Genomic DNA, 108,937 nt, shown 5'->3' on the forward strand with positions numbered 1-108,937 from the left:
TAACGTTATTGATGCCATAACTGGTAATCCGATGTATCAGATTGCCCTTGGTGGCGGTCTGATCGTTCTCCTGTTGCTTCTCCTGCTGCTTGCCCGCCGCAATGCAAACCGGGAAAAGGCGTTTTACGAACAGCTGAACAATGAAACCGACGAAGAAACGGATTCCTTCGATCTGAGCCTGGATGAAGAGGATCAGCAATCTGCGGCGGGCGACGCCCTGGCCGAGGCTGACTCTTACATTGCCTATGGCCAGCATGATCGGGCTGCCCAAGCTCTGGAAACCGCAATTTCCCGTGAGCCCAGTCGCACCGATCTGCGCCTGAAGCTGCTGGGTGTCTACGCAGATACCCAGGATCGCGACTCTTTCGAAAAACAATTCGGAGAGGTCGAGGCTCTGGACGATGAAGAAGCGCTGACCACTGCGAACGAGCTGCGCGCGCGGCTGGAAGAGGCGGAGTCGATGCCCAGCATCGATGACCTTGAATCTCAGTTGCGTTCCGATTCGTTCGCTACGTCCTATGATTCTGACGAAACCGGTGATGAGTCCATTGAGAAGCAGGACAAGCCTGAATCTGAAGAACTTCTCGCCGATCAGTTTGATGCTGAGAAAGAAGAGCCGGCCGAGAACGAGTTTGGCGACTTTGATTCGGACCTTTCAGAGACTGACCTGTCTGATTTCGAGCTTGATGAGCTTGACGAATCCGAGGCCAGCAAGGAGGACGCATCCGGCGAGGGCAAAGAAGAAAGCCGTGACGATATGATCGAATACGATCTGTCGGGCCTGGAGCTGGAATCGGACGAAGAAAAGCCTTTGACCGAAGACACCTCCGAGCTTGAGGAGTCCACAGACTGGGATCTGTCTTCGGAATTCGAAGAGGACTCTGACAAGCCATCCGGCGCAGAGCAGGGGCTCGACGATTCTGATGACGACCTGAGCCTTGATCTGGAAGAGGGTGATCTGGACGAAGGAGACCTGGCGGAGGAGCTGCCAGACGAAAGGCCGAAAACCACCTCCGAGGAAGGCTCTGAGCAGAGTGCTGATACTGACGGCGAATCGGATATTGATTCGCTGGACGAGTCATTCCTGGATGAGCTCGATGCTGAACTGGACAAGGTAGCCGGTGAAGAAGACGAGCTTGGTGGCAGTGAGATGGAAGAATCTTCGCTGGACGACCTGGAACTGGACGTCTCCGATGAAGACCTGGCCCTGATGGAAGAGTTTTCCGATTCTGCCGATTCAGCCAACCCCGAGGAGAGCGAAGAGGCGTCACTTGATGAAGAGCTTGGTCTTGAGGACACACTCGGTGAGGGCGATGCAGAGGAAGCGGATCCTGAACAGACGGTTGAAGATGCCGAGGATCTCGAGCAACTGGGTGTAACTGATGAGCTCGAAGACTCGGAGACACCTGAAAGTGATCTTGATCTCCCGGTTGCGTCTGATGAGGTTTCCGATGAGTCGCGCAAATCGCAGGTTGCGGACATTGATGAAAGCGAACTCGGTGACGAGGACGATTTCGACTTCCTGGCCGGAACCGATGAGGCCGCTACCAAACTGGATCTCGCGCGGGCCTACATCGAGATGGGTGATGCCGACGGAGCTCGCGACATCCTGGAAGAAGTCTCCCTTGAAGGAAACGAAGACCAGAAAGCAGAGGCGCAAGACCTCCTTAAAAATCTGTCCTGATCCGTTATAATCGGGTCTGACAGGTAGCAAGCGCCGGCCGCCGGGTATCTTCCCGGCAATAAGGTCGGCGCTTTGTTTTTATAGAACCATTCTCTTCGGATTCGCACTTGTTTCTCGAGACTCAGCAGCTCTCCACCGATAACGCCGTAGGCGCGGGCCGCGTCGCACTTGCCTTCGAATATGATGGGCGTGGGTTTCATGGCTGGCAGCTCCAGAAATCCGGTGTCCGATCTGTAGAAGCGGAACTGACGGCAGCGGTGGCAAAGGTTGCGAACCATCCAGTTGATCTGGTGTGTGCGGGCCGTACCGATGCCGGCGTACACGCCAGCTATCAAATTGCTCATTTTGACACTCCGTCTGTCCGTAACCTGCGCTCCTGGGTTATGGGTATAAACACGGTGCTGCCCGATGACATTTCCGTGCACTGGGCCGGAAACGGAGTCGGTGATTTCCACGCTCGATTTTCCGCGACCTATCGGCGTTACCGTTACATCATATACAACCATCCAGTGCGTCCGGGTATACAGCGGGGCCAGGTAAGCTGGACCTTCCGCCCACTGGACGCAGATCGCATGCACAAAGCCGCCCAGGCATTGGCCGGAGAACATGACTTTTCCTCTTTCCGTGCGGCCGGGTGCCAGTCTCGAACACCGATTCGGTTTCTGGAACGTATTTCGGTAACCCGGAAACGGGATTTTGTCGTAATAGACGTGCAGGCCAACGCGTTTTTGCACCATATGGTCCGGAATATCGCCGGTGCCCTGATGGCGGTTGGTTCGGGAAAGCAGCGACCGGAGTGGATTCATGAGATACTGGTCGCCAGAGATCGGACAGCTGCAGGTGTAACAGCGCCTCCCCATGGTCTGTATCTGGTCGATGTGGGGTACCCCGACGAATTCGGGATTCCCGCTGTCGAGTGCGGCCCGGGCTTTCTGCGGCCCTGGTTCACCCGGGAAGAGAACAGTCCGTTCACCCCAACACACATCCATGTCAAACAGCGGGTTCCGAGCCAATGAGCGCAAGGGTCAAAATTTGCGGCCTTACCCGCCCCGAGGATATCGACGGGGCTGTTCAATTCGGCGCCGACGCCCTGGGTCTGGTTTTTTATGAGCCGAGTCCCCGGTCAGTGTCGTTGGACCAGGCCGCCGAGTTGGCAAAGCGTGTTCCGGCGTTCATGTCGGTGGTCGGATTATTTGTTAATCCATCCAGGCAGGAAGTCGAGGCGGTTCTCGAGCGGGTTCCACTGGATTTGCTGCAGTTTCATGGCGACGAATCGGCGGATTTCTGTGCCAGTTTTGGTCGACGCTGGATCAAGGCCATCCGGGTCCGAAAGGCAGGGCAGATTGAAGCCGCCTTCGAGGAGTTTCACAACGCTTCCGGCCTGCTGGTCGATGCCTGGGATCCAGACCGGTACGGAGGCACAGGAAAATCGTTTAACTGGGACCTGATCCCTGACTACCGGCCGCTTCCGATCATATTGGCCGGGGGTTTGTCATCTGATAACGTATTTGCCGCTGTGAAACAGGTGAAACCCTGGGCTGTAGATGTCAGTGGCGGTGTTGAACAGGACAAAGGCATCAAGGATATCCAGAAAATTTCTCATTTTATTAAAGAGGTTCACCGTGTCTGTAAAACTGACTGAAGAAATGCTGAGCGCACTGCCGGACGCGCGGGGTCACTTCGGCGCCTTTGGTGGGCGATTTGTTTCCGAGACTCTGATGGATTCCCTGATGACGCTCGAGAAAGAATACGCCCGCCTGAAGAAGGATCCGGAATTCCAGGCGCGGTTCGACAAGGAACTGGCGGATTATGTTGGCCGGCCAACCCCGCTGTATTTCGCCGAGCGTCTCAGCCGTGAAACCGGCGGCGCCCAGATCTGGCTCAAGCGTGAAGATCTTTGTCACACCGGTGCCCATAAGGTGAACAACACGATCGGCCAGGCGCTGCTTGCCAGTTTCCTCGGTAAAAAGCGGATCATTGCCGAAACCGGTGCGGGTCAGCACGGTGTTGCCACTGCCACTGTTTGCGCGCGTCTGGGTCTTGAATGCCATGTGTTCATGGGCGCGGAGGATGTCCAGCGACAGTCTCTGAACGTGTTCCGGATGAAGCTTCTGGGCGCGACGGTACATGCCGTTCAGGGTGGCACCAAAACCCTAAAGGATGCCATGAACGATGCGATGCGTGACTGGGTGGCTCACGTGGACGACACTTTCTATATCATTGGTACCGTTGCGGGGCCGCATCCATATCCGCTGCTGGTCCGGGATTTCCAGTCGGTAATCGGTCGGGAAACCCGTCGTCAGGCGCTGGAGAAAACCGGCAAGTTGCCGGATGCCCTGGTCGCTTGTGTGGGTGGTGGTTCCAACGCCATTGGCATGTTCTATCCGTTCCTTTCTGACGAATCGGTACAGCTTTACGGTGTCGAGGCTGGCGGCCTGGGCATTGATACTGGCAAACACGCGGCACCACTCTGTGCCGGTCGTCCTGGCGTGCTTCACGGTAACCGCACCTACCTGATGGAGGACGAAAATGGCCAGATCGCAGGTACGCATTCGGTGAGTGCCGGCCTGGACTATCCAGGGGTGGGTCCAGAGCACAGCTGGTTGAAGGACATTGGCCGTGCCAATTATGTGTCCGTTACCGATGACGAAGCGATGGAAGGGTTCCGGAAATTGACCCGCGTCGAGGGCATTATGCCCGCGCTGGAAACGGCTCACGCTGTCGCTTATGCCATCAAACTGGCGGCGACCATGGACAAAGACCAGACCGTTGTCATTAACGTTTCCGGGCGTGGCGACAAGGACATTAACACGGTTGCCAAGCTTGAAGGCATCGAGATCTGAAGAATTAACAGGAGCAGGCATGAGCCGAATTGAAGGGGTCCTCAAGGCCCTGAAAGGACAAGGTCGTAAGGCACTTATTCCCTATATTACTGCCGGTGACCCGCATCCCGATGTCACGGTAGATCTGATGCACACGCTGGTTGAGGCGGGGGCAGATATTATCGAGCTGGGGGTGCCGTTCTCTGACCCCATGGCAGACGGCCCGGTAATCCAGCTTGCCTGTGAGCGGGCCCTGGTGCACGGTACCTCGCTGAGGCAGGTGATTGCCATGGTCAAGGAGTTCCGGAAGTCAGACGACGCAACTCCGGTGGTTTTGATGGGCTACCTGAACCCGATGGAAGCCATGGGCTACGAGCGTTTTGCGGATGCTGCCAAGGATGCTGGCGTCGACGGCATTCTGACCGTTGACTTGCCACCGGAAGAGGCCGACGAGGTTGCTCCGCTGTTCACCCAGCGAAATCTCGACGCCATCTTCCTGCTTTCACCAACCACGACCGATGACCGGATCCGGGCAATCAGTGAGCACTCCTCCGGTTATGTGTACTATGTTTCTATCAAGGGTGTGACGGGATCGGCCACCATCAACGTGGAAGAGGTAGCTGCCAAGGTGAATCATATTCACGAACTGACAGCTCTCCCGGTGGGTGTTGGTTTCGGTATTCGTGATGCGGAAACTGCCGCGGCGGTCGGTCGGGTATCCGATGGTGTAATTGTTGGCAGCGTCCTGGTCGATACAATAGCCAGAAATCAGGCAGATACCGACCAGCTCAAGCGGGCATTGACGGATCTGCTCCACCCGATGCGTGAAGCACTGGACAGTCTCGCCTCCTGAATGAAGGGGAGGAGGGCAAACAGGCGTCAAAGGACAGGATGAGACCATGAGTAACTGGCTGGACAAGATAATGCCGAGCAAGATTCGCTCGGAGTCGAAACAGAGAACGGGCGTTCCGGAGGGGTTGTGGAAGAAATGCCCCAAATGCGGTGCCTTTCTCTACAAGCCGGAACTTGAGAAAAACCTGGATGTTTGCCCCAAATGCAACCACCACCTGAGGGTGACTGCGCGTCGGCGCCTCGAAATTTTTCTTGATCCAGAGGGTCGTGAAGAAGTTGCCGCTGAGCTTGAGCCTTGGGACCGATTGAAGTTCAAGGATAGTAAGCGGTACAAAGATCGTTTGTCCCAGGCGCAGAAAGCCACTGGGGAAAAGGATGCCCTCGTAGCAATGAAAGGCACGACGCTCGGGGTTCCTTTAGTTGCCTGCGCGTTCGAATTTGGATTCCTTGGTGGCTCTATGGGGCAAGTGGTCGGGGAGAAGTTTGTCCAGGCCGCAAATGTTGCTCTCAAGGAGCGTATCCCGTTGGTCTGCTTCTCAGCCAGCGGCGGCGCCCGCATGCAGGAAGCGATCCTGTCATTGATGCAGATGTCGAAGACAGCCGCTGTGCTTGAGAGGATGAAAGTTGAGGGTATTCCCTATATCTCTGTGATGACGGACCCTGTCTTCGGTGGCGTGTCCGCCAGTCTGGCCATGCTGGGGGATCTCAACATTGCAGAGCCAAACGCATTGATCGGCTTCGCCGGCCCCCGGGTTATCGAACAGACGGTTCGTGAAAAACTGCCGGAAGGTTTCCAGCGTAGTGAGTTCCTGCTTGAGCACGGCGCGATTGACATGATTCTCCATCGCCACCAGATGCGCGAACGCATTGCTCATGTGCTGGCCAAGTTTACCGGCCAGGAGCGCCCGGGAACCGAAGACCCGATCGAGTTTGAAGTCTCGGAGAAGCCCGAAACCGATGCCCCTGCCGAGTAACCCTGCAGACCAGCCCCCGGCATCGCCGGGGGCTGGTGCCACCGTCGATCAGTGGCTTACCTACCTGGAAGCGATACACCCTACAGAGATTGATCTTGGCCTGGACCGGGTCCTCGTGGTCCTGCGGCGGTTGTTCCGACGAAAGCCGTCCGCCCGGATCATCACTGTGGCTGGCACTAACGGCAAAGGCAGCGCGGTTGCTACTGTTGAGGCGCTTTTGCGCGCGGCTGGCCGCCGGACTGGCGCCTACACCTCGCCCCATCTACAACGCTATAACGAACGTGTGCGTCTTAATGGTGAGGATATCTCCGACGACGCGCTTGTCAGCGCATTCGAAGCCGTCGAAGAAGCACGCGGCAATGTCTCTCTTACCTATTTCGAATTCGGAACCCTTGCCGCTTTCGTGGCCTTTGCCGGTGCGGGCCTCGACGACTGGGTGCTGGAGGTTGGCCTGGGTGGGCGGCTGGATGCTGTCAATGTCCTGGACGCGGATTTTGCCATCCTGACATCGGTGGACATCGATCATGTTGCCTTCCTTGGCGACAATCGCGAAGTCATCGGGTTTGAAAAGGCCGGTGTCCTTAGGCCGGGCATCCCCTCGGTCTATGCCGATTCCGATCCGCCACGTTCGGTGCTCCAGCAGGCCACTGCGCAGAAAGTCGAACTGGCTCTGCTGGGGCGTGATTATGAGCTAGTGACTGAGCAGCAAGCAGGCGATGATGCTCCGGCGGTAGAGCTTCGCCATAAAGGCCGGGCGATTCGTCTGCCCGCCGGTCCATTGCCGATCAAAAGCGTGGCAGCCGCCGTGGTTGCCATACGCGAGCTTGAACCGAACCTGCCGGTACCAGTCATTGAGCAGGTGCTTTCAGGTCTGAGTGTACCCGGGCGTTTCGAGCGTGTTGGTTCCGCACCGGATATCTTCCTGGATGTTGGCCATAACCCTCATGCTGCCGGTTGGTTGTCTGGTCAGCTGAGTCAACTAAAATCCCCGGGCAGACGGGTGCATGGTGTTTATGGCGCCCTGGCGGACAAAGACGTGGCAGGTGTGGGCAGAGCCATGGTTGATGTGGTCGATGCCTGGTATCTGGCCGGTCTCAAGGTACCAAGAGGCCTGTCCGGTCAAGACCTGCAAGCAAGACTGTCCGATTCAGGGATCCAGGCGACGGCTTTTGAATCCGTGCGGGAGGGCTTGGTTTCAGCATTGGCCGTGGCTGACCCGAACGATCTTGTGGTTGTGTTCGGTTCTTTCTTCACGGTCGCTGAAGCACGCGAGATTCTGCTCGCTGGCAAGGTAGCCGGAAGCTAGGCAGGCCGCCTTAAACTTTGTCCATGGCCGTGCCTGACACTTTGAGTTCCGCTTGCCGGCCAGTTAGTATCTGCGCATGGGTGCCCGTCGGGGCGCAGTCATAACAGTTGGGAGCCTAGCAACGTGGATGGACTGAAACAGAGAATAATCGGGGCGCTGGTACTTGTTTCCCTGGCGGTTATCTTTGTTCCCATGCTTTTTGATGAGCCTCATTCCGAGCGCACGTCCACAACCATCAAGATTCCGGAAGAGCCGCCTTTCCCTGAAGTGGAAGCGCCCGAATCGGAATTGGCGCCGGCGCCGTCTTACGGTCTTGAGTCCAGCGATAGCGGCCTGGCAGCACCCTCAAGCGCGCAAGAAGCAGGGGATTCCCCGGGTTATCGTATCCTCGAAGAGGCGCCTGGCCAGGATGAGATGCAGGACGTAACCGATTCGTCCGATGCTGCCCAGCCCGAGAGCGGCAACGCTCAGGAATCCACCAATGAGCCGGCTCAGACATCTGAACAGACCTCGGAGAATGCTGCCACAGAAGCTGCAGAGTATGAGCGGTCGCTGGATGGCGCCTGGGTGGTGCAGTTGGGCAGCTTTGGCAATGCCGACAACGCCCGACGCTTGAGAGATCAGGTCCGGGAAAAGGGCTATGGCTCGCATCTTCAGGAGGTTGTCCGCGGCGACACAACGCTGACAAGGGTCTTCAGCGGGCCCTTTGCGTCAAAAACCGAGGCCGAATCCGCCAAAAGGGCTCTGGACGATGCCTTTGGTCTTAACAGTCTGGTGACCTCCGGCGAAAAATAACGCCCGGGGTCCGGTTTATGTGTGTCTTGCGGTTTGGCGAACCGGGGTTTCCTGATAGAATTCGCGCTTCCTTTTCTCCACCGGGTTTTCAATGGAAGCGCTGATCTGGATTGACTGGGTCATTATCGCCCTGATTACAGTTTCCACCCTCATCAGTCTGAAACGGGGTTTTGTACGGGAAGCCCTCTCGCTGGTGACCTGGGTGGGCGCGTTTATCCTGGCCAGAACCTTCCACCCCCAGATGCAGTCCCTGCTGGAGAGCACGGTTGAAACACCGCTTGTCCGGCTGATTGCTGCTTTTGCCATACTTTTCTTTGGAACGCTCATCGTCGGTGCCATCATCAACAACATGATCGGTCATCTGATTCGAGCTACCGGCTTGTCGGCCACCGATCGGGTGCTTGGAATGGGTTTTGGCCTTTTGCGGGGCGTGGTGGTGGTGATCGTTGCGATTGCATTTACCCGTTACACACCGCTGGCCCAGGATACCTGGTGGCGAACCTCGATCATTATCGATCGCCTGGCGGTGGTTGAAGACTGGTCCAGACGGACCCTGGGCGATGAATTTGCGCGCTTTCTTGGGCCTGCGCCTGAAAACGCGCCGGAACCGGATTCCGTTACAGAGCAGGAAGGCGTGGAACCCGCGTCCGTGTCCCGCTAACATTCAGTTTTAACACTCGGAGATACACTTATCCATGTGTGGCATTGTCGGCATCGTCAGTACTTCCAACGTCAATCAGTCGCTCTATGATGCGCTGACTGTACTTCAGCACCGGGGCCAGGACGCGGCGGGCATTGTGACATTTCAGGATGAACGGTTTTTCCTCCGCAAGGACAATGGCCTGGTACGGGATGTTTTCCATACCCGTCATATGCGTCGTCTGGTGGGCAACGTGGGTATAGGCCACGTGCGCTATCCGACTGCTGGCAGTTCCAGCTCCGCCGAAGCCCAGCCGTTCTATGTGAACAGCCCGTATGGCATTACCCTGGCTCACAACGGCAACCTGACCAATGCTGATGATCTCAGCAAGGACCTGTTCCGGACCGATCTGCGCCACATCAACACGAACTCCGACTCGGAAGTGCTGTTGAACGTGTTCGCCCATGAATTGCAGAAGCTTGGCAAGCTGGACCCGACCAAGGATGAGATCTTTTCTGCGGTCAGCGCGGTTCATAAACGCTGCCGGGGTGCCTACGCCGTCATTGCAATGATTACCGGCTATGGCATTGTTGGCTTCCGGGACCCGAATGGTATCCGGCCTGCCTGCTACGGCGAACGCACCGACGAGAATGGCCGCAAGGAATACATGATTGCCTCTGAAAGCGTTGCCCTGAACGCAGCGGGCTACACCCTCGTGCGCGATATTGCCCCGGGCGAGGCGGTCTATATCGAAACTGACGGTACCCTCTACACCCGCCAGTGCGCCGAGCAGCCGCATCTGTACCCGTGCATTTTCGAACATGTGTATTTCGCCCGGCCTGACTCCATCATAGACAAGGTGTCCGTTTACAAGGCTCGCCTGCGCATGGGCGAAACCCTCGCGGAGAAAGTGCTCCGCGAGACACCGGATCACGATATCGACGTTGTCATGCCGATTCCGGACACCAGCCGAACGTCGGCCATGCAGATGGCGCATCGTCTGGGGGTGAAATTCCGGGAAGGCTTTATCAAAAACCGCTACATCGGCCGGACATTTATCATGCCGGGCCAGAAAATGCGCAAGAAATCGGTCCGACAGAAGCTTAACCCGATCGATCTGGAGTTTCGTGGCAAAAACGTGATGCTGGTGGATGATTCCATCGTTCGCGGTACAACCTGCAAGGAAATCGTCCAGATGGCTCGGGATGCCGGTGCCCGTAAGGTCTATTTTGCGTCTGCGGCGCCTCCAGTTCGCTACCCGAACGTGTATGGTATCGACATGCCCTCCGCCAGTGAGCTGATTGCCCACGGGCGCACCGTCGAGCAAATCCGGGAACTGATTGGTGCCGACTGGCTGCTCTATCAGGATCTGGAGGACCTTATAACCTGCGTCAGTGAAGTGAACGATGACATTGAGGGATGGGAGTGCTCGGTATTCACTGGCGATTATGTGACCGGTGATGTCGATGAAGCGTATCTGAGCCGCATTGACGGCTTGCGCAATGACGAAAAGCGATCCGAAAGTGCCGGTGGTGCTGACGGGGACAATGGCATTATCGACTTGCATAACGACGAAGACTGAACGCCGCTTTCAGGCAGGAGATGTAGATGACTTTTCGCCGCGAAGAAACTGTCTGGATCCCGGAGTCCGACCTGGACGGGATGTCCGTGGACACCCTGGCCGTGAGGGCAGGGCAGATCCGCACCGGGCAGCTTGAGCACAGCGACGCGATATTCCCCACGTCCAGCTTCGTTTATGGCAGCGCGGCCCAGGCGGCGGCGCGATTTGGCGGCGAAGAGCCCGGAAACATCTACTCCAGGTTTACCAACCCTACGGTCCAGGCGTTTGAAGGTCGGATCGCGGCCATGGAAGGCGGTGAACGTGCCGTCGCCACCGCATCCGGTATGTCTGCGATCCTGAGCACCTGCATGGCGCTACTGAAGAGCGGCGATCATGTGATCTGCTCCCGGGGTGTGTTCGGCACCACCAACGTGTTGTTCCAGAAATACATGGCACGTTTCGGGGTGGAAACCACGTTTGTCAGTCTGACGGATATGGAAGAGTGGCAGGCTTCGATCCGTCCCGAAACCCGGATGCTGTTTATTGAAACGCCGTCCAATCCGCTGTGCGAAGTGGCCGATATGGAGATCCTGGGGCAGCTGGCAAGAGACAACGACGCCCTGTTCGTAGTCGATAACTGCTTCTGCACGCCGGTGCTCCAGCGCCCGCTGGAGCAGGGCGCAGACATCGTGATTCACTCGGCGACCAAATATCTGGATGGTCAGGGTCGCTGCGTGGGAGGCGTCGTGGTCGGATCAGAGAAGATGATGGAAGAGGTCTATGGCTTCCTTCGTTCGGCCGGCCCCACCATGAGCCCCTTCAACGCCTGGGTGTTTCAGAAGGGCCTGGAAACCTTACCAATTCGTATGCGCGCCCACTGTGACAATGCGTTAGAGTTGGCCCTGTGGCTGGAGCAACAGCCGGCAGTTGAACGTGTTTTCTATGCCGGGCTCCAGAGTCATCCGCAACATGAGCTGGCGAAAAAGCAGCAGACCGGATTTGGTGGTGTGCTGTCGTTCCAGCTCAAGGGTGCGCGGGAGGAAGCATGGCGCTTCATCGATGGCACCCGGATGATCTCCATCACCGCAAACCTCGGTGACGTCAAGACCACGATCACCCACCCGGCCACAACCACTCACGGGCGACTATCCCCGGAGGATAAGGCGCGGGCCGGGATCACGGAGAATCTGGTACGGATGTCCGTGGGGATCGAAGCCGTAGAAGACCTGAAAACCGATCTTGAACGCGGCTTTCAGGCGCTTCGGAACGAAAGCACCGATAACGTCTGAGCATTCATGGCCGAATCTGCAAAAGCGAAGAAAGCACCACAGGAACTGACAGAGAAGCAGCAGCGCTTTCGCCGGCTGGCCGCCCAGGGCGCTCGCGAAGGCGCCGTCATCGCGCTTATTGCCCTTTGCATTTACCTTTCCATGGCACTGGTTACCTTTAGCCCGTCAGATCCGGGCTGGGCCAGTATCGGTCATGACACCAGTGTGCAGAATTATGCGGGCCGCACCGGTGCCTGGCTCGCCAGCCTGTTCATGGATTTCTTCGGCCACGTTGCCTATCTGTTCCCGGTCATGATTGCGGGCTACGCGTTGATGCTCATCCGTCGGCGTAACGATTCCCTGGATCTGCACTGGCCACTCTTCATGATGCGCTTCGGTGGCTTCTTGCTGATTCTTCTCTCGGCAACCAGTCTGTTGTCACTGTATTCCGTGTTTGGTCTCGGGGCGTCCTCGGGCGGTGTCCTTGGAACGGCTGTTGCCGACGCTATGGTGCGGTTTTTCAACCTGCCGGCAACAACCCTGTTACTGATTGCCATTTTCCTGTTCGCGTTAACGGTTACTACCGGTCTCTCCTGGTTCTGGCTGATGGATCAGGTGGGCGGTTTGACTCTCAGAACGGGCCTTGCCATCAAAGGCCTTTTCAAAGGCAAGCCCAAGTCGGAAAAGCCAGAGCCCAAAGCAGAACCGAAAGCTGAGCCACCTGTGGTCAAGGACCGTGTGCCGGCCATGGACAGCAAACGGCAAAAAGCAGATGCCGACAAACCACGCTGGTGGCAACGGATTCCAGGCTTTGGGCCGAAGAAGTCAAAAGCCCCGAAGCCCGCGTCGAAGCCAGAAACCGGTCGAAAAGAGCCCGCGTTAGATGGTCTCTCTGCCGAAGTTGACCCGGAACCTGTAAGGCTCGAAAGCTTCAGTTCACGGGATGAAGCTCCTGTCGCTAACGGGAAACCCGCCAAACCCGAGGCATCTCCTCAGTCTGCCGGACGGTCGCTGAAGATTTCGCCCTTCAAGAAGGACGAACAGCCGACCCAGTCCAAAGACAAGGGCAACAAGCAGCCTTCATTGCTGGAAGATATTGAAAGCCCGATTCCGCCGATTTCTCTTCTGGACCCGCCGGAGGAGCATAAGGAAAGAGGGTACTCCGAAGAATCCCTGGAACATATGTCACGGCTGCTAGAGGAAAAGCTGGGGGATTTCGGGGTATCCGTTGAAGTAGTCGAGGTCAATCCCGGCCCGGTCATTACCCGGTTCGAGATCAAGCCGGCTCCCGGTGTGAAGGTCAGCAAGATTTCCAACCTGGCAAAGGACCTGGCCCGCTCACTGGCCGTACTGAGCGTTCGGGTAGTCGAGGTGATTCCTGGCAAGTCTGTGGTCGGTATCGAGATTCCCAACGAAGAACGGGAAATGGTCCGGCTCAGTGAAGTGCTTGGCGCGCGGGTGTTTCAGGAGTCGAACTCACCGCTGACCCTGGCACTGGGTAACGACATTGGCGGCAACCCGATGGTTGCCAATCTCTCCAAAATGCCGCACCTGCTGGTGGCGGGCACCACGGGTTCCGGTAAATCGGTCGGCGTCAATGCCATGCTGCTCAGTATGCTGCTGAAGGCAGGCCCGGAAGAGGTCCGCTTTATCATGGTGGACCCAAAGATGCTTGAATTGAGCATCTACGACGGCATTCCGCACCTGTTGGCGCCGGTGGTCACCGACATGAAGGAGGCGGCCAACGCACTACGCTGGTGTGTCGCTGAAATGGAACGCCGGTACAAACTCATGGCCAGCCTCGGGGTCCGTAACCTGGCGGGCTACAACCGCAAGATCAAGGATGCCAGGGCCGCCGGCGAACCATTACTGGATCCGTTCTGGAAGCCGGACGAATACCTGGCCAACGACGAGCAGGAGCGCCCCGAGCTGGATACGCTGCCGTTCATAGTAGTGGTTATCGACGAATTCGCCGACATGATGATGATCGTCGGCAAGAAGGTTGAGGAACTTATCGCCCGGATTGCTCAGAAGGCGCGTGCCGCGGGTATTCATCTGATCCTTGCCACCCAGCGGCCCTCGGTGGATGTAATCACCGGCCTGATCAAGGCAAACATTCCCACCCGGATGTCGTTCCAGGTCTCGTCCAAGATTGATTCCCGTACTGTTCTGGATCAGGGTGGCGCTGAGCAGCTCCTGGGGCATGGTGACATGCTTTACCTGCCACCGGGTTCGGGCCTGCCGGTTCGGGTGCATGGGGCTTTTGTGGATGACGACGAAGTCCATCGCGTGGTCAGTGCCTGGAAAGCCCGGGGCGAGCCGGTGTACGTGGACGATGTTCTCAATGGCGCCGAAGGCGAGAGCCTGCCGGGCGTTCCCAACCTCTCGGAAGGAGGCGGGGATAGTGAAGGGGATGCGCTCTACGACGAGGCCGTTGCCTTCGTTACCGAAGGGCGGCGCGTTTCCATTTCCTCGGTACAGCGAAAATTCAAGATCGGGTACAACCGGGCAGCGAACCTGGTTGATGCCATGGAAGCATCCGGCGTGGTAAGCGCCGCTGGACACAACGGGGCACGTGAAGTTCTGGCTCCGCCGCCACCCAGAGATTAGGAGTTACAAGCAATGGGACAATCTTTTTTGAAATGCCTGGCCACCCTGGTCATGGCGGTGTTTATTGCCGGCCCCCTGAGTGCGAGTGAGGGCAGCGATAGCGCGAACGAGTTGGCCTCGTTGCTGAAGGGCTACGAGTCCTACCAGGCGGATTTTATCCAGATTGTTGTTAACGAGAATGGCAACAAGGTTCAGGAAACCCGTGGCTCCCTGAAGGCCAAGCGCCCCGGGCTGTTCTACTGGGAGACCAGTGCGCCTTTGTCGCAGTTTATTGTCAGTAATGGCGAAACCGTGGAGGTTTACGATCCGGACCTGGAACAGGTCACGATCCACAATCTCGACGATCGAGTGCAATCCACACCCGCGCTTTTACTGAGCGGTGAGGTGGATAATCTGGAGGATACCTACAGGGTGTCCGGTCGCCAGATAGGCGACAACACCCGTGAATTTACTCTGGAGCCAAGAAGCCCGGACTCCCTCTTTACGTCCCTCAGGCTGACGTTCTTCAAGGGTGAGCTCCAGGAGATGCGTATGCAGGATTCCCTGGCACAGCTCAGCGTACTGAGTTTCGACCGGATCAGGCTGAACGAACCGGTTGAAGCGGGTGCGTTCACCCTCGACTATCCGGAGGGTGTGGATATTATCCGGGACGGGGCCTGATGCAGGACAGTCTGTTCGCGGAATCCGCGGGTTTTCGGCCGCTGGCCGCGAGAATGCGGCCGGCAAGCCTGAATGACTATGTGGGCCAGGCTCATCTGGTCGGGCCCGGTAAACCTCTGAGGCGCGCTGTTGAGCAGGGCCAGCTTCACTCGATGATCCTCTGGGGCCCTCCCGGAGTCGGTAAAACCACCTTCGCCCAACTACTGGCCAATGTCAGCGATCTCAGTTTCGAGACGGTTTCGGCCGTACTGAGCGGTGTGAAAGAGATCCGGGCCGTTGTTGAGCGGGCACGTAATCGCAAGCAGTCACAGGGTCGGGACACTCTGTTGTTCGTGGATGAAGTTCACCGCTTCAACAAAAGCCAGCAGGACGCGTTTCTCCCCCACATTGAAGACGGTACCTTCATCTTCGTTGGTGCGACCACTGAGAATCCCTCTTTTGAGCTGAACAGTGCGTTGCTTTCCAGAACACGTGTCTACGTGCTCAAGAACCTTGAGGAAGAGGACATCCTTCAGCTGCTACGCCGCGCGCTGACAGTTGATGAGGGATTTGGCGGACGCCTGCGAGTTGATGAAGACGTGCTGACCCTGATGGCGGCAGCCTCTGGTGGCGATGCCCGCCGTGCTCTCAATATCCTGGAAGTGGCGGCTGACCTGTCAGAGCCGGATGAGGCCGGCACGGATCGGGTAACGGCGGATCAGCTTGAGCAGGTCATGCAGACCAGCCTCCGCCGGTTCGACAAGGGCGGTGACGTATTCTACGACCAGATCTCAGCGTTGCATAAATCCGTTCGCGGATCAGATCCGGACGGCTCGCTGTATTGGCTGTGCCGGATGCTGGATGGCGGCTGTGATCCTCTTTATGTCGCCCGGCGTCTAGTGCGAATTGCCAGTGAAGACATTGGTAACGCCGATCCCCGTGCTCTGCAACTCAGCATGGAAGCCTGGGACGCTCAGGAGCGGTTGGGATCTCCGGAAGGGGAGCTGGCACTAGCCCAGGCAGTGACCTACCTGGCCATGGCGCCCAAGAGCAATGCGGTTTACAACGCCTTCAACAGGTGCATGGCGGACATCCGCCAGGATCCGGACTACGAAGTCCCGGTGCACCTGCGCAATGCGCCCACCAAGCTGATGAAGAGCATGGGCCATGGGGATACTTATCGGTACGCTCATGATGAACCCGAAGCCTTCGCCGCCGGGGAGTCCTACCTGCCCGAGGCCATTCATGAGCGCCGCTACTACGAGCCCGTAAACCGCGGTCTCGAGATAAAACTGGCTGAAAAACGCCAGCGTCTGGATTCCCGCAACGCCGAAAGCCCCCGCAAACGCTACACCTGAGCCTTTTTTCGGCGGTAGCCACGAGCGCCAGTGCAGGTATAATGGCCAGTCATTCAAAACATCGCTAACCGGAAGATTCAGGATAATCATGCTCGATCCCAAACGTGTCCGCACCCAGACAGAAGAGATCGCCCGTCGGCTGACCATCAAGAATTTCGAATTCGATACCGCCACCTTCGAGCAGCTTGAGGAACGCCGCCGTGCCCTTCAGGTGAGCACGGAAAACCTGCAGAGCGAGCAGAACAAGCGGTCGAAGTCGATCGGCAAGGCCAAGGCTGCCGGCGAGGACATCCAGCCGCTGTTGGACGAGGTGGAAGACCTGAAGAAACAGAAGTCTGAAGCCGAAGACGAGCTCCGCACTCTCCAGGAGGAGCTCAACGCCTTCCTGGCCGGTATCCCGAATCTCCCGGATGAAGATGTACCAGCCGGCGAGAGTGAAGACGATAACGTTCAGATTCGCACCTGGGGCACGCCCAGGAGCTTTGATTTCGAGCCCAGGGACCACGTTGCCCTGGGTGAGAGTCTGAAAGGCCTGGACTTCGAGACCGCGACCCGCCTGGCCCATTCGCGCTTTGCCGTCATGCGTGGCCCGGTGGCACGGCTGCACAGGGCTCTGGCCCAGTTCATGCTGGATCTGCACACACAGGAACATGGCTACCTGGAGACCTACGTACCATATCTGGTTAATGCCGATAGCCTTTACGGAACAGGCCAACTGCCGAAGTTTGAGGAAGACCTGTTCAAAACGGAAGGCGAGCATCCGCTGTACCTGATTCCCACTGCGGAAGTGCCTGCCACCAACCTGGTATCGGATTCTATTCTTGATGCCGCTGAGCTGCCGCTGCAGATGGTTTGCCACACGCCATGCTTCCGCAGTGAAGCGGGTTCTTACGGCCGGGATACTCGCGGCATGATCCGTCAGCACCAGTTCGACAAAGTGGAGCTGGTACAGGTGGTTCGTCCGGAGGATTCAGATGCCGCGCTGGAAGCCCTGACTGGCCATGCCGAAAAGGTGCTGCAGTTGCTGGAGCTGCCTTACCGCGTGGTTGCACTCTGTGGAGGCGACATGGGCTTTTCGGCGGCCAAGACCTATGACCTGGAAGTCTGGCTGCCGGGGCAGGACAAGTTCCGTGAAATCTCTTCCTGCTCCAATACCCGTGATTTCCAGGCACGCCGCATGCATGCCCGTTGGCGTAACCCGGAAACCGGAAAGCCCGAACCCGTCCACACCCTGAACGGTTCGGGGCTTGCCGTTGGTCGTGCACTGATTGCGGTCATGGAGAATTACCAGCAGGCTGACGGCAGCATTGTGGTTCCGGAGGTTCTCAAGCCGTATATGGGAGGCGTCGACAGAATCCAATGAGTGATCAGCCAGATAACGCACCAGGGAAGGGCGTTGGTGCAACCCCTGCACCAGTAAGGTACAGGGTTAATCCGGTAACTTCGAACCCGAACACATCCGCGGGTGAGGTTGCCCTGGTCGGGGCCGGGCCAGGAGACCCTGAACTGCTGACACTCAAGGCCTGGAGGTTGATTACTTCTGCCGAGGTCGTGCTCTACGATCGTCTGGTTTCCCCGGAAATACTGGCCATGATCCCGGACACCGCCGAGATGGTTCACGTTGGCAAGCAGCGGGCCAACCACACCTTGCCCCAGGATCAGATCAATCAGCGACTGGTGGATCTGGCCAGACAGGGGCGAAAAGTGGTTCGTCTCAAGGGTGGTGATCCGTTTATCTTCGGTCGCGGTGGCGAAGAGATTGAAACCCTCGCCGATGCCGGCGTCCGATTTCAGGTTGTGCCGGGTATAACCGCCGCGTCCGGCTGCGCGGCCTACGCCGGAATCCCACTCACCCATCGGGATTATGCCCAGTCAGTCCGGTTCGTGACCGGCCATCTGAAGAATGATACCTGCGATCTACCCTGGAAGGACTTTGTCCAGAACAACCAGACCCTGGTGTTCTACATGGGGCTGGTTGGCCTGCCGATTATCTGCCGGCAGTTGGTCGCCCACGGTATGTCCCAGGAAATGCCCGTGGCGTTGGTCTCGAAGGGGACAACGAGGGATCAGCGCGTGGTTACAGGGAATCTCTGCAACATCGTTGAAAGAGTAGAGGCGGAAGCGGTCCAGCCGCCAACACTGGTTATTATCGGCCAAGTAGTCGCGCTGAGAGAAAGGCTGGACTGGATAGGTGGGGTTATGACAACGGGGAGCTGAGGCTCCCCGTTTTATATCATGCTTTGATCAGCCGATCTTGCGCTTGGGCAAGACATCCTTCAACTTATCGCGCATATCCCGAATGGCCTTTTCGGTGGTTGGCCAGTCGATACAGGCATCGGTCACCGATACGCCGTACTTGAGATCTGCCAGATTCTCGGGAATGGACTGGTTACCCCAGTTGATGTTGCTCTCCACCATCAGGCTCTGGATCGAGGTATTGCCTTCCAGGATCTGGTGGGTCACATCCTGCATGACCAGCGGCTGAATGGCCGGGTCCTTGCTGGAGTTGGCATGGCTGCAGTCAATCATCATCGACTTGCGCAAGCCTGCTTTATCCAGCGCCTGTTCGCACAGGGCGACGCTCACGGAATCGTAGTTGGGTTTGCCACCGCCGCCACGAAGAACAACGTGGCCGTAGTTATTGCCTTTGGTGCGGATAATCGCCACCTGTCCCTGCTGGTCGATGCCCAGGAAGCTGTGGGGGTGAGACACGGATTTCATGGCGTTCACCGCAACGTCCAGGCTGCCGTCGGTTCCGTTCTTGAAACCGATCGCCATGGACAGGCCGCTGCTCATCTCGCGGTGAGTCTGCGACTCGGTAGTACGGGCGCCGATGGCGGACCAGGCAATGGTGTCCTGCAGGTACTGCGGGGAGATCGGATCCAGCGCTTCGGTGGCTGCGGGCAGGCCAAGCTCGTTGATATCCAGCAGCAGACGACGACCGATGTGAAGGCCCTGCTCAATATCAAAGGTGTCGTTCAGGTGCGGATCGTTGATGAGGCCTTTCCAGCCAACTGTTGTGCGAGGCTTCTCGAAATAGACACGCATAACGATCAGCAGCGTGTCGCTGACTTCATCGGCAAGCTTCTTCAGGCGCGCGGCGTAATCTCTCGCAGCTTCAACATCGTGAATGGAGCAGGGGCCCACCACGACGAATAGCCGGTGGTCCTTGCCATCCATGATGTCATAGATCGCCTGGCGGCCCTTTGAGACGGTTTCTGCGGCCTTGTCGGAGAGCGGCATCTCCTTCTTCAGCGCTTCAGGAGTGATCAGTGCTTCCTGGCTCGCCACATTCAGATTCTCTAGTTTGTTGCCCGACATGTTGTTCTGCTTCCCCGATTCTGATCGTTGCAGCCCTGGTGGACGATAGAATATGCCAACAGGGCTGCAGATTAACGCGAATAGCGCCGGTGCACGGTTGCGGTAAACCCCGGCGAGTTGGTTATACTGCGTTATTTACAGGGCCTTTTCAACGCTTCTTAAGTACGGGGAACGGATGTCGCAAAACAGGCAGAGACCGAAGGATGTGCCTTCCGTTGCAGCGGTTTCAGGCAAGATTGACGATGTCCTGGCCGGCATTCGTGTTCCTGACCTTCCATACCCGGCTGGCAAGCTCGAACCAGACGCCGTCAGCGACTGGCGCCCACTGCTGGTTTCCTGCTGGTCCGAACAGCGTGACGAACGGGTTACCCATGTTATCCGATCTGTTCATCTGGAGTGGTCAGCCCGACAGGTGAACGCCGCCTATGTGGCTGACCGCATCATGGACGTGTTCCTGAAGACGAGCGGCCTGCATCCGAGCCTCGCCCGCCGGGTGGCAAGGCTGCGCTTCTATCTTGCCTGGCGCATGAATCTGGAGGGCAAGAAAGCCTTCAGCAAGGCGCTACTGGAGTGGCTGGACAGCCTTCAGGAGTGGCGCGGCTGGAGTGATTCCGGAGGCCGTTCCGCCAAGGTTCTGATGGATCAGCTGGATTCGCTGGTTATCGCCGTTTCCGCGAGTTTTGAATCCGGCAAGACGGAGCCGGTTAACGAATTCTGTCATCGCTGGCAGGAAGACGCCGGGAAGAGGAATGCCCAGGTTGGAAAGCTCCGCCAACGGCTGCTGGAAACCGAGCAGGGCGCTGCAAAGCAGCGCAAGGCAGAGCAGTCTTCCCGGGCATTAATCGGTCGGGCTCTCCAGGGGCGCAAGCTGCCGCTTCCGATCGTCCGCTTTATACTTGATCACTGGCAGGGTCTGCTGAAACAGTCGATCTGGGATTCCGGTCTCGACGGAGAGAACCTGCGACATGGCAGCAAGTTGCTGGAATGGCTGGTCTGGATTGGTGATCCGTCGCTTTCCGACAAGGACCGTAATCGGCTCTATCACGTGGGCGAACAGATCGGTGATCGGATCCTTGATGTCTGGAAACGGGTTTTTAATGAATCACTGCCTGCGGAGTCCCTGTCCGGGATCGAATCCGCTATGGTTTCCAGGCTGAGAGGGGAGGCGCCGGATCTTGTGGAGGCTCTGCCGGCGGCGGGGAGCTTCCACTGGGACAGCACCTGGCTCAGCTTCGAAGTGCCCGCGGCAGAAGCTTTTGAACCGTATGAGGGGCAATGGTTTGTCGAGGGCGAGGGTGTCGGAGAGCAGCGCCGTTACTTCTATGCGTTCTTGCCGGAATCGGCAGAAATCCTCTGGACGAACGGCGCCGGCGTGAAACTGGGGCTGCAGACCTGGGGCGAGTTTCAGAGGGCCCTTGAGCAGGAGCAGATCCGGCCATTGCCGCAGCTCACGCCGTTCGGAACGGTGCTGGCAGAAACCGTGGAACTGCTTGCCCGTGTCTGCGAGAAGCAGCGTCGGCAGAGGGAGCAGGCGGCGGAAGCTGCCAGGCTGCGCGCAGAGGAATTGAGGCGGGAAAAAGAAGTCGCGGAAGAACGGCGAAGGGCGGAGGAAGCGGAACGTGAAGCCGAGCTTGAGCGCCAGCGGCAAGCCGATGAAGAGCAACGACTCGCCGATGAACAGGCTGAAAAGGAACGGATCCGGAAGGAAAGGACGCTGCTGGCCGAGAAACAGGTGGATGCTATCAAGCTTGGTGGCTGGATTGTCGTTGAACCCGATGAAACGTCTGATGAACCTGCCCGTCTGAAACTGGCCGTGCGCATCAATGCGTCGAGAAAGCTCGTGTTTGTGGACCGTCTGGGCCTGAACAGGCGTGAATTTCTCGAGGACGCCCTGGTTGAAAGGATTGTCGAAGGACGGATCCGGGTTCTGGGAACCTCCGCGGAATTCGACGACACCCTTAGCAGGGTAGTCGGGCGGATTCGCGTTGGCCGCAACTGATATTGCCGAAGCAGGAAAAACAATAATGACAGATAATGACTATAGCTTTGGAACCCGGAATGAGCCGCCCGTTGATCAGGACAATCGGGCAGATTACCGTCTTACGGCGCGAGCCAGGGCAATACTCGAGCTTGAGTCCGGCTTGCCGGAAGAAACCGGAGCCGAGGAGCGGGACCTTGTCTGCGGTATTCGTGATATTTCGGCCAGTGGCCTTTGCCTGACAGCTGACGAACCCCTTTCCCTGGGGGCCCTGCTGCCGGCGAGCGTATTTCTTGGTAACCATGCCCAGCCTTTCGGTCTGATGGTCGAAGTGGTCTGGTGTCGACCCAACGAGTCGAGCTTTCTGGTGGGGGCGCGAATCATTGAGTCTGACGAAACCGCATACGTCGAGTGGGTGGAGGCCGTGGCCTCGGCGATGGCCCAGGATTGACTCTTGTCCGTGCAATCCAACGAAAAGAGCCGGCATAACGCCGGCTCTTTTACGTTCGGGGAGGGTGAGACTTACTCTTCAAGTTCACCCATTCCGGTAATGTTGAAGCCGCCGTCCACGTACATGATCTCGCCGGTAATACCGGAGGACATATCAGAGCCGAGGAATGCAGCAGCATTACCCACTTCGTCGATGGTGACGTTTCGCCGCAGCGGCGCACGCCTGGCATTTTCGGCCAGCATCTTACGGAAGCTCTTGATGCCAGAGGCGGCCAGGGTCTTGATCGGACCCGCGGAAATGCCATTCACACGAATGCCGTCCCGGCCCAGGCTGGCGGCCATGTAGCGAACATTGGCTTCCAGGGAAGCCTTGGCCAAGCCCATCACATTGTAGTTCTGCAGAACCTTCTCAGCGCCCAGGTAGCTCAGGGTAATCAGCGAGCTGCCTTCATGCATCATGCCGCGGGCACCCTTGGCCAGCGCGACAAAGCTGTAGGAGCTGATATCGTGGGCAATGCGGAAGCCATCACGGGTGGTCACGTCGACGTAGTTGCCGTCCAGCTCGTGTCCAGGCGCATAGCCGACAGCATGCACAATGATGTCGATGTTGTCCCAGTGCTTGCCCAGCTCTTTGAAGACGTTTTCAATTTCTTCGTCGCTTGCGACATCGCAGGGGAAAGTCAGCTTGCTTCCCCACTGTTCGGCGAACTTCTCAACCCGTGGCTGAAGTTTTTCATTCTGGTAGGTAAACGCCAGTTCGGCACCCTCGCGGGCGAAGGCCTCGGCGATACCGTAAGCAATGGACAGTTTGCTGGCTACGCCAACGATCAGTGCTTTCTTGCCACTGAGGATTCCCATGGGTCGTTCTCCCTGTGTTCCTGATTTGCGAGCATTATCCCTGAGTGCTCTGGTCGGGGTAACGCTCAAATAGTCGTAGTTGGTTTCTGGTAAAAGAACGCGGCGTTCAGCAGTTCACGGGTGTACTCCGCCTGCGGTGCATCGAAAATCCTGGCCGCGTCACCATATTCCACGATCCGGCCATGCTGCAGCACCAGCAGCTTATGGCTCAGGGCGCGCACCACAGCCAGGTCATGGCTGATAAAGATATAGCTTAGACCATAACGGGTCTGGATAGCCCTCAACAGTTCAATGACCTGCTTCTGCACGGTGCGGTCCAGGGCGGATGTGGGTTCGTCCAGAATGATCAGGTCGGGCTGCAGCACCAGAGCCCGGGCGATGGCAATGCGTTGGCGCTGGCCGCCAGAGAATTCGTGTGGATAACGATGCCGTGCCTCCGGATCAAGGCCAACGTCGGTGAGCGCGCGAATCACTTTGCTGTCGTGTTCGGCTGCGTTTTCCGCGTCGTGGATCTCCAGCCCTTCGCGGACAATTTCGGCAATGGACATTCTGGGACTGAGGCTGCCAAACGGATCCTGAAAGACAATCTGCACGCGCCTTCGCCAGGGCCTGAAATCCTTCTGGTTAAGAAACGCCAGCTCCTCGCCCGCGAGGCGGATACTTCCGGTACTGGCGGTAAGCTTCAGCAGCGCATGGCCGATGGTGGTTTTGCCGCTGCCACTTTCCCCGACGATTCCGAGCGTTTCGCCGCGATTGAGCTGGAAATCGGCGCCCTGCACAGCGTGAAAGGATTCCTTCACCTTGCCCAAAAGGCTCTTTCGTATCGGGAAACGCACGTCCAGTCGCTCAACAGCCAGCAACGGTTCTGCACGTTTATCGAGGGGTAGGGGCGCCTCCGGGGGCTCGGCATCCAGAAGCTTTCGTGTATAGGGGTGTTGTGGGCTGGCAAACAGGGCATCGGTATCGGCCTCTTCCACGAGTTTGCCATGTTCCATGACGGCCACCCGGTCGGCGTACCGGCGAACGATGGTCAGGTCATGGGTAATCAGAAGAATGGCCATACCCAGTTTCTTCTGAAGGTCCCTGAGCAATTCGAGAACCTGTTTCTGGACGGTTACATCCAATGCCGTCGTGGGTTCGTCCGCGATAAGGAGATCGGGTTCATTGGCCAGTGCCATGGCGATCATCACCCGCTGTTTTTGCCCCCCCGACAACTGGTGGGGATAAGCGCCAAGCTTGCTTTCCGGGTTCTGTATCCCCACGAGTTGTAGCAGTTCCAGGCAGCGCTGTTTTGCCTGTGGCCCGCGCATTCCCTTGTGCAGTTCCAGGGTTTCGCCAATCTGCTTTTCCACGGTATGTAGCGGGTTAAGGGATGTCATGGGCTCCTGGAATATCATCCCTATCTCCCGGCCGCGGATCTGGCGCATGCGCTTCTCGGTGGCGGGCAGAAGATCTTCATCGCGGTACCGGATCTGCCCGCTGGGGTAGCTGGTGTGCCGCGCATCAAGGAGGCGAAGAATTGACAGTGCCGAAATGGATTTTCCGGAGCCGCTTTCGCCCACCAGTGCGAGGGTCTCGCCTTCACGGATTGCCAGTGACAGGGATTCGACGGCTGGAAGCCCGTGATCAAAACAGATGGAAAGATCGGAAATCTGAAGTAACTGGCTCATATCAGCTCTTCCTCGGATCGAAGGCATCGCGTACGGCTTCACCCACGAACACCAGCAAGGTGAGCATCAGCGACAGCGATACGAAGGCGGATATGCCCAGCCAGGGCGCATGCAGGTTGGCCTTGCCCTGGGCAATCAGTTCCCCCAACGAGGGTGAACCGGAGGGCAGACCAAAGCCCAGGAAATCCAGGGAGGTCAGGCCGGTAATTGCCCCCGTCAGAATGAACGGGAGGAAGGTCAGTGTGGCTACCATGGCATTGGGGAGTATATGCCGGAACATGATTTTGCGGTTGTCCAGACCCAGTGCACGGGCAGCTTTGACGTATTCGAAGTTACGGGCACGCAGGAATTCCGCACGGACCACATCCACCAGCCCCATCCAGCTGAACAGCAGCATGATGCCCAGCAGCCACCAGAAGTTTGGCTGCACAATGCTCGAGAGAATGATCAGCAGATACAGTACCGGCAGGCCGGACCAGACCTCGATAAAGCGCTGGCCCAGTAGATCAATTTTGCCGCCGTAAAAGCCCTGGATGGCGCCGACCACTACGCCGACAATGCAACTGGCGATGGTCAGGGTAAGGCCGAACAGAACCGAAATGCGGAAGCCATAGATCACCCGGGCTGCAACATCCCGGCCCTGATCGTCGGTCCCCAGCCAGTTCTCTGCACTCGGCGGCGCCGGTGACGGAACCTCGAGATCGTAATTGATGGTGTTGTAGCTGAACCGGATCGGTGGCCAGACCATCCACCCGTTGGCGCTTATCTCATCGGCGATAAAGGGATCGCGATAATCGGCTTCCGTGGGCAGGAAACCTCCAAAGGTTTCTTCCGGCACGGATTGGACCACCGGGAAGTAGAGGTCGCCTTTGTACGACACGACCAGCGGTGAGTCGTTGGCAATGAGCTCGGCGACCAGTGACAGGCCGAACAGGGCGAGAAAAATCCACAAAGACCAGAAACCCCGGCGGTTTTTCCGGAAGTTCCGCAGGCGCCGCTGTTGGATCGGAGTCAGAGACCGGAAACTCACGCACCCTCCCGGCTTTCAAAATCGATCCGCGGATCGACCAGGACGTAGGTAATGTCGCTGATCAGCTTCAGGATCAGGCCCATCAGGGTGAAGATATACAGGGTGCCGAAGATCACGGGATAGTCGCGGTTCAGGGCCGCCTCGAAACCGAGCAGCCCGAGCCCGTCGAGGGAGAAGATCACTTCAATCAGCAGGGAGCCCGTAAAGAACAGAGCGACAAGGACGCCTGGCAGGCTGGCAATCACGATCAGCATGGCATTGCGAAATACGTGGCCATACAGCACTTCTTTCTGGTCCAGACCCTTGGCGCGGGCGGTTACCACGTACTGCTTTCCGATCTCATCCAGGAAGGAATTCTTGGTAAGCAGGGTCAGGGTGGCAAAACCGCCGATCACATTTGCGGTGACGGGCAACGCCAGGTGCCAGAAGTAATCCCCGATTTTCTGGTACCAGGTAAGCTCGTCGAAATTCGAAGAGGTCAGGCCCCGGAGCGGAAACCAGTCGAAATAACTGCCCCCGGCAAACAACACGATGAGCAGTATCGCGAAGAGGAAGCCCGGAATGGCGTAGCCCACCACAATGGCTGAGCTGGTCCAGACATCGAACCTGGAGCCGTCTGTAACGGCTTTCCGGATGCCCAGGGGGATGGAAATAAAATAGATGATCAGCGTCGACCACAGCCCCAGGGAGATCGAAACGGGCATTTTATCGATTATCAGGTCGATGACGCTTTTTTCCCGGAAGAAGGAATCACCGAAGTTGAACGTGGCGTAATCGCCAAGCATCTTGAAGAAGCGTTCGTGAGCAGGCTTGTCGAAGCCATACATGACTTCGATTTCTTTCAGAAGCTCATCGGGTATGCCGCGGGAACCACGCGTGTCGCCGGAAGAGTCGGCTACCTCGCCACCTGTTCCACCACCGGAAGCCCGGGCCAGCGCGCTGCCGCCGTGGCCTTCCATCTCAGCGATAAGCTGCTCAACGGGACCACCGGGGGCCGCCTGCACAATGACAAAGTTGAGCAGCATGATTCCGATCAGCGTGGGGATGATCAGCGCCAGACGCCTGAGTATGTAGATGCCCATTTGGCGGCGTTTTCCTCAGGGCTTCGCCCACCAGTTGTCCAGATCAATGCCGTTTTTCGGCGTCTCGGCTGGACGTTGCAGATGGTTCCAGTAGGCGACACGGTCGCTTCTCAGGTGCCAGTGAGGAATCACATAATAGTGGTGCAGCAGAACCCGGTCCAAGGCGCGAACCCGGTAAACCAGTTCCTCTCGGTTTGGCGCCTGAATGACCATGTTCACAAGCTCGTCGATCACCGGATCGCTCACGCCCATGTAATTCCGTGAGCCTTTGGCATCCACGGTGGATGAATGCCAGTATTCCCGCTGTTCATTGCCCGGGGAATCCGATTGGCCGAACACCTGGGTGATCATATCGAAATCGAATTCCCGCAGGCGCTGGATGTACTGGTTGCTGTCCACGAGGCGTACGGTCACATCGATACCGAGACGGCCGAGGTTGTTCTTGAAAGGCAGAACCACCCGCTCGAAGCTTTTCTGGAACAGCAGGATTTCGAACGCCAGTGGTTCGCCGGTTTCGCCGTGTACCATCTTGCCATCGCGGATGATATACCCGGCGGACTTGAGCAGACCCAGAGCCGTCCTCAGATTCTCGCGGAGGCCCTGCTGGCCTTCGGTGGTGGGTGGCTGGTACTCCTCGGTAAACACATCATCGGGCAACTGATCCCGGTAAGGTTCGAGTATTTCCAGTTCACGGCCGGTGGGGAGACCCGAGGAAGCGAGATCGCTGTTTTCAAAGTAGCTGTCAGTACGGGTGTACTGGTCGAAGAAGAGGTTCTTGTTGGCCCACTGGAAGTCGAAACCATAGGCCAGCGCTTCACGAACCAGCGGGTCGGAAAACACCTTTCTGCGGGTGTTGAAGGCAAAACCCTGCATGCCTGAAGGCCGGTGATGCTCGATGGCTTCCTTGATGATCGTGCCGTTTTCGAAACGCTCCCCGGTGTAGGCTGTGGCCCAGTTCTTGGCAGAAGACTCCAACCGGAAATCGAAACTGCCGGCCTTGAACGCCTCCAGCGCCACGGTGTCATCGGTGTAGTAGTCGTAGGTGATCTGATCGAAGTTGAAGCGGCCATTCCGGACGCCAAGATCCTGTGCCCAGTAATCGTCAACCCGTTCGTAAGTAATCGACCGGCCTGCTTCGAAGTCACCAATCCGGTAGGGGCCACTGCCCAACGGCGGGTTGAGGCCATTCTTGCCAAATTCGCGATCGGCCCAGTAGTGTTGGGGCAAAATGGGCATCTGGCCGAGGATCAGCGGCAGCTCCCGATTGCTGGTTTCCTTGAAGTCAAAACGTACTCGCTGAGGGCTTTCTATCGTGACTGTTTCGACGTCAGCGTAGTAGTTCCGAAAGAAGGGGTGCCCCTGGGTAGTAAGCGTGTCGAAGGAGAATTTCACATCCTCAGCGGTAATGGCTTCGCCATCGTGGAACCGCGCCTGTTCACGGATATTGAAAACCACATAGCTCCGGTCTTCGGGTGTCTCCAGGGATTCGGCAATCAGGCCGTAGGCCGAAAAGGGCTCATCGTCAGACGACTCAAGGAGTGTGTCATACAGATAGTTGCTGATGCCCGCGGCGGCAACACCCCGGATATCAAAAGGATTGAATGAGTCGAAGCCGTTGGCAACAACCGCCATTTTCAGGGTGCCGCCTTTCGGGGCTTCCGGATTCACGTAATCGAAGTGGCTGAACCCGGCGGGGTATTTGGTGTCCCCGTGCATGGCAATGCCATGGGCTGGCATTGCCTCGTCGGCGACGGAAAAGGGTGAGATAAGCGGTGTGGCAATAAGTGCCAGGGCTGATAAAAACGACGTAAGGGATGAGGCTTTCCGTGTTCTTGTCATAAGTCTCGCACGTCAGGGACTGTTTCGGATATCAACGTAGAGTACCAGACTTTGCCCGGGTTGCAGATAACGGGCGGTATTCAGATCGTTCCAGCTTGCGATGTCCCGCACATTCACGGAAAACCTGCTGGCAATCCGGGCAAGGGAGTCGCCTTTGCGCACCCGGTAGCCTACTTTCCGAACCATAGCCTTGCCACGGCCACTGTTGGCTGCCACAACCGTCGGCTGACTGGTTTTGGACCAGATGACCAGTTCCTTGCCGGGTATCAGCGGATCGCCCGGCGCCATACCGTTCCAGGCAGCAACTTCACGTACGGACACCCGGTGCTCGCGGGCAATGTCCCAGAAGGTGTCGCCCTTGCGCACCGTGTAACGAACCTTGTTACCGTCCCGCTTACGCTCCTGTTTGCGCTCAAGGCGCTGGGAGGCGCTCAGGGCGTAAGCATCGCTGCCCTTGGAAGCAAAGGGAATCATCAGGCGCTGGCCAATTCGTATCAGGTCGCTGTCCAGATTGTTGACCTGCTGCAGCACTGACGGCGTTGTGGAGAACTTGCGGGAGATCGAATTGAGACTGTCTCCGGATTTGACTTCGTAGTTGCGCCAGGACACCCGTTGATTGGCTGGAATTTCAGCCAGGGCGGCACGGAACGTCTCCGCATTCCCAACCGGAACGAGCAACCGGTGAGGTCCATCCGGCGAAGTTGCCCAGCGATTGTAGGAGGGGTTCAGGAGGTAGATCTCGTCGACATCTACTCCGGCCAGTTCTGCCGCCTGGGCAAGGTCGAGCTGGGAGCCGGTATCAACAACTTCGAAGTAGGGTTCGTCTTTCAGCGATGGCAGTTCGATGCCATAGGCCTCGGGATTGTCGAATATTTTCGCCAGAGCAATCAGTTTGGGGACGTAGTGTCTGGTCTCCCGGGGCAGGTGAAGAGACCAGAAGTCTGTCGGCTTGTTGGCGTTCCGGTTGCGGCGCATGGCGCTGGAAACCGTGCCGCCGCCGCTGTTGTAGGCGGCAAGGGCGAGCGTGTGGTCGCCATCAAACCGGTTTGCGAGGCGCTCGAGATAGGTCAGGGCAGCGTCGGTTGCGGCGATGACGTCACGACGGTCATCGTGCCACCAGCTCTGTGTCAGGCCAAAGTATTTGCCCGTGGAGGGAATGAATTGCCAGAGACCGGCCGCGCGCCCATGGGAGTACGCAAACGGATCGAACGCGCTTTCAACAACGGGGAGCAGAGCATATTCGGCAGGCAAGCCCCGCTTTTCGGTCTCGTTGACGATATAGTGAAGGTAGCGACTGCCGCGTTCCACAACCCGGTCAATGTAGCCGGGATGTCGGGCATACCAGTTCAACTGGTCCCGAACCCGTTCATTGTCGATATCGTGATCCAGAACAAATCCTGAGCGCAGTCTTGCCCACAGATCTTGCTCAACTGCCTCCGCCTCAGCGGTTTTCTGAACCGGATTGTCGAGCTTCTCCCGGGCATCCCTGGCAGCATCCTTCAATTCCGGAGCAATAGCTTCGTCCAGCGGCTCGTCGCGGGCAGCGTCACGGTTTTCTCCGGTCTCGACAGCTTTCTTGAGCCCTTCATCGCCCGCGGCGACCGTGACTTCCTGTGTGTTCAGCGGGCTTTGCTCTCCCTGGCTGATCAGGCTGGTGCAGCCACTTGCGAGGGCTCCGGCGAAAAACAAAAACGACAATCGTCTGGCCGACATAACAGCATCCGGGTTCAGGTTGAGGCCGGATTCAGCATCTGAAACTCCGGCATATTGAACAATTTACGGTCACAATTTTGAAATGATTCTATGGGACCGATTAAAAAGGGGTCAAGAAACCTCTCGTTACGGCTCTGAGAGGATTTGTTAAGTGCGTATCACCAGGCGTCAGAAATTATCCTTGCCGTGGCGAATGGCCGCAAAAATAGCGTTATCGGAATCGGCGGGCAGGCCGCGGCTTGAGCAATAGGCCCGGGCGGAGTCCACTACCGCCGGATCATCCCACCGCAGAAACGGATTGAGCCGTTTCTCGTTCTCGAGGATTGAAGGAACCGTCGGTTCTCCTGCATCGCGGGCGGCCTGACACTCCTGCTCGAACGTCCGGAGACCTTCGTCTTCCGGCAACCAGCTGCGGGCAAAGCGCAGGTTCGCGAGGGTGTACTCGTGGGCGCAGTAAACGGCGGTCTTGCCAGGCAGCGCCCGGAGGGTCTGAAGAGACTGACGCATCTGCTCCGGTGAGCCCTCGAACAGACGTCCGCATCCACAGACAAAAAGGGTATCGCCACAGAAGAGAACCGGCCGACCATTTACCTCGACGTCGGTGAAGTAGGCAATATGATCGAGAGTATGGCCGGGAACGCCCAGGACCTGGAAGGTGATATCTTCCCAGATCACCTCGTCACCGGGATGAACCAGGTTGGTACTGCCTTTGTAGGGCGAATCCGCGGGGCCCGTTACCCTGCAATCCGGAAAACGGGAGAGCAATTCTTTGACACCGCCGACATGGTCCGGATGATGGTGGGTCACCAGAATGGTATCCAGGGTCAGTCCGTTCTCGGCCAGATGGTCCAGGACCGGTTGGGCCTGGCCCGGGTCCACGATCAGCGCCTTGTCGCTGGCGGTGTCGGAAAGGCACCAGATATAGTTGTCACTGAAGGCGGGTATGGCGGAAATGGTCAGCATAGGGCCCCACATGTGCTTATCGAATGTGACTGATATGATAGAGCATTAAATACAAGGCCCCAACCATGGGAAAGGGCTTCCTGGAGTGGCGCATTGGTGAGTGAATCCGAGGCAGTTGATTATTCCGCCAGACATGAGAGCTTTGAGCGCTGGTTCCAGACCCCGCTTGGTCGGGCACTGTTGGCCGACCAGAGACGCTTTGTCGACGCCGAGCTACAGCGTCTGACAGGCGCCAGGCAGTTGCAGGTGGGGATCAGCCATCGGCTGCCATTGGCTACCGGCACGGATTTTTCCCAGAAGATCATGACAGCGCCAAGATGGTATCCCCATATTCCGGATGGAGTCGCCATCTGCGATGCCGACGAGCTGGCCTTTCCCGGTGACTCGATGGATCTTGTCGTGCTGCATCACACGGCCGATTTCTCTCCTTACCCTCACCAGGTGATTCGCGAGGCGGCGCGCGTGCTCCGGGGAGAGGGCACGATGGCGCTGTTTGGTTTTAACCCTCTGAGCCTCTGGGGCGCGCGCAAACTGATCTCCAGGAGCAGCGAGGGCCCGTGGGGCGGTCGCTTCCTCTTGCGCGGACGCATGGAAGACTGGCTGCACTTGCTGGGCTTTAATGTCGAAGCGTCGATTACCCGGTTTTTCAGGCCACCACTGCAGCGCAGTGGTCGCAAGCCGACGAGCCGGATTGACAACCGTTTGTCCGGAAATCGACTCCTGCCAGTAGGCGCCTATTACTGTATCCTTGCCAAAAAACGCGTCCACGCCCGGTTGCCAAGGCGCCCCGTCTGGCGCCAAAGCAAGGTGATTGCCCTGCCGGGCACCGGTACCGTTGGCGCCTCCCGAGGTTGCAGCCGCAGTGGCTCGCCGATTAACAGACCGAAGTGAATCACCGAAAATTAAATCAGGAGGCTGAATGGCCGGCAAGGTAACCCTCTATACGGATGGCGCCTGCAAAGGCAACCCCGGGCCCGGCGGCTGGGGCGTGGTTTTGCGCTATGGCGACAATCGAAAGACCCTGCACGGCGGGGAGGCGAATACCACGAACAACCGCATGGAATTAATGGCAGCCATCCGTGGTCTGGAGGCCCTGAAGCGCCCGTGCGAGGTGGAGCTGTTTACGGATTCGCAGTACGTGCGCAAAGGCATTACGGAATGGATGGCAGGCTGGAAGCGGAACGGCTGGAAGACCTCCGCGAAAAAGCCCGTGAAGAACGAAGATCTCTGGCGCGAGCTGGATGCCGAAGTGGCCCGGCACCAGATTAACTGGCACTGGGTAAAAGGGCACTCTGGTGTTCCTGACAATGAACTGGCGGATGAACTGGCCAATCGCGGTGTCGACGAGCTTTCCGGCGCATAGATTCAGAGCGCATAAATACAGTTAACCAGGTACAGGCAATGAGACAGATCGTACTGGATACAGAAACCACGGGTATCGACCCGGCAGAAGGTCACCGGATCATCGAGATCGGTTGTGTTGAATTGATGGAGCGCCAGCTCACCGGCCGCAACTACCATGTCTATATCAACCCGGACCGTGAAGTAGAGGCTGAGGCGATCACTGTTCACGGCATCACCAACGAGTTCCTTGCCGACAAACCCCGTTTCGCGGAAATCGCCGATGAGTTCTTCGAGTTCATCAAGGGCGCCGAGCTGGTTATCCATAACGCTGCGTTCGACGTCGGCTTCATGGACTCGGAATTCGCCCGTCTCAAGCCGGTACGGAAAACCGCGGACCACTGCGGAATCGTGGACTCGCTCGCTATCGCAAGGGCCCGTCACCCGGGGCAGAAGAACAACCTTGATGCGCTCTGCAAGCGCTACGGTGTGGACAACAGCAACCGTGACCTCCACGGCGCGTTGCTGGATGCGGAGATCCTGGCCGATGTTTACCTCCTGCTTACCGGTGGCCAGACCGCGCTGTCACTGGATGCCGGATCCGAGAACGGTGGCGGTAACGGCGGAATTCGAAGGCTGCCTGCTGACAGAGCGCCCCTGTCGGTGGTTCGTGCCTCCAGTTCAGAGGCCGAAGCCCACGAAGAGTTCATGTCCCTGCTCGAAAAACAGGCGGGCGAAACTGTGTGGGGTAAACTCCAGAGCCCGGAATGAGAACTGGGTCGGGCTGTACCAAATGTTACATTCCGCCTTTCTTGAGGTACTTGAGTTTTATGTTATAAGTAATGATAAGTTCGCCAGTTTTTTGCGAACTGGCTTTGGCCGGAAAAGGGGTTAGCCGGCCCAGAACAAAAAGGCCTGGTACGCGACAGCCGGACCAGTGACCACCAAAGAGGATGCGGTAGTCTCCGCAACATTAACGGGAAGCGTTTATGGTTCAGTCGTCTCTCGCGACGAAATCGCAGTCGTTTGATCTGGTCAAAAGTGAAATAGAGCAGACCATCAAGCAGGCAGAATCCAGCCTTGAACGCTTTCAGGAAAACCGCGAAAGGGGTGAGGATCTCCAGAACTGTGTTGATTTCATCAACCAGTTGCGGGGCATTTTTATTCTGGTGGAGCTGCGGGGCGGAACCCTGCTGTGCCAGGAAGCAGTAACTATGGCCAACGACGTTCCCGTTGGCGCTAATGACGACAAAAACATCCTCCTTACTACCCTCAATAGCGCTCTGTTCATTCTTCGGCGCTATGTCGAGTACTATCATCAGCAGCGGGAAGATCATCCCGAGCTGTTGCTTCCCGTGATCAATGACCTCCGAGAGGCCCGCCGGGAAAAACCCTATCCCGAATCCTGTTTTTTTGATGTCGATGTCAAAGAGAGGCCGGATTTTTGTGCCGGTTTGTCATTGCAGCCGTTTGAAGGCAATGAGGCGGATTACGAAGTCATGGCGCGTCGCATGCGCCTGACCTTCCAGGTTGCGCTTTTGGGAATTCTTCGCGACCGGAACGATGTGGTAAACAAGAAATTGATTGGCCGCGCTTCGAGAGGACTTGCCCGCCTTTGCCAGGGCGCACCTATGGGGCAGATGTGGTGCCTTGTCGGCATTGTTGCGGACACCATGCTTGATCGCGCTATGGTCTTTAACAAGGCCCGCAAGCGCATGTTCATGCGGATCGAGAAGTACGCCCGGGAAGTGGTGTACGTGGGCAAGGTTGCCACGGGTAAAGACGCGCCGGATTCGCTGATTCGGGATCTGGTCTATCTGCTGTACCGCAGCGGGTCTGCTAACCCTGAAGTTACCGAGGTGTTATCCGCTTACCATCTCGCGCCGGCGGATTTTCCGGATTCCATGCTGGAAGCCCATGCGCGCAGGTTGTACGGTCCTGGCAGTGATGTCCTTAAATCCCTGTCAGAAGCCCTTCAGGATGAACTGAACCAGTTGAAGGACAAGCTGGACATCATTGAACGCGGTATCGAGCCGGATCTGGCGGAGCTGTCTTCGATTGCCGATGCCCTCGAGCGACTGGCCAACACTTTGGTGATGCTTGACCTGAACAAGCTGGCGGGCGTTTCCAGAGAAGAGGCGAGCAAGCTTAGGGGTTGGGAAGCAGAATCTCGCTTGCCCGGTGATGATGAACTGTATCGACTCGCCGATTCCGTCCTGGGAATTGAAGACGCCGTCATGCAGATCGTGACCCGCGGCATCACGTCGGAAACCGACGCGTTGGCCGGTGGTGAACGCAAGCGGGAGGAGTCTGTGTACCTCCGCGAGGCGCTCTATGTCGTGGCTGACGAAGCCCGTGGGGCATTGACCCTGGCAAAGCGTGCAATCACCGCTTTTATCGAATCCGACTACGACAAACTGCATCTTGCCAATCTGCCTGCAACCCTGCACAGCATCTGGGGTGGCCTGCAAATGGTGAATGATCCCGGAGCCGCCGGGGTTCTCGAGCGGGTTGCGGCTTCAATCCAGGAGCGCTTGCTGGATGCGAAGGAAGCGCCAGCCGCCCAGGTGCTCGAGGCGCTGGCGGACGCTCTGACTTCGCTGGAGTACTACATCGAGAGTATTGGCAAAAGCGAAGACCGCAATGTAGATCTACTGAAACTGGCTGAATCGTCGCTGGACGATGTAGGTTTGTAGTTCCATGTCCCACACGCTCGCTATCATTGTACTGGCCGCTGCCGGCGCTGTGATGGTTATAGCGGGCCTGCTGTTTTTCAGGCACCCCCGATGGTTGCTCACCTGGATTAAAGGAACGGCGGTTTTCGGTGTCATTCTGGCCGGTTTATATGTCCTCGTGATTGCGGTAAATCTGAGCAGCTATCATTCACTGGTAGGCTTGCAGACCGCGGCAAGCATCTCCACCCAGAGACAGGCCGAACAGATCTGGCAGGTTTCCCTTCAGAGTCAGGATGGGTTGTCTGTGGTGAGAACGCTGCAGGGCGATCAATGGCAGATTGACGCCAGGATTCTCCGTTTTACCGGCCCCTTCCGTTGGCTTGATATCGCTCCCGGTTACCGGCTCGAGCAATTGAGCGGGCGTTACACGTCGCTTGAGCAGGAGCGGTCGGCTCCGAGGACTTCCATAGGCCTCGCTGAAGGCATCTGGCCTGATCTCTGGCAGTGGGACCGTCAATTCAACTTGCCGTTTGTGGAGGCCGTGGACGGAAGCATGACGTTCATGCCAATGCGGGATGGGGCTGTTTTCGAGGTAAAGCTATCCTCTTCGGGTCTGGTTGCTGTTCCGGTAAACGAGCAGGCGAGGGAAGCCGTGCAGTTCTGGAATCAATAGATTCTCGGGCATAAAAAAAGCCTGCGTCGAGACGCAGGCTTTTTTGTGCTTGACGGGGGGCAATCAGCCCATCTTGAACAGTTCGCCCAATTTGGTTGCCAGCATCATATCGCCTTCGGCGCGCAGTTGACCTGCCATGAATGCCTGCATGCCGTCGGTCTCGCCTGAAACGATGCCCTGCAGGGTTTCGGAGTTCATGATCAGGGTAACGGATGGATCGTCATGGGCGCCTTCGTGCATTTTGCAGGTGCCGTCATTAATAACGAGGTGGTAGGTCTTGTCGTCCTCGATGTCGAACTGGAATACCAGGTCCAGGCCTTGAGCTGCGTCTGCGTTGAAATTCTGTTCGAGTTGTTCAAATACCTGAGCTACAGACATTGTTTTACCCTTTTGATGGTTGTCTAGTCATGATCACGACGGCTTGATGTCCCTGGCTGCACGAGCCTGATCGGGTGCCCGGGTAGAGCCGACCTCGCAATCCGACTTTATGGTGAGTGGTCGGCCCTGTCAAGATTGATCGAACGCTTGTTTTAATTTTTTTGCTCTCCTTATCACCATAAATTCGGTAAGTTACACTCTTGTTCCCGCACACTGAGTTGGAGAAGCACTTTGGAGTTCCTGACAGAATACGGTTTGTTTTTGGCCAAGATCGTTACTTTCGTGGTGGCGGCCCTGGTAGTGATCTCTGTCATCATGTCCGCGGCCCAGAAGGATCGGGGCGATCATGAGGGCGAGGGAGAACTCAAGATCCGGAAACTCAACGAGAAATACGAAAAGCTGCGTGAAACGATTCAGTCACGGCTGATGTCTGATCATCAAAGAAAGGTGTTCCAGAAGGCCCGGAAAAAGGCTCAGAAGGCGGAGAAGAAAGCGGCCAAGGCCGCGAAGAATACCGATGAGCAGGATGACAGTCGTGGTCGCGTCTATGTTCTGGATTTCGACGGCGATATCAAAGCCAGCGACACAGATCCGCTTCGCAGGGCAATTACTGCGGTGCTGAGTATTGCCGATCCGGAAAAAGACGAAGTGGTTATCCGCCTCGAAAGCGGTGGTGGGCTGGTTCATTCCTATGGCCTTGCGGCCGCCCAGCTGGACCGGATTCGCAGCAAGGGTCTTCGCCTCACCGCCTGCGTTGACAAGGTGGCGGCCAGTGGAGGCTACATGATGGCCTGCGTCGCAGACAGGATCGTTGCTTCGCCCTTTGCCATCCTGGGCTCGATCGGTGTGGTTGCCCAGCTTCCGAATTTCCATCGTTTCCTCAAGAAGAACGACGTGGACTTCGAAGTGCTCACCGCTGGAGAGCACAAACGCACCATGACTATATTTGGTGAAAACACCGATAAAGGACGACAGAAATTTCTGGAAGATCTTGAAGACACTCACGGTCTTTTCAAAGAGTATGTCAGCGAACGCCGGCCGGACCTGGACATTGCAGCCGTTGCCAATGGAGATATCTGGTTCGGCAAGCGAGCGCTCGAAGTGAAACTGATCGACGAGATCAAGACCTCCGACGAATATCTCATTGAAGCCTGCGACCGGGCAGACGTAGTCTCAGTGGCATATCAGCGCAAGCGGACCCTTCCGGAAAAACTCGGATTGGCCACCAGTTCGGCGCTTGAACACACTGTCTGGAAAGTCCTGGGCGCCTTCCGCAACCAGAAGTTCCAGTAGACCACCGAAAGCGGAGAAGAATGATGACCACCAATTCCGAATTCAAGGCCTGGCGCGTTGAAGAGCAGAACGGCGAGTATGTCGGTGCGGAGAAATCTTTGAGTACTGCCGACCTTCCTGATGGTGACGTCCTGATACGGGTAAGCCACTCTTCTCTCAACTACAAGGATGCGCTGTCGGCTTCCGGCAATAAGGGCGTTACCCGTTCCTTTCCCCATACCCCGGGTATTGATGCAGCAGGAGAGGTCGTCGATTCCGACACTGGCAACCCCTCGAACGGCAGTCCGGTTATCGTGACCGGGTACGACCTGGGCATGAATACAGACGGCGGTTTTGGCGAATACATCCGCGTACCTGCCGCCTGGTGTGTTCCCATGCCGGAAGGATGGAACACTCGTACCGCTATGATCTATGGCACCGCCGGCCTCACCGCCGGTCTCTGTGTTCAGAAGCTTCTGACTATGGGCGCCAAGCCGGAGCAGGGCAAAGTCGCTGTTTCAGGAGCCTCCGGTGCCGTTGGCACCGTTGCGGTGGAACTGCTTGCCAAACTTGGGTTCGACGTCGTCGCCATAAGCGGCAAGGCCGACCATGCAGACGATCTCAAAGCTCTTGGGGCTAAAGAAGTTGTGGGTCGTGAAACCCTGGCCGAGGAAAAGAAACCCCTCGTTAAACCGGCATTTGCGAACGCTGTCGATACGGTGGGTGGTAGCCCATTGGCCGAACTGCTCAAGCAGATCAAGCCTGGTGGCTCAGTATCCTGTTGTGGTCTCGTAGCCGGTCCGGGCCTTCAGACCACCGTGCTGCCGTTTATCCTGCGAGGCGTGAATCTGCTGGGTGTCGATTCGGTAGAGATTCCCCTGCCAGAGAAAGAAGCGGTATGGAAGAAATTCTCCGGGGAGTGGGCGTGTCCGAAGACCGAAGCGTCTGCCCGGGATATCGGTCGCAGTGAGCTGGATGGGGCGCTGAAGGCGTTCTTGAAAGGTGAATCAGCCGGCAAGATTGTCCTGGATCACTCTAAATAAGAAGCGACTCCAACCGATAAGATGGAATAGAAGAGAGGGAAAAGCCCCTCTCTTCGTACTCTAAAGCTTGATAACTAGGAGGCCCGACGCCGGAACAGCGGGATCTCCGTATCGGTCGCGGCCTGGTAGCCCTGGCTGAAGAAGTTCAGGCACCGCGCAGCTTTGTTGATGTCCTTGTCAGCCCGAAGGACATAAGCATCGAATCCGCAGCGCTTCATGAACTGCAGCTGATCCAGCAACACGTCTCCAATCGCCCGAAGCTCATTCTTGTAGCCGAAACGTTCACGCAGTAGCCGGCCAATGCTGTAACCACGCCCGTCACTGAACTTCGGAAAATTCACAGCAATTACCGGCAGTTCGTTCACCCGACCGTCCAGAATCTCCGGCTCGTCGTGGCTGTCGAACCACACGCCAATCTCCTGCCGTCCGGTAAAATGCTCATAGCCTGCCAGCCAGAGATCCGCAGGGATTAACGCCGGCTGGTCCGCCGGAATATCCAGCGATTCGCCCTCGGCGGGGCGGGGCACCACTACCCAGTTGTCCTGGCGGATGCTGCCATCCGGAGAAATAACGTTAGGCATAAACCCGCTCCTTGAATGGATCAATTCCTACGCGGCGATAGGTGTCTAGGAAGGTTTCCTCTTCCGTGCGCTTGTCCACGTAGACATCAATGATCTTTGAAATCACCTTGGGCATCTCATCCCGTGCAAAGGAAGGCCCCAGAATCTTGCCGATTGAGGCATCATGATGGGACGACCCGCCCAGACTGATCTGATAGAACTCCTGGCCTTTCTTGTCGACACCGAGAACACCAATGTTGCCGACGTGGTGGTGACCGCAGGCATTCATGCACCCGGAAATGTTCAGATCGATATTGCCCAGGTCGTACAGGTAATCCAGATCATCGAACTGCCGCTGGATGGCCTCGGCCACCGGGATGGACTTGGCGTTGGCCAGGGCGCAGTAATCACCGCCGGGGCAGCAGATAACATCAGTCAGGGTATTCAGGTTCGCGGTACCGAAACCCATGGGCGTAATCGCCTGCCACAGTTCAAACAGCCGATCCTGGCGCACATCGGCCAGCACCACGTTCTGTTGGTGAGTGACCCGGATTTCACCGAAGCTGAACTCGTCTGCCAGATCGGCAATCTGTTCAAGCTGCTTGTCACTGACATCGCCAGGAGGAGTGCCGGTTTTCTTCATCGTCAGGGAGACGATGGCATAGCCTGCCTTCTTGTGGGTGTCCACGTTGTGGGTCAGCCACTGGTCAAAGCCCCGGTTCTCAAATCGCTGGCTGGCCAGCAGGTCCGTGGCATTGTCGATAGCCGCGTAATCCGGTTCGGTAAAGTAGGCCTGGATGCGTTGAATCGCCTCGGGCGTCAGCCGGGTCGGGGATTCCTTGATATGCTGCCACTCTGCTTCCACCTTTTCAGCAAAGCCCTCAGGGGTCAGAGCCTTCACCAGAATCTTGATCCGGGCCTTGAACTTGTTGTCGCGCCGACCGTATCGGTTATAGACGCGAAGCACGGCCTCCAGGTAGGTCAACAGATCCAGTTCCGGCAGGAAATCGCGAATTACCGGCCCGACCATGGGCGTACGGCCAAGACCACCGCCCACGTGTACCCGGAAACCGAGATCGCCGGCCTCGTTGCGTACCATCTGAAGCCCGATGTCGTGCACCTGGATGGCGACTCGATCGGTTTGCTCGGACGCGTTTACGGCAACCTTGAATTTCCGCGGCAGGAAGGCAAATTCCGGATGGAACGTGGACCACTGGCGAATGATTTCGCAGTAGGGCCGCGGATCCGCAATCTCGTCCGACTGAACACCGGAGAACTGGTCTGTGGTGGTATTACGAATGCAGTTGCCGCTGGTCTGGTTGGCGTGCATTTCCACTTCAGCGAGTTCTGCAAGAATGTCGGGAACGTCTTCCAGCGCCGGCCAGTTAAGCTGCACATTTTGGCGAGTGGTGAAGTGCGCATAGCCTTTGTCGTAGTCCCGGGTGATTCGCGCAAGCCGGCGAAGCTGGTCTGAGCGCATCATGCCGTAAGGAACACAGATCCTGAGCATGGGGGCAAGACGCTGAACGTACAGGCCGTTCTGCAGGCGAAGGGGAAGAAACTCGTCTTCAGCCAATTCTCCGGCCAGCGCTCTTTCTGTCTGGTCACGGAACTGGGCAACCCTCTCGGCAGCCATTTGCCGATCGTGTTCATCATATACGTACATAGTGGGAAGATCCTGCTTGAAAGCGACATATCCAGGCCGACGGCCTTATATCTGACGGGAAGGATAACAGCGGGTTTTTATTCTTAAAATGATTATTTCAAAATATGTTTATCGACTCAGGCGATAAGCAGAAGGAACAAGGGACTGGACGAATATCAATTAACTGCTTAACTTGGAGGATGACGTTAGCAGTGTGCGCTGCTGCCGTGATAACAAGAAAAACACGAGACAAAAACTCGGAAAGAGGAACAGACATGAAAAAGACCGCACGTTCTGACAGTCAGGCCGATGCCGTTGCCGCAGTTCTGCTGGTGGTTCTTGCCGTGGCTTTCGCGGTGGTCTGGGTAGCTGGCCAGTAGTCTACTGGCTCGCCAGGACCAGATTTACAATAACGATCAGGCCTACAACAAAGCTGGCTGTGAACAGAATGCCGGCAATGATGTAAGGCCAGGGGCTATGGCTTGAAAAGTCCTCTTCCCGGCGCTTGTCGGACTGAACTCCGAACGCGCCTGCGAGTATGCTTTGCATGACTTTCAATACGCCAGGTCCACGCGGCTTTTTTTCGTCCCGTTTTTCCGCTTCTGAAGATTCAGTCATACATCCGCCCCTGATCTGTGCTTCACCCGAAGCTTACTCTGCCGGATCGTACGCCAGGCTTGGCGCAAGCCAGCGTTCTGCCTCGGCCTTGGAAATGCCTTTGCGTTCAGCATAGTCCTCAACCTGGTCAGCGCCAATTTTCCCTACCGCAAAATACTTGGATTCCGGATGCGCAAAGTACCAGCCGGAGACGGCAGCGGTCGGGAACATGGCAAAGTGCTCGGTCAACTCAATGCCTGCAGTATCAGTGGCCTCAAGCAAATTGAACAAGGTTGCCTTCTCCGTGTGGTCCGGGCACGCCGGGTAGCCGGGTGCCGGACGTATTCCGCGGTACCTTTCCTTGATCAGGTCATCGTTGGCCAGCTTTTCATCAGCGGCATAGCCCCAGAACTCCTGGCGAACCCGCTCGTGCATCCGCTCGGCGAAAGCTTCTGCCAGGCGGTCGGCCAACGCCTTCACCATAATCGCGTTATAGTCGTCGTTGGCATCTTTGAACTCTACCGAGAATTCTTCTGCACCAATGCCGGTGGTGACCGCGAAACCGCCCACGTAGTCCACCGTCCCGGAGCCTTCAGGCGCGACAAAATCCGACAGCGCCATCATGGGTTTGCCCGGTGCCTTTTCATCCTGCTGACGGAGGTGGTGCAGAGTAGTCAGCTCCTCGGTGCAGGATTCGTCCGTGTAAAGCACAACATCGTCACCGCGGCGGTTGGCTGGCCAGAAACCGATGACGCCACGGGCAGAGACCCGCTTTTCATCAATCATCCGGTGCAGAATCTTCTGGGCATCGTCAAAGAGGTGGCGGGCAGCCTCGCCACGCTTCGGGTCATCAAAAATGGCCGGGTACTTGCCAGAAATATCCCAGGACATGAAGAACGGCGTCCAGTCGATGTAGTCCACCAGCTCGTTGAGGTCATATTCCTCGAACACCCGGATGCCGGTGAAAGCCGGCTTTGGAGGCTGGTAGCCTTCGAAGGAGATGTCGGGGGCGCGATCACGAGCTTCCTTCAGGGAAACCAGCTTGGTGCGGTCACCCCGGTTCTTGCGGCGCTCGCGGATTTCGTCATATTCAGTTCGGGCGGCTTCCACAAACTCGGGCTTCGCATTCTTGCTCAGAAGCTGGGATGCGACGTTCACGCAGCGGGATGCGTCCGACACGTACAGCGCGATGTCGTTCTTGTACTGGGGCTCGATTTTTACCGCGGTATGCGCCTTGGAAGTTGTTGCGCCACCGATCATCAGCGGAATGTTGAAATCGAGTCGTTGCATCTCGCGAGCCACGTGGACCATTTCGTCCAGAGACGGTGTAATCAGACCGCTCAGACCAATAAGGTCGACATCGTGTTCTTTTGCAGCAGCGAGGATCTTGTCGCAGGGCACCATCACACCCAGGTCAATCACCTCATAGTTGTTGCATTGCAGGACCACTCCCACGATGTTCTTGCCGATATCATGGACATCGCCCTTTACCGTGGCCATCAGGATCTTGCCCTTGGCTTTCTGGTCTTCCGTTTTCTCCGCTTCGATGTAGGGAATCAGGTGTGCAACAGCCTGTTTCATGACGCGGGCGCTTTTGACCACCTGGGGCAGGAACATCTTGCCATCGCCGAAGAGGTCTCCGACCACGTTCATGCCATCCATCAATGGGCCTTCAATGACCTCAATGGGATGTGTGGCTCTCTGGCGGCAGGCTTCGGTATCGTCCACGATATAGGTGGTAATGCCTTTGACCAGTGCATGTTCCAGGCGCTTCTCCACCGGCCATTCACGCCAGGCCAGGTCTTCCTCCTGGGTTTTGCCGCCTTTGCCTTTGTAGCGTTCGGCGATCTCAAGGAGCCGGTCGGTGGAATCATCACGGCGGTTCAGGACAACATCTTCCACCAGCTCTTTGAGCTCCGGATCGATTTCATCGTAGATCACCAGTTGGCCGGGGTTCACGATGCCCATGTTCATCCCCGCCTTGATGGCGTGGTAGAGGAACACCGAGTGGATGGCTTCACGGACTACATCATTGCCGCGGAACGAGAAGGACACGTTGCTCACGCCGCCGGAAATTGAGGCGTGGGGCAGGTTTTCCCGAATCCAGCGGGCGGCGTTGATGAAATCCACCGCGTAGTTGTTGTGTTCCTCGATGCCTGTGGCAATGGCAAAGATGTTCGGATCAAAAATGATATCCGCCGGGTTGAAGCCGATGCCGGTCAACACGTCGTAAGAGCGCTTGCAGATCTCGGTCTTGCGCTCGTAGGTGTCTGCCTGGCCCTGTTCGTCAAAGGCCATTACCACCACGGCGGCGCCATAGCGCATGCAATCTCTGGCGCGCTTGACGAACTCCTCTTCGCCTTCCTTGAGACTGATGGAGTTCACAACCGCCTTGCCCTGGATGCAGCGCAATCCTGCTTCGATCACATCCCACTTGGAGGAGTCGATCATGATCGGCACCCGGGAGATATCCGGCTCGGAGGCGACGAGGTTCAGGAAGGTGACCATCACCTCTTTCGACTCCAGCATGCCCTCATCCATGTTGATGTCGATGATCTGGGCACCGTTTTCCACCTGATCACGGGCGACGCTGAGGGCCTCTTCGTATTGCTCTTCCTTGATCAGACGCAGGAAGCGCTTGGAGCCGGTGACGTTGGTCCGCTCACCCACGTTGATAAACAGAACATTGTCGTCGCCTGTGAACGGCTCAAGGCCAGAAAGACGCAACGCTTTCGGGCGTTCGGGAATCTTCCGGGGCGGGTACTTGGACACCGCCTGGGCGATGGCTTCGATGTGATCCGGCCGGGAGCCACAGCAGCCACCGATGATGTTCAGAAAACCGTCACGGGCGAAGCCTTCGATGATCTCGGCCATTTCCTCGGGTGTCTGATCGTATTCACCAAACTCGTTGGGAAGGCCGGCATTCGGGTGGGCGCTGACATAGGTTTCCGCCTTTGCAGACAGCTCTTCCACATAAGGTCGCAGGGCGTCGGCCCCCAGTGCGCAGTTCAGGCCAACGGATATGGGTTTGGCGTGGGCCACCGAATTCCAGAAAGCCTCGGTGGTCTGACCGGAAAGGGTTCGGCCGGAGGCATCGGTAATGGTGCCGGAAATCATGATCGGCAGGGTGATGCCGCTGTCCTCAAAATACTGCTGAGTGGCGTAGATCGCCGCTTTCGCGTTCAGCGTATCGAAAATGGTTTCAATCAGGATCAGGTCGCAGCCGCCTTCGACCAGGCCTCCTACCGCTTCGTAGTAGTTATCGACCAGGGTCTGGAAATCGACATTGCGGTAGCCCGGGTTATTGACATCCGGTGAGATGGAGGCGGTCCGCGATGTCGGCCCGACGGCACCGGCAACAAATCGCGGCTTTTCCGGGTTTTTCGCGGTGTACTCATCCGCGATCTGCCGGGCCAGTTCGGCTGCGGCCACGTTCAGTTCTCTGGCAATCGCTTCCAGCCCATAGTCCGCCTGGGAAAGCTGGGTGGAGTTAAAGGTGTTGGTCTCGATAATGTCTGCGCCGGCGTCCAGGTAGTCCGCGTGGATGTTGCGGAGCAGGGCGGGCTGGGTCAGGTTCAGCAGGTCATTATTGCCCTGAACTTCCCGCTCGTAGTCGGCAAACCGATCGCCACGGAACGCCTTCTCGTCCAGCTTGAGATTCTGGATCATGGTGCCCATGCCGCCATCAAGGATCACGATGCGTTCCTGCAGGGCCTTGTGGAGCTGGTCGAGACGGGTGGTGCGATCGGTCATAGGTTTACTTCCGGATGTCGTTAAAAACGCGGTATTAAAATCAATGGCGCGGGATCATAGCAAAATTGCCCGAGCCCGTCTTAGTACGAATGACGATTATCAATTGCCTACTGCAAATACCTGCCAATACGGGAAATTCATTACCTTCGTAAAGCCCGACTATTTTACTTGGTCTTTCATGTTCCCGCGAACTCCCTTAAAATGAATCCAAACTTTCAAACGGGTTGAAAACATGGCTCAGGTTACTGTGACAGATCCCGCTCGGGATTATCTTGCACAACTTATCGAAAAACAGGACGTGGAAGGCATGGGCGTACGTATCTTCGTGACCCAGCCCGGCACCAAAAACGCCGAAACCTGTCTGGCCTACTGCCCGCCTAACGAAGTAGTACCGACGGACGAGCAGGTAGATCTGGACAAGTTCATCCTGTATCTGGACCACAATTCCGTGCCCTTCCTCGAAGAGGCCTACGTGGATTACTCCAAGGACCAGATGGGTGGGCAGCTCACCATCAAGGCACCAAACGCAAAAGTGCCCAAGATTGATGACGACGCACCTCTGCCGGATCGGGTGAACTACATACTCGCTTCCGAGATCAATCCGAATCTGGCCGCCCATGGCGGCGAGGTGTCCCTTGTGGAGATCGTCGACGAATCCGTGGCCGTGCTGCGTTTCGGTGGCGGTTGCCAGGGTTGCTCGGCAGTCAGCCTGACCCTGAAGCAGGGCGTGGAATCAACCTTGAAAGAGCGGGTTCCGGAAATCACTGCAGTGCGTGATGTGACCGACCACTCCTACACCGAAAACGCCTACTACCAGTAAGTCCTTCCTGCCCGGTTTGCCGCGCCCTGCGGGGCGCGGCATCTATTCGGCCTGCCGCATTACCGCTTTCGCCATGGCTGCTCGGCCAATGTTGTGACATTTCAATTACTTCATCATTTGTCGCATACACAGCAACTGCAGGCAGGTACTATCCTGTCTGTCCGTTAACGGCATTATCACCGCCTAAAAACGGATTACACTCTTCTACCGGGGTCAAACTTGTTCGACGTTGCGCTTCTGTCAGTGCCTCTTATGGCGGCTGTTGTTGGTTGGCTGACCAACTGGCTGGCCATCCAGATGTCCTTCTATCCGGTGCAGTTCATCGGGGTGGGGCTGATAGGGTGGCAGGGCGTTATTCCCCGCAAAGCGGAAAAGATGGCGCATATCTGCATCGACAGGACGCTTCGGCAGTTCGGCGACCTCAACGCTGTCTACCAGAAGCTTGAACCGCAGCGCATCGTTGAGCAGGTGATTTCCCAGGTGACCCCGCGGATGGATGAGTACATCGATGAGGTTATGTACGAAATCCAGCCGGTCCTTTGGGACAACCTTCCGTTATTTGTCAGAAACCGGATTTATCAGTGGGCCCGTGAACAGCTGCCCTCCAGGGTAGAGGAGCTGGTGGAGGACTTTGGTGACGATCTGGACGAGTTGGTCGACCTCAAGGCTCTGCTCAGCCGCGAACTCGAAAAACATCCGGACATGATGAACCGGATTTTCCAGCAAGCCGGTGCGGTGGAGCTTCAGTCTGTGATCAACCGAGGTGCGGTTATCGGAGGCATTCTTGGCGCTCTCCTTGTGCCCTTATGGACCCGCTATCCGGAGCCCTGGCTGCTGCCGCTGGGCGGCTTCGTGGTCGGTTTCGTGACCAACTGGATTGCCATCAACCTGATTTTCGCGCCGCTCAAGCCCCGACGAATCCTGTTTTGGAAGGTTCAGGGTTTGTTTTTGCGCAGGCAGCCAGAAATCAGTGATGTCTGGGCCAGGCTGGTGGCGGAGGAACTGATTACTGTAGAGAAGGTTGCCGACGCCATGATCAACGGCAGCCACGGTGACAGAACCCGTGCGATTATCCAGAAACACCTTCGCCCCTTACTGGACAACTCTGTCATCATGAAGCTGACGGCGCAGGTCACCGTTGGTATGACGGGTTACACCGAGCTCAAGAAAGCCATGAACCAGAAGGCGGTACTGGCTACGCGTGACGTGTTCAGTGACCCGGCTTTTAACCGTGAGCGGGCACCTGTGGTAGCCGAAGTTCTGTCCGGCCAGATGAAAGCGCTGAAACCCGATGAATTCCAGGACATCCTGCGCCCTGCGTTCCGGGAAGAAGAGGTCCAGTTGATGATTGTGGGCGGTATTTTTGGTGCCCTGGCAGGGTTACTCCAGTTCGTTTCCCTGAACTATCTGAATTTCTAGCCGGAATGAATCCCGTTATCGGGAGTACAAGGAGGAAGGCCATGCCTTTTTGGCTAACACTGACAATCCAGATTCTTGCAACCGTTGGCGCCGTGCTTGTCACTCTCTGGGGGTTCTGGCGTTTCGTGGTCCGTCCATACCTCGATGCCAGGGTGGCGGAACTGATTGAGGCCGGCCGGGAAATCGAACCGGCGGTGACTCGCGGTGTAAAAAAGGGTGTGGCAGATACCATCCGGGAACTGCCAGAAAGCGCCCTTGACGGCACCGTTAAAGAATCGACCCGCCAGTTCCTGAAATTTGGCTCTGGCCTGTTTGAGAACGGCCTGAGCAGCTTCCTTGGCAGTGCAGCGGACCTGGAACGCAACAGGCAGAAGGACGGCGCTGCCTCAAAGGACTCTAAAGACAGTTAGTTGGCCTTGGCAGCCCCGCAATCCTGCAGGCGGTCTTTGCAGGGGTGCCGGGAAACAGCTGCATCAGGTAGATGCTGTTCCCCTTATCCTCGCCGAGCGCTTCTTTGACCGCCTTCACAAACAGGCGATTAGAGGGTGGCGACATTTCATGCTCTTTATAAAAAGATCTAAGAAACTTTATGATTTCCCAGTGTTTTTCTGTGAGATCCACGTCGTCCTCGGCAGCGATGGCCGTCGCGACACCTTCGGTCCACGTCTGGGCGTCTTCAAGAAAGCCTTCGTTGTTTCGTTGTGGCATTGCATTACTGACCATGGTTTACCAACTGATTACCCGTTGTGCCTGCAATGAAAGCGTTACCATCTCCGCAAAGTCCACAGAACTGACGTTGCCGCTCAGATCTCCCAGTCCGCGCGCCTCGACGTCCGGAATGAGCGCAAAGACCTTGCTGGCGCCCGGCAGAAGGTTCCCGCGTGCCAGCAACAGCACGCCGTTGCCGGTCAGAAGAAGGCCGTCTTCTGCAGACATCATTTCAACGCACCGCGCGGCCCGGGGATGATCGGGGGATTTGTTCAATATGTGCAATGTCTGGATGTCAGTCATCTGAGCTAACCTGCAAATGCGGTGTGGTCATAGTCAGTGAGGAGATCGGCATCAGCATCTACCAGGGTGACGCCTTCAATCAGCGAATGCTCATCGAGGCCGTAGGCAATACAGGCAGCCCGATCAGCCAGGATCGCGTCCATGCCGAATATCGGTGCTGCAGTGAGATTCTTCTCCACAGACTTCTGTTCAATGCCTCCGGCGTGCTGAGTCTGTCTCAGCCAGTTAACGCCAGGCCCGGTGAATAGCAGGGATGCCGACTGGTCGAAGGCTGCCAGCGAAAACGCCATATCCAGTGCTTCCCGTCCGGTCCACGCGCCGTAGGGAGGCTGGTCAATCATGATCAGTGTGGTCATGGTCAGTCTCCAGCGTGGAAATAAAGCGTGCGCGTGGATTTGATTCGCCCCTCGACCCATTCTCCGAGGCCAGCGATTTCAAACGGGGCCCGAAGATTGGCCGAAGGCAATTCATAGCGTTTCTGTTCGGTTTCGTTGACGAGGCCACGACGCAGCGCGGAGGCAATGCATGCCACACCGGGAATCTTGTGCTGAGTCAGAAACCGGGACCATTCGTCTGGCCAGTGGGTTTCGTCAGACGGCGGCGCGCAGAGCGCAGAGGCCAAATGGACCCCGTCACCGTAGAGGAACACCCGGTCAATCTGATGGCCAGCATCTACCGCTGCCTTCGCAAAGCCGAGAGCAGTCTGGGGCGCCTGAGACGAGTAGGGCGCGCCAGTAATTACCAGGGTAAAGGTTTCGGACATGGTTCCTGTTCGTTATAAGTCTGCAAGACAATGACTTTCAGTTTACCGAAAGCAAAAACCCCGGCAACTGCCGGGGTTTCGAAGCGGCTGATTCAGCCTGGTATCAATCTTCGCCACTGAACGCAGACAGCAGGTGCAGCAGGCTGACGAACAGGTTGTAGATGGATACATACAGACCAACAGTGGCGATGACGTAGTTACGCTCACCACCCTTGATGATCTGGCTGGTCTCGAACAGGATCATGATCGAAGCAAAGATCGTGAAGCCGGCGGACACTGCCAGATGCAGAACAGAGCTCTCCATCAGGAAGGCCAGAAGCATGGCACCGATCAGTACAAACGCACCAGCGGTCAGGAAGCTGGACATGAAGCTGAAGTCTTTCTTGGTGATGATGGCCGTGGCAGACAGACCAACAAACGCAACTGCGGTCAGTGTCAGCGCCTGGGCGACAATCGAGGAAGCGCCGGCAGCTACGAAGGCGCCAATGATCGGACCCAGGGTGTATCCCATGAACCCGGTCAGGGCGAAGGTAGTCACGATGCCCCAGGGGCTGTTTTTCAACTTATAGGTTGCGAACAGCAGCCCAATGTATCCCACGATGGTGATCAGGAAGCCCGGGTGGGTTCCGTTCATGTTCAGGAATGCTGTCAGCGCCGAAAAGGCGAGTGTCATGCCAAGCAGCATATAGGTGTTGCGCAACACCTTCATCGCATCATCGCTGATGCCTGTGGTCGCGCGCTCCGTCTGGGGAGTCGAATAGGCTCCCTGAGAGTTCTGAACGCCGAATCGTCTGTCTTCCATTGTCATCTCCGTTTATAACGACTGGATACTGGTTCCCATAATAGTGTCAGATACGCAACTTTCAATCATTTACGACAGGAAAACGTCTTCCGGATTCCATTAAAAACCGTTAATGTTGAAAAATGCGGCGGGTTTTATGCAGAGCGTTGACAGCACAGGCAATTCCGGTATCATGCTCACCGCTGTCGCAATGACGGCGAATGGAAAAACCGGTGGGCTGGCAGAGTGGCTGAATGCAGCGGTCTTGAAAACCGCCGAAGGTTAGTAGCCTTCCCGGGGTTCGAATCCCTGGCCCACCGCCATTTTTCCTCTTACCTTTCTTTCTTCCGAATCTCCTGTTCCCCACGTGATATTTCCCGTCATAACGACGTGGTTATCCCTACTTGGTTTGAAGCCAGTTAACCCTCATTATCCTTGCACAGAGACTATGAGAGGGTGTTATGGGCGAATTTCAGAATCATCAAACATCTGATACCGGTTCGGCCGAACGCCGGAACCGCAAGTTTTCCGTGTCCGCAAATCGGGGCAGGGCGAGCCATAAGGTGCGTTATGTGGAGGCTGGCGGCGCCGCCGTTGATACGGGCGAATGCACGTTCTGTCAGTCTGTACCGGATCTTTCAGAGGGCTTTGAAGGCAAGGAGGGAAACCGGGGCAGCTGACGCAGCCCCGGCTATAACTCGGGGGCGGATCAGAGATCCCGGCCCGGATAGATTGCTTCTTTCTGCTCGTCTGCCCGCTGCTGGCGAGCTGCCAGAGCCTCTGGCTCGTTCTTTGGCACCTGCCAGCCTTCCAGATTTTCCTCGATCAGTTTTACCAGGGCTTCGATGTGCCCGGGTGTGGCGTTCAGCGCTGTGATGTAGCTGAACCCTTCACCGCCGGCCTCCATGAAGTACTCACGGTTTTCTTCGTCGATTTCCTCAATGGTTTCGAGGCAATCGGATGAAAAGCCGGGGCAGAATACGTCGATGGATTTGACGCCTTTGCCTGGCAGGGACTTCAGGGTTTCATCCGTGTAGGGCTTGAGCCACTCTTCCTTGCCAAAGCGGGATTGGAACGTGGTCATGTAGTCCTCTTTGCTCAGGCCCAGCCGCTCAGCCAGCAGGCGAGACGTTTTGTGGCACTCGCAGTGATAAGGATCGCCCTTGGTCAGGTACTTGAGCGGCACGCCATGGTAGGAAAATACCAGCTTCTGGTTGCGTCCATGGTTGGCCCAGTGCGCCTCGATATGGCGCGCCATGGCTTCAATGTACGGAGGATAATCCGGGTAGTGAGAAATGAAACGGAAATCGGGCAGCCAGCGCCGTTTCGAGAAATCCTTGGCAATGGCATCGAAGGTGGAGGCCGAGGTCGACGCGGAGTATTGGGGGTAAAGTGGCAGAACCAGCAGTTTCCGTACGCCCTGTTCCTGCATCTCATCAAGAACCCGGGAAATTGAGGGGTTGCCGTAGCGCATCGCAAAGCCGACGACCACGTTAGGGCCGTACTTGCGCTTGAGTGCCTCTCGGATACCCTCAGCCTGCTTTGCAGTGTGCAGCAGCAGGGGAGAGCCCTCCGGCTGCCAGACGCTTGAGTAAGCCTCTGCGCTTCGCTTGGGACGAATTCTCAGGATCACACCGTGAAGGATCAGCCACCAGAGCGGCCGCGGCAATTCGACCACCCGGGGGTCCGAGAGAAATTCAGCCAGGTAGCGACGGAGGGCCGAGGTTGTTGGCGCATCCGGTGTCCCCAGGTTGGTAACCAGCACTCCCAATCGGTCAGACTGGTTGTGGCTGAAATTCTCTGAACCTTTGTATTGCATGCGGTAGATCCTGAACGTTGGTTAGGCGGTGGCAGTGTCAGCCTTTGTCGGCGGCCTGCTGCGCCATTCTTGGTGCAAGGCCGGAAATGTCGTAACCGGCGTTGCGTGCTTTGGTAAAAATCTCATCGGCTGATGTGTTTCTGGCCGCGCTCAGAGCCCAGAGCACGGTGCAGCGGGTCCCGGAACGACAGAATGCCAGTACGGGTTTTTCGGCGTCCCGGATCATCGGCGCGAAGCGGTTTACGTCGTCGTCAGTGATGTTTCCCGACTCCACCGGCATGTATACCCACTCAAGGCCCTGTTCCCTGGCGGCGGCTTCAATATCCGCCATGGCAGGCTGGCCCGGCTCTTCGTGGTCAGGGCGATTTGCTACGAGAGTCTTGAACCCCAGCTTCGCGGCTTCTGCCACGTCTTCAATGGAAATCTGCGGGGCTACCGAAATGTTGTCGTCGATTTTTCTGATATCCATGGATGTCGTTCTCCGAATCGGGTGGTGGAGCTGCCGCCATGATCGCACAGCCCCCGGGCTGTGTCAGAATGGCGGCGGGTAAATTTACAGAAAATACTTACACTTTCGCACGGTTGCGCTCAATGACTTCGAAAATGCCCATGCCCGCAACCATGGCCGCAACAAACACCGCCGCCTTGGTTTCACCGGCACCGAGCGCGACCAGTCCCGGCCCGGGGCAGAAGCCGGCGATACCCCAGCCAACGCCGAACATAAGACCCCCGAGTACCAATCGTTTATCGATATGGGCACTGGTGGGCATTTTCATGTGGAACCCGAGAAAGGAAAGGGTGCGCTTGCGGGCAACAGCAAACGCGACCACACCCACCATGATGGCGCCGCCCATCACAAACGCCAGTGAAGGATCCCAAAGGCCTGCGATATCAAGGAAGCCGAGCACCTTTTCAGGATTGGCCATGCCGGAAACGATAAGCCCCATTCCGAAGACAAGGCCAGCAAACAGAGAAGCAAGAGAAAATTTCATGGCGTCACACCCCCATCAGGTGACGAATCACGTACACGGTGACAAATCCGGCAGCCATGAAGCTCATCGTGACTGCCAGCGAGCGCAGCGATAGGCGGGACAGACCGCAAACCCCGTGTCCACTGGTACAGCCGGAACCATATCGGGTGCCGATCCCCACCAACAGCCCCGCAACAATGAGCGCGGGATAGCCGGCCTCGATTTCGATAGGGGGAAGCTCTGTAGCCAGTACCCAGACTGCCGGTGCACCAATCAGTCCGGCAAGGAACGCCACGCGCCAGGCAATATCGCCTTTTGCCGGTGAAAGAAGTCCGCCAAGAATGCCACTGATGCCTGCAATCCGCCCGTTGAGAAGCAGAAAGCTGGCGGCAGCTATGCCCACCAGTATGCCACCCGCCAACGCTGACCAGGGGGTGAAGTTACTCCACGCAATTTCAATCATCTGATACTCCGAATTTTATAGACTTTCATATTGGAATAAGCATATATCTTGGGGCAATAATAACAAAAAAAAGCCCGGCAAAGGATGCCGGGCAGAGGCGTGCGAGTAGTATCCATGAAAGACTTCCAGACAAACCGGCATCAGCAGGGACGCCGGTATTGGGAAGTATTGACTATATTTTGAACACTTCAAGCGAGACTCACTTTCGTTTGAAAACATTTTTTCATATCGGATGCGTCTTTATACTGCCGCCTTTCGTTGCGCGGGTTCCAGGCCGACTGAAATCCGGGCCAAGCTGTAATACAATGGCGGTTAGAAAGAACTATCCGCACTCCCGAGGTTGTACATGTCTGACGAGAACGACAATAAGCCGGAGAATGATCCGCAACTGGCGGCAAAAATCAAGGGTTCAGCCCGCCAGATCTGGCTGGCCGGGTTGGGCGCCTATACCAAAGCCGAGGAAGATACTGGCCGTTTCTTCGAGCGTCTTGTGCAGGAAGGTGAGCAGCTCGAGAACAAAACCCGGGGCGTCGTCGAAAAGCAGATCAAGTCCGTGGAAGATCGGGTTGAAGGGGTTCGGGAGCGAGCCACTGGCACCTGGGATCGGCTTGAGCACATGTTTGATGAACGGGTGTCCGGTGCCCTGAGACGTCTGGGCATACATCGCCGTGAAGAAATCGAATCTATGGAGCGGCGTATTGAAGCCCTTGAATCAGAACTTGCCCGCCTGCGGAAACGTGCCGGTGACGACGAAGAATAACGTTACGGCTCAGAGATAATCCCGGCTCATCAGCCGGGCTTCCTCCCGGTCGGCCGGCGCAAGGTAGGGCAGCACCAGGTGCATCATCTGGTAAACACCCCGCCCCGGATCCACTGCCTCCCGGTCATCCAGGTGAGAGAGCGTATCAAAAGCACTCCAATAACAGGCGGTTAGCGTCAACTGCTCACAAAGAGAATCAAGCTCTTCCTGCTCAATCGCCATAATGCCCTGGCGTCGAAAGCTCTCGCAAATCGTCTTGAAAGCCAGTCTTTTCTTTTTCTGGATGCGCTTGAATCGTACCTGCAGCTGATCGTACCGGGACAACACGTTCACCAGATCCTGATAGAGGAACCGGTAGCGGGCTACGGTCTCGAACAGCAGGTGTAGAAAGAACCCCTGCTGGTCGAGGCTGATGTCGGCGTCTTCCGGAACCGCCAACAAGTCGACCATGTCGTGTTCGTACTGGTCGAAGATTTCCTCGACAATATCGCCTTTGCTCTTGAAGTGGTAATAGAGGTTACCCGGGCTGATATCCATCTCATCAGAGATCAGCAGGGTGGTGACATTGGGTTCGCCGACGGTGTTAAACAGCGCCAGGCTGGTCTGGAGTATACGGTCGCGGGTTTTGATTTTTTTCATATCGCGCCGGGCCAGCCCCTAGAGCTCGAAGCTCGCCCAGACCGGACAGTGGTCGGACGGCCTTTCCATGGCTCGAATGTCGTAGGAAACACCCGCTTTCCGGGCTTTGGGCAGCAGGCTGTCACTGGCCATGATCAGATCAATCCGCAGACCACGCTTGGGGTCTCGCTCGAAACCCTTGCTGCGGTAGTCAAACCAGCTGAAAGTGTCCGCTTCATCAGGATGAAGGTGCCGGAACACATCGGTATAACCGCGAGACTCGACCTGGCCCAGCCATTCCCGTTCCTCCGGGAGGAAAGAGCATTTACCGGTTCGTAGCCAGCGTTTGGCGTTGTCGGCGCCAATGCCAATGTCTTTATCGGTTGGAGAGATGTTCATATCCCCCATCACCACCACGTAGCCGCCCGCTTTCTTGAGCTCGTCCAGGTAACGCATCAGATCCCCGTAGAACTTCTCCTTGGCAGGAAACTTCACCGGATGGTCACGGCTTTCACCCTGGGGAAAATAGCCGTTGATCACCGTCAGCTTTTCGCCATTGACCGTGAAATGGCCGGTAATCAGCCTGCGCTGGGAATCCTCACCATCCCACGGGTAGCCTTTGACAACCTCCTCCGGCTCCGCTTTTGAGAGCAGGGCAACGCCATAGTGGGTTTTTTGCCCGTGGAAATGCACGTGGTAGCCAAGGTCCCGGATTGCTTCTACCGGAAAGTCGTCGTCCTGAACCTTGGTTTCCTGAAGGCCGATAAAATCCGGTGCGAGGGCGTCTATTACGGCTTCAAGCTGGTGCAGGCGGGTGCGGATACTGTTGACGTTGAAAGAGACGAACATCATTTCAAAATACTCTCCGGCGTTGATTCCCGTCGGAGTTTACCATACTGACCCCCGGGGTCTGCCTTGGCAGGGGCGACAGTTTCAGGGGGTCAGTTCACAATCCGGGGTGGTATTCACTTTATAGCGGATATGGGCGGTGTAGTTTTCATCCTGGTTTTTCCGGATATTGGTGAGGCCCAGATAGTCGGAAAGGGCACCCGAGTTGCTGTAACCCAGCACGATGGGGTCGACCAGGAAACGCAGCACCATGCCGGTAGGGCGTATCTGTACGACATGGTCAGCATTCACCCGGTCGTTCTCGACCCGTTCCAGAACGAAACCATAATGCTCGCCCCGGGTAGGTCCAAGAAACCGGAATTCAACCGGCTCGCCAGCCACAACACTCTGCCAATTCTGACGTACGAAGTTATCGAACCCGGCATCCACAACGGTAGTTTCCGGGTATGTCACCTCGAATTGCTCTGAATCGCCGCCTGGCGTCTGCCAGTCGATCACCAAAGTGTCGGGTGCAGGGTAGGTGATCTGCATTTCTTCACTGAATGTCGGCTGAACGAAGTCTACGGACGGACGCAGTACTGAAACCTCGTATTCAAGGTCTTTGCGGGCGAATGACTCGTCCGCGTCCGGTTTGAAGTAGGTCACCTCGTGTTGCCGGGGCCGGAATACGCCTTCCTCACAGGTACCATCAACGGAATGGCGCTCTTCGTAAATAACGTTGCCGTCTCCCGTGCTTGCGGTACCGATGAAACTGAAATCTGCGGCCGCGGCCGGCCCTGCGACTGCCAACAGCGCCACGTAAACTGACCAGGTAGCGCGTTTCATCGAACCAGCTCCGGGTAAAGCGTTTTGCGGGCGAAAAGCAGCAGCGGGAAGACAACCAGCCAGCCAAACCCGAGTGCAATCAGCGATGGCAGCAAGTCTGGCAGCTGCACTGCACCGAGCTGGCTCGCCGACCAATAGGCGAAGGGGCCGGCAAAGGGCGCAAGTACGAAGGGCAGCCAGGCTTTCTTGCTGATCCAGTCGAGGGAATGGCTCAGAGTCGTCATGAAGATGGCCCAGATGGCGACAAGCCAAGGGGGAGTGAGCATCACTTGTCCGGAGCCGTCGTCCAGAATGCCGGTCCGGAACCAGATGCCGTCCAGAACTGAGCCTACGACGGTTCCCAGGCCGATAAACTGAAGCTCGGTCATCCGGTTCTGGCTTACCAGGACAAAATGCAGCACCAGAAATATCACCACGATCCCGGCGCCGATCAGCCCGGGATAAAACACGCAGGCAAACCAGCCTGCCTGGAACAGTAGGAAATTAAGAACGTTACGGGCAGTTTCGGAGGCGATCATACGCTCAAGATGTTCTCGCGTTTGTTGCCGGGCTTGGCGAACACCAGCTGCGCAACGCCAATGGCCCGCTCGCTGAAGCCCGCTTCACAGTAGGCAAAGTAAAAGTGCCACAGGCGCCGGAAAGCCTCGTCGTAACCCATCGATTCAAGCTTGTCCCGCTGGGCCATGAACCGGTCGCACCAGTCGTGAAGGGTCCTGGCATAGTGGAAGCCCGTATCCTCGGCATGGGTGAGTACCAGCTTGCTTTCTTTTCGAACCGATTCGAGGATGGCTCCGAAAGAGGGAATAAAGCTCCCCGGGAAGATAAATCGCTGGATAAAATCAACGTTTCTCAAAGCTCTCTGGTACCGCTGCTCCGGCATGTTAATGGCCTGCACCAGAGCCAACCCGTCGGGCTTCAACAGGGCGTTAATTTGGGAGAAATAGCTGTCGAGAAACTGAGGGCCAACGGCTTCAATCATCTCGATGGAAACAAGTTTGTCGAATTGCCCCTCGAGGTCCCGGTAATCGTCAAACAGTAGGGTAATCTGGTCCTCCAGCCCCTCTTTCTGGACCCGTTCTTTCGCAAGCTCCAGCTGCTCTCTGGAAATGGTCGTCGTGGTGACATGACAGCCATAGTGTTTGGCGGCATGGATCGCAAAGCCACCCCAGCCGGTGCCGATTTCAATCACCTTGTCCCCGGGCTGGAGGTCCAGCTTCCGGCAGATGGTGTCCAGTTTGTGCACAGCCGCTTCTTCAAGGCTCGATTCGGCGCTGGGATAAATCGCCGACGAGTACATCATGGTTGGATCGAGGAATGTCTCGAACAGGTCATTGCCAAGATCGTAGTGGGCGCTGATGTTCTTTCGAGAGCCTTCCTTGGTGTTCCGGTTCAGCCAGTGCAGACCTTTGAGGGCAGGCTTGGTAACCCAACTGAAGCGGTCTTCAAACTCGTTCATACGGTCGACGTTGCGGGTAAAGAACCGGAGCAGGGCAACCAGATCGGGGGTTGACCAATCACCAGCGACATACGCTTCTGCCGCGCCGACGCTTCCGCCAGTCAGCAGGTCCCGCCAGGTGCTGTGATCGTGGATAATCAGCTCTGCCGGCTGGTATTGGCTGTCGCCATTCCCGAATACCAGATCCTCGAATCCGGATTCCCGAACCGTCAGTTTGCCCTCGCCCAGCAAACGGAGCTGTTGAATCACCAGGGCACGTGCGAAACGGCTTAGAGCCGGCAGGCTGCCCGATTCGGATTTGGTGTTTTCAACCGAAGTATTCAGGTTCTCCATGAACTTACCCTTCCACGAATCTTGTCATTGGTCTCGGAGCTGGTGACATCCAGCCCGGAATCATCGTGCCCACGGCGGTAGGCGGTATCGTCCTCGGAAAGCTTGTCGGGGTGGGTGTAGAACGGTGCCCCCTTGAGCTTGAGACGGAGGGCGTGCCAGTAGATGCCTGCCACAACCTTGAATGCTTCAAGCGGAAACTTTCGAAGACTTCTATGCACATCTTTACGAGTGAGAGGGGTACGTTGGACTACCAGAGTGGCGTCAAAATGCTTGCGACCCTCTTCCAGAACATTCATGTGAATTCTGAGATCAGGGCCCCTGAAACTGAATGTCCATTCGTAATGCTGGTTCATGCCGTTGAAAGGCGACACATGAAAGCGTTTGCTGAAACCAAACTGTTCGGTGCGCCAGCCCGCCTGGTTCGGCTCTGCGCCGGTCGTCTCCAGGCAATAGGCATGACGGTCATGCCACGGGGTGTTGGTAATCTGGGCAACGATGACCTTTGGAACCACGCCATCCGCCGGGCACTCGCCGGCGCGATAGCAGAAGTAGAAGCTGACCGGATTGAACACGTAACCAAAGTAACGCGGATGGGTAATCAGCTCGACTTCACCATCCGGGCGCCAGCCGGTGGCCCGTTCCACGTGGTCACGCACAGCGCCTGAGAGGTCGCCTGTCTCTGGACGGAAGTAGTCCCTGCGCTTCAGAGACATCCAGTTGAAACGTTCCAGGGAAAATAGCGGGCTGATATCGGAAACCTGGTTCCACTCGTCGGTGTCCAGGGCCAGCATGCCGGTGCTGTAGCTGAATTCGTGTTGCACCGGGTACTTCCGCCTGTGCCGGACAGTACCCTCCAGCCATTGGCTGTTCACGGTCAAAGCTCCACCCCGAACGCTTCGGTGACCCGCAACGCGCTGCGAACGCCATCTTCATGGAATCCGTTGAACCAGTATGCACCACAGAAATGGGTTCGATTTTGGTTACCGATTTCGTCGTAGCGTTCCTGGGCTGCCACCGCGTCCAGTGTGAATACCGGATGGGCGTATTCGAAGCGCTTGATCACCTTTTCGGGGTCGATATCTCGGCTGCGATTGAGGGTCACACAGAAGGTTTCCGGGGCATCATGGAAGTTCTGCAGTATGTTCATGTTGTAGGTGACAGAAACCGGTTCAGTACTGTGGGTCGGAATAAAGTAGTTCCAGGCAGCCCATGCCCGGCGATTGTCCGGCAACACGCTGCTGTCTGTATGGAGCACGACATCGTTGTTCTGATAGGCCATGGCTCCGAGTATGTCCCGTTCCTTGTCGGTCGCGTCAGCGAGCATGGCAAGGGCCTGGTCGCTGTGGCAGCCAAAAATCACCTGGTCAAAGTGGTGTTCCTCGCCCCTGACAGTCATGGTTACACCGTCCTCATGGCGGACAACCCTGTCGACAGGGCTGTTCAGGTGCATGCCATCACCCAGCCGTTCCATCATTTTCTTCACGTATTGGGCAGACCCTCCGGAAATCACCCGCCAGGTTGGGCGGTCATCCACAGACAGCATGCCGTGATTGTTGAAAAACTGCAGGAAGAACCGGATTGGAAACTGTTCCAGCACGATTTCCGGTGCTGACCAGATCGCCGCGCCCATCGGAACAATGTAGTAGTTCCTGAAATAGCGGGAGTACCCATTCCGATTCAGGTATTCCCCCAGTGTTTCTTCATTGTTGATATTGCCGGCTTCAAGGTCTGCACGGGTTTCCTTGTTAAAGCGCAGAATCTCCCGCACCATCTTAAGGAACGGCAGGTTGAACAGATTCTTTCGCTGGGCAAACAGGGTATTCAGGCTGGTGCCGTTGTACTGCAGGCCGGTGCTGCTGCAGTCCACGCTGAAGCTCATGTCGCTGACTTCCGACGGAACTCCCAGACGCTCCATCAGTTTGATGAAATTCGGGTAGGTCCAGTCGTTGAAAACGATGAAGCCAGTATTCACCGGCCAGGTCCGGCCACCGGCTTCGACCTGTTCGGTGTTGGTGTGACCGCCGGCATAGTCGCCCGCTTCAAAAACCTGAACATCGTGTTTCTCGGCCAAAAGCCAGGCAGCCGTGAGGCCGGAAACGCCGGCCCCAATGACAGCAATCCGCTGACGCTCACTACTCATCCATTATTTTCCTGTTCGGTGTTGCTTTTACGGGCCATAGAGGCCGACATACGGTCGATCAAGGGCCGGGGAAGGGCGCCCAGCGCTTTCAACATCCAGGTGAAGCGCTTGGGGAATGCAATCTCGTTCTTGCCACGCGCGAGACCACTGACAATACGTTCCGCCGCATCCTCTGCAGTAACCAGAAAGGGCATTGGAAAATCGTTCCGATCGGTCAATGGTGTCTTGACGAATCCGGGGGAAACCACCACTACGTCGATCCCTTCGGCGTCAAGGTCTGCCCGGAGTGCATGGGCAAAATAGGTCAGCGCCGCCTTGGAAGCGCCGTACCCTTCAGCCCGGCCAAAAGGGAACCACCAGGCGGAAGAGCTGACGATCACGAGGGTCGCCGGCTGGCCTTTCGCCCGGCTGCGCCTGAGGGCCGGCAGAGCAATATCGAGACATCGCGCCGTGCCAATCACATTGGTGTGAATGTTCTTCTCGATAACGTCACTGTTGTAGTGCGCTATCTCCAGATATTCACAGGTGCCGGCGTTAAGTATCACCATGTTCAGGTCGCCGTGATTTTCCAGTGTGCCCGCGATGGCCTGGAGGTCTTCTTTGCTGGTGGTGTCTGCCGCCGCCGGTATAATCCGGCCTGGCGCTGCGGAGGCCAGTTCTTCGAGAGCCCCCTGTCGGCGGCCGGTAATCACAAGCCGGTGACCACCGCGTGCCAGGGCACGGGTAACGGATTCGCCAATGCCTGAACTGGCGCCGGTAATCCAGATATTCGAGGTTTCCTGAAGTCGATCACTCATCCTGCCTGATCCTTGATCCAGCGAATGGCCCTGCCAATCACCGGCAGGTTTTCGTAGAGCATTTCCCCGGCGTCAAAGTAATCACGGTGGTAGCACACCATCCCGTCCCGGATTTCGAGGTGGCTGATGCCCTGCACCTGGACTTCACGCCCCTTGCGAAGGCGCTTGTGACGAAGGTGCATAACCCAGGGCAAGGCGGCAAACTCACCGTGAACAACGGCTTCACCGAATTCAAAGCGACAGGAGATGACATTCGCATAGGCCCCGGCGAAATAGTGGGTCAGCTCATCCAGGCCCGTTACGGTGCTCAGTGGGTCCTGGAACCGGATATCCTCGCTGTAGACCCGGGAGAGCTTGTTCAGATTACCCTTGTCGAGTTCGTTGAACAGCGCTCTGAAATTATCGAGCGTTGCCGGCACCGCCGAATTACGCGTACCTACTTCGATCTTTGAGGCGGTTGTCATTGCCTGCTCCTCCTCATTTTATCCAGTTCGCGTGTTTCTTCCTGAATGTGCTTGGGTATCGGGTTGAGCTCCCAGATGATGCCAAGCTTCGACATCAACCATAGCCCATACCAGGTGATGTCAATTTCATACCACCGGAACCCCTGGCGAACAGATTGCGGCCAGCGGTGGTGATTGTTGTGCCATCCTTCGCCCAGGGTAAGCAGAGCGAGCCAGAAGTTGTTCCGGCTGTCGTCCGAGGTTTCAAATCGGCGCTTGCCCCAGACGTGGGACAGAGAGTTGATGGATACCGTGGCGTGAAACAGCACGACGGTCGATATGAAGAATCCCCAGACAAGCATCTGCAGACCGTTGGTCCCCAACCCCGGAGCCCACGCGGCCAATGCTTCGCCCAGCGCGTAGATACCAACGGCGGCGAGAGCCGGTACCAGAGCGTCAAACCGGTTAATCAGCCTGAGTTCCGGGAATTTCAGCCAGTCCCGAATCCGACGTTCGTCGGTCGCAAAGCCGGCGTCACAGGTGAACCACCCCATGTGCGACCACCAGAATCCGCCCTGATGGGGCGAGTGCAGGTCCTGAACATCATCGGAGTGCTGATGATGATGGCGGTGGTGGGCAGCCCACCAGAGCGGGCCGCGTTGGGCCGCACTGGCGCCGAGCACCGCGAATACAAACTGGGCAGGCCGGCTGGTCTTGAACGTCTTGTGGGCAAAATAACGATGGTAGAATCCGGTAATCGCAAACATCCGCACGAGGAAGAAAGCAATCGCGAATCCGATGGCGAATGCGCTTACGCCGGTGTAAAACGCCAGAAGGCAGGCCAGATGGAGCGCAATGAACGGAATAACGCGTAAAAAATTGAATGATCGGGACGTGGTGTCTATGTGATCCGAACCTGCTTCGGAATCGAACCACCTCAGAATGTTTGTAAGCCAATGTTGCATTCGGGTCATACCCTGATTGCCCTTTCTCTTTAATGGAATCTTGATCGCACACTCAGTCTTGATGCCGCTGGTGTTTCATGGAGAGTAGTACGATCTCACTACTGTAATTGGATGCACGATAAACCATGTTTAATCAAACCTTTGATTCGTCACTTATACGCCGTATCGCCATTGTCGGTTCAGGCCTCTCCGGGCTGACCGCCGCTATCCAGCTGCGCGGTCTCGGCCATGACGTTACGGTCTTCGAAAAAAGCCGGGGACCAGGTGGCAGGCTCGCTGCGAAGCGGGTAACCGGCGGATCGGCAGATATGGGCGCGCAATACTTCACCTCCCGGAACCCGGATTTCCTGCCGTTTCTCCATAAATTTGCCGGCCCTGAAAGCTTCGGACCGTGGGAAGGACGGTTTGGTTTCCAGACGAATGCTGATAAACGGGAATCCTTCCCTCAGGAGACCCGTTACGTCGGAATTCCCCGCATGACAGCGATTACCCGGGCCCTGTCCGGACACGCTCACGTTGTTACCGAGACACGCGTTGCCACATTGGCCCGAAACGACCAGTCCTGGTCGCTCTTTTCCACCGCCGGCTCGCACCTCGGCGATTTTGATGCAGTTATCGTTACCGCGCCTCCGGCACAGGCTCGGGATTTGCTGGCGGACAGCGGCCTCGACGCTCTGGCCTCCCACCTGGACGATCCGGTGAGCCGGGTTCTGCCATGCTGGGCCGTTGCCGCCCACTTCCCGGTATCGCCCTGGCCGCATCACGAAGGCATGCGCTGCAAGCACCCGGCGCTGTTCTGGGTGGCCAACAACTCCAGCAAGCCCGGTCGAAACGACGAGGGCCAGTGGTGGGTTTTGCACGCCAGCCCGGCCTGGACCGAAGACCATGTGGATACACCAGCCGAGGAGGTGGCCGAAAAACTGTTGGCTGCGTTTCGTGAAACGACCGGCTTCGATACCGGTCCGGACGAAGTGGTTACCCATCGCTGGCTCTACGCGCGCTCTGAAGGCGGAGAACCCCCTGGCCATCTTTGGTTCCCGGAATACAAGATCGGGCTCGCAGGCGACTGGCTCAGTGGCGGCCGGGTAGAGGGCGCGTTCGACAGTGCCTGCGGACTGGTTGCCGAACTGACGACACTTCCCACTACTCAGTGAGAGACTCCTGGTTACCGGTGGTCACATCGGGCCGGGTATAGAAATGTGTGATGGTGCCGTCACTGAACTTGCTGAAGAAGGCGCTGACGTCGGTGATCTTCTTCAACGACCGGGTGCGGTGGATAGGTTCGCGCACGAGCACCTTGATGCCGTTGAAGTTGTCCTGAATGTTCGAGAAGCGCGCCCGCATCGAACAGGTCACTACCTGGGCAGGGCTGAGAGAAAGCTCTTCGGCCAACCATGCGCTATGACGTTCGATCCCCCTGGCTGAGAGGTCTTCCCGGGTATCCAGATGGTTCAGTTTCACCCGGTTTACAATGCAGAACGAGAAACTCTTCGGGTGCTTGCGAGCCACTTTCCGAAACGCCTCCCAGAAGAAGTTGTCGGTCAGTTCTGCAAAGTAGGCCATGTCGCTCAGGCAGGTATCCACCCATTCAAAGTTCTCCGGGTCATCGAGCACTTCGTTGATCGCTTCCCGAAGCAGCCAGTCAAAGCCCAGGGCGGTCTTGTGGGCGTAAACCTTGCGGTACATCTGGTGGCGACTGTAGACAAAGTCCTCGAGCGCCCCCAGTCCTTTCTGGGTTATGGCCAGCCCCAGCCAGGGTTCGGACACATCCCATCCAAAACGCAGGTTGCTCAGAAGGTGGTCCAGATTGAAACCGCCGATGGTTACCGAAGAGTGGAAGCCGTCCCGCAGCATGTAATCGGCCCGGTCAGCGTCGATTTCGCCGGATACAATCGATGACAGCAGATCCATCACCAGCCCGGGAATGTTTTCGCTGAGCGGTGATCCCGCCGCGGCATCCTCTCCCGCAATAAAGGCCCAGAATGTGCGGGCATGACGACAGAACGTCTCACTGGGTTTTACGTCCGTCGTTTCCATAATGCCGATAACGTCCCGGGCGAAAAGCCCCGCACCTTCGAGATCCACCGCCATGAGCACATCGTGGGCGACACGCACCGAATAATGCTCGTGTTCCAGCTCGTCGGGTTCTTCCGGGTGGTAGGCGGAATAATCCACGCCGCGCCACAGATCCCGGAAGCGGCCGGGACGGGACATCAGTTCCCGAATGCGCCGGGCCTGGGTGAACTGATGGGAAAAACTAGAATGCCCGCTGTCATGCAGAAGACAGCCCAACCGGATGGTTTTGGCCAGATAGTCGATGGCGTCGAGCTGGCTCAGGCTCAGGTCGGTTTGCTCGCTGAGCTGGCGCTCCCTGAGGTAGGCGTCGATCATCGAGCGGAACATGCGCGTGCCCACATGCATCACACCAATACAGTGCAGAAAGCGGGAATGGGTTGCACCGGGAAAGACCAGGCTCAGGATGTCGTTCTGGCAGATGTTTCGCAGTCGCTGGAACAGCGGGTGATCAATAACCTGGATCTCGTGCCGGTAAAGCGGAATGCCTCCGTGAACCGGATCCATGATCAGCTTGTCATAGGCTCCGAGTAGATCGTTTACGGCACGTCGCATCAGATGGAATCCTCCGATTTCATGAACTTGGCCTTGTTATATCACAGGGGCGTGCCAGAATAGGCTTAATCAAGCCAATTTATCGTTTATCGCTGGTAGTTTAGGGCAGTCGCCATGACCTCGCGCACCGAGCGCATACTTATAATAGACGCCGATGAACAGGCCCGTACGGATCTCGCCCGTTACCTTGAAGCGAGGGGGTTCTACGTAACCGGCTACCGGGATCTCGCCAGCGCCAAGGCGCTCTTTGACGATAACATTCCCGATGTCATCTTTGCAGACCTGCCTCCGGAGTCCATCCGGGATCTCGCCAATCGCCTGGAAGAAGCCGAAACATTCACGTCGATCGTCGCCTGTTCGTCCAGCGAGTCCAGCGCCGATGTGGTCAGCGCCCTCAGGGCCGGGGCGGCGGATTTTGTCCTCAAACCCTGCAACGACGACAAGGGCGCACTGGACGACGTTATCGGGAAATTGTTCGACCGGGTCCGGGTCAACCGGCTGAATCAGCTTTACCGGCAGGAGCTTGAAGAGGCAAATCGTGACCTGCGGGACGGCATCGCCGAGCTGCGGGCAGACCAGCGTGCCGGCCGAAAGGTCCAGTTACGGATGCTTCCGGAGCACGAACAGGTGATGAGTGGCCTGCACGTGGACCATATGATCAAGCCGTCGCTGTACCTGAGCGGTGATTTTCTGGATTACTTCCGTATTTCCGACGACAAGGTTCTGGTGTACATCGCCGATGTCTCCGGCCATGGCGCCAGTTCCGCGTTTGTAACCGTATTGCTGAAGAACCTGACCAACCGCTTGCAGCGAAACCTTCGCCGGGGCTCCAGTGAAGATATCCTGTACCCGGACCGATTCCTGGAACGCATCAATTCCGAGTTGCTGGATACCGGCCTCGGTAAACACGTAACCGTATTCGTTGGCATCATTTCCCTGAGCGAACGTAAGTTGAATTATGCAGTCGGCGCCCATTTCCCGATGCCCATCCTGTCCTTTGAGGGTGGGGAGGCAGCGTTTCTCGAGGGAAGCGGGCTTCCGGTAGGGCTGTTTGAGACGCCGGAGTGGGAAGTGTATGAGGTTCCCCTGAACAAACCGTTTCATCTGACCCTGTTTTCGGATGGAATTCTGGAAGTTATCCGGGAAAAGGGACTGGATGAAAAGGAGCGGACACTACTTGAACTCGTATCGGGAGGTCGTCACACTATCGCCTCTCTGAACGAGGCTCTGCATCTGGAACAGATCACAGAGCTGCCGGACGATATCGCTATCGTATCGGTAACTGATACCATGAACGGATCAGATAACACCCCGTCGAATTAGTGGCAGTGTGAAACATGGCTGGTTACAAGATCCTGCAAGCTGAAAAACAGGGCATCTATGTCCTGAAGTTTATTGGGGAAATCCGGCTGAACCTGTGTTCGACGCTGGACAATCTGGTTGAGTCCATCACCCAGGACCCCGAGTTCAAGACCGTGGTGATCGACCTGACCGAGACCGAGATTATCGACAGCACCACACTCGGACTGCTTGCCAAGATCGCCATGGCGGCCCAGAAACAGAGCAACTTCCTGCCCACACTTATTTCGACCAATCCCGATATTACCCGCATTATCACTTCCATGGGTTTCGACAAGATCTTTATTATTGTGCGAGAACCCGCGTCCCGAATTGAAGAGCTTGAAGAGATTCCCGTACTCAGGGCCAGCGAACAACAGGTTCGAGACAAGGTTCTCGATGCCCATAAAGTGCTGATGGGCCTGAACAGCCGAAACAGGGAAGAATTCAAGAATCTGGTGCGCGCTCTGGAATGTGAAGAGCCCGGTTAACTGCGCCACCCTGGTGCGACATGGCCGGTATCACACCTGATCTGACAGAACGGAAGAACTATGTCTGAACAATCGACGCCCCGGAACACTGAGGCAGCCGCGCCAGTACATGATGTGGCGGTTCTGGGCGGTGGCAGTTTTGGTACTGCCATGGCCAAGGTGCTGGGTGAAAACGGTCACCGTGTTCATTTCTGGATGCGTGGCAAAGCCCAGGCCGAAGAGATCCGCAGCACCCGAATCAATAGCCGCTACATGCCAGGCATTGAGCTGACCGGTGACATTCAGCCCACCACAGACCTGGCGGACGCTGTCAGCAAGGCCGAGATCGTCTTTGTTGCCATTCCGAGCAAAGCCTTTCGGGCCGTTATCCGCGAGAACAGCGACAAATTCCGCGACGAGCAAATTGTCATCAGTCTCACCAAGGGTATTGAAGAGCACGGCTTCAAACTGATGAGCGAGATTCTGCAGGAAGAGATCCCTCGTTGCCGTACTGGCGTGCTCAGTGGCCCTAACCTGGCTGGTGAGATCGTAAACCGGGATCTGACCGCCACTGTTATTGCCGCCAAAGATCCGGATGTACGCCGCTCGGTTCAGGACCTCCTGGGGTGCGAGTATTTTCGCGTTTACGCGAACGTGGATGTGTATGGCGTGGAACTCGCCGGGGCACTGAAGAACATCTATGCGATTGTTGCAGGTCTTGCCTCCGCCCTGGAAATGGGTGAGAACGCCAAGGCCATGCTGATTACCCGCGGTCTTGCGGAGATGAGCCGGTTTGCCGTCAGCCTTGGCGCCAACCCAATGACATTTATGGGGCTGGCGGGTGTCGGTGATCTGATCGTGACCTGCACCTCATCCAAGAGCCGGAACTTTCGAGTGGGTTATGCCGTTGGCCAGGGCCAGAAACTGGACGATGCCGTGGCGGAGCTCGGGCAGGTGGCCGAGGGCATCTATACCCTGAAGCTCGTCAAGCAGAAAGCCGAGGCCATCGGGATCTATATGCCACTGGTTCGTGGGCTTTACGAGATCCTCTATGACAACGCTTCAATCAAGGCGGTCATCAATAGCCTCATGATGTCGGTCCAGAATTCCGACGTAGAATTTATACTGCCGCGGACCATCAGCCAGTAACAGGCCCGCTGAACCGGGACCAGGCCGGAAAGGAGAGAGCCCTTGCAACTGCTCATCATGCGCCATGGGGAAGCTGGCTGGCATACGCTGGATCAGGAACGTGAACTGACAGAGGCCGGCCGGCTTGGCGTGGCTGAGGTTGCCGCTCGCATCGCGGAGTCGCCCTGGCGACCGAAGCTGGTCTGGAGCAGCCCCTATGTGCGGGCCAGGCAAACGGCGGCGATCGTTTCCGAAATTCTCAATTGTCCCGTTGAAGAAAAGATGTTTATCACTCCGGACGACGACCCGGCAGCCTGCCTTGATGCATTGATTGAGCATCACGAATCACCCCTGTTGATCGTTTCCCACATGCCCCTGGTGGGAGGGCTTGCCACGCTTCTGGTTGACGCACACCGCCGGGGCATTCCGTTCATGACCTCCCAGGCCGTCATGCTGGATATGCCAGTAGTCGGCCCCGGTTGCGCTGACTTGAAAGCCCAGTTTCTGCCCTGATATCACCAGTAAGTAATTTCTGAATTCTCAAATCCGAGCCCGACTATGTACAGCTTTCCAATCGACTACGTGGAGCCGGTCTTCCGGCCTCCCAGTGAAGCCAAGTCACTGATCCTGCCGGTCACCAACGGCTGCTCCTGGAACAAGTGCACGTTTTGCGAGATGTATACGCAGCCGCAAAAGAAATTCCGGGCCCGCAAGCCTGAAGATGTGCTCCAGGACATCCGTAATGCGGCTCGCAGCCTGGGTGGCGTGCGCCGGGTTTTTCTGGCAGACGGTGATGCCATGGTATTGCCGACCCGTCGCCTGTTGGAAATACTGGGTCAGCTCAGGGAGGCTTTTCCGGATCTTCAGCGGGTTTCCAGCTACTGTCTGCCCCGCAACCTCGCGAAAAAGACCGTGGAAGAACTGGCTCAACTGAAGGATGCAGGCCTTGAAATTCTCTATGTCGGTATGGAATCCGGCGATGATGAAATCCTGCGCCGGGTTAACAAGGGCGAAACCTGGGAATCCACCCGCTCGGCACTGCTGAAAATCCGTGAAGCGGGTCTTACGAGCTCTGTCATGGTGCTGAATGGGCTGGGCGGAGAAAACCTTTCGCGCCAGCACGCGATCAATACCGCAACGCTCTGCAACGAGACACAGCCGGATTATCTTTCCACCCTCGTGGTCAGTTTCCCACAGGGAGAAGAACGTTTCCGGGAGGGCTTCGGAGACGATTTCGTCCCGCTGTCCCAAAAAGGGCTTTTTGAAGAGATACGCCTCTTCCTGGAGCATCTTGAGCTGGATAAGACCATCTTCCGCAGTGATCACGCTTCAAATTACCTCGTGCTGAAAGGCACGCTGGGCCGTGACAAGCAGAAAATGCTGGACCAGGTAAACCTCGCCATTACCAACCCCGGTGCAGCACCGTTGCGCGCGGAGTGGATGCGCGGGTTGTAATTCAGATGGCCGGGAGCCACCGTTATGAGCATGAATCCGGATAATCTTGCAAAGCAGGTGGAGGAAACCGTGAAGAAGGCCGGGAATCCACCCATTGATCAGTGGGACCCCGAGCTTTCCGGGGATATGGATCTTCGCATCAGCCGCGATGGTCAGTGGATTTTCAAAGGCGAGCCGCTGACTCGAGAAGCGATTGTACGTCTGTTTTCCACCATTCTCCGCCGGGAAAGCGACGGCGAATACTACCTGGTGACGCCCGTTGAAAAGTGGCGCATCCAAGTCGAGGATGCGCCGTTGCTCGCCCATTCCCTGACCGTGACTGGAGAGAGCGACCGGCAGGCCATTTCCCTGACCACCAATGTCGGCGAAACCCTCGAGATCGGCCAGGACCATCCACTGGAAGTGACCACCTATCCGGGCTCCGATGAGCCAAGACCCGTGGTAAAGGTTCGCCATGGGGTCGAAGCGCGACTGGTAACCGCAGCCTATTACGACCTGGCGGAGCATGTTGTGGAACGGAATGAAGACGGACACCCGGTTCTCGGGGTATTCAGCCACGGAATTTTCTACAAAATCGGGCAGGGTGGTTGAAAACCCGTACCGCGGCCCCAGAATTACGGTAGAAAACGCATTAGCTCAGTTGTTAAACTGTGTTTTCATACTTGTTATGAGCCTGGCTCTCTAACGAGGCCCGGTGGTCGTTAGTCCCTCTGTTCAGTCTGGCTGTTCACGATCACTTTCGATTGCCTAAATCAATTAAACAGTCATTGCGGACACGCAAGGAGATCACATGGCCCAACCTCGTGTTGTCACCATCCATTACACGCTCACCAACGATCAGGGAGAGCAGCTTGATTCCTCCCGTGTAGAAGGTCGTGAGCCTCTGTCTTATCTGGAAGGTGCACAGAACATTATCGGTGGACTGGAAAGTGCACTGAACGAAAAGAACGCAGGCGATCAGGTTAAGGTTTCTGTAGAACCTGCTGAAGGCTACGGCGAAGTTAACGAAGAGCTGATCCAGCCGGTTCCGCGTTCTGCATTTGAAGGCGTCGATACCATCGAGCCGGGCATGCAGTTCCAGGCGCAGACCCCGGGCGGCCCCCAGGTCGTTCGTGTGGTAGAAGTTGGCGACGAAACCGTCACCATCGACGCCAACCATCCGCTCGCTGGCCAGACTCTGCACTTCGACGTAGAAGTGGTAGAAGCTCGCGACGCGACTGACGAAGAGCAAGAGCACGGCCACGCTCACTAAGCTTTTCGGAAGCGCAACGAAAAACGGCTCCCACGGGAGCCGTTTTTTTATGCCAAAAAAAACGGCCCGGGAGGGGCCGTTTTCTACCGGAATCCGGACTTACATGTTCGGATAATTCGGGCCACCGCCCCCTTCCGGAGTTACCCAGTTAATGTTCTGTGCAGGATCCTTGATGTCGCAGGTCTTGCAGTGAACACAGTTCTGGGCGTTGATCTGGAAGCGCTTTCCGCTGCCATCGTCTTTCTCGACAACTTCATAAACACCAGCAGGGCAGTAGCGCTGCGCAGGCTCATCGTATTTAGGCAGGTTGTCGCGGATCGGAAGGTCCGGATCGGTCAGTTTAAGGTGAACCGGCTGATCTTCCTCGTGGTTGGTGTTTGAAATGAACACCGAGGACAGACGATCGAAGGTCAGTGTGTTATCCGGCTTGGGATAGGTCACCTTCTTGCACTCGGCTGCCGGCTTCATGGTGGCATAATCCGGAGTGGTATCGTGGAAGGTAATCGGCAGGCTGCCGCGCAGGATGTTCTGCTCAAAGTAGGCGATGGCGCCACCGACTATATTGCCGAACTTGTGCATCGCCGGGCCGAAGTTACGCTCTGCGTATAGCTCCTTGAACAGCCAGCTGTCTTCAAATTTCTTCTGGAAGCTGCTGATCTCTTCGCCGCTCTTGCCGTCCTTCAGCGCTTCGAAAACTGCCTCGGCGCCCAACATGCCGGACTTCATGGCGGTGTGGGAGCCCTTGATCTTGGAACCGTTCAGCGTGCCCGCGTCACAGCCCAGCAAGAGACCACCCGGGAAGCTCATCTTGGGCAGAGCGTTGTAGCCACCCTTGGTAATTGCACGGGCGCCGTAGGAAACGCGCTTGCCGCCTTCCAGGTGTTTCTTGATCTCCGGATGCAGCTTCAGCCGCTGAAATTCCTCAAACGGGCTCAGATGCGGGTTGCTGTAAGACAGATCGGTGATCAGGCCCACATATACCTGGCCATTCTCGAGGTGATACAGGAAAGAACCACCGGTGGAGCCGGTTTCTTTCAGGGGCCAGCCGGTGGTATGAACTACGAGGCCCGGCTCGTGTTTGGCCGGATCAATATCCCACAGTTCCTTAATACCGATACCGTAGTGCTGCGGGTCTTTCCCTTCATCAAGCTTGAACTCGTTGATCAGGCGCTTGCCCAGGTGACCGCGGCACCCCTCGGTGAACAGGGTGTACTTCGCGCGCAGTTCCATGCCCGGCATGTAGCCGTCTTTTTCGGAACCGTCGCGGGCCACGCCCATATCGCCGGTAATGATGCCTTTTACCTGACCGTCTTCAATGATGGTTTCGGACGCGGCAAAGCCGGGATACACCTCAACGCCAAGCTGTTCAGCCTGTTCGGCGAGCCAGCGGCACAGGTTACCCAGGCTGATAATGTAATTGCCATGGTTGTGCATGTTCTTGGGCACAAACGCATTCGGGATCTTGGTGGCGCTGTCCTGGTTCTTCAGCAGGAAAATGTCGTCCCGGGTAACGGGCGTGTTGAGCGGAGCGCCTTTCTCTTTCCAGTCCGGGAAGAGTTCGTTGAGGGCAGTGGGCTCGAATACGGTACCGGCCAGAATGTGGGCGCCGATCTCAGAACCTTTCTCTACAACGCATACGGTGAGTTCCTCGCCAGCTTCCTGTGCCAGTTGCATGACACGGCACGCTGCCGACAGGCCCGCCGGGCCGCCGCCGACGATCAGAACATCAAATTCCATCGATTCGCGTTCCACGTTGGTCTCCTCAAACATCTTTAATGGATATTATGTGCCCGCAGGCCAATTATTCTGGGCCGCCATCATACCGGTAAAAGTGCCTATAGACGACTGCCCCAAGCCGTTTGTCCCGACTTGCATAACCAAAAGGATACCGTATTTGAAGAATCAAACAAACGTTTGTTTGAAATTCGCCCTGTCCTTTGGCATTGTAAGAGCACACTGAAACATCGTGTGTTTTGAGTCGAAATCTAGTATCGTCTCATTGCCGTCCCCGGTCAATACCGGGGAATTGGCTGAAAGTTCAGTCCTGGCGCGTCGTTTGAGGCTATTGATTCTGCCGTGTGTTGCCTCCATCATTAGTGCGCATTGAATTTCGGCAGGCTCTGCGCGAGGACTGCAAGTCATAAACCCATCGTAGAAGAACGAGGAATCTATGAAGGTTCTGGTCGCTGTAAAACGAGTAATCGACTACAACGTAAAGGTGCGCGTCAAGCCGGACAACACCGGTGTTGACCTCGCCAACGTCAAGATGGCAATGAACCCGTTCTGCGAAATCGCGGTAGAAGAAGCCGTTCGCCTGAAAGAGAAGGGTGTTGCCAGTGAAATCGTGGTGGTATCCATTGGCCCGAAAGCCTCCCAGGAGCAGATCCGTACTGCACTGGCGCTGGGTGCTGACCGTGGTATCCACGTCGAAACGGACGAGGAGGTTCAGTCTCTCGAAGCGGCCAAGCTGCTCAAGGCTGTTGTTGAGAAAGAAGAGCCGAAGCTGGTCATTCTTGGCAAGCAGTCCATCGATTCCGATAACAACCAGACTGGTCAGATGCTGGCCGCACTGACCGGCATGGGTCAGGGCACTTTCGCTTCCGAAGTGGTTGTTGAGGGCGACAAGGTTAACGTAACCCGTGAGGTAGACGGTGGTCTGATGACCGTTGCTCTGAACCTGCCTGCGGTTGTCACTACCGACCTGCGTCTGAACGAGCCGCGCTACGCTTCTCTGCCGAACATCATGAAGGCGAAGAAGAAGCCGCTGGACAACATGAGCCCGGCCGATCTGGGTGTCGACATCGCTCCGCGCCTTTCCACCCTGAAGGTTGAAGCGCCGGCTTCCCGTCAGGCGGGTGTGAAAGTGGCCGACGTTGCCGAGCTGGTCGATAAACTGAAGAACGAAGCGAAGGTGATCTAAATGAGCATCCTTGTAATTGCTGAACATGACAACAGCAGCCTGAAACAGGCTACCCTGAATGTTGTAGCGGCTGCCAAGGCCATCGGCGGAGACATCGACGTACTGGTTGCCGGTGAGAACTGTGGTGCCGTTGCTGAAGCAGCTGCGAAGGCCGAAGGCGTTAACAAGGTGCTGGTTGCCGACAACGCTGCTTATGGTCACTTCCTGGGCGAAAACCTGGGTGAGCTGGTTGCCGAAGTAGGCAAGGGCTACAGCCATATTCTCGCCGCCGCTGGCACCGTGGGCAAAGACTTCATGCCGCGCGTTGCTGCGCTGCTGGACGTTGCCCAGGTTTCCGACATCATGCGCGTGGAGTCCGAAGACACCTTCGTTCGCCCGATCTACGCTGGTAACGCCATTGCCACTGTAAAATCCAGTGACAGCATCAAAGTCGTTACTGTTCGTCCGACCGCGTTCGACCCGGTTGCTGCCGAAGGTGGCTCCGCTGCCGTTGAACAGCTGGACGTTGTAAAAGACGCTGGCCTGTCCCAGTTCGTCAGCGAAGAGCTGGCCAAGTCTGACCGTCCGGAGCTGGCAAGCGCCGGTATCGTGGTTTCCGGTGGTCGCGGTATGCAAAACGGCGACAACTTCAAGATGCTTGAGCAGGTAGCCGATCTGATGGGTGCCGCGGTTGGCGCATCCCGTGCTGCTGTCGATGCCGGTTTCGTACCGAACGACATGCAGGTTGGCCAGACCGGTAAGATTGTTGCTCCGCAGCTGTACATCGCTGTGGGTATTTCCGGTGCCATCCAGCACCTGGCCGGTATGTCCGATTCCAAGGTGATCGTTGCGATCAACAAGGATGAAGAAGCGCCGATCTTCCAGGTTGCCGATTACGGCCTGGTAGCGGACCTGTTTGAAGCGGTTCCGCAGCTTGAAGAAGAGCTGAAGAAAGTTCTGTAACTTTCTAACAAGCTTGCAAAAAGGCACCTTCGGGTGCCTTTTTCTTTTGGGTGAAGCCAGAATACCTGCCATGATATCTGATCCCGACGGTTGAACCGGATACACGAACCATGACCACAATGCCGTTTGATGCCTTAGCCTGCCCACTGGACGGCTGCCCACTGGTGCCTAGTGAAAAAACCTGGCGTTGCGAGAACGGACACAGCTTTGATGTTGCCCGGCAGGGCTACGTGCATCTGTTACCCGTTCAAAAGAAACGTTCCCTGGACCCGGGTGATAGCAAGGAAATGGTTGCGGCCAGACAACGGTTTCTGAATGCAGGGTTCTACACAAACATCGCCGAGGCCGTGAGCGATCAGGTATTGCAATGGCTCCCGAGCGCGGGCACCGGATCAATTCTGGACGCAGGCTCCGGCGAAGGTTATTACCTTCGACACCTCGCGAGCTTGGCCGGCGCCAGAGATATCTCCATGATCGGCGTCGACATCTCCAAGTGTGCGGTTCTGGCCGCGGCCAAACAGGACAAACAGACCCGGTGGGTGGTTGGCAGCAATGCCAACCTGCCAATACTGCCGGAATCCCTGGATCTCGTGCTTTGCCTGTTCGGTTTTCCGGTTTACAGCGAATTCGCCCGGGTGCTGAAGCCCGGCGGGAAGGTGATACAGGTGGATGCCGGTGCAGACCACCTTCGGGAACTGCGTGAAATCATTTACCCCGAACTGAAACCACCCGCAGACACTGAGATGGTTGATCCCGAGGGCTTCCGGACCCTGGATTCGACCGTGCTAAGGTTCCCGTTGAGTCTTCCGGGCCAGGACAGCATCGCCGATCTCCTGGCCATGACACCCCATCTTTATCGGGCCAACTCGGAGGGCCTTGAGAAGGCTGCTTCGCTCAAATCACTGGTGGTGACAGTCGACGTGGTTCTGAAACGCCTGGAAAGGCGCTAACCCCCCGAATTTTATTGACCGTCGTCGGAACCCTGAGCCTTGCCACTCTTGCGGGAAGCGAGCCGCTTTTCTGCTTTCCCGATGATCAGGGTATCGGCGAGGATGTGCAGAGCCTTGTTGGTCGTGCGCACGGTTTTGTAGATCTGTTGGCTCTTCTGGTCATGGGTGGCCCGTGCTTTACGGGCAGTCTGTCGGAACTCCTCATCCTTCGAGAACAGATCAATCAGCCCGAAAGTCGTGTTCGAGATTGCCTTGTGCAGCTTTTCTACGGCGCTCGCGCCACCCGAAACCGAGTCCTCCAGCAACCGCGCCCGGTTCCGGACCTCGAGAAGATCCATTCTGCTTTTCTGGATGGCACTGTGCGCTGACACACGATGGGAATTGAGAATCCGTGCTTCACGGCGACAGAGCAGCAGCTGCCAGTAGGCGATGCAGAATCCGCAAAAGGCCATTAGCAACAACAATGCGATTGCGGCCAGGTTCATGATGGGGCCCTCCAGTCACACATTGCGATCATCGATACTCAATCTGCATATCCACGTCGATTTCGCGCTCTGTCATTTCTTCCTCAAGTTCTTTCATCACTTCCTGGTACACCATTTTGCGAACCATCACGGGGAGTTTGTCGGCAAGCACTCGGGCAGAGCGTGACTCCCGCTTGGCCAGGGCAATCGGATCCAGTACCCGAAGCGTAATAACCAGCTCCGGTTCCTGCTCGGAATCTGCGATATCGTCGTTCTCCATCATTCGGGCGATCACTTTGCGCTGTTCAAGAACCTGCCAGCAGACAAAGCCGCTGAACAGGACAAGAAGGATGCTCAAGACTGTTAAAAAGGTGATCAATTCGAACCTCCGGAAATCGTTTTCTTGCTCTGCCTGCCAGTGTGCCCCAAGCAGTATGACAAACGATTGGCCGTGAAGACGGATTTACCGGTGTTGCCGGGAAAGTAGAACGAGCGCTCAAAACTGTTAACATTGGTTGCAGTTGTTCAATGAGCTACGCAGAATCAACGGGTTAAGGCCGACTATTCATACCAACAGAGGATTGTTCATGGTTTGGTTCAAGGCGTTTGCAAGTGGTTTTCTCGCAACCCTGGTGTTTCATCAGGGCCTGTTCGCATTGTTCTGGCTCGGGGGCATCGTGCCCGCAGCGCCCTTCAACCTGTCACCGGTGCCGCCGCTGGGTGTGCCCCAGGTTGTGTCATTGGCGTTCTTTGGTGGCCTTTGGGGCATGTTGTTGTGGCTGATCCTTGGGCGCTTGGCAGGGGTGAAGTTCTGGCTGGGGCATGTCATTGTAGGGGCTGTAGGTCCCACCGCAGTCGCCATGCTGGTTGTATTCCCCCTGAAAGGGCTAGATGTCTCGGCCCAGACCTGGGTGGGCGGCTTGCTCCTCAACGGTTTCTGGGGCCTGGGTGTTGCCGTATTCATGCGTCTGATGGGCGAGAAAGCGGTTGCCGGGCTCCGCTGAAATACCATTGATTCGTTATCAATTTCTGTTGTCATCACTGTTTACTAAGGAAGAGCAATGACCAAATCCGCAGAAACAGCCCATGATCTGGTGGTGTTCGGTGCCACCAGCTTCGTCGGCCAGATTCTTACCCGTTACTTGCTCGAGACCTACGGTGTAGGCCAATCGGTAAAATGGGCGATTGCCGGACGCTCCGAGAGCAAGCTCAACACACTGAAAAGCAGCCTTGGCGACAAGGCCAGGGATCTGCCGGTGATTCTTGCCGATGCCGCCGACGATGCAGCCCTCAAGTCCATGTGTGAGCAGACCCGCGTGATTATATCCACGGTCGGCCCTTATGCGCTTTACGGCGAGCCGCTGGTCAAGGCTTGCGTACAGACTGGCACGGACTATTGCGATCTCACCGGCGAAGTTCAATGGATTCGCAAGATGGTGGAGCGTTACGAGGCGGAGGCGAAAACCTCTGGAGCGCGCATTGTTCACTGTTGCGGTTTCGATTCGATTCCCTCTGATATGGGCGTCTGGTTCCTGCAGAATCAGGCGGAGCAGACGTTCGGAATGCCGTGCCAGGATGTCCGCATGCGGGTCAAGACCGCCAAGGGCGAGTTCTCCGGCGGTACGGTTGCCTCCATGATGAATGTGGCGAAGGAAGCGGCGGCGGATCCGAAGCTGCGCAAGGAGCTGGCCAACCCGTTTTCCATCTGTCCGCCGGAACATCGCTCCAAGACCCGGCAGCCCAGCCTCAAGGGCGCCGAGTTTGATAAGACGTTCAACGCCTGGCTTGCTCCCTTCGTGATGGGCGCCATCAATACACGGGTGGTGCATCGCTCCAATGCCATGCAGAACGCGCGGTACGGCAAGGAATTCACCTACGATGAAGCCATGATGACCGGTCGTGGCACCAAGGGTCGGCTTGCTGCTTATGCGATCACCGGCGGCCTGGCGGCGTTCTTTACCGCCTCGGCCATCAAACCGACTCGCTGGCTGGTGGAGAAGTTTGTCCCTCAGCCGGGCGAGGGCCCAAGCCCCGAAGCCCAGAAAGCCGGTTTTTATGATCTGCGCTTTGTTGGTCGCACCGAGGACGGCAAGACCATCATCACCAAAGTGACCGGCGATCAGGATCCGGGCTACGGTTCCACCGGCAAGATGTTGGGCGAAGCGGGCATGTGCCTGGCGTTCGATATTCCGGCGGATCAGCCGGGTGGGTTCTGGACACCGTCTTCTCTGCTGGATGGCAAGCTGATGGACAGGCTTACCAGCAAAGCGGGACTGACCTTTGAGGTTCTCGAAACCCGCTAACCACTCAGGTAGATCACACGGTCGGTGCCCGGAAGGGCATCCGACCCGTGTGCGAGACTGACCACGGTTTTCCCTTCCAGAAGCGATTCCATCCGTTTTGCTATCCTCGACCGGGTCTCGGCATCCAGGCCAGTGAACGGCTCATCCAGTATGACCAGGGGAGCTGGGTTCAGTAACACCCGTGCCAGCGCCACTCGTCGAGCCTCACCACCTGAGAGCCTGCTTCCGGCGCTGCCCAGCCAGGTATCGAGTTGGTCCGGTTCGGTAGCGAAGCGCTCAGCCAGTTCCATCTGCTCCAGCATGCTCCAGAGTTCCGTGTCCGAAGCCTCCGGAGAGCCCAGTAACAGGTTGGCCCGCAACGTGTCTTCAAACAGCACGGTTTTCTGGGTCAGGTAAACGCAATCCCTCCGCGCCAGGCTTCCCTGAGCAACCGGCAAAAGGCCGGCTAGCACATCGGCGAGTGAAGATTTTCCGCTGCCGGAGTGGCCCAGAATACCGATGCGTTTGCCATCCTCAATCTCAAGATTGAAGCGCGTGAACAGCGGCGCGTAACCGGCGTGCTTCACCGCAATGTTGTCTGCAAGAAGCGCGGTTTCCGGCGGCAATTCTTGCTTTTCGTTGACAGCCTGCCGTTCCTCTTCGCGGCAATCGCGGTTCAGGCGCGCCGCGGAAGCGATGGTGGCTCCGAGCTTGCCAAAGGCATCAGGCAGCATGGCATAGACCTCAGCCAGTCCGAGCAGAGCAATGGGCAGTAAAACCAGCACAGGCCCGGATAGCGTGCCCGCCTGGAACAGGGTAAAACCCGCCCAGAGCGCCAGGACCGCAGAGAGATTTACCAGCAGATGGGTTCCGGCCAGGTGCCAGCCCACGCGGGTATCCGTTTTTGCCTGCTCTGAGGTTACCTGATGGGCCTGGCGCATAAGCCAGGCAGCATGTTTGCCAGTGCGACCGGCCGCAGTTAGTTCTGAGAAACCTTCAATATGTTCAATGACCGCCGTTCGCAATTCTTCCTGCCGGTCGCTTTGCCGGGCCGCAAGTTGCCAGGTTCTGAGGTAAACACCAACCGTCGCGACCGCCAGGGCAATCACAAGCAGCAGGCCCACCAGTATAGCGGTTCCAACATCAAACAGAATGGCTGCCAGCACCACCACCAGGAGTGTTACCAGGCCAGCCAAAGCCGTAGGCGCGATCAACCGGAGGTACAGGGTATCAAGGGCATCGACATCGCTGGTCAGGCGCGAGAGCCACTGGGCGCCACTCAGCTCTCCCCGCCGTACGCGCGTGGCGCGGGACAGCCGAGAGAACAGGTTCACGCGAATATCTGTAAGCAGTCTCAGAACCGTATCGTGGTTATATACCCGTTCCAGATACCGGAACACTGTTCGGGAAACAGCGAAAAACCGGATAGCGCCACCGGGCACGTAAAGGTTGATAGTGGCCGCCACCCCGGCAGCCAGGAGCAATCCCACCAGCGCCGTTTTAGTAAGGAACCAGCCAGACACAGCCAACAGCGCGATGCCGGAGAGCAGGGTAGCGAGAATCAGAAAACCACCGACCACCAGGCGTCCGGGCCGCTTTAAGATCAGCTCCAGCCACGGTTTCAGTTCACGCATCGCGAACCTCCCCGCCGGAGACCAGCAGAACCCGGTTTGCCAATGTGAGCAACGCCTGGTGATGGGTGGAGAAGATCAGGGTTTTGCCGGCTACCGCCAATTTGTGCAGAGCCTCCAGCACAAACACCTCACTGTCGCTGTCGAGGCCCGCGGTGGGTTCATCCAGCAGAATCAGGTCATAATCCGCCAGGAAAATACGTGCCAGGCTCAGCCGCCGCGCCTGTCCGCCGGAGAGGCCCTGGCCCTCCTCAGATACCGGGCTGTAGATGCCCTGTTGCCGACTGTCCAGCAGGGAACCAAGGCCGACATTGCGCAGGGCGGTTTCAATGGCAATATCGGAGGCATCTGGCGTAGTCAGTCTGAGGTTATCGGCCCAGGTACCCTGAACCAGGAAGCCTTTCTGCCCCAGCCAGCCGAACCGGAAACTTCCCGCCGATTCGCCAAACAGGTGGAGTTCACCGGTATCCGGTGCCATAAAACCGGCCAGCAGATGCAGCAGGGTGGACTTGCCGCCACCCGAGGGGCCGGTGAGGGCAATTACTTCGCCTTTTTGGATGGTCAGCGACAGATCCTGAATCACGGGCTGATCCGACCGAAAGCGTTTACTGACGGACCGCAACTCGATGCGATCATCCGAGCCCGCCACCGGTTTGCTATCCGTGGACGTTTCGAAGTGCGCTGGCGAACCAAGCCGTTCAAGAATTTCTGTGCCCGCACCCATAGCCGCTGCGCGATCATGATAATGCTGTGACAGCGTCCGTAAGGGCTGGAAGAACTCCGGGGCCAGCAACAGAATCAGAAGCCCGGAAAACAGCGTGAGATCTTCGGACGGGCCATAGGTGATGTAGCCCAGCAAACCAAAACCGATGTAAATGGCGATAACGGCAATGGCCACTGAGGCAAAGAACTCCAGAACCGCGGACGAGAGAAACGCAATCCGCAGCGTTTTCATGGTAACGCGCCGATAGTGATCGGACCGTTTGCGAATGAGTTCTGCAGCACCCGTCGTCTGGCCAAACAACTGGAGGGTGGTTAGCCCGCGCACCTTGTCCAGAAACTGTCCGGAGAGCCGGCTGATGGTCTCGAAGTGCTGTTGGTTAAGTTTTTCCGCGCCCATGCCCACCAGCGCCATGAACAGAGGAATCAGAGGGGCAGACAACAGCAGGAAAATACCGGCCAGCCAGTCCAGCCAGAACACGAGAACGAGGATCAGCAGGGGCACGATCATCGACAGCGTCATTTGCGGCAGAAAACGGGCGAAATAACCGTGCAGTGCTTCCACGTGGTCAATCCATTCCCGGGCAAGGGTGCCTGCGGAGGATTGGCCCAGCTCTACCGGGCCGGTGGCCTGCCAGTGTTTGTGTAGCTGACGCCTGGCATCCCGCCGTACCTGTTCGCTGCAACGGGCAGCAAAACGCGTCTGAAAGCCCTGGCCAAGTGCCCGAACCACCAGTGCGAGAATGAGCCCAAGGAAGAGTGGAGTGAGGTCCGCGATAGGGACCTCGTCAATCACGCCCAGATGAATTATCCGGGCCAACAAAACCATCTGGATGATGGTCGCTATACCGGCCACTGTGCCCGCAGCAACAGCACTGCGGATCCAGAGGCGATTGCCGAGGGCAAGCTGCGCGAGCCAGCCTTTTACGGCTTTCTGGTCAGTGGCGGGGGAACCTCCCCCGCCATCATTGGCCAGTGGCTCCGCCACTCAGTGGTATCCCTCTCCGGCGCGCACCTTGCCGCGGAAGACCCAGTAGGTCCAGGCGGTGTACACCAGCACGATCGGGATCACGAACAGCAGGCCCAACAGCAGGAACAGCTGGGACTCGTAGGCGGACGCGGCTTCCCAGAGCGTGTATTCCGGGGGAACCACGTAGGGCCAGCGGCTGACCACCAGACCCAGATAGGTGGTGATGAACAGCCCCATGGTAGCCACAAACGGCATGCCGTCCCGGCGATCACGTACCGAACGGTAGATCTGAATAGCACAAAGCAGGGTCAGGACTGGCAGAACCCAGATGATACTCAGGTTAGAGAACCAGCGCTCACGGACCATTTCGTCCACGAACGGCGTCCAGACTCCAATGATGCCAAAGACAACCAGCACCGCCAGCAGCAACGGCAGGGTGATCTTGTAGGCCCACTGCTGCAGGTAACCCTCTGTTTTCATGATCAGCCAGGTGGAACCCAGCAGGGAGTAGCCGGCCAGCATTCCGAGGCCCGTGAGAACGGTGAATGGCGTAAGCCAGTCCAGCGCGCCGCCCACATAAACGCCGTTGGCGGTTTCGAAACCCTGGATATAGGCGCCGACGACAGCGCCCTGTGCGAAGGACGCAACGGTTGAACCGCCCGCGAAAGCCCAGTTCCACAGATAGCGGGAGGTACGGGCCTTGAATCGGAACTCAAACGCCACGCCCCGGAAGATCAGCCCGGCCAGCAGCAGGAACACACCGATGTACAGTGCCGGCAGGAAGATGGAATACACCATCGGGAACGCGGCAAGGAGCCCGGCACCACCCAGCACCAGCCAGGTTTCGTTGCCGTCCCACACCGGCGCCACCGAGTTCATCATGGTGTCTCGGGCTTCCTCGTTCGGGGCGAAGGGGAAGAGAATCCCGACGCCCAGATCGAAGCCGTCCATCAGCACATACATGATGATGCCGAAGCCAATAATGAATGCCCAGATAAGAGGCAGATCAAACAGTTCCATAATCAGTGACCTCCCTGGTTTACGGGCTTGGCAGTACCAACAGTATCGCCGGAGTCGTGATCGATTTCGAAAGGCACGTGTGCGGCGGAGAACGGACGCTTCGGCCGTTCGGCCTCGTGCTCGTCTTCATCGTGGTCTTCGAGACCCACATAAAGCACGCGCATCAGGTAATACACGCCGGCAGAGAACACCAGAGCGTACACAACGATATAGCCGATGAGTGTGAACAATGCCATGCCGCCCGTCAGAGAGGGAGTCAATGCCTGTGCCTGTGTCATCTGGCCGTACACCAGCCAGGGCGCGCGACCCACCTCGGTCACAAACCAGCCGGTCAGCACTGCAAAGAAGGGGGCAATGCTCATAAAGCGCATACCCTGAAGGAACCAGTTGGTGCGCCAGTATCTACCGCCGGCACGCAGAACCAGGCCGGTAACCGCGAAGGCGATCATCAGAAGGCCAATGCCCACCATGATACGGAACGACCAGAACACGATTGCGACGGGTGGTTGCTCGTCAACAGGAACCGCGCTTACACCCGGCACTTCACCGTCCCATTCGTGGGTGAGAATGAAACTGGCCAGGCTGGGAATGCCAATCTCAAACAGGTTGCGCTGGTTTTCCTGATCGGGAATGGCAAATAGCAGCAACGGCACGTTACGGGAGGTCTCCCAGTTACCTTCCATGGCCGCGACTTTGGTCGGCTGGTGCTCCAGAGTGTTCAGGCCGTGGAAATCCCCCAGAACTGCCTGGGCGGGCGCAATGAACAGCAACAGCCAGAGGCACATGGACAGTGCTTTCTTGTTGGCCTCAACCTCGCGACCGCGCAGCAGGTACCAGGCGCTCACGCCGGCCACGACAAAGCCGCCGGTAAGGAAAGAAGCCAGTGCCATGTGGGCGAAGCGATAGGGGAATGAGGGATTGAAGATCGCCTCGCTCCAGGAGGTGACGTAGAACACGCCGTCGCGAAGTTCGGTGCCGGCCGGAGTCTGCATCCAGCTGTTCGCCGAAAGAATCCAGAACGACGAAATGAAGGTGCCGGTGGCAACCATGATAGCGGCAAACAGGTGGACACCAGCAGGCACCTTGTCGCGACCAAACAGGAGCACGCCGAGGAACGCCGCCTCAAGGAAGAACGCCGTGACCACCTCATAACTCAGGATTGGGCCAAGGAAATTGGCAGAGGCCTGGGCGAAGTTACTCCAGTTGGTACCAAACTGGAACGACATCACGATGCCTGATACCACCCCCATGCCAAACACCACGGCAAACACCTTGGTCCAGAAGGCAGAGAGCTTCACCCACAAAGGATTCTCGGTTTTGAAGGCCAGGCCTTCGAGTACCGCGATGTAGGAAGCGAGGCCGATGGTAAACACCGGAAAAATGGCGTGAAATGACACCACGAACGCGAACTGGATTCGCGATAGGATGAGAGGATCAAGTTCCATGGGAACCCTCCGGTAACGATCACATCATAACAAACGGGCCCAGCGAACCCGTTCAGCCGCTGCCTTAGCTCTGATTGTTATATTGTTATTACCGGCAGATGGTTATTATGCTACTAAATAAGGTAGCAGTTTCGATAGGGCCGATTGTCGCACCCTTGATTTAAAGCAATTATGGTGATGCCGATGAGCTTTTACGAAGACAGAATACTGCCTCACATCATAGACCGGGCTTGCTCAATGGGCCAGGTGATGAAACTTCGTAGCCAGGTGGTTCCCCATGCCAAAGGTGTGGTTCTGGAAGTGGGCATGGGCTCGGCCATCAATATGGAATTCTACAATGCCAATAATGTCGATATGGTGTACGGCCTGGAGCCCTCAGAAGGCATGCGTAGAAAGGCCCAGCCCAACCTCGCCAAAACTCCAATAAAGGTTGAATGGCTGGATCTGCCCGGGGAGAAAATCCCTCTGGACGACAACTCCGTGGACACCGTCCTGCTGACCTTCACGCTGTGCACGATCCCCGACTGGAACGCCGCCCTTCAACAGATGCGCCGAGTGCTCAAACCCGGCGGTGAACTCCTGTTCCTGGAACACGGCGAATCGCCCCACGATGACACGAGGAAATGGCAAAACCGCATTACCCCGGGCTGGAAAAAGCTGGCCGGTGGCTGCCACCTGAACCGACACATCGCAGACCTGATCCGTCACGCCGGCTTTGAAATCCAGGAGCTGGAAAACCTCTACATCCCCAAGGCCCCGAAAATCGCGGGATACATTTATAAGGGCAGGGCGATCAACCCGCTAGAGACCACCCCGGCAGCCTGATAGTGCGGGCAGAATCCGAATTGCGTTACCCCACGCAGACTTATACAATTCTGCCCGTCAAAACCTCCCCCGAATGCTCCGGTGGTGAAATTGGTAGACACAAGAGACTTAAAAGCTCCAGAGTGAGAATTTAAAAAAACAGGTAAAACAATGTGGTTGCGGCCATTTCAAAGGGAATAATAGAAAGGTCTGACACGCATATGACACAACAACTTTTTGTATACTTTTGAACATCAGGGATTGATAGACACACGCTCGGGTGGTGGAATTGGTAGACACAAGGCACTTAAAATGCCTCGGCCATAGGCTGTGCGGGTTCAAGTCCCGCTCCGAGCACCACTTTCCAAAATGATTTTGGGGGGGTAACATGCAAAAAGCTCTCACCCGCCTTTATCTCTCCAAGCTGGCTCCCCAAGAGGTCTCCGATTATCGCCAAGGCCTAGCGGCTGTTCAGGATTTTGCTGACAAACACAATGTCCGCATCTGGATTGAGGATGTGAAGCATAAGCGAAGTGGTCCGGTCATTTCGTGCTGGATTGAAGGACATCCGGAGCTTGATGATGTGATTGAGCAGATTTTCGAGGAGGCTATGGAGCGCTCCGAAAGTTAACACCCGTGCTAACCTTTGGTGTGGCCAACCCATGGAAGGAGATCTAGGTGTCTGAGTTCCTTACAGAACACGCGAGCGCAGTATTCACTCTTGCCGGTGGTTTTGGTGGTGCCATCCTGTCATTCCTTGCTTCATGGTTCCTTAAGCGCAGAGACTACGAATTGAGCATCTGGGAGCGATTAATGGAGCGCCGTCTCGCTGCCTTCCGACTTGGTCAGCATCTCCTCATCACTTGAGCAAAAAATATATAAATACTTTGCCGAAAAAATCACCGATATAAAGCTGGACGACGTCGGGGAGTGGCACAAATATGAGCAGGAAGAGTCTCGTCGGCGTTTTGCCGAGCTGAACTACATACAGAAAGAGGAAAAAATCAGAGTATTGATGAAATAAGCCACTGGTCAGGTTTTCGCCCCGGCAGGGGCGAGCCCATTCAAAAAACAGGGTCAGCCGTTCACGACCTGATCCGGATCAATCCCCAGCTCACGAAGCGCCCGCTCCTGTTCTTCGATTTTCTTTCGAAGTTGTTTTACTCGTGCTTCTTTGAGTAGCTCATCGAGCCTTTCCGTTCTGCGTTGCAGGTCTTCCAGCTCGTCCTGGTCTGGTTCGACGTTTTGGCCTGCGGCGACATCGAACGCGGTCTGGATAACTTCGCGGGGTTTCTCTGAGGCTTCGTTCGGAGTCATTTTTTTCCGGCTCTGTTTTTTCTTCCGCTTCTCTTTCCTTAATGCTTCAGCGCGCTCGGCTTCCAGTGCATTGATCTGGGCGTCGAGTTCTTTGATTTTATGCAGGGCCTGCTCCGCAGAAAGACCCAGTGCAACGGCTTGAGAATTGTCGGGCTTGTTGATGCACATCCGAGTCTGGCGTCTGTCGACCTTCAGGTCATAAATTTTGTAATAGAGTTGTTCAGAGCGTGGGAGGTTCGCAACGATCTCCAGCACTTCCTGCTTCGCCTTCTCGGCCTTCTCTCGATAGTGCTGAACCTTCTGAGTCTTCGGCATTGGTGTCCTGCCTCTGGTCTGTCGCAGGGCCTTCTCATATTCCTCGTCCGGAACCTGCTCAGCGTCGTTCGCTTTCCGTTGTTGCTGCCTGATGTATTTGAGTAAATAGAGGACCCGGTCATGACCTCTACGTCCCGCCTTGTCTTTTGCCTTGAATCGTCCAAGGTGTTTGGGGCTCTCTGGCTCAACCCCATCCCGCTCGCATTGCTTCACATATTCAGCCCAAGACTCGTCCCAGCGGATGCGCGCCTTTTCTTGATGGTCTTTCAATGACAGGGGAGGGCGTCCCATGCGTTCGCTTGACTCCGAAAATTGGACACGCTTCCGCTCAACCTCGTCCTCAAACTCTTCGGTGAAGGTATGCAAATAGTGTCGATAGTCCCGCGCCGCCCGACTTTTTGCTTTCTCCAAAGCCGACATTCTTGGGCGTCCGTTGGCTTTCTGTCGCTCCGCCATTGGCGTGGCCTCTCAATGATTCCGGGGGAATTCAAAAACGTTCATATTCTTGCGCTAAGATATTTTACGCAGATGTAAGCTGAGCAGTATGCAGCAAAAAGAATATTTTTCGCAAAAATAAAGCAGCAACTGAACCGGACAAACAACATCGCTACACTCTCCGTAACTCATCATGGCACCAACAATGACGCGTCACACAGCGCGCGGCGACAGCTTCCTAAACACCGTAACAAAAATATGAACAGCTTTTTTAGCTTAATCTTTTACCGCTGCGACTATGCGTTGTACAGCGCTAAATATCCGACAATATAAATAGGTCCGGAGAACTTCTCCGGGAGTATTGCGGACCGGAAAAAGATGAAGAGAGAAGAGCGGTTGCCAGCTATGTTTTCGTAGCCCGACAATCCCCTGCGGGGCTCGCCGGTCTCAGAAAACGCTGGATGCTCAAACCCTGGCGGGTTCTGCGCTCTCAATATACAAACCCATATAATAAAAACAACAAAGGGTGCAATATGCAACAAAATACACAGGAACAAAAGAAGCGACCGAACAGAGGCGGACGCCCACCAAAACGCCCCGAAGACCGCAAGACCGTCCAGTTGAAGATCTGGGTCACGGAAGGCGAGGCGAAACAGTTGAAGCAGGCGGCGAAAGATTTCGGCTTCAAAAACATCAGTCCGATGCTGGGCCATCTGGTTCGGAAGCGATTATCCGCAAATCTTGCGATAACCCCCGGCGACATGATGAACATCCAAAAGCTGGCCAAAAACTCGCAGATCATGCGGGAGCTGGTCGCAGAGGGTGAGCCGTACAATGAGCAGTGGCACAGGCAAGCTGTCCAGAGCGAGAAAGAATGCAAGCGTCTCGCGCAGCTACTCAACCAAGCCCTAAACAACAATAAAAAACGGGCCCGCAAATGATCCACAAAAAGAAACCATTCGGAAGCAGCCCAGCCCCCCGCCTGAACTACGCCCTGGGGGGCGGGCACGAGCACAAAGTCGAGAAGTTGCAGTTTATCCCCGGCACAACGATGTCCGAACCGGTACCGCTCGAAAAAGGCCAGCCCATGCCCAAGGTCTTCGGAAGCATTGACGACATCGGTCGCATGGTCTCAGAGCGAACTGCCAAGCGTGGCAATTCAACTGCCATAGATGGCGAAACCGATGCCAACGGCTCGGAAGATGAAGAGCAAGAGCCAAAAAAGAACAAGCCGATGGCATACGACTGGACGGACCTCAACAATGAATTCGAAGCCGCCGCCTCATTCCACAACGGCAAGGGCGAGAAACTGTTCGGGCATTACATCATCAGCCTCGCCCCCGGTGAAACTCTCACCCCCGAGCAATGGCAGGATGTCATCACAGAATATATGGAGGCACTCGGATATGACGAATTTACCAAGTTTTGTGGGTTCACTCACAACGAGACGGAAAATCAGCATGCACACGTTCTAACGTGCAGGGTTCGCATGGAGAAAGGCGGCCCCCTGGTAGACGACAGCAACGACTACGAGAAGGGCATGGAGTGCATGCGCAGGCTCGAAAAGAAATACGGCCTGCAAATCGTCGCAAACCCTGAGGACAGCTGGGGCAAGGACCTAAGCAAGGAGGAATTCAAATACCTCGGCGGCGACCGCCAAACGGCCCTCCAAGCTCAACTGGAAGGCCCCAAAAAGGACTGGGCCGCCGTGATCCGTGCCAGGGTCAAGGCAACATGGAACGACGCAAAACCGAACGATATGGCCGAGCTGGTTGACTCATTAAAATCCCATGGTGTTGACATCAAAATCCGCACAAATAAAGCCGGAGAGCCTGAGGGCATCAGCTACAAGGCCCACGGCTCAGCCGCCTGGATATCTGGATCGAAAGTCATGCCCAAGCGTCTGACTTGGCAGAACCTTATCAAGAGAGAGGGCATCGAATACCACCCAGCAAAACACAACGCCGCCCTGGGCCTTCCGGAGCCCGTTGATCAGAGCTATATGCGGGTTGATGCATACCAGCCGCTCAACAAGATCCAGGTCTATGCAATCAAGAAGACCAAATTGCGGGTGCGGCTATATCACCGAAACGGCGTGCACTATGCGGGGTTCGGGTTTGATCAGCTATTTAAGACTGGGAAGCAACGCTATGAAGACATGATGCACCGTATAATCTTCAAGCTCGTCATGGATATACTTTTTCTTCTGTTTGGCGTTGGTAAAGTGAGCCCAGGGGAGCCAATCATCACATGTGATGGCGAAATCCCTAAGGGCATGGAAAAGGTTCGAGACGAAGTCGGAAGCGCCTGCTATGACGTGAATGAGCCCGAAGGTGATGAGTATGACCCGAAAGAGCTGGAAGCGCTGAAAAAGGACATCTCAGACGGCATTTTGGATGAGCATCGGGAATGGATTAGGCCGACCATCGTACGAAGTGGCAAGACCCTCGACAACGATATGGCGCTTGAACAATAGGCAAACAAAGACTCCAGCCGAAGTGGGTGGCTGGGGCATAAGATGTTCGATTAAACGCCCGCGCTGCGCGGTAGTGGCCCCGCCCCTTTAACTCCCCGGGGGGTGCGGAACCCCTGAGTTTAAACCCCCCGCGAAGAGGAGGTTGATGTTGAATGAGATTGACCCCCGTACCGCCGCTCCCATGAGCGGCAACCATTGCGACAGCCACCTCGAAGGTTTAATCCAGTACACCGACATTTTGTTGGGCACAAATGGAACAAGTAAGAATGCAGAAAGTTCGTCAAACTGCATCAGCAAGACGGGCTCGCCTTCCTGTTCATCCTTTCGGTCCTAGTATCGAGCTGGCCCTAAAAGGGATCAGGAACGACGGCAGAGGCATAACCCAGAGCATGGGTCGTTCCTAACCGGATCAAGCGCCGCCCTCCATTTTATTGCTGCTTTTCAAAAATGCTCAGCAGTTTAAAAATCGATCGAATTTCAGAACATGATTAAACAGAGCGCGACAAACAATTATGCCTTTCTGAACTCACAATATTCGTAGCGTAAAATAATTAATTAAGTGAAAAAATAGTTTTCCTGTTATCAAATTAAATAAATGGTTATATAATAAAGTTAAGTATACAAAATAATAATAACAAAAGAGGTGAGATATGCTTTTACGATTGGGAGATGCGGGCACTATTGTCCGGATATTTAAAACGCGTTGTGTCTGCTTCGATACGGTTGAATATAAGGGTAGACCCCGAAAACTATTTCAGACAGAAATGGAGAAGCTGGTCGAGTTTCCGGTTTATGAGTCGGCAGAGGCTCATATGTCTACCATCGCCAACGAAGACGGCGAGCCAGCCTTCAGCGCCGAGAACATCCAGCACGCGGAAAAATGGATCGAGCAGCAGATGCAGGAGATTGACGCCGCGTTTCGACGGAACCAAAGCCTTGGCTTGATGGGAGGCACGGCGGTCATCAAGAGAAGCAGTAAGGACGACCAGAAGTATTTTTCGCACGACGGCTTCATTTCAGGCCGGAAGGTTGGCGAGTTCATTGGCGTCATTCGGGGCGCTCATGGATACAAGCCGAAGATGCGCAAAAAGGTAAAAATGCCCCATGTAGAGGTCGCTGAGCCGGATACTGCCGCCAAGGCTTGAGAAGAGGGTCGGTTTGAAGACATCAACAACGAAAACCTGATGCGGATGCGAGTCATCGCGAAAGAGCGCGGCAAGCCTCTGGATAAGGCCTTCACAGAGGAAGAGGTGTTCCAGTTTTACATTGCCGAGCGTCAGGCGTTTTATATGTTGACCCGGACGATGAAAAATAAGCAGAACGGACTCGAGAAGGCCTGCCGAGAAAAGGCAGAAAAAAAACACTCAGAGCTGATGAAGCAGCAACTGGTTTAATTTCCGCGAAGCGGCCAAACCGAATAGCTCCCAGTCTAGGGGGCTTTGTTATGCTAAACCGAGAAACACGAGAGACCCATGAAGCATGGACAAACTCATCGCCATCAGAAATCGAGTCGACGAACAGTACGCTTCCCTGGATAGCAGATCAGCTTATGGAATTGTTCAAACAAGTCCGCGCAGAGGTCGTCACAGAGGTGGCGAATGGAGAAATCAATGCGCCCGTTTCGCAACTTTTACACTAATTAACAGTTGAATCTGGATTATACTAGAATTGTAATTGACTGTTTTTAATGAGGTTATTAGTATCAGCGGAAAGCTGGTAAACAAATTTTGAAAATCAATGTACTAAATTTCGATAAAATTACTAACGCATTGAATGCTAGTCAGAAACGGTGTTCGGCAAGAACTTTGGACTCGAACTTGCTGGAAGAAGCAATTCGTCAGAGCGAGGCTCGGCTCCACACTCTATTGCCGAAGAACCACTGGAAAGGCCTATCACTTTCGATCACAACGTCTCCGACAAAAATCCCATCCTCTTACAATGGGGTCCCCATGGCGACTTTTGCTACAGTAACGCGTCATGCATCAGGGTGGTTTTTGACAATGGTGTCGCGTGACAGAGTTCGTGAGGGTGGAAGAGATATTATGATTGTCGGGCTAGAGGAAAAGGCGGATGAACTGGCTTTATTCCTGACTCGAACCATCGGTACCTTTGAGCTAGAAACGCAGTCCGATTAGTTCCGTTTTGCTGCTGCTTGCTGAAGCAAGCAGCGGTCTCATGCTCCCAAATAATCACAATTATTGTGATCAGATCTAACTCAATCACCTATAGCTCAGGGATTAAGATCCATGTGATAGCAAAGTAACTTTTTTACCCGGTTCAGCTATCTGACTGTCGAATTACAGGGTGGAGCAAGCTCTGAATCTCTGATTCACTAGTTGATCTCGTTATTCTCAGCGCAGACTAGCTGATCATCAATCAGGTAATGTTTTAGAGCTGCCGGCAATTGAGGGAGGTCAATATGTTACCTGTCTCATTTGTAGAATGGCGAGAGTGGTGTTTTGAATCTGCGTTCTGGAGCGGGAGCCAAGGACGGTCGACAAGGAATTTTAAATGAGCGTTTTTCGTCAGGTTTGGTTCCTGAAGCTGTTCGGAGGGACTCCGCTCAAGCTAACAGTTACAGAGCTGGGAGTTGTATTACGGAACAAGCAACAGCCTGAACGGCTGATTCGCTGGAATGATATTTCCTCCTCTCCTGTTATCAGTAAGGGCGTACTGTTCTCAAAAATTCAATTCGCGGTGGGCAGCCATCAAGAAACCATATCCTGGCTCAACAAAGCCAGTGGTCGAAAACTAAGGGGGGAAATTCTTTCCCGACTGTTGGACCTTCATGGTGCTCGAGCCGAGGCTGCACTGTCCAAAATCCTCTTATTGGTTAAGAAAGCTGGTTATCTTCGAACAAGCCACGCAAATGCAATTGCACACTTTGCCGATTCACAGAGAAACCGTTTAATACTGCCTCCCGACGATATTGATTTGCCTCCAGATCAGGCTGAGCCGTTTGAAAGGCTTCGACAGTGGGCGGAGTCGGATCCAATTGTCATTCAGCAAGTGCGAGACGACTTTCTAAGCGCAGAGTTGAATCGATACAAAGGTTTATTCGACTCAGTAGAATCGAACCCTCTCACCATTAAGCAACGTGAAGCCTGCGTCATTGATGAGGACAACAACCTGGTACTCGCAGGTGCAGGGACCGGTAAGACAAGCACAATGATCGGACGGGCAGCCTATCTTCTTGAAAGTGGGAGGGCAGGAGATAGCGACATTCTAATGCTGGCGTTTGGGCGCAAAGCAGCAGAGGAAATGGAAGAACGAATTGCGGAGAAGATCCCTGGAGCCCAAGTGAAAGCCGCTACCTTCCACTCTCTCGGGTTGAAAATCATTGGGGATGTCGAAGGTGGGAAGCCGCAGATCAGCAAATTGGCTGAGGATGATAATACTCTGGCGAAGGCGGTCGATGATTGGCTCAAATTGCTTCTGGAGGATAAGAACTATCAAAATCAGGTAGTGCGTTATTTTTCGGACCACTTATACCCTGAAAAAAACTGTTTTGATTTTTCCTCGGAGGGAGACTACTTCGAGTACATCCGGGCGAACAAGATCTACTCCCTAAAAGGAGAGAATGTAAAAAGCCTGGAAGAGGCGCTTATCGCCAATTGGCTGTTCCAGATGGGAGTTGAGTATCAATACGAAGCCCCTTACACGGCGGCCCCGACACGGACACCTGACTTCCGAGCTTACTTACCGGACTTCTATTTGCCCGAGTACGACATTTACTTGGAACACTTTGGAATCGGGCGCGACGGTTCGACAGCACCGTATGTGGATGCGAATCAGTATCATGAAAGCATTCGCTGGAAGCGAGATTTGCACAAGAATAATCAGACAACGCTGGTCGAGACCTATTCATACGAACGAAGTGAGGGGTGTTTGCTCAGTGAACTTGAGAAGAAGCTATCTGCGCTCGGAGTGAGGTTTGATCCGCTACCCAATGAGGCGATTCTTGAAACTCTCAAGGAGAGGGGTGAGATCACCGAATTCTCCCGGCTAATGAGCCAGTTGGTCGGCGCATTTAAGGGGAGCCATGAGACCTGGGATGAGGTAAAGACCCGCGCCAATCGCGTCTCAAACCCGGGGCAGTTCATTGCGGCCATGGAACTATTGAAGCCTGTCTTGGAACACTACGAAGCAGATCTCCAAGCAAGCGAGAGCATCGATTTTAACGACATGATTGGCAAAGCAATCGACTATGCGGAATCTGGCCGTTTTAAACCGTCATGGCGTTACATTTTAGTCGATGAGTTCCAAGATATCTCCCGTCCTCGAGCAAGATTGGTGAAAGCACTGCGGGACAGAACAGCGAACTGTTCAGTGTTTTGCGTGGGTGATGATTGGCAGGCGATCTACCGCTTTACGGGGAGCGACGTAACGCTCACCACAGGATTCAAAAAAGAGTTCGGGCCAACGAAAACAACATCGTTGGACAAGACTTTTCGATTCAACAACCAAATTTCGGATGTCGCCTCAAAGTTTGTCACAAAAAACCCTGCACAAGTGAATAAGCGACTGACAACTCACACGGTCGTTTCTCAGCCAGCCGTGTCATTGCTCCGCCGCGGCAAATCTGAGAAGCGCGACGTTACTGAACTGGAAGAGGTATGCCAGGCGATTTCCGATCGGGTCGACGGTAGGGCGAGTGTTTATGTGCTGGCGAGGTTTTGGTTCCGGCTACCCGATAGCTCCGTCCTGAGGGTCCTCAAACGGAAGTTTCCAAAACTGGATATAGAACGCCTCACCTTCCATGCTTCCAAGGGCAAAGAAGCAGACTACGTGATAATAACGGGGTTCGATGTAGGTGCACACGGATTCCCCTCAGCAAAAGAAACCCATCCGTTATTGAATGCATTGCTTCCACCAGAAGAGCCATACGAATTTGCTGAAGAGCGCAGGCTCTTTTATGTTGCATTGACGCGCGCTCGTCATCGCGCCTACTTAATCACAGATATGAGTGTGGCATCGGTCTTCGTTAAAGAATTGATCAAGGAGGACTATTCAGTGGAGCTGGATGAGTTCCACACATCCAATCACCAGCTAAATGCCACTGAATTGCCATGTCCAACCTGCAAATCGGGGAGCATGGTGCCGAGATTCTCGGGTGCTTCAACGTTTTTTGGTTGCTCGAACTACCCCCTGTGCACAAACACGGACCCGGGATGTCCGTCATGTGGCAGCGCGATGAAGAAGCAGGGTGGTTATAAGATCTGTATTAACGAAGCCTGCCGAACCTGGACCCCGCTTTGTTCCGTTTGTGGCGCTCCAATGAAAAAACGGCATGGCCAATACGGTGAATTCTGGGGATGTAGTAACTACCGAAGCACCGGACCGAGCTGCTCCAACACGATGAATGGTGTGAGCCCGCCGCCTAAGTCGGTTACAAGACAAGCCTAATGATTCGTGATACTAAACGAAAGCGAACCCCCATTCTGCCGAGTTTCTGTAGCGTTTGAACAGTGAAGGGGGTTACTGCCGAGTAGTCTGTTGTCTGCTAATCTGCTGGATAGTGATGCGGTAGATTGACCACTTTTATTTGATATAGGGAACCAGATTAATCGGAGTTCAAGGAGGAAAGATGCTCACATTTATTGTAGTGGTTGTAATTCTTTTTATAGGGTCCCGCTATTACCGAGATTGGCAGATGAGGGGCGATCCCGTTTCACGACGTAAGTCGTTCGCTTGGGGCTGGGCGCTGATTGGAGCGATTTTAGGCTCCTTCACCGGTATTGCGGGATTCGGAGGTGCCATCATAGGGACAGTCCCTGGCGCGATTCTCGGTTGGTTGATTGGAAGCAACTTGAACAAGCGCGATTACGGGTCGGGAGACCGGGCGACAGACGTGTACAAGCCAGTTTCCGGTTCAGATAGCTCTGTCTGGGGATCGCCTTCGTCGCGCGGCGTAAAAATTCGGCTCAATAAAAAAACGCCCATGCCGGAGTCTACCGAGAAACCAGATTCTCTTGTTGAAGACGCTAAATTAATTTGGAACATGTTTCTGGTCTCATGCTTAGTAGGTGCGGTCCTCTACGTTAAGGAATACTTGCTCTAGGCTTCCATTTAATTCTTTGAGTGGGTTATCGGCCAGCGGCTCCCTTTTTGGAGCAGTGAGAACCATTTCATTAGTTTGTCGGTGAATCGTATTGCTGATTCATTTCCATTTCGTCCGGGCTAGTGCTTGGGTTATTTTCAGACTCAGATGAGCAAACCAAGAATGTCGACTCTCCTCTGATAAACAAAAGCGGACCTTCGCTCCCATTTTGTCCTATCCTAAGACTGCTGCTTTAAAGCTTACCCTGACCCCGTTTAAGTGCTGCGTATTGTGTGAAAAAATCCGGCTCTTGACCGTGATACCGTAACCGTCTGGTGATCCCATCTTGATCCTGGCGCTGCCGCCGTCAGGATAGTGTCCACTTATTTTCTAGTGGACACTTAACATGAACAACGTAAGCGCAACCAAGCCCTATCAGAAGCGTCGCCGCTTTTCTCCTGAGTTCAAAGCCGACATCGTTGCTGAGTGCCTAGAACCTGGAGCTTCTGTTTCCCGGATTTCTTTGGAGAATGGGCTCAACACCAACATGGTTCGGCGCTGGATTAATGAAGCGCGACGAGCGCCGAAAAGATCGGGGTTTGTGTCGGTCGCTCTCCCAGCGGCAACCTCTGCACCGAGCAACCAATCAGTTCCAGACAAGCGTAGCACCATCCGCATCGAGATTCCCCGCGCCGGTGGCTCGGTCGTGGTGGAGTGGCCTGCGGAGCAGGCGCATCAATGTGCTGCCCTGTTGCGGGATCTGCTGGGATGATCCGCATCGACGAGATCTGGCTGGCCACCGAACCGCTGGATATGCGGGCGGGGCCCGACAAGGCCCTGGCCCGGGTAATTCAGGTGTTCGGTTCAGCCAAACCCCATTGCGCCTACCTGTTCGCCAACAAACGGGGCAACCGGATGAAGGTGCTGATCCACGATGGACTCGGCATCTGGCTGTGTGCCCGCCGGCTGAACCGGGGCAAATTCCACTGGGGCGAAACCTGGCGCGGTGAGCAACTGCGCCTGACCGAGGAACAGTTGTCCGCCCTGGTTCAGGGCCTGCCCTGGCAACGCCTTGGTGCGGAAGGCGTCATCTCCATCCTGTAACCACAAGTGTCGTGATGCCGCTATAGCCAGAACCGCGAATCGCTTGCCGCACAGGGACTTGGCATACTAGGCGGCATGACTCAGCGCCCCGACATCAACCAACTCTCTGCCGATCAGCTCCGTGCCCTGGCGACGGAACTGATGGACTCTCTGGACGCCAATGATCAAGTCTTGGACCGGAAGGAACGGGCGTTGGTGCGCAGCAACGCTATCATCGAGAAGCTGACCCATGAAGTCGCCATCCTCAAGCGTCACAAGTACGCCCGTCGTAGTGAACAACTCGATGCGGTTCAGGGGAAACTGCTGGACGAACTGATCGACAGCGACCTGGCCGCCATCGAAGCCGAGCTGGACCAGGCGATGACCGAGGAGCAGAAGGCTGCCCGGCCCAAACAGAAGCCTAAGCGCACCCCGCTGCCACCGGAACTGCCCCGCACCCTGATCCACCACGAACCGGACAATACTCAGTGCCAGTGCGGCTGTCAGCTCAAGCGCATTGGCGAAGACATCAGCGAAAAGCTGGACTACGTACCGGGCGAGTTCACCGTGGAGCGCCACATCCGAGGCAAGTGGGCCTGCGAAAAGTGCGAGACCCTGGTCCAGGCACCGGTACCACCGCAGGTGATCGACAAGGGTATCCCCACCGCCGGCCTGCTGGCTCAGGTGCTGGTGGCCAAATACGCGGACCATCTGCCGCTGTACCGTCAGGAGCGCATCTTCGGTCGCGCTGGCCTGGAAATCCCTCGCTCCACCCTGGCCGAATGGGTGGGTGCCTGCGGTGTGCAGTTGCAACCCCTGGCGGATGCACTGCGAAACACCTTGCTGGAACACAACGTTCTGCATGCCGATGAAACCCCGGTCAGCATGCTGGCCCCGGGCAAGAAAAAGACCCACAAGGCCTACGTCTGGGCCTACTGCACCACACCGTTCTCGGACCTGAAAGCCACCGTTTACGACTTCGCACCCAGCCGGGCGGGTGAACACGCCCGCACCTTCCTGGGTGACTGGCAGGGAAAACTGGTCTGTGACGATTACGCCGGTTACAAGGCCGGGTTCGGCAACGGCATCACTGAAATCGGCTGTATGGCCCACGCCCGGCGCAAGTTCTACGACCTGCACGAAGCCAACAAGAGCGAGTTGGCAGCCAAGGCCCTGAAATACATCGGCGGGCTTTACGAGATCGAGCGAGAATCCAAAGACCTGCCGCCGGATAAGCGACGGGAAATCCGGCAAACCAAAGCCAAACCCCTTGCTGAGGCACTGCATCAGTGGATGCTCGCGCATCGCCAGAAGGTGCTGGATGGTTCTGGCACGGCCAAAGCGTTGGATTACAGCCTCAAACGGTGGGAAGCGCTGACGCGCTACCTGGACGATGGTGCTGTGCCCATCGACAATAACTGGGTGGAAAACCAGATCCGGCCCTGGGCGCTAGGCCGTTCCAACTGGCTGTTCGCGGGGTCACTACGTAGTGGTCAGCGTGCGGCTGCGATCATGACACTGATCCAGTCTGCAAAGCTGAATGGTCATGACCCCTATGCCTATCTGAAGGATTTGTTGACCCGCCTGCCGACGCAGAAAAACAACGCCATCAACGAGCTATTGCCCCACAACTGGAAGCCTTGCATACCCTGATAAGTCGCAATGGCCGGCCCCTTATGTTGGATTGTTTGATTCCTCTCTAAAGGCTCTATCATGCGGAATTGGCCGTTTTTGATTGAGCGTAATTTCGGATAATCCCACAAGACAAACCACGGTCTAACTCACCCTCCAGATCAAGTAGAAGACAATAAAGAGTGAACGCTGTCTCATATTCTTGACAAAACATTAAACTGTTTATAAAACTCTCTCTTAGATTAATTGTAACTAACTGTTAAGTGTTAGTTTTTCAGCAGTGCCATTGCACTTCGTTGATGCTCATAACAGCGAAGCGAGAGGGCGTCTCGAGAGTGTTAAAAACTGTCAGGGACACTCCAGCGTCAGGATCTGTCCGATCGTCATGCTTCCTGAAGACAGTCTTTTTTATCGTAGTAAAAGGGGAAATGGGTGCGACGCACTCTTCAATGGGTTAGGGAATTCTTCGGAACCTCGACGACAAAATCGCAGCTCGCGACTACCTCCCAACCGGGCCATGCCGATAAGGAGACGAGCGATCCAGTTTTCTTGGCCGTAGACGAGGTCTCGGGAAGTCTGCAAGAAGGCTTGCTCTCCTGGCTCTTGAACGTGGAGCCACACCAACTTGAGAAAACCGACGAGCGCACAAGCGCCATTGTCGCCCAACTGGAAAGCAGAATAAGCTCTGGCAAACTGGAAGAGTTGCCACGTCAGCCCCTGATTCTCCCCAAGCTGTTGCAAGCCCTGTCCAAGGAGAACTCGGACAGACGGGAGCTGGTTAGCGTTATCTTGAAGGACCCTGCACTGACCAACCGGGTTCTTCAGGTCGCGAACAGCCCCTTTTTCCGATCCGGAGATCAACATATTGAGTCGGTAGACCAGGCGGTCTTTCTGTTAGGGCACAGAGGCATTCGGAATGTCGTGTCGGCTTCCATCATGCAACCCATGCTGGCCGCGCGGGACAATGCCGAAGCGCTGTTCAGTGAGCGAGTCTGGCAGTGGGGCATGACATGCGCCAGATCAGCGGAAGCAGTTGCCATCTCGAAAGGTGTGGACAGCGGTGCTCACTTTCTATTGGGCTTACTGCCGGCGCTCTCTTACATCACCCTTCGACGTGAAGTGGAAAGGCTTTACAAAGACCGCTGCAACCGAGAGGAGGTACCCCCCAGTCTGTTTCGTGCGGTTTTCAGCCAGTTCGATTGGGCAACCGCCCGACTGGTGGCCCAGAAGTGGAGCTTACCCTCTAGCTTCCAAGCCAGTTTGCCTGCAACGACGCGTCCAACGCCGATGCAGTATTCTACCCCGCTCTGCGATGGAATTATGCTGGGTACCCGCGAGGTATTGCGTCACGTCAATCACCCCACTCTGACCGAAGAGGAACTTCGTCAAGTTCTGCTGCTGGAAGAGCCGCAGTTCGACAGGATACGTGGCGCGATTGCGGGGATGCTTGAAAAAGAGGGGAGCCCGGCTTGATAACCCCTACGACTTTTCTTCAGGCACCACGTCTCACACTGCTGACAGGCCGCTGCACCGTATGCGAAAACGGATCTGATTGGCTGTCCCTTTTTCTATCAGGCTTGAAAGGGGCCCTCCATTGAGGACGCTAATTCTGGAACACGACGTAATGATGGCCGACCTTCTGGAGACAGTTGTTAGCGGTCTCTATCCGGGTGGCATTGTTTTTGTAACGGGGGCCATGGAGAGCGCTCTGGCGTATTGGAGGGAAAACGGTGCTGACTTGATAATTACTGGCTGGAGCCTACCGGATGGGTCGGGCCTGGCCTGTGCAAGAGCCGTTCGCGAAAATGACAAACAAACACCGGTTGTCTTGATTTCCAGTCGGTCAGATCGCAAATCTGTGCGCCAGGCTGCACACCACGGCATCAATAGCTACATCGTAAAACCTTTCGATGTGTCGCTCCTTCACGAAAGGCTGAAATCACTGGTTGACCAGGAAGCTTTTGAGCAGCAGTCACCCATCGATCTGGAGCAACGATTACGATCCTCGGTCGATACGGTCATCCAGCTTCCTTGCGAGATTAATACGGCTGATGTCATCAAACTGATGGAACGTCGCCAGGATCTCTATCCATCCCAGCTTGCCGAGCGCTGGAATGGCGAAATGGCGCTGACATCTCGTCTGCTGGATGTCGCGAACACGGCATCTTTCAAAAAGACCGGTGAACCCGTCCGTAATTTGCGTGACGCCATTGCAACCTTGGGGATCGATATGGCACTCCGGCAAGCAGTGGCATTGTCGTTGAATATATCCGGACACTTGCGCGACCCGCGTCTTGCGGAGAGGGCCGAGGCGTTTATTGAACTCGCCGAAAAAACGGCCCGCGAGGCCGAACTGGTTGCAGCGAGGCTTGAAATCAACGCCGCGGAGATTCATGTAGCTGCACTGCTCAGTCGCATTGGTGAGTTGGCAGTGCTCAAGGTGATGCAAGAGGCAATTGACCAAAACTGCTCCATTTCGGAAGAGCATATTGAAGGTGGGTTGGGGACCTGGGCTCCTACCTTTGGAAATCGTCTGAAGGTGCAATGGCATCTACCAATTCCGCTCAGGGAACTCATCGGGGCTGTGCATATTCTTCCTCGGGCCGCCACCCGCGAGTCGCTTATCGTGATGCGCACAGCAGCGCTCAAAGCAGCTGGCGAGGGAAAAAGCGAAGAATGTTTGCGTCTTCTGAGTCGACTCGGGTTGGATGAATATAGCTGTGAGCAACGGTAGCAAGCAAATACAGAAATTGTGGCGAATCGCTTGCGTTGGGGGATTAACAGAATGGATGTGCCCAGCAATCTACAACACACAATGCATGAACGCTTGTCGCTTATGGCTACGGCCAAAAGTGAGAGAGGAAAACGTTAGTCGCTTTTACTGACGTAAAAATGTACATGTTGGTACAATTCATAGGTTCGATGAATCAAATCGCCTAGTTGACATGACCGGTGTGAACCTTGCAAACCCATAGTAAAAATAACGTCAGTGGTGACAGTCGTTTTTTTTCCGCCGACGCTAGCGGAGCGTCAGAGCGTTTGGGGCGGCTGCTTGTTGCTGACGATGAGCCGCGCTTGCTCGAAAGCTTATGCTCGATACTGCGTGACAAAGGATTTGAGGTGGACGAGGCCATGGATGGCGACGCCGTCTGCCAGCAGCTACAAGATAATGCCTATGATCTGATTTTGTTGGATATCCGGATGCCGGGGAAGAGCGGTTTAGAGATCATGGCTTGGTTGAAAGAGACCGGCATGGATTCTCAGGTCATCATTATGAGCGGCCAATCCGACTATCGCATCGTAAGGCAAGCATTCAAGCTAGGTGCCTGCGATTATCTAAAAAAACCCTACGATGTCGATGATTTAATTCAGGCTGTTGGTGGCAAAGTTTTGGAACGAAGACAAAGCCGTTTGAGGGCGACTACAGACTGGTCTAACCCACTAAAAGGCGAGTTTTTCAGGCGCACACTTGATCATCTGCCCGAGCTGGTTTTTTTACTGGACGAGCGAAAGTGCTTTAAATATCTGAACCAAAAAGTCGAGAGCCTTACGGGATTGCCCGCGGAGGAGTTAATTGGTCAACCGCTTTCCCGGCTCGTTCATGAAGATGACATTGCGAAGCTTCCACTGTTCTTTGAGAGGGCCGAGGCTGGCGAGCCAATAACCCAAGAGATCAAGCTTAGGACCCACAGTGGAGAAGTTGGTTACAAGGACTTTGATATTATCATTACCTCTCCGCTTGAGGTGAATCCCGCGCTACCTCAAGCAACCTTCTCTTCAGACGATCCTCCTTTTTTGGGCATTGCCCGGGACATCACTGAGCGCAAACAGACACTGGAATTAATGGAGTTTCGTGCTTCTCACGATTCATTGACCGAGTTGCCTAATAGAAACTTGTTTATGGATCGACTTAGGTTGGCTGTCAGTCAGGCGAGACGTAATGGGCAAAAGTTTGCTGTGCTTTTTATCGACCTCGACAATTTTAAAGCGGTAAACGACGCATACGGGCATGGGATTGGTGATCAACTATTGCAGAAAGTCGCATCCGGTCTGAAACATTGTTTGCGAGAAGGGGATACGCTTGCTCGCTATGGTGGTGATGAATTTATGGCTCTGTTGCCCTCGCTTGATGAAAAAAAGGATGCCGCAACGGTCGCACGCAAACTTTTGACCTCGCTCGAAGCCCCTTTTCGTTTTGAGGGCTGCGACCCTGGCATTTCTATCGGAACCAGCATCGGGATTGCACTGTACCCTGAAAACGGTGATGAGGCGGAAACGCTGATAGAGCGGGCAGACATGGCCATGTATGCCGTGAAACAGGAGAAAAAGAACGACTTTCGCTTTTACAGCTAGTGTAAATCTGAAAACGTCTTGAAATCAGCTCTAACACGGCGATTCCTGACAGGTATAGAATTTGCGCTTATCTTGGGAAGGGTAACGACACAAGAGGCGCAAAAAGAACCGCCGCCCATATTTCTAGAACAAAAAGGCAAGCTCTGGGCGATTTTTCAAGCCATTTGTCCACTGGACACTATCTTCACGAAGGCAACGTCTGACTCAAGATGGGATCACCGGTCGCTTACGTGATACCCTGTTAGGTAGTTCTCAAATACGCTCTTCGTTGGTGCTCGTTGTATCGCTAATTTGAACCCGCGTGATGTAAAAATTGACTAATTTCTGAGTTGTTGGGCGAGTGATGCAAGCTCAAGTGAAAGATCATTACTGAGTTTTTTCTCAGCCTTATTTTCTGAGGGTGAAATTGTCAGATGGTAAGCAATTCCTCCTGCGAATGCGCCCAGGATAATGCCCCCGACATGACCGGTCGCTATCATTGCGGTAACACCGAAACCAGCTAAAAATCCATAGAACAAGCCGGTGCTGGCTTCTATGCCGAGGAAGCGCATTATGTGTCTCGTCGGACGAATTGGGGCTTGAGTACGCACATTTTTCTTAACGTCCAGGTTGACGAGCCCTGCGAGAATTTTCTTTCCGCGACCATGGGTTTTATCAGTGACGTAAAGCAAAGAAATCCAATTGCCGATGCACGGGTCAGCTAGAAAATGATCAACCTCTGCGGATATTTTTTTGTCCTCGGTATTCTTTATAACAAGCTTATATCTCCCCCCTGTTTGGAACTCATGGAGTCGGGGTCCAGTGCTTGCTTGAACATCAACTATTTCACCGCTTACAGATTCGAAACCTAAGATCCGTGGCTCAGACAACCCAAGAAAGTTGAAGGTTACATCATGCATTGGGCTCACCTTGAAAAGAGTTACTCACTGTCAATTAATAACGGAGTGTAGTAGCTTCGTGCTTCTTGGGACCAACGCAGGTGGCAAAATCCACAGTGCTCCCAAAGAGTCGGATAAACCTGTAACTTTCCAGAAACTCGGCAATATTATATTGGACTTGCCTCGATACTATGACAAATTTTGTTCTTAAATGGGGGGCGTCGGACTTCGATCTGAACAATCGGTTTGCGACCTTTGCCCTTTAGAGCAGACTGCGGTTTAATCTGAAATTAGAACAATAAGTTTGGTAAGCCTAAAAACAAGGAGAGTTCGCTTGGCAACAAACTACGTCCTGATAGATTTTGAGAATGTCCAGCCCAGCAACCTGGAGGTTCTGAAACGGCATCCTTTTAAAGTCATAGTTTTCGTTGGAGCGAATCAGACCAAGCTGCCATTTGATCTAGCTCAAGCGATGCAAGCTCTTGGCGATTCAGGGCAGTACGTCAAGATTGCAGGTAGCGGAAAAAACGCCCTTGATTTCCATATCGCTTATTACGTCGGGGAACTGTCCGCAAAAGAACCAAGCGCCTATTTCCATATCATCTCTCGCGATACCGGCTTCGATACGCTGATCAAGCACCTCAAATCACGTAGCATCAAAATCCAAAGAGAGCGTGATTTGGCCGAAATTCCTGTTGTAAGGATGTCCACCGCCACATCAACCGACGACATGGTTACTGCGATCGTAAAGAACCTCTCGGGCCGGGGGCAGTCGAGGCCACGCAAAGTCAAGACGCTCTCGAATACAATCAACTCGTTGTTCACTGAAAAGCTCTCAGAAAAACAGCTTGGTGAGATCGTAAAAGACCTGGAGCAGCGGAAATACATCAGGGTGAATAATGGCAATGTTTCCTATCAACTACCTCACTAGCCCGAAAAGGGCTCTAGCGACCCCAACGTCTTTTGCGTTGCTGCTTTCTCTAAGCTGTAAAGCCGCGTCCGCCTTCGGCGTTCACTGATGAGCCATCAGGATGAATGACCAAGGTCAGACGGTCCCTCATCGAATTTTCTATTCTTCTTGGGATTTTCAGCAGGCGCTTTCTGCTCTGACATTCGTATTGGAAGAATGCGACTTTGACGCAAAATATTCACGTGTACAGCTACGCAAGTTTCGGTGTTTTGAAACGACAGCTATTGTCTCGTTTTCGCGCCCTTTCAAGGTGGGTCGCGGACGGAAAGCTCTTGATCTGACTGCAATCGGCTTCGAATTTTCTGAGCATGAAGAGAGACTTAAGAGTAAATTGCTATGGCTTAGAGATAAGATTGTCAGCCACTCAGATGAAGAAGAAATGGAGTATCGATCATCCTCCTTTGAAGCATTCGAAGATATTGGCATCAGGATGCCGGTAGTTAGCTTTCGGGAGTCTCTTTACCTGGAAAGGGCTCAGTACCGCGCATTCGAATCCCTTTTGCGCAGGCTGTTGTATGCAATTGCACAGTACAAGTTTGATTTTGCTCAAGCTAATCCGGAGTTATTTGAGCAGTTAAAGTTATCGACAGACCAGGACTGATTGCACTTAACAACCAACTATCGTGTGAACTCTTTTTTTGTTTCTTTATGCGGGGCTTAGATGGCCCATTCTGAATGTTCGCTTTGCGACTGTCCCGTTAGCGTCAATGAACTTGAAAAAACTTAACCAGTTCATTAAATCATGGAACTACAACCTGAGCGAGGAGTTAACCGTCCTTGGTCTTTCCAAAAATTTTCGGATAATATTTTGATATTAGGAAGCTGACTACTAAAACCGCGACAAAACCCGCAACACCAATATCAACCATTCCCCCCCGCGTAACCAATGCGAAAATCAGCAAGAATCCGACAATGAATACCAGCGTTTGTTTCATATCTGCTCCTTGGGATGGCTAGACCGTGTGGTTTGGAAAAGGGCGAAAACTATTGAAAATAACAAGATATAACTATAATAGTGAGCCTAGTAGAGGAAGCTGCCGTTCGCACCATTTTAGCGAATCTGACCTCTTCCCAACCTGATATTGCTTGGATTCATCCGGTTCGGCAATTTTCTGGCGTTGATTTTTGTATAAGGAAGTAGTGTCCAAACAAGGAGCAGTGGAAATATCGATGAATAAATTGATCTCCCCACTCTTGATCGTCGGACTCGCGATGTCCGTAACTGGTTGCTTCGATCAATACGGTCAGCAAGCGCCGCAACCATGGAAGATGCATGAGGTCAAAGGGACTCCAATTGTTGTCAATGAACAAACAGGGGAGTTTTATGTCCTCAATGATGGCTATCTGATCGAGATCCAAAAAATTAACCACCAAGATCTCGCAGCAAGAACTCTCAGTCTTCAGAGTCTTTTAAGTCTACCGATGGATGTCCATGCATCAATGAAGTACTCGGCAGGTAACCTAAAGATGGTTCTGACTGTCGATCCCCATACCGTTTCAAATGAAAAGCTAGGTATGACTGCTCCTACCAAGGCTGGTCTCGATGCTGTTCAACGCCTGGCTAAAATTGTCCGTCATGAGGATGATGAGTACACCAAAGTTGTTCTTTCACTTCGGGATGACATGGGCATTGAGGTGCGTGAGATCGATCTCTCTGACGGCCGTTTAAGAACTGCGGTCGACAGCAGTGGCAAAATTACTGGATTGGTCTTCAACGTATCCGAACGAATCAAGCCAGAGGATTACGCCGCGATAGGTAGCCTTGACTACTATTGGCATAACAAGTGATTTCGCCCCAGGCAGCCTGCGGATTTCCGGGTTGTCAAAGCCAAGACGTTGCCGAGGGCCAGATATTGATACGGCGTTCATACAAGCGATTAGCGAGGTCCCCTGAGAGCGATGCCCTTGGGCTTTTGCTTTGCGCAGGCCAGCCCTTTTGCCGCCATACACCAGGGTAGGGTTGCGGGCCTTCTAAAAGGCAATATAGAAGACTTTAAAATTTGAGGCATGGATGATCCAAAACACTAATTATCATGGGCCCACCGCATTTTTCCGGAAGCACTGGAATGGTGATTACTCGCTAGCGCGCTCATACTGGATTAATACTCTTCTGGTTTCACTCTTTGCGCCGGCGCTGGGCCTTTTAATATCTCCTCTGCTGCAAGACTTACCCGCTCGATACTCGTCGGCGTCGGTTCTTGCTCTCACAGCGCTTGGGTTACTTATTTGGGTATGGGCGATAACCGGAACCTGGGCTTCAGCAAATAAACATGTTGAGCGAGGCGGGAAGCAGGGCTGGGCAACCGCTGCGAAGCTGGTGATCATTCTGAGTATCATCCGGACTATTGGTGATGTGGGAAACTTGAGCGCGAGTCTTGAAGATCACTGGCGCGTCGCTATGGGGGAACAAGCCGGACCAGAATACACAGTCCAAGTTAGCGCTGATGGGCAGTCAATTGTCTTCAGGGGTGGGATGAATGACGGTGCTGCCGAAGCTTTGTCAAATGCTCTGGATATGGCTCCCGCTGTCAAAAATGTGGTTTTCAATTCAATGGGAGGTTGGGTCCGAGAAGGGAATCTTGTGGCGGATATTATCTTGGAACGTAAGCTCTCTACGTACGTTGAAGGGGAGTGCACTTCTGCCTGCACCATTGCGTTTCTGGCAGGCAAAGACCGACTCCTTGGGCCAAACGCAAAAATTGGGTTCCATCAATTTAAGTTTGTGGGTGAGACTTTTGGTGAGAACAGTGATCAAACGGCGGCGCGGGACGTTTACGAGCGGTCGGGTGTTTCGAGAGAGTTCATAAATAGAATTGTAGCTATTCCTTCTGAGGAAGTTTGGTATCCAGAGAAAAAGGAACTCATGGCTGCAAACGTAATCACTCAGGAGAGTAACCAAAAGGAAATTACATCCCCTGTGGCTGGTTTGGGCAGGATAGACGCCGGAAATCAGGACATTGAGAAAGGTTTAATCGATGGTTTCAAACAGGCGGCTGACGAAATCAATCAAAGCACGCCTACCATGGTGGATAGCGAAACCCGTTTGGACAAGGCAACGGTTGGCCCCGGAGCGGTATTAACGTATCACTATACTTTCCCGAACTATTCATCAGACGAGCTGGACAGCGTATGGATTAAGTCTGAGCTTCGTCAAAGCGTGACCAGCAATGTGTGTAAAAACGAAATAATGAAGCCTGCACTCGAATACGGTGGTAAATACGTTTATTCATACTCTGGCAGTGATCAAATAGTTATTGAATCGTTTCAGATTACACAAAAAGACTGTGGCGATAGGCCTCGAGCCTCAGTTTCCAAAAACTTCGTACCTGTGAAGCTTCCCCACGGCGTACAAATTGAACTTCCTAAAAACTGGCAAGTCTTGAGCGAAAATCAGCGTATTACCATTGATTCTTCAGTACAATCGCGCGCAGAATTTGCGGGCGAAGTGTTCGACGCGTCTTCTGATTTGAATTTTGGTGCGAACTACTACGACGATGCAGGAAAAACTGCGGCACTCATGAATGTTCGATTCTACCCAAATTTGGAAATTTCGCAGGCTGATGCTCGCGCCTCCGGAATTCCCGATATTAGCGAACTTGATAGCGTGATACGTGACTCTATGACTGAAGCGGGCCAGATTAATGGGTTTTCAGTCCTAGAATGGAGCGGAACGTCCAAGCAGAAGATCAATGGTATTACCGCATTTGTGACCGAATATAAGCGATCTTCAATTTACAATAGCAGTAATTTCAAGGTCCGCCTCGTGCGGGTGTTTAATAAAGAGAGGTCTTTCACGATGACAGTTTCGTACCGGGAAAACCAAGAGCACCTTTTACGCCCGATTTGCGACCGTATTGTTTCCTCGATCAATATTTGAGTCTTTTTATGGACCATTCATGTAAATAAAAAACACTCGTCTTCCGATTGAGGTGTAAACATCCCTGTTTTAGTCGCACCGCAGATTTCGTGCTTTCAGGCCATTGGTTTTCGCCATCAGTTCATCATGCATTCGTGGTGCCGCAACCTTCTGTACAGAACAATATACTTGGCTCTCCAAACAAACGAATTGTCGAAATAGTTTACATCATACAATACTATTTTTTATCGATGCAGTAACTACCTGTAAAACCTGCAAAATTTAAATTGGCTTAATACCTGCATAGAGAAGACTGTGAAAGGAAAGATGAGAAAGAAGTAAAAAGGAACCTAACCTTTTCAAGGAGCAAGCAAGATCATGAAAAGATCAATTACTGTATATTTTGCCTTTCTGGCCACAATGCTTTCACCGATGTTGGCGAATGCAGGTCTAATTACCTGAATCAGTGACTCCGCTCGAATATAGCACCCTGAGCCTTGGTTGGCTCACGCCTAACTCATTTTTGAAGCCAGTCCGGTTATGTTGAGAGCACGACTGTCAGTTTACCGATTGAAACACC

104 protein-coding genes, 2 tRNA genes and 2 pseudogenes (1 of these 108 running past the window's edge) are annotated in these 108,937 nt (G+C 55.5%); 65 read left to right on the top strand and 43 right to left on the bottom strand.

Features of this window, described 5'->3' with window-relative positions:
* The 17 genes and pseudogenes from MDHKLMBL_RS14840 to cobA form a co-directional block, all read left to right on the top strand.
* On the top strand, positions 1 to 1,684 hold the 3' portion of the coding sequence (locus MDHKLMBL_RS14840; RefSeq protein WP_104271231.1) for a FimV/HubP family polar landmark protein. 1,565 nt of this gene lie to the left of the window's left edge; only the last 1,684 of its 3,249 coding nucleotides appear in the window; its start codon lies off the left edge, out of view; it ends in the stop codon at positions 1,682 to 1,684.
* A 107-nt stretch (positions 1,685 to 1,791) separates the two neighbouring features.
* Positions 1,792 to 2,700: a tRNA pseudouridine(38-40) synthase TruA gene (truA, locus tag MDHKLMBL_RS14845; RefSeq protein ID WP_092032474.1), complete on the top strand. Its 909-nt coding sequence runs from the start codon at positions 1,792 to 1,794 to the stop codon at positions 2,698 to 2,700.
* Positions 2,697 to 3,326 carry a phosphoribosylanthranilate isomerase gene (locus MDHKLMBL_RS14850; RefSeq protein WP_092032476.1) on the top strand — a complete coding sequence of 210 codons (630 nt, stop codon included), beginning with the start codon at positions 2,697 to 2,699 and terminating at the stop codon, positions 3,324 to 3,326. The genes truA and MDHKLMBL_RS14850 overlap by 4 nt, the downstream gene beginning before the upstream one ends.
* Positions 3,319 to 4,527, top strand: a complete 1,209-nt coding sequence (gene trpB / locus MDHKLMBL_RS14855) for a tryptophan synthase subunit beta (protein WP_373274847.1) — start codon at positions 3,319 to 3,321, stop codon at positions 4,525 to 4,527. The genes MDHKLMBL_RS14850 and trpB overlap by 8 nt, the downstream gene beginning before the upstream one ends.
* Before the next feature lie 19 nt (positions 4,528 to 4,546).
* Entirely contained in the window at positions 4,547 to 5,359 is an 813-nt protein-coding gene (trpA, locus tag MDHKLMBL_RS14860; RefSeq protein WP_008171746.1) for a tryptophan synthase subunit alpha, read from the top strand.
* 46 nt (positions 5,360 to 5,405) lie between these two features.
* Positions 5,406 to 6,332 carry an acetyl-CoA carboxylase, carboxyltransferase subunit beta gene (gene accD, locus MDHKLMBL_RS14865; RefSeq protein WP_008171745.1) on the top strand — a complete coding sequence of 309 codons (927 nt, stop codon included), beginning with the start codon at positions 5,406 to 5,408 and terminating at the stop codon, positions 6,330 to 6,332.
* Positions 6,316 to 7,638 (top strand): bifunctional tetrahydrofolate synthase/dihydrofolate synthase, encoded by a 1,323-nt coding sequence (gene folC / locus MDHKLMBL_RS14870; RefSeq protein ID WP_104271234.1) that lies wholly within the window; start codon positions 6,316 to 6,318, stop codon positions 7,636 to 7,638. The genes accD and folC overlap by 17 nt, the downstream gene beginning before the upstream one ends.
* Before the next feature lie 123 nt (positions 7,639 to 7,761).
* Entirely contained in the window at positions 7,762 to 8,433 is a 672-nt protein-coding gene (locus MDHKLMBL_RS14875; protein ID WP_008171743.1) for an SPOR domain-containing protein, read from the top strand.
* Between the two features lie 91 nt (positions 8,434 to 8,524).
* On the top strand, positions 8,525 to 9,094 hold the full coding sequence (locus tag MDHKLMBL_RS14880; RefSeq protein ID WP_008171742.1) for a CvpA family protein: 570 nt from the start codon (positions 8,525 to 8,527) through the stop codon (positions 9,092 to 9,094).
* A 34-nt stretch (positions 9,095 to 9,128) separates the two neighbouring features.
* Complete coding sequence (gene purF, locus MDHKLMBL_RS14885) at positions 9,129 to 10,655, top strand: amidophosphoribosyltransferase (protein WP_014577182.1); 1,527 nt, start codon at positions 9,129 to 9,131, stop codon at positions 10,653 to 10,655.
* Between the two features lie 26 nt (positions 10,656 to 10,681).
* The gene (locus MDHKLMBL_RS14890) at positions 10,682 to 11,923 is read left to right on the top strand and encodes an O-succinylhomoserine sulfhydrylase (RefSeq protein ID WP_104271236.1); all 1,242 of its coding nucleotides are present in this window, start codon (positions 10,682 to 10,684) and stop codon (positions 11,921 to 11,923) included.
* A 141-nt stretch (positions 11,924 to 12,064) separates the two neighbouring features.
* Positions 12,065 to 12,463: pseudogene (locus MDHKLMBL_RS21400) on the top strand (DNA translocase FtsK 4TM domain-containing protein); the annotation flags it as partial.
* 453 nt (positions 12,464 to 12,916) lie between these two features.
* Positions 12,917 to 14,512, top strand: a pseudogene (locus tag MDHKLMBL_RS21405) (DNA translocase FtsK); the annotation flags it as partial.
* 12 nt (positions 14,513 to 14,524) lie between these two features.
* A complete protein-coding gene (lolA, locus tag MDHKLMBL_RS14900; RefSeq protein ID WP_104271240.1) occupies positions 14,525 to 15,172 on the top strand; it encodes an outer membrane lipoprotein periplasmic chaperone LolA in 648 nt (215 codons plus the stop codon).
* On the top strand, positions 15,172 to 16,509 hold the full coding sequence (locus MDHKLMBL_RS14905) for a replication-associated recombination protein A (RefSeq protein WP_053115364.1): 1,338 nt from the start codon (positions 15,172 to 15,174) through the stop codon (positions 16,507 to 16,509). The genes lolA and MDHKLMBL_RS14905 overlap by 1 nt, the downstream gene beginning before the upstream one ends.
* Positions 16,510 to 16,597: 88 nt before the next feature.
* On the top strand, positions 16,598 to 17,872 hold the full coding sequence (serS, locus tag MDHKLMBL_RS14910) for a serine--tRNA ligase (protein WP_008171730.1): 1,275 nt from the start codon (positions 16,598 to 16,600) through the stop codon (positions 17,870 to 17,872).
* Complete coding sequence (gene cobA, locus MDHKLMBL_RS14915) at positions 17,869 to 18,726, top strand: uroporphyrinogen-III C-methyltransferase (RefSeq protein WP_008171728.1); 858 nt, start codon at positions 17,869 to 17,871, stop codon at positions 18,724 to 18,726. Before serS ends, cobA begins: the two co-directional genes overlap by 4 nt.
* Before the next feature lie 27 nt (positions 18,727 to 18,753).
* Here the strand turns inward: cobA and MDHKLMBL_RS14920 are convergent, their stop codons facing one another.
* Complete coding sequence (locus MDHKLMBL_RS14920; RefSeq protein WP_008171726.1) at positions 18,754 to 19,830, bottom strand: 3-deoxy-7-phosphoheptulonate synthase; 1,077 nt, start codon at positions 19,828 to 19,830, stop codon at positions 18,754 to 18,756.
* A 175-nt stretch (positions 19,831 to 20,005) separates the two neighbouring features.
* Here MDHKLMBL_RS14920 and MDHKLMBL_RS14925 point away from each other — a divergent pair, with 175 nt between their 5' ends.
* The gene (locus MDHKLMBL_RS14925) at positions 20,006 to 21,829 is read left to right on the top strand and encodes a DUF1631 family protein (RefSeq protein WP_053115363.1); all 1,824 of its coding nucleotides are present in this window, start codon (positions 20,006 to 20,008) and stop codon (positions 21,827 to 21,829) included.
* Between the two features lie 25 nt (positions 21,830 to 21,854).
* A complete protein-coding gene (locus tag MDHKLMBL_RS14930) occupies positions 21,855 to 22,259 on the top strand; it encodes a PilZ domain-containing protein (RefSeq protein WP_008171722.1) in 405 nt (134 codons plus the stop codon).
* 71 nt (positions 22,260 to 22,330) lie between these two features.
* On the opposite strand, the gene MDHKLMBL_RS14935 is transcribed toward MDHKLMBL_RS14930, so the two are convergent.
* The 7 genes from MDHKLMBL_RS14935 to gloB form a co-directional block, all read right to left on the bottom strand.
* On the bottom strand, positions 22,331 to 23,116 hold the full coding sequence (locus MDHKLMBL_RS14935; RefSeq protein ID WP_008171720.1) for an enoyl-ACP reductase FabI: 786 nt from the start codon (positions 23,114 to 23,116) through the stop codon (positions 22,331 to 22,333).
* 65 nt (positions 23,117 to 23,181) lie between these two features.
* On the bottom strand, positions 23,182 to 24,786 hold the full coding sequence (locus MDHKLMBL_RS14940) for an ABC transporter ATP-binding protein (protein WP_008171718.1): 1,605 nt from the start codon (positions 24,784 to 24,786) through the stop codon (positions 23,182 to 23,184).
* Position 24,787: 1 nt separating this feature from the next.
* Positions 24,788 to 25,816 carry an ABC transporter permease gene (locus tag MDHKLMBL_RS14945; RefSeq protein WP_008171717.1) on the bottom strand — a complete coding sequence of 343 codons (1,029 nt, stop codon included), beginning with the start codon at positions 25,814 to 25,816 and terminating at the stop codon, positions 24,788 to 24,790.
* On the bottom strand, positions 25,813 to 26,898 hold the full coding sequence (locus MDHKLMBL_RS14950; RefSeq protein ID WP_008171714.1) for a microcin C ABC transporter permease YejB: 1,086 nt from the start codon (positions 26,896 to 26,898) through the stop codon (positions 25,813 to 25,815). Before MDHKLMBL_RS14950 ends, MDHKLMBL_RS14945 begins: the two co-directional genes overlap by 4 nt.
* A 15-nt stretch (positions 26,899 to 26,913) precedes the next feature.
* Positions 26,914 to 28,737, bottom strand: coding sequence for an extracellular solute-binding protein (locus tag MDHKLMBL_RS14955; protein WP_039881892.1), 1,824 nt, complete (start codon positions 28,735 to 28,737; stop codon positions 26,914 to 26,916).
* A gap of 12 nt (positions 28,738 to 28,749) precedes the next feature.
* Positions 28,750 to 30,450 (bottom strand): LysM peptidoglycan-binding domain-containing protein, encoded by a 1,701-nt coding sequence (locus MDHKLMBL_RS14960; protein ID WP_008171711.1) that lies wholly within the window; start codon positions 30,448 to 30,450, stop codon positions 28,750 to 28,752.
* A 168-nt stretch (positions 30,451 to 30,618) separates the two neighbouring features.
* Positions 30,619 to 31,413, bottom strand: coding sequence for a hydroxyacylglutathione hydrolase (gene gloB / locus MDHKLMBL_RS14965; RefSeq protein WP_008171709.1), 795 nt, complete (start codon positions 31,411 to 31,413; stop codon positions 30,619 to 30,621).
* Between the two features lie 96 nt (positions 31,414 to 31,509).
* Between gloB and MDHKLMBL_RS14970 the strand changes: the two genes are divergently transcribed.
* The 5 genes from MDHKLMBL_RS14970 (at position 31,510) to MDHKLMBL_RS14990 (ending at position 36,102) form a co-directional block, all read left to right on the top strand.
* On the top strand, positions 31,510 to 32,304 hold the full coding sequence (locus tag MDHKLMBL_RS14970) for a class I SAM-dependent methyltransferase (RefSeq protein WP_014577168.1): 795 nt from the start codon (positions 31,510 to 31,512) through the stop codon (positions 32,302 to 32,304).
* Between the two features lie 28 nt (positions 32,305 to 32,332).
* On the top strand, positions 32,333 to 32,776 hold the full coding sequence (gene rnhA, locus MDHKLMBL_RS14975; RefSeq protein WP_008171705.1) for a ribonuclease HI: 444 nt from the start codon (positions 32,333 to 32,335) through the stop codon (positions 32,774 to 32,776).
* A 38-nt stretch (positions 32,777 to 32,814) separates the two neighbouring features.
* The gene (gene dnaQ / locus MDHKLMBL_RS14980; RefSeq protein WP_008171703.1) at positions 32,815 to 33,525 is read left to right on the top strand and encodes a DNA polymerase III subunit epsilon; all 711 of its coding nucleotides are present in this window, start codon (positions 32,815 to 32,817) and stop codon (positions 33,523 to 33,525) included.
* Between the two features lie 218 nt (positions 33,526 to 33,743).
* Complete coding sequence (locus MDHKLMBL_RS14985; protein ID WP_062784213.1) at positions 33,744 to 35,450, top strand: FimL-related protein; 1,707 nt, start codon at positions 33,744 to 33,746, stop codon at positions 35,448 to 35,450.
* A gap of 4 nt (positions 35,451 to 35,454) precedes the next feature.
* Entirely contained in the window at positions 35,455 to 36,102 is a 648-nt protein-coding gene (locus MDHKLMBL_RS14990; RefSeq protein WP_008171698.1) for a hypothetical protein, read from the top strand.
* Between the two features lie 63 nt (positions 36,103 to 36,165).
* Here MDHKLMBL_RS14990 and MDHKLMBL_RS14995 read toward each other — a convergent pair whose 3' ends face one another.
* A complete protein-coding gene (locus MDHKLMBL_RS14995) occupies positions 36,166 to 36,480 on the bottom strand; it encodes an SCP2 sterol-binding domain-containing protein (protein WP_008171697.1) in 315 nt (104 codons plus the stop codon).
* 231 nt (positions 36,481 to 36,711) lie between these two features.
* On the opposite strand from MDHKLMBL_RS14995, the gene sohB reads away from it, so the two are divergent.
* Positions 36,712 to 37,773: a protease SohB gene (sohB, locus tag MDHKLMBL_RS15000; protein ID WP_014577164.1), complete on the top strand. Its 1,062-nt coding sequence runs from the start codon at positions 36,712 to 36,714 to the stop codon at positions 37,771 to 37,773.
* Positions 37,774 to 37,796: 23 nt separating this feature from the next.
* A complete protein-coding gene (locus MDHKLMBL_RS15005) occupies positions 37,797 to 38,795 on the top strand; it encodes a YhdH/YhfP family quinone oxidoreductase (protein ID WP_104271244.1) in 999 nt (332 codons plus the stop codon).
* Positions 38,796 to 38,869: 74 nt separating this feature from the next.
* On the opposite strand, the gene MDHKLMBL_RS15010 is transcribed toward MDHKLMBL_RS15005, so the two are convergent.
* The 4 genes from MDHKLMBL_RS15010 to metH all read right to left on the bottom strand — a co-directional run bounded on the left by MDHKLMBL_RS15010 (position 38,870) and on the right by metH (position 45,350).
* Positions 38,870 to 39,376 (bottom strand): DUF934 domain-containing protein, encoded by a 507-nt coding sequence (locus MDHKLMBL_RS15010; RefSeq protein ID WP_008171689.1) that lies wholly within the window; start codon positions 39,374 to 39,376, stop codon positions 38,870 to 38,872.
* Positions 39,369 to 41,021 carry a nitrite/sulfite reductase gene (locus MDHKLMBL_RS15015; RefSeq protein WP_053115358.1) on the bottom strand — a complete coding sequence of 551 codons (1,653 nt, stop codon included), beginning with the start codon at positions 41,019 to 41,021 and terminating at the stop codon, positions 39,369 to 39,371. The genes MDHKLMBL_RS15010 and MDHKLMBL_RS15015 overlap by 8 nt, the downstream gene beginning before the upstream one ends.
* Before the next feature lie 360 nt (positions 41,022 to 41,381).
* Positions 41,382 to 41,618, bottom strand: coding sequence for a DUF2970 domain-containing protein (locus MDHKLMBL_RS15020; protein WP_008171686.1), 237 nt, complete (start codon positions 41,616 to 41,618; stop codon positions 41,382 to 41,384).
* A 33-nt stretch (positions 41,619 to 41,651) separates the two neighbouring features.
* On the bottom strand, positions 41,652 to 45,350 hold the full coding sequence (gene metH / locus MDHKLMBL_RS15025) for a methionine synthase (RefSeq protein WP_104271246.1): 3,699 nt from the start codon (positions 45,348 to 45,350) through the stop codon (positions 41,652 to 41,654).
* Positions 45,351 to 45,582: 232 nt separating this feature from the next.
* Here metH and nfuA point away from each other — a divergent pair, with 232 nt between their 5' ends.
* From nfuA to MDHKLMBL_RS15040, 3 genes are all read left to right on the top strand, one after another.
* The gene (gene nfuA / locus MDHKLMBL_RS15030; RefSeq protein ID WP_008171684.1) at positions 45,583 to 46,170 is read left to right on the top strand and encodes a Fe-S biogenesis protein NfuA; all 588 of its coding nucleotides are present in this window, start codon (positions 45,583 to 45,585) and stop codon (positions 46,168 to 46,170) included.
* Between the two features lie 219 nt (positions 46,171 to 46,389).
* Complete coding sequence (locus tag MDHKLMBL_RS15035; RefSeq protein ID WP_008171683.1) at positions 46,390 to 47,589, top strand: DUF445 domain-containing protein; 1,200 nt, start codon at positions 46,390 to 46,392, stop codon at positions 47,587 to 47,589.
* A 41-nt stretch (positions 47,590 to 47,630) separates the two neighbouring features.
* Positions 47,631 to 47,999, top strand: a complete 369-nt coding sequence (locus tag MDHKLMBL_RS15040; protein WP_008171682.1) for a hypothetical protein — start codon at positions 47,631 to 47,633, stop codon at positions 47,997 to 47,999.
* On the opposite strand, the gene MDHKLMBL_RS15045 is transcribed toward MDHKLMBL_RS15040, so the two are convergent.
* From MDHKLMBL_RS15045 to MDHKLMBL_RS15065, 5 genes are all read right to left on the bottom strand, one after another.
* Positions 47,986 to 48,312 (bottom strand): TusE/DsrC/DsvC family sulfur relay protein, encoded by a 327-nt coding sequence (locus MDHKLMBL_RS15045; protein ID WP_008171680.1) that lies wholly within the window; start codon positions 48,310 to 48,312, stop codon positions 47,986 to 47,988. The genes MDHKLMBL_RS15040 and MDHKLMBL_RS15045 overlap by 14 nt on opposite strands.
* A gap of 3 nt (positions 48,313 to 48,315) precedes the next feature.
* The gene (gene tusB, locus MDHKLMBL_RS15050; RefSeq protein ID WP_008171678.1) at positions 48,316 to 48,600 is read right to left on the bottom strand and encodes a sulfurtransferase complex subunit TusB; all 285 of its coding nucleotides are present in this window, start codon (positions 48,598 to 48,600) and stop codon (positions 48,316 to 48,318) included.
* Between the two features lie 5 nt (positions 48,601 to 48,605).
* On the bottom strand, positions 48,606 to 48,956 hold the full coding sequence (locus MDHKLMBL_RS15055) for a DsrE family protein (protein ID WP_104271248.1): 351 nt from the start codon (positions 48,954 to 48,956) through the stop codon (positions 48,606 to 48,608).
* Between the two features lie 2 nt (positions 48,957 to 48,958).
* Positions 48,959 to 49,363, bottom strand: a complete 405-nt coding sequence (tusD, locus tag MDHKLMBL_RS15060) for a sulfurtransferase complex subunit TusD (RefSeq protein ID WP_008171675.1) — start codon at positions 49,361 to 49,363, stop codon at positions 48,959 to 48,961.
* 103 nt (positions 49,364 to 49,466) lie between these two features.
* Positions 49,467 to 50,165, bottom strand: coding sequence for a Bax inhibitor-1/YccA family protein (locus MDHKLMBL_RS15065; protein WP_014577154.1), 699 nt, complete (start codon positions 50,163 to 50,165; stop codon positions 49,467 to 49,469).
* Positions 50,166 to 50,376: 211 nt separating this feature from the next.
* Between MDHKLMBL_RS15065 and MDHKLMBL_RS15070 the strand changes: the two genes are divergently transcribed.
* Together MDHKLMBL_RS15070 and MDHKLMBL_RS15075 are read left to right on the top strand one after the other, a co-directional pair.
* A tRNA-Ser gene (locus MDHKLMBL_RS15070) sits at positions 50,377 to 50,467 on the top strand.
* 138 nt (positions 50,468 to 50,605) lie between these two features.
* Positions 50,606 to 50,824 (top strand): hypothetical protein, encoded by a 219-nt coding sequence (locus MDHKLMBL_RS15075; RefSeq protein WP_008171673.1) that lies wholly within the window; start codon positions 50,606 to 50,608, stop codon positions 50,822 to 50,824.
* Positions 50,825 to 50,853: 29 nt separating this feature from the next.
* Here the strand turns inward: MDHKLMBL_RS15075 and hemH are convergent, their stop codons facing one another.
* The 4 genes from hemH to MDHKLMBL_RS15095 all read right to left on the bottom strand — a co-directional run bounded on the left by hemH (position 50,854) and on the right by MDHKLMBL_RS15095 (position 53,397).
* On the bottom strand, positions 50,854 to 51,963 hold the full coding sequence (gene hemH / locus MDHKLMBL_RS15080) for a ferrochelatase (RefSeq protein ID WP_014577152.1): 1,110 nt from the start codon (positions 51,961 to 51,963) through the stop codon (positions 50,854 to 50,856).
* 37 nt (positions 51,964 to 52,000) lie between these two features.
* Complete coding sequence (locus tag MDHKLMBL_RS15085) at positions 52,001 to 52,432, bottom strand: protein tyrosine phosphatase family protein (protein WP_008171670.1); 432 nt, start codon at positions 52,430 to 52,432, stop codon at positions 52,001 to 52,003.
* 97 nt (positions 52,433 to 52,529) lie between these two features.
* Positions 52,530 to 52,955, bottom strand: a complete 426-nt coding sequence (locus MDHKLMBL_RS15090) for a YeeE/YedE family protein (protein WP_008171667.1) — start codon at positions 52,953 to 52,955, stop codon at positions 52,530 to 52,532.
* 4 nt (positions 52,956 to 52,959) lie between these two features.
* Complete coding sequence (locus tag MDHKLMBL_RS15095; RefSeq protein ID WP_008171666.1) at positions 52,960 to 53,397, bottom strand: YeeE/YedE family protein; 438 nt, start codon at positions 53,395 to 53,397, stop codon at positions 52,960 to 52,962.
* 346 nt (positions 53,398 to 53,743) lie between these two features.
* On the opposite strand from MDHKLMBL_RS15095, the gene MDHKLMBL_RS15100 reads away from it, so the two are divergent.
* Complete coding sequence (locus MDHKLMBL_RS15100) at positions 53,744 to 54,157, top strand: phasin family protein (protein ID WP_008171665.1); 414 nt, start codon at positions 53,744 to 53,746, stop codon at positions 54,155 to 54,157.
* A 9-nt stretch (positions 54,158 to 54,166) separates the two neighbouring features.
* Here the strand turns inward: MDHKLMBL_RS15100 and MDHKLMBL_RS15105 are convergent, their stop codons facing one another.
* From MDHKLMBL_RS15105 to MDHKLMBL_RS15150, 10 genes are all read right to left on the bottom strand, one after another.
* Positions 54,167 to 54,796, bottom strand: a complete 630-nt coding sequence (locus MDHKLMBL_RS15105; RefSeq protein ID WP_008171664.1) for a TetR/AcrR family transcriptional regulator — start codon at positions 54,794 to 54,796, stop codon at positions 54,167 to 54,169.
* An 18-nt stretch (positions 54,797 to 54,814) separates the two neighbouring features.
* A complete protein-coding gene (gene xthA / locus MDHKLMBL_RS15110; RefSeq protein ID WP_008171663.1) occupies positions 54,815 to 55,627 on the bottom strand; it encodes an exodeoxyribonuclease III in 813 nt (270 codons plus the stop codon).
* An 81-nt stretch (positions 55,628 to 55,708) separates the two neighbouring features.
* Positions 55,709 to 56,449 (bottom strand): hypothetical protein, encoded by a 741-nt coding sequence (locus MDHKLMBL_RS15115; protein WP_008171662.1) that lies wholly within the window; start codon positions 56,447 to 56,449, stop codon positions 55,709 to 55,711.
* Positions 56,446 to 56,967, bottom strand: coding sequence for a DUF2878 domain-containing protein (locus tag MDHKLMBL_RS15120; RefSeq protein WP_053115357.1), 522 nt, complete (start codon positions 56,965 to 56,967; stop codon positions 56,446 to 56,448). The genes MDHKLMBL_RS15115 and MDHKLMBL_RS15120 overlap by 4 nt, the downstream gene beginning before the upstream one ends.
* On the bottom strand, positions 56,964 to 58,238 hold the full coding sequence (locus MDHKLMBL_RS15125) for an SAM-dependent methyltransferase (RefSeq protein ID WP_104271249.1): 1,275 nt from the start codon (positions 58,236 to 58,238) through the stop codon (positions 56,964 to 56,966). Before MDHKLMBL_RS15125 ends, MDHKLMBL_RS15120 begins: the two co-directional genes overlap by 4 nt.
* Positions 58,226 to 59,110, bottom strand: coding sequence for a DUF1365 domain-containing protein (locus MDHKLMBL_RS15130; RefSeq protein ID WP_053115355.1), 885 nt, complete (start codon positions 59,108 to 59,110; stop codon positions 58,226 to 58,228). The genes MDHKLMBL_RS15125 and MDHKLMBL_RS15130 overlap by 13 nt, the downstream gene beginning before the upstream one ends.
* A gap of 2 nt (positions 59,111 to 59,112) precedes the next feature.
* Entirely contained in the window at positions 59,113 to 60,378 is a 1,266-nt protein-coding gene (locus MDHKLMBL_RS15135) for an NAD(P)/FAD-dependent oxidoreductase (protein ID WP_104271251.1), read from the bottom strand.
* On the bottom strand, positions 60,375 to 61,175 hold the full coding sequence (locus tag MDHKLMBL_RS15140; RefSeq protein ID WP_104271253.1) for an SDR family NAD(P)-dependent oxidoreductase: 801 nt from the start codon (positions 61,173 to 61,175) through the stop codon (positions 60,375 to 60,377). Before MDHKLMBL_RS15140 ends, MDHKLMBL_RS15135 begins: the two co-directional genes overlap by 4 nt.
* Positions 61,172 to 61,639, bottom strand: coding sequence for a nuclear transport factor 2 family protein (locus MDHKLMBL_RS15145; protein ID WP_104271255.1), 468 nt, complete (start codon positions 61,637 to 61,639; stop codon positions 61,172 to 61,174). Before MDHKLMBL_RS15145 ends, MDHKLMBL_RS15140 begins: the two co-directional genes overlap by 4 nt.
* Positions 61,636 to 62,592 (bottom strand): acyl-CoA desaturase, encoded by a 957-nt coding sequence (locus MDHKLMBL_RS15150; RefSeq protein ID WP_062784249.1) that lies wholly within the window; start codon positions 62,590 to 62,592, stop codon positions 61,636 to 61,638. The genes MDHKLMBL_RS15145 and MDHKLMBL_RS15150 overlap by 4 nt, the downstream gene beginning before the upstream one ends.
* 116 nt (positions 62,593 to 62,708) lie before the next feature.
* Here MDHKLMBL_RS15150 and MDHKLMBL_RS15155 point away from each other — a divergent pair, with 116 nt between their 5' ends.
* Positions 62,709 to 63,737 (top strand): NAD(P)/FAD-dependent oxidoreductase, encoded by a 1,029-nt coding sequence (locus MDHKLMBL_RS15155; protein ID WP_104271257.1) that lies wholly within the window; start codon positions 62,709 to 62,711, stop codon positions 63,735 to 63,737.
* On the opposite strand, the gene MDHKLMBL_RS15160 is transcribed toward MDHKLMBL_RS15155, so the two are convergent.
* A complete protein-coding gene (locus MDHKLMBL_RS15160; RefSeq protein ID WP_104271259.1) occupies positions 63,727 to 65,211 on the bottom strand; it encodes an HD domain-containing protein in 1,485 nt (494 codons plus the stop codon). The two genes, MDHKLMBL_RS15155 and MDHKLMBL_RS15160, sit on opposite strands and share 11 nt — an antisense overlap.
* A 114-nt stretch (positions 65,212 to 65,325) precedes the next feature.
* Between MDHKLMBL_RS15160 and MDHKLMBL_RS15165 the strand changes: the two genes are divergently transcribed.
* From MDHKLMBL_RS15165 to MDHKLMBL_RS15195, 7 genes are all read left to right on the top strand, one after another.
* Entirely contained in the window at positions 65,326 to 66,534 is a 1,209-nt protein-coding gene (locus MDHKLMBL_RS15165; RefSeq protein WP_104271261.1) for a PP2C family protein-serine/threonine phosphatase, read from the top strand.
* A gap of 14 nt (positions 66,535 to 66,548) precedes the next feature.
* A complete protein-coding gene (locus MDHKLMBL_RS15170; RefSeq protein WP_008171643.1) occupies positions 66,549 to 67,040 on the top strand; it encodes an STAS domain-containing protein in 492 nt (163 codons plus the stop codon).
* Positions 67,041 to 67,100: 60 nt separating this feature from the next.
* Positions 67,101 to 68,168, top strand: coding sequence for an NAD(P)H-dependent glycerol-3-phosphate dehydrogenase (locus MDHKLMBL_RS15175; RefSeq protein ID WP_008171642.1), 1,068 nt, complete (start codon positions 67,101 to 67,103; stop codon positions 68,166 to 68,168).
* A 42-nt stretch (positions 68,169 to 68,210) separates the two neighbouring features.
* Positions 68,211 to 68,660, top strand: a complete 450-nt coding sequence (locus tag MDHKLMBL_RS15180) for a SixA phosphatase family protein (RefSeq protein ID WP_053115346.1) — start codon at positions 68,211 to 68,213, stop codon at positions 68,658 to 68,660.
* Positions 68,661 to 68,705: 45 nt separating this feature from the next.
* The gene (locus MDHKLMBL_RS15185; protein ID WP_014577135.1) at positions 68,706 to 69,602 is read left to right on the top strand and encodes a radical SAM protein; all 897 of its coding nucleotides are present in this window, start codon (positions 68,706 to 68,708) and stop codon (positions 69,600 to 69,602) included.
* Positions 69,603 to 69,626: 24 nt separating this feature from the next.
* Positions 69,627 to 70,193 (top strand): DUF1285 domain-containing protein, encoded by a 567-nt coding sequence (locus MDHKLMBL_RS15190; protein WP_104271263.1) that lies wholly within the window; start codon positions 69,627 to 69,629, stop codon positions 70,191 to 70,193.
* A gap of 199 nt (positions 70,194 to 70,392) precedes the next feature.
* The gene (locus MDHKLMBL_RS15195; RefSeq protein ID WP_008171631.1) at positions 70,393 to 70,854 is read left to right on the top strand and encodes an FKBP-type peptidyl-prolyl cis-trans isomerase; all 462 of its coding nucleotides are present in this window, start codon (positions 70,393 to 70,395) and stop codon (positions 70,852 to 70,854) included.
* A gap of 99 nt (positions 70,855 to 70,953) precedes the next feature.
* Here the strand turns inward: MDHKLMBL_RS15195 and MDHKLMBL_RS15200 are convergent, their stop codons facing one another.
* Positions 70,954 to 72,606 carry an electron transfer flavoprotein-ubiquinone oxidoreductase gene (locus MDHKLMBL_RS15200; protein ID WP_104271341.1) on the bottom strand — a complete coding sequence of 551 codons (1,653 nt, stop codon included), beginning with the start codon at positions 72,604 to 72,606 and terminating at the stop codon, positions 70,954 to 70,956.
* A gap of 418 nt (positions 72,607 to 73,024) precedes the next feature.
* On the opposite strand from MDHKLMBL_RS15200, the gene MDHKLMBL_RS15205 reads away from it, so the two are divergent.
* From MDHKLMBL_RS15205 to MDHKLMBL_RS15215, 3 genes are all read left to right on the top strand, one after another.
* Positions 73,025 to 73,774 carry an electron transfer flavoprotein subunit beta/FixA family protein gene (locus MDHKLMBL_RS15205; RefSeq protein ID WP_008171627.1) on the top strand — a complete coding sequence of 250 codons (750 nt, stop codon included), beginning with the start codon at positions 73,025 to 73,027 and terminating at the stop codon, positions 73,772 to 73,774.
* Entirely contained in the window at positions 73,775 to 74,716 is a 942-nt protein-coding gene (locus MDHKLMBL_RS15210; RefSeq protein WP_062784263.1) for an electron transfer flavoprotein subunit alpha/FixB family protein, read from the top strand.
* Positions 74,717 to 74,826: 110 nt separating this feature from the next.
* Positions 74,827 to 75,666: a putative RNA methyltransferase gene (locus tag MDHKLMBL_RS15215; RefSeq protein ID WP_104271265.1), complete on the top strand. Its 840-nt coding sequence runs from the start codon at positions 74,827 to 74,829 to the stop codon at positions 75,664 to 75,666.
* Between the two features lie 11 nt (positions 75,667 to 75,677).
* Here MDHKLMBL_RS15215 and MDHKLMBL_RS15220 read toward each other — a convergent pair whose 3' ends face one another.
* The gene (locus MDHKLMBL_RS15220; RefSeq protein WP_104271267.1) at positions 75,678 to 76,151 is read right to left on the bottom strand and encodes a hypothetical protein; all 474 of its coding nucleotides are present in this window, start codon (positions 76,149 to 76,151) and stop codon (positions 75,678 to 75,680) included.
* 28 nt (positions 76,152 to 76,179) lie between these two features.
* Positions 76,180 to 76,509, bottom strand: a complete 330-nt coding sequence (locus MDHKLMBL_RS15225) for a hypothetical protein (protein ID WP_041645222.1) — start codon at positions 76,507 to 76,509, stop codon at positions 76,180 to 76,182.
* Positions 76,510 to 76,717: 208 nt separating this feature from the next.
* On the opposite strand from MDHKLMBL_RS15225, the gene MDHKLMBL_RS15230 reads away from it, so the two are divergent.
* Both MDHKLMBL_RS15230 and MDHKLMBL_RS15235 read left to right on the top strand, forming a co-directional pair.
* A complete protein-coding gene (locus MDHKLMBL_RS15230; RefSeq protein WP_014577128.1) occupies positions 76,718 to 77,134 on the top strand; it encodes a hypothetical protein in 417 nt (138 codons plus the stop codon).
* Between the two features lie 57 nt (positions 77,135 to 77,191).
* Positions 77,192 to 78,433: a saccharopine dehydrogenase family protein gene (locus MDHKLMBL_RS15235; RefSeq protein WP_014577127.1), complete on the top strand. Its 1,242-nt coding sequence runs from the start codon at positions 77,192 to 77,194 to the stop codon at positions 78,431 to 78,433.
* Here the strand turns inward: MDHKLMBL_RS15235 and cydC are convergent.
* From cydC to MDHKLMBL_RS15255, 4 genes are read right to left on the bottom strand one after another with little or no spacing between them, the layout of a single operon-like run.
* Positions 78,430 to 80,046: a thiol reductant ABC exporter subunit CydC gene (gene cydC, locus MDHKLMBL_RS15240; protein ID WP_062784267.1), complete on the bottom strand. Its 1,617-nt coding sequence runs from the start codon at positions 80,044 to 80,046 to the stop codon at positions 78,430 to 78,432. The two genes, MDHKLMBL_RS15235 and cydC, sit on opposite strands and share 4 nt — an antisense overlap.
* Complete coding sequence (gene cydD, locus MDHKLMBL_RS15245) at positions 80,039 to 81,751, bottom strand: thiol reductant ABC exporter subunit CydD (RefSeq protein ID WP_104271269.1); 1,713 nt, start codon at positions 81,749 to 81,751, stop codon at positions 80,039 to 80,041. Before cydD ends, cydC begins: the two co-directional genes overlap by 8 nt.
* Positions 81,752 to 82,753, bottom strand: coding sequence for a cytochrome d ubiquinol oxidase subunit II (cydB, locus tag MDHKLMBL_RS15250; protein ID WP_014577124.1), 1,002 nt, complete (start codon positions 82,751 to 82,753; stop codon positions 81,752 to 81,754).
* Between the two features lie 2 nt (positions 82,754 to 82,755).
* The gene (locus MDHKLMBL_RS15255; RefSeq protein ID WP_053115337.1) at positions 82,756 to 84,198 is read right to left on the bottom strand and encodes a cytochrome ubiquinol oxidase subunit I; all 1,443 of its coding nucleotides are present in this window, start codon (positions 84,196 to 84,198) and stop codon (positions 82,756 to 82,758) included.
* A 183-nt stretch (positions 84,199 to 84,381) separates the two neighbouring features.
* Between MDHKLMBL_RS15255 and MDHKLMBL_RS15260 the strand changes: the two genes are divergently transcribed.
* The 4 genes from MDHKLMBL_RS15260 (at position 84,382) to MDHKLMBL_RS20830 (ending at position 85,869) form a co-directional block, all read left to right on the top strand.
* The gene (locus MDHKLMBL_RS15260) at positions 84,382 to 85,023 is read left to right on the top strand and encodes a class I SAM-dependent methyltransferase (RefSeq protein ID WP_104271271.1); all 642 of its coding nucleotides are present in this window, start codon (positions 84,382 to 84,384) and stop codon (positions 85,021 to 85,023) included.
* Positions 85,024 to 85,276: 253 nt separating this feature from the next.
* A tRNA-Leu gene (locus MDHKLMBL_RS15265) sits at positions 85,277 to 85,362 on the top strand.
* A gap of 28 nt (positions 85,363 to 85,390) precedes the next feature.
* Entirely contained in the window at positions 85,391 to 85,633 is a 243-nt protein-coding gene (locus MDHKLMBL_RS15270) for a hypothetical protein (protein ID WP_104271273.1), read from the top strand.
* A 47-nt stretch (positions 85,634 to 85,680) separates the two neighbouring features.
* Positions 85,681 to 85,869, top strand: coding sequence for a hypothetical protein (locus tag MDHKLMBL_RS20830; protein ID WP_146083419.1), 189 nt, complete (start codon positions 85,681 to 85,683; stop codon positions 85,867 to 85,869).
* A 210-nt stretch (positions 85,870 to 86,079) separates the two neighbouring features.
* Here MDHKLMBL_RS20830 and MDHKLMBL_RS15280 read toward each other — a convergent pair whose 3' ends face one another.
* Positions 86,080 to 87,090 (bottom strand): hypothetical protein, encoded by a 1,011-nt coding sequence (locus MDHKLMBL_RS15280; protein WP_146083420.1) that lies wholly within the window; start codon positions 87,088 to 87,090, stop codon positions 86,080 to 86,082.
* Between the two features lie 440 nt (positions 87,091 to 87,530).
* Here MDHKLMBL_RS15280 and MDHKLMBL_RS15285 point away from each other — a divergent pair, with 440 nt between their 5' ends.
* The 12 genes from MDHKLMBL_RS15285 (at position 87,531) to MDHKLMBL_RS15345 (ending at position 102,653) form a co-directional block, all read left to right on the top strand.
* Positions 87,531 to 88,010, top strand: coding sequence for a hypothetical protein (locus tag MDHKLMBL_RS15285; RefSeq protein WP_146083421.1), 480 nt, complete (start codon positions 87,531 to 87,533; stop codon positions 88,008 to 88,010).
* Entirely contained in the window at positions 88,007 to 89,545 is a 1,539-nt protein-coding gene (locus tag MDHKLMBL_RS15290; protein WP_104271281.1) for a relaxase/mobilization nuclease domain-containing protein, read from the top strand. Before MDHKLMBL_RS15285 ends, MDHKLMBL_RS15290 begins: the two co-directional genes overlap by 4 nt.
* A gap of 764 nt (positions 89,546 to 90,309) precedes the next feature.
* Positions 90,310 to 90,690 carry a hypothetical protein gene (locus tag MDHKLMBL_RS15300; RefSeq protein ID WP_146083422.1) on the top strand — a complete coding sequence of 127 codons (381 nt, stop codon included), beginning with the start codon at positions 90,310 to 90,312 and terminating at the stop codon, positions 90,688 to 90,690.
* Between the two features lie 39 nt (positions 90,691 to 90,729).
* Entirely contained in the window at positions 90,730 to 90,939 is a 210-nt protein-coding gene (locus tag MDHKLMBL_RS15305) for a hypothetical protein (protein ID WP_104271287.1), read from the top strand.
* Between the two features lie 1,117 nt (positions 90,940 to 92,056).
* Positions 92,057 to 94,951: a UvrD-helicase domain-containing protein gene (locus MDHKLMBL_RS15310; RefSeq protein ID WP_104271289.1), complete on the top strand. Its 2,895-nt coding sequence runs from the start codon at positions 92,057 to 92,059 to the stop codon at positions 94,949 to 94,951.
* A 181-nt stretch (positions 94,952 to 95,132) separates the two neighbouring features.
* Entirely contained in the window at positions 95,133 to 95,606 is a 474-nt protein-coding gene (locus MDHKLMBL_RS15315; protein WP_104271291.1) for a glycine zipper domain-containing protein, read from the top strand.
* A gap of 385 nt (positions 95,607 to 95,991) precedes the next feature.
* Positions 95,992 to 96,357 carry an IS66-like element accessory protein TnpA gene (gene tnpA / locus MDHKLMBL_RS15320; RefSeq protein ID WP_104271293.1) on the top strand — a complete coding sequence of 122 codons (366 nt, stop codon included), beginning with the start codon at positions 95,992 to 95,994 and terminating at the stop codon, positions 96,355 to 96,357.
* The gene (tnpB, locus tag MDHKLMBL_RS15325; RefSeq protein WP_158254288.1) at positions 96,354 to 96,689 is read left to right on the top strand and encodes an IS66 family insertion sequence element accessory protein TnpB; all 336 of its coding nucleotides are present in this window, start codon (positions 96,354 to 96,356) and stop codon (positions 96,687 to 96,689) included. Before tnpA ends, tnpB begins: the two co-directional genes overlap by 4 nt.
* Before the next feature lie 75 nt (positions 96,690 to 96,764).
* The gene (gene tnpC / locus MDHKLMBL_RS15330; RefSeq protein WP_104271297.1) at positions 96,765 to 98,321 is read left to right on the top strand and encodes an IS66 family transposase; all 1,557 of its coding nucleotides are present in this window, start codon (positions 96,765 to 96,767) and stop codon (positions 98,319 to 98,321) included.
* Between the two features lie 411 nt (positions 98,322 to 98,732).
* Positions 98,733 to 99,773: an HDOD domain-containing protein gene (locus MDHKLMBL_RS15335; protein ID WP_104271299.1), complete on the top strand. Its 1,041-nt coding sequence runs from the start codon at positions 98,733 to 98,735 to the stop codon at positions 99,771 to 99,773.
* A 121-nt stretch (positions 99,774 to 99,894) separates the two neighbouring features.
* Positions 99,895 to 101,034, top strand: a complete 1,140-nt coding sequence (locus MDHKLMBL_RS15340) for an HDOD domain-containing protein (RefSeq protein ID WP_104271301.1) — start codon at positions 99,895 to 99,897, stop codon at positions 101,032 to 101,034.
* A 227-nt stretch (positions 101,035 to 101,261) separates the two neighbouring features.
* Entirely contained in the window at positions 101,262 to 102,653 is a 1,392-nt protein-coding gene (locus MDHKLMBL_RS15345) for a diguanylate cyclase domain-containing protein (RefSeq protein ID WP_104271303.1), read from the top strand.
* Positions 102,654 to 102,970: 317 nt separating this feature from the next.
* Here the strand turns inward: MDHKLMBL_RS15345 and MDHKLMBL_RS15350 are convergent, their stop codons facing one another.
* Positions 102,971 to 103,552 carry a hypothetical protein gene (locus tag MDHKLMBL_RS15350; protein WP_104271305.1) on the bottom strand — a complete coding sequence of 194 codons (582 nt, stop codon included), beginning with the start codon at positions 103,550 to 103,552 and terminating at the stop codon, positions 102,971 to 102,973.
* A gap of 313 nt (positions 103,553 to 103,865) precedes the next feature.
* Between MDHKLMBL_RS15350 and MDHKLMBL_RS15355 the strand changes: the two genes are divergently transcribed.
* Both MDHKLMBL_RS15355 and MDHKLMBL_RS15360 read left to right on the top strand, forming a co-directional pair.
* On the top strand, positions 103,866 to 104,462 hold the full coding sequence (locus MDHKLMBL_RS15355; RefSeq protein WP_104271307.1) for a PIN domain-containing protein: 597 nt from the start codon (positions 103,866 to 103,868) through the stop codon (positions 104,460 to 104,462).
* A 100-nt stretch (positions 104,463 to 104,562) separates the two neighbouring features.
* Positions 104,563 to 105,102 carry a hypothetical protein gene (locus tag MDHKLMBL_RS15360; RefSeq protein WP_104271310.1) on the top strand — a complete coding sequence of 180 codons (540 nt, stop codon included), beginning with the start codon at positions 104,563 to 104,565 and terminating at the stop codon, positions 105,100 to 105,102.
* Between the two features lie 166 nt (positions 105,103 to 105,268).
* Here MDHKLMBL_RS15360 and MDHKLMBL_RS20915 read toward each other — a convergent pair whose 3' ends face one another.
* Positions 105,269 to 105,436 carry a hypothetical protein gene (locus MDHKLMBL_RS20915; RefSeq protein WP_158254289.1) on the bottom strand — a complete coding sequence of 56 codons (168 nt, stop codon included), beginning with the start codon at positions 105,434 to 105,436 and terminating at the stop codon, positions 105,269 to 105,271.
* A 235-nt stretch (positions 105,437 to 105,671) separates the two neighbouring features.
* On the opposite strand from MDHKLMBL_RS20915, the gene MDHKLMBL_RS15365 reads away from it, so the two are divergent.
* Positions 105,672 to 106,289 (top strand): hypothetical protein, encoded by a 618-nt coding sequence (locus tag MDHKLMBL_RS15365; protein WP_104271312.1) that lies wholly within the window; start codon positions 105,672 to 105,674, stop codon positions 106,287 to 106,289.
* A 223-nt stretch (positions 106,290 to 106,512) separates the two neighbouring features.
* Positions 106,513 to 108,378, top strand: coding sequence for a COG3904 family protein (locus MDHKLMBL_RS15370; protein ID WP_104271314.1), 1,866 nt, complete (start codon positions 106,513 to 106,515; stop codon positions 108,376 to 108,378).
* Positions 108,379 to 108,937 lie beyond the last annotated feature (559 nt).

Source organism: Marinobacter flavimaris (assembly GCF_002933295.1).
In the GTDB taxonomy this organism is placed as follows: domain Bacteria; phylum Pseudomonadota; class Gammaproteobacteria; order Pseudomonadales; family Oleiphilaceae; genus Marinobacter; species Marinobacter flavimaris.

What these genes read in the sequence shown, in the direction of transcription:
- MDHKLMBL_RS14850 (WP_092032476.1), top strand. Translation starts at nt 2,697, where the DNA reads ATGAGCGCAAGGGTCAAAATTTGCGGCCTTACCCGCCCCGAGGATATC.
- trpA (WP_008171746.1), top strand. Translation starts at nt 4,547, where the DNA reads ATGAGCCGAATTGAAGGGGTCCTCAAGGCCCTGAAAGGACAAGGTCGT.
- accD (WP_008171745.1), top strand. Translation starts at nt 5,406, where the DNA reads ATGAGTAACTGGCTGGACAAGATAATGCCGAGCAAGATTCGCTCGGAG.
- folC (WP_104271234.1), top strand. Translation starts at nt 6,316, where the DNA reads ATGCCCCTGCCGAGTAACCCTGCAGACCAGCCCCCGGCATCGCCGGGG.
- MDHKLMBL_RS14880 (WP_008171742.1), top strand. Translation starts at nt 8,525, where the DNA reads ATGGAAGCGCTGATCTGGATTGACTGGGTCATTATCGCCCTGATTACA.
- purF (WP_014577182.1), top strand. Translation starts at nt 9,129, where the DNA reads ATGTGTGGCATTGTCGGCATCGTCAGTACTTCCAACGTCAATCAGTCG.
- MDHKLMBL_RS14890 (WP_104271236.1), top strand. Translation starts at nt 10,682, where the DNA reads ATGACTTTTCGCCGCGAAGAAACTGTCTGGATCCCGGAGTCCGACCTG.
- lolA (WP_104271240.1), top strand. Translation starts at nt 14,525, where the DNA reads ATGGGACAATCTTTTTTGAAATGCCTGGCCACCCTGGTCATGGCGGTG.
- MDHKLMBL_RS14905 (WP_053115364.1), top strand. Translation starts at nt 15,172, where the DNA reads ATGCAGGACAGTCTGTTCGCGGAATCCGCGGGTTTTCGGCCGCTGGCC.
- serS (WP_008171730.1), top strand. Translation starts at nt 16,598, where the DNA reads ATGCTCGATCCCAAACGTGTCCGCACCCAGACAGAAGAGATCGCCCGT.
- cobA (WP_008171728.1), top strand. Translation starts at nt 17,869, where the DNA reads ATGAGTGATCAGCCAGATAACGCACCAGGGAAGGGCGTTGGTGCAACC.
- MDHKLMBL_RS14920 (WP_008171726.1), bottom strand. Translation starts at nt 19,830, where the DNA reads ATGTCGGGCAACAAACTAGAGAATCTGAATGTGGCGAGCCAGGAAGCA.
- MDHKLMBL_RS14925 (WP_053115363.1), top strand. Translation starts at nt 20,006, where the DNA reads ATGTCGCAAAACAGGCAGAGACCGAAGGATGTGCCTTCCGTTGCAGCG.
- MDHKLMBL_RS14930 (WP_008171722.1), top strand. Translation starts at nt 21,855, where the DNA reads ATGACAGATAATGACTATAGCTTTGGAACCCGGAATGAGCCGCCCGTT.
- MDHKLMBL_RS14935 (WP_008171720.1), bottom strand. Translation starts at nt 23,116, where the DNA reads ATGGGAATCCTCAGTGGCAAGAAAGCACTGATCGTTGGCGTAGCCAGC.
- MDHKLMBL_RS14940 (WP_008171718.1), bottom strand. Translation starts at nt 24,786, where the DNA reads ATGAGCCAGTTACTTCAGATTTCCGATCTTTCCATCTGTTTTGATCAC.
- MDHKLMBL_RS14950 (WP_008171714.1), bottom strand. Translation starts at nt 26,898, where the DNA reads ATGGGCATCTACATACTCAGGCGTCTGGCGCTGATCATCCCCACGCTG.
- MDHKLMBL_RS14955 (WP_039881892.1), bottom strand. Translation starts at nt 28,737, where the DNA reads ATGACAAGAACACGGAAAGCCTCATCCCTTACGTCGTTTTTATCAGCC.
- MDHKLMBL_RS14960 (WP_008171711.1), bottom strand. Translation starts at nt 30,450, where the DNA reads ATGTCGGCCAGACGATTGTCGTTTTTGTTTTTCGCCGGAGCCCTCGCA.
- gloB (WP_008171709.1), bottom strand. Translation starts at nt 31,413, where the DNA reads ATGCTGACCATTTCCGCCATACCCGCCTTCAGTGACAACTATATCTGG.
- rnhA (WP_008171705.1), top strand. Translation starts at nt 32,333, where the DNA reads ATGGCCGGCAAGGTAACCCTCTATACGGATGGCGCCTGCAAAGGCAAC.
- dnaQ (WP_008171703.1), top strand. Translation starts at nt 32,815, where the DNA reads ATGAGACAGATCGTACTGGATACAGAAACCACGGGTATCGACCCGGCA.
- MDHKLMBL_RS14985 (WP_062784213.1), top strand. Translation starts at nt 33,744, where the DNA reads ATGGTTCAGTCGTCTCTCGCGACGAAATCGCAGTCGTTTGATCTGGTC.
- MDHKLMBL_RS14990 (WP_008171698.1), top strand. Translation starts at nt 35,455, where the DNA reads ATGTCCCACACGCTCGCTATCATTGTACTGGCCGCTGCCGGCGCTGTG.
- MDHKLMBL_RS14995 (WP_008171697.1), bottom strand. Translation starts at nt 36,480, where the DNA reads ATGTCTGTAGCTCAGGTATTTGAACAACTCGAACAGAATTTCAACGCA.
- MDHKLMBL_RS15005 (WP_104271244.1), top strand. Translation starts at nt 37,797, where the DNA reads ATGACCACCAATTCCGAATTCAAGGCCTGGCGCGTTGAAGAGCAGAAC.
- MDHKLMBL_RS15010 (WP_008171689.1), bottom strand. Translation starts at nt 39,376, where the DNA reads ATGCCTAACGTTATTTCTCCGGATGGCAGCATCCGCCAGGACAACTGG.
- MDHKLMBL_RS15015 (WP_053115358.1), bottom strand. Translation starts at nt 41,021, where the DNA reads ATGTACGTATATGATGAACACGATCGGCAAATGGCTGCCGAGAGGGTT.
- MDHKLMBL_RS15020 (WP_008171686.1), bottom strand. Translation starts at nt 41,618, where the DNA reads ATGACTGAATCTTCAGAAGCGGAAAAACGGGACGAAAAAAAGCCGCGT.
- metH (WP_104271246.1), bottom strand. Translation starts at nt 45,350, where the DNA reads ATGACCGATCGCACCACCCGTCTCGACCAGCTCCACAAGGCCCTGCAG.
- nfuA (WP_008171684.1), top strand. Translation starts at nt 45,583, where the DNA reads ATGGCTCAGGTTACTGTGACAGATCCCGCTCGGGATTATCTTGCACAA.
- MDHKLMBL_RS15040 (WP_008171682.1), top strand. Translation starts at nt 47,631, where the DNA reads ATGCCTTTTTGGCTAACACTGACAATCCAGATTCTTGCAACCGTTGGC.
- MDHKLMBL_RS15045 (WP_008171680.1), bottom strand. Translation starts at nt 48,312, where the DNA reads ATGGTCAGTAATGCAATGCCACAACGAAACAACGAAGGCTTTCTTGAA.
- tusB (WP_008171678.1), bottom strand. Translation starts at nt 48,600, where the DNA reads ATGACTGACATCCAGACATTGCACATATTGAACAAATCCCCCGATCAT.
- MDHKLMBL_RS15055 (WP_104271248.1), bottom strand. Translation starts at nt 48,956, where the DNA reads ATGACCACACTGATCATGATTGACCAGCCTCCCTACGGCGCGTGGACC.
- tusD (WP_008171675.1), bottom strand. Translation starts at nt 49,363, where the DNA reads ATGTCCGAAACCTTTACCCTGGTAATTACTGGCGCGCCCTACTCGTCT.
- MDHKLMBL_RS15065 (WP_014577154.1), bottom strand. Translation starts at nt 50,165, where the DNA reads ATGGAAGACAGACGATTCGGCGTTCAGAACTCTCAGGGAGCCTATTCG.
- MDHKLMBL_RS15075 (WP_008171673.1), top strand. Translation starts at nt 50,606, where the DNA reads ATGGGCGAATTTCAGAATCATCAAACATCTGATACCGGTTCGGCCGAA.
- hemH (WP_014577152.1), bottom strand. Translation starts at nt 51,963, where the DNA reads ATGCAATACAAAGGTTCAGAGAATTTCAGCCACAACCAGTCTGACCGA.
- MDHKLMBL_RS15085 (WP_008171670.1), bottom strand. Translation starts at nt 52,432, where the DNA reads ATGGATATCAGAAAAATCGACGACAACATTTCGGTAGCCCCGCAGATT.
- MDHKLMBL_RS15090 (WP_008171667.1), bottom strand. Translation starts at nt 52,955, where the DNA reads ATGAAATTTTCTCTTGCTTCTCTGTTTGCTGGCCTTGTCTTCGGAATG.
- MDHKLMBL_RS15095 (WP_008171666.1), bottom strand. Translation starts at nt 53,397, where the DNA reads ATGATTGAAATTGCGTGGAGTAACTTCACCCCCTGGTCAGCGTTGGCG.
- MDHKLMBL_RS15100 (WP_008171665.1), top strand. Translation starts at nt 53,744, where the DNA reads ATGTCTGACGAGAACGACAATAAGCCGGAGAATGATCCGCAACTGGCG.
- MDHKLMBL_RS15105 (WP_008171664.1), bottom strand. Translation starts at nt 54,796, where the DNA reads ATGAAAAAAATCAAAACCCGCGACCGTATACTCCAGACCAGCCTGGCG.
- xthA (WP_008171663.1), bottom strand. Translation starts at nt 55,627, where the DNA reads ATGATGTTCGTCTCTTTCAACGTCAACAGTATCCGCACCCGCCTGCAC.
- MDHKLMBL_RS15115 (WP_008171662.1), bottom strand. Translation starts at nt 56,449, where the DNA reads ATGAAACGCGCTACCTGGTCAGTTTACGTGGCGCTGTTGGCAGTCGCA.
- MDHKLMBL_RS15120 (WP_053115357.1), bottom strand. Translation starts at nt 56,967, where the DNA reads ATGATCGCCTCCGAAACTGCCCGTAACGTTCTTAATTTCCTACTGTTC.
- MDHKLMBL_RS15125 (WP_104271249.1), bottom strand. Translation starts at nt 58,238, where the DNA reads ATGGAGAACCTGAATACTTCGGTTGAAAACACCAAATCCGAATCGGGC.
- MDHKLMBL_RS15135 (WP_104271251.1), bottom strand. Translation starts at nt 60,378, where the DNA reads ATGAGTAGTGAGCGTCAGCGGATTGCTGTCATTGGGGCCGGCGTTTCC.
- MDHKLMBL_RS15140 (WP_104271253.1), bottom strand. Translation starts at nt 61,175, where the DNA reads ATGAGTGATCGACTTCAGGAAACCTCGAATATCTGGATTACCGGCGCC.
- MDHKLMBL_RS15145 (WP_104271255.1), bottom strand. Translation starts at nt 61,639, where the DNA reads ATGACAACCGCCTCAAAGATCGAAGTAGGTACGCGTAATTCGGCGGTG.
- MDHKLMBL_RS15150 (WP_062784249.1), bottom strand. Translation starts at nt 62,592, where the DNA reads ATGACCCGAATGCAACATTGGCTTACAAACATTCTGAGGTGGTTCGAT.
- MDHKLMBL_RS15155 (WP_104271257.1), top strand. Translation starts at nt 62,709, where the DNA reads ATGTTTAATCAAACCTTTGATTCGTCACTTATACGCCGTATCGCCATT.
- MDHKLMBL_RS15160 (WP_104271259.1), bottom strand. Translation starts at nt 65,211, where the DNA reads ATGCGACGTGCCGTAAACGATCTACTCGGAGCCTATGACAAGCTGATC.
- MDHKLMBL_RS15165 (WP_104271261.1), top strand. Translation starts at nt 65,326, where the DNA reads ATGACCTCGCGCACCGAGCGCATACTTATAATAGACGCCGATGAACAG.
- MDHKLMBL_RS15170 (WP_008171643.1), top strand. Translation starts at nt 66,549, where the DNA reads ATGGCTGGTTACAAGATCCTGCAAGCTGAAAAACAGGGCATCTATGTC.
- MDHKLMBL_RS15175 (WP_008171642.1), top strand. Translation starts at nt 67,101, where the DNA reads ATGTCTGAACAATCGACGCCCCGGAACACTGAGGCAGCCGCGCCAGTA.
- MDHKLMBL_RS15185 (WP_014577135.1), top strand. Translation starts at nt 68,706, where the DNA reads ATGTACAGCTTTCCAATCGACTACGTGGAGCCGGTCTTCCGGCCTCCC.
- MDHKLMBL_RS15190 (WP_104271263.1), top strand. Translation starts at nt 69,627, where the DNA reads ATGAGCATGAATCCGGATAATCTTGCAAAGCAGGTGGAGGAAACCGTG.
- MDHKLMBL_RS15195 (WP_008171631.1), top strand. Translation starts at nt 70,393, where the DNA reads ATGGCCCAACCTCGTGTTGTCACCATCCATTACACGCTCACCAACGAT.
- MDHKLMBL_RS15205 (WP_008171627.1), top strand. Translation starts at nt 73,025, where the DNA reads ATGAAGGTTCTGGTCGCTGTAAAACGAGTAATCGACTACAACGTAAAG.
- MDHKLMBL_RS15210 (WP_062784263.1), top strand. Translation starts at nt 73,775, where the DNA reads ATGAGCATCCTTGTAATTGCTGAACATGACAACAGCAGCCTGAAACAG.
- MDHKLMBL_RS15215 (WP_104271265.1), top strand. Translation starts at nt 74,827, where the DNA reads ATGACCACAATGCCGTTTGATGCCTTAGCCTGCCCACTGGACGGCTGC.
- MDHKLMBL_RS15220 (WP_104271267.1), bottom strand. Translation starts at nt 76,151, where the DNA reads ATGAACCTGGCCGCAATCGCATTGTTGTTGCTAATGGCCTTTTGCGGA.
- MDHKLMBL_RS15230 (WP_014577128.1), top strand. Translation starts at nt 76,718, where the DNA reads ATGGTTTGGTTCAAGGCGTTTGCAAGTGGTTTTCTCGCAACCCTGGTG.
- MDHKLMBL_RS15235 (WP_014577127.1), top strand. Translation starts at nt 77,192, where the DNA reads ATGACCAAATCCGCAGAAACAGCCCATGATCTGGTGGTGTTCGGTGCC.
- cydC (WP_062784267.1), bottom strand. Translation starts at nt 80,046, where the DNA reads ATGCGTGAACTGAAACCGTGGCTGGAGCTGATCTTAAAGCGGCCCGGA.
- cydB (WP_014577124.1), bottom strand. Translation starts at nt 82,753, where the DNA reads ATGGAACTGTTTGATCTGCCTCTTATCTGGGCATTCATTATTGGCTTC.
- MDHKLMBL_RS15255 (WP_053115337.1), bottom strand. Translation starts at nt 84,198, where the DNA reads ATGGAACTTGATCCTCTCATCCTATCGCGAATCCAGTTCGCGTTCGTG.
- MDHKLMBL_RS15260 (WP_104271271.1), top strand. Translation starts at nt 84,382, where the DNA reads ATGAGCTTTTACGAAGACAGAATACTGCCTCACATCATAGACCGGGCT.
- MDHKLMBL_RS15270 (WP_104271273.1), top strand. Translation starts at nt 85,391, where the DNA reads ATGCAAAAAGCTCTCACCCGCCTTTATCTCTCCAAGCTGGCTCCCCAA.
- MDHKLMBL_RS15280 (WP_146083420.1), bottom strand. Translation starts at nt 87,090, where the DNA reads ATGGCGGAGCGACAGAAAGCCAACGGACGCCCAAGAATGTCGGCTTTG.
- MDHKLMBL_RS15285 (WP_146083421.1), top strand. Translation starts at nt 87,531, where the DNA reads ATGCTCAAACCCTGGCGGGTTCTGCGCTCTCAATATACAAACCCATAT.
- MDHKLMBL_RS15290 (WP_104271281.1), top strand. Translation starts at nt 88,007, where the DNA reads ATGATCCACAAAAAGAAACCATTCGGAAGCAGCCCAGCCCCCCGCCTG.
- MDHKLMBL_RS15300 (WP_146083422.1), top strand. Translation starts at nt 90,310, where the DNA reads ATGGAGAAGCTGGTCGAGTTTCCGGTTTATGAGTCGGCAGAGGCTCAT.
- MDHKLMBL_RS15305 (WP_104271287.1), top strand. Translation starts at nt 90,730, where the DNA reads ATGCGGATGCGAGTCATCGCGAAAGAGCGCGGCAAGCCTCTGGATAAG.
- MDHKLMBL_RS15310 (WP_104271289.1), top strand. Translation starts at nt 92,057, where the DNA reads ATGAGCGTTTTTCGTCAGGTTTGGTTCCTGAAGCTGTTCGGAGGGACT.
- MDHKLMBL_RS15315 (WP_104271291.1), top strand. Translation starts at nt 95,133, where the DNA reads ATGCTCACATTTATTGTAGTGGTTGTAATTCTTTTTATAGGGTCCCGC.
- tnpA (WP_104271293.1), top strand. Translation starts at nt 95,992, where the DNA reads ATGAACAACGTAAGCGCAACCAAGCCCTATCAGAAGCGTCGCCGCTTT.
- tnpB (WP_158254288.1), top strand. Translation starts at nt 96,354, where the DNA reads ATGATCCGCATCGACGAGATCTGGCTGGCCACCGAACCGCTGGATATG.
- tnpC (WP_104271297.1), top strand. Translation starts at nt 96,765, where the DNA reads ATGACTCAGCGCCCCGACATCAACCAACTCTCTGCCGATCAGCTCCGT.
- MDHKLMBL_RS15350 (WP_104271305.1), bottom strand. Translation starts at nt 103,552, where the DNA reads ATGCATGATGTAACCTTCAACTTTCTTGGGTTGTCTGAGCCACGGATC.
- MDHKLMBL_RS15360 (WP_104271310.1), top strand. Translation starts at nt 104,563, where the DNA reads ATGAATGACCAAGGTCAGACGGTCCCTCATCGAATTTTCTATTCTTCT.
- MDHKLMBL_RS20915 (WP_158254289.1), bottom strand. Translation starts at nt 105,436, where the DNA reads ATGAAACAAACGCTGGTATTCATTGTCGGATTCTTGCTGATTTTCGCA.
- MDHKLMBL_RS15365 (WP_104271312.1), top strand. Translation starts at nt 105,672, where the DNA reads ATGAATAAATTGATCTCCCCACTCTTGATCGTCGGACTCGCGATGTCC.
- MDHKLMBL_RS15370 (WP_104271314.1), top strand. Translation starts at nt 106,513, where the DNA reads ATGATCCAAAACACTAATTATCATGGGCCCACCGCATTTTTCCGGAAG.